The sequence below is a fragment of the Clostridium thermobutyricum DSM 4928 genome, assembly GCF_002050515.1.
Lineage (GTDB): Bacteria > Bacillota > Clostridia > Clostridiales > Clostridiaceae > Clostridium > Clostridium thermobutyricum.
This window is the reverse complement of sequence record NZ_LTAY01000026.1, coordinates 173,014-260,315: the sequence shown is the minus strand read 5'-3', so window position 1 is coordinate 260,315 and position 87,302 is coordinate 173,014. Positions and strand designations below refer to the sequence as shown.

Here is an 87,302-nt window from a genome sequence, read left to right as displayed (position 1 = left end):
AATATATAATTAACACTCCTTAAACAAAGACTGTATTTTAATTAATTATAATACAGTCTTTTTATTTTTTCATAATTAATTTCTAAAAAATATTTATAAAACAAATAAGGAAAGTTATCTGTATATAACTTTCCTTATTACTTTAATATTAAATTATTTTAATTTATTTATTAATTCTTTTATATCTTCAGGAAGTTCTGCTTTTAAACTTAAAAGTTTTCTTTCTTTAGGTTCTAAAAACTCTAAGCTATAAGCATGTAATGCTTGCCTTTCAATAAGATCTTTTTCATTATCTCCATCACCATATAAAAAGTCCCCATATATAGGATGCCCTAAATGTGCCATATGAACTCTTATTTGATGTGTTCTACCAGTTTCTAAAGTACATTCTACTAAGTCAGCATCTTTTAAGCTTTCTACTACTCTATAATGAGTTATACTTCTTTGTCCTTTTTCATCTACAACTCTTCTTATTGAAAATACTCCTTCTTCCTCTTCTGGTACTCTATAAATTGGCGCATCTACTGTTCCTGATTTTTCTTTTAAATGCCCATGAACTACTGTTAAGTATTTTTTAGTAACTTCATTTTTTTGCATTTCATTTGAAAGAAACATATGAGCAAATTGATTCTTTGCTATTATTACAAGACCAGAAGTATTCATATCAAGTCTATTTGCAAGTCTAACTATACATTCTTGATTTGTGTTTTTAAAATGATTCATTACACCATTAGCAAGAGTTCCTGATTGATATCTTTTAGTTGGGTGAACTACCATAAAAGGCTTTTTATTTACTACTAATAAATTACTATCCTCATAAACTACTTCTATATCTATATCTTCTGGTGCTATATCTTGAGTTTCTTTTCTATTTAAAATAACTTTTATATTATCACCTTTTTTTATTTTAAAATTCATTTTAACCCATTCATTATTAACAAGTATCTTTTTATCTAAAGCTGATTTTCTTATTAATCTTGAGGATAGCTCCATTTCTTCTTTTAAAAACTCTCTTATTTTACATCCATCATATTTTTCATCTACTATTCTCTCTAGGGTGCTCATAATTTCCTCCTGTGTCTTATAATCTTTACTCAGAATCTAATCCTAATACTATAACTAAATCATATTTTGAGTATTCAGAATCTGACTTCATAGTTTTATATTCATCTATTCCCACTAATTCTGGTTTTACTATTTTTTCTATTTCTTTATTTTTAACCATTGCATAACTTTTCTTTGCTGTTTCATTTTCTATAGTACCTACATCTATTGATTTAAAGCCTTCTCTATCTAAAGTACTTTTATATCTAGCAGCAAGTCCTGTAATATTTGTACTATTTAAAATCATTACAGAAACCTCACCTTTTCCAGACTTTTTAATTGCAGATGTAGTTCCATCTTTTAAGCTTTGAATAAGATTTTTATTTTTTTCTTTATCAAATATAAAGTAAGATTGACCACCTATCATTTCTGGTGTTCCTTTTACTGTAAGCATTTTAAAGTTTTCAGATTTAACTGTCATAAGCTTTAATGCATATTTAGCCATAGTTGTCCCTGGCATATTTGTACTTACATTCTTTTCTATAGATTTTAAAATACTTGGTAATCTAAATACTATAGTTGGATTAGTACATTTTTTAACTACTGCTTCCATAAACTCATGCTGATTTTCTATTCGCCCTAAGTCGCCCATAGCTAAACCAGTACCATCATTATTTTTTCTCCATCTAAAAAATTCTTCAGCCTTTTTACCATCTAAATGTTCAGTAGTTCCTTTTTTAAATTTAATTCTTAAATTTTGACTTTTATCTGTGTAATCCATATTATGCTTTATATTAACTGTAACCCCACCTATTGCATCTATGAAATCTCTAAATGCATTATAATTTATATTAGCTACATAATTTATATCTATATCTAAAAGTTTTTCAACTTGATTTACAATTTCTTTTTCTCCCCCAACAGGATAAGCAGCATTTATCTTCCATGTACGCCCTTTAATATCAATCATTGTATCTCTCGGAATTGAAACAACTCTTACTTCTTTGCTTTTAGGATTGAAATTTAAAACCATTATAGTATCTGTTCTTTTTGCAGCGTTATCCTTTGGATCTTTTATATTTCCAACATCCATTCCAAGTAAAAGAATATTTACAGTACTATCCATTGATACTACTTTGGGCTCTATCATTCCTGCACTAGATATTTTAGATACAGTGTTCCATATATTAAAACCTGTAAAAAGTACTGCAAAAATTAAAATAGCAGCTATTAACTGAATAATCTTTTTTAAACTAACTCTTTTTTTCTTTTTATTCTTCTTACGGTTATTTTTTTCAATTCTACTATCTTTTCTTTTAAATTCTTCTCTCTTTGAATCTTTTTTATTTGATTCTCTTCTTCTAATATTTTCTCTTCTTATATTAGAACTATCATTTTTATTACTATTTCTATTTTCATAGTTATTTTCTAAATTTGGTTCTTCATTTTTATTTCTTAAACTTTCTCTGTAAAGTCTTCTTTGCCTTTGTATTTCTCTTTGAATAATTTCTTCTTCTGTAAGATTTCCTTCAACTCTTCTTCTAGGATCATTTAAAGGAATACTCCTTTTTCCTCTTCTTACATTTTCATTTCTACTATTTATTCTTTTACGAATTCTTATTTGTTCTTCTCTAGTTAGCCTTTTTTCTGGCCTATTAGTTCCCCTATTGTTATTTTCTTTCCCCATTTATTCACCCCATATTTATACTAGTTTAAAATTTACTTTTTTAATAAATAATTTCTAGCTTTAACTGTATTCTCATCAATCATAGCATTCTTAATTAACAAATATTTTATAGTATGATTCATTCCTAAAAGAACCCCTTCATCTAGGTTTTCTAAAACTTTTTCCCTTAAAGCTTCTACTCCATCATAATTTCTTGATGGTTCAATCATATCTGCTATATATATTATTTTGTCAAGAACACTCATATCCTCTTTACCAGTTGTATGCCATCTTATGGCACTTAAAATATATTCATCTGTTATGTTGAATTTTTCTTTTGCTATTATTGGAGCTAAAATTCCATGCCATAATTCCTCTGTGTTTTTTTCACTGAATGTGAGCTTTATATCATATTTTTCTATAAGGTTTTTCATATCTTCTTTATTCATATTTTTACAAACATCATGAAGTAATGCAGCCATTTCAGCTTTTTCTAAATCTTCCCCATTTAATTCTGCCAATTTTTTAGCTGTTGATACTACTCCTAAGGTATGTATAAACCTTTTATCTTTTAAATTTTCTTTTAGATAATCATAGATTTTTTCTTTTTCCAATTTTATACACCTCTCTCTATTTATAAAGCCTCTCTCTCTCTATTATGTCTAAAACTGAATTTGGTAAGAAAAATTTAACATTCCTACCTAATCTAATTCTTTCTCTAATATCTGTTGAAGATATATCTAAATCCTTTAAGTTCAAAAATATAATCTTTGTATTATATTTATTTTCTATATATTCTTTTTGCTCTTTTAAAGTTTCATAAGTAAAACCAGGTCTACTAAAAACAACAAAGTTTGAAACCTTAAATATTTCTTTTATGTTCTTCCATTTTTCTAAATCCATAAGACAGTCAGCACCTGTAATAAAAAATAACTCTACATCTTCCTGTTTAAAAGCTTGTAGAGTTTCATAAGTAAAACTTGGTCCATTTTTTTTAATTTCATAGTCTGAAACTGTGAATCCTTTAAAATCCTTTATTCCTTCACTAACCATTTCATACCTAATGGAAGCCTCACTCACTTTTTTTAAACTTTTATGTGGTGGGTTTCCATTTGGCATAAATATTATTTTATCTAGCTCTAATGAAGCTTTTGCTTCATCTGCTATATAAAGGTGAGCAAAGTGAATAGGATCAAAGGTTCCACCAATAATCCCATACTTTTTCATACTACTTGCTTGGTATTTCTATTTTAGGTTTCTTATGTGATTTTTTATAAAGAACTATTTTATTACCAATTGCTTGTATTCCTTCTGCCCTAACTTCTCTGCATATAAGATCTGAAGCTTCTCTTGTATCTAATCCACTATTTTCTAGAACTTTTATTTTTATAAGTTCTCTAGCTTCTAATGCATCACTAACTTGCTTTAAGAAGTTTTCTTCTATACCATTCTTTCCAATTTGAAATATTGGATCTATTCCATGAGCTAACTTTCTTAAGTATGCTCTTTCTTTTCCTTTTAGCATCTAAATCTCTCCTATAATAAGTATTCAAATTCAAAGTCATTAAGACTTACCATGTCACCATCTTTAATTCCTAATTCTCTTAACTCACTAAATATTCCTTTGTTTGTAAGAACTTTATGGAAGTATCTTAAAGAATCAGCATCATGTACGTTAACAGCACTTAAAAGTCTGTCTACGAAGCTTCCTTCAACAAAGTAAGTGTCGAATTCTTCACCTTTTTCAACTCTGATTTCATAAGTGAATCTTTTTTCTTCTGGAATATATCTTTCTTCATCAGAAATTTCTAGTCCAGTTATTGGAATATCTTTAAGCATTCTAGCTGCTTCTTTAATTACTGCATCAACATTATCTCTTGTTGCTGCTGACATTTTAAATACTGTGTTATATCCTAATTCATTAACTTTTTTCTTGAAATCTTCAAAAACTTCTTCATCATATAGAAGATCTGCCTTATTAGCTACAACTATTTGAGGTCTATCAACTAATTTAACTGCATATTTTTTAAGCTCTTCATTTATTTTAACGAAATCTTCAAATGGATCTCTTCCTTCTAATCCTGATATATCTACAACATGTATAAGAAGTCTTGTTCTTTCAATATGTCTTAAGAATTCAAGTCCAAGCCCTACACCTTCACTTGCTCCTTCTATTATACCTGGGATATCTGCCATAACAAATGGTTCAACACCTTCTGCTGCAACAACACCTAAGTTTGGTTTAAGAGTTGTAAAGTGATAGTTTGCTATCTTTGGCTTAGCTTTTGTTGTCATTGATAAGAATGTTGATTTACCTACATTTGGGAAACCTAAAAGACCAACATCAGCTAAAAGCTTTAATTCAAGAACTATATTTAATTCTTCTCCTGGCATTCCTGGTTCTGCAAAATGTGGTGCCTGTCTTGTAGGTGTACAGAATTTACAGTTTCCTTTACCACCTTTTCCACCTCTAAGTAAAACAAATTCATCATCTTTTTCTGAAAGGTCACAAATTATTTTATTACTTTCAGCTTCTCTAACTATAGTTCCCATAGGCACCATAATTACTAAATCTTTTCCATCTTTTCCGTAGCATTTTGATTCTCCACCATTTTGTCCTGGTTCAGCTACGAATTTTCTCTTGTATTTAAAATCCATAAGAGTTGTGATTCCAGTGTCAACTTTTAATATAATGCTTCCACCTTTTCCACCATCTCCACCATCTGGTCCTCCTAGTGGAACGTATTTTTCTCTTCTAAATGAAACCGCTCCGTCTCCACCTTTACCAGATTTTACGAATACTTTGGCCTTATCTATAAACATATACTCACCTTTCCTTATGTAAAATCTTTATATTTTTATTATTCCTTATATCCTAATATTCAAACTATGTAAAACATGTATTTTCTTCATTATAGCAATAATATTAGGTTTTAGATACAAAGAAACGGTAATTTATTTTTTCATATTTAAAAAGCACCCAACTTTAGGGTGCTTTCTATATTCAAATAAAATTATTCAGCTATTTCTACTGCAACAGGATAAACAGAAGCTTTCTTCTTGTCTCTTCCCATTCTTTCGAATTTAACTACTCCATCAATTTTAGCAAATAGAGTATCATCCTTACCCTTTCCAACATTGTTTCCTGGGTGGATTTTAGTTCCTCTTTGTCTTACTATGATGTTTCCAGCAAGTACGAATTCTCCGTCAGCTGATTTAACACCTAGTCTTTTTGACTCAGAATCTCTACCGTTCTTTGAGCTACCTACCCCTTTTTTGTGGGCAAATAATTGAAGGTTCATTACTAACATATTTACACCTCCTCTGTTTTAATATTTATATATTCTCTACGTCTTGTTGTTCCTATTGATTCATCTAAACCTAAAATAACACTATCTAAGCTAAGCTTAAAAGTTTTAAGTAAAACTTGTGCTTTTTCAAGTTCTTCTTTCGAAAAATCTCTAAGGTCTAGACTTAGGTATCCATCGCCAATCTCATAAGTACAGTTAAGTTCTAAAACATTATCTATTCCTATGATTACGCTTTGTGATAAAACTGAAACTGAGTTACAAATCATATCAAAAGCTTCGCCTACTAAAAGTTCATTACTATTAAAGTCACGTCCTTCTGGCATAGCATGATTGTCAATTTTAAAACCTAATATGTTTTCGTTGTTTGAATAAATCTCTACATTAACCATAGATTAAGCTTCGATCTTTTCTACAACTATTTTAGTGTAAGGTTGTCTGTGTCCAGCTTTTCTTCTATAATCCTTTTTAGGTTTATATTTGAATACTGTAACTTTCTTAGCTTTACCTTGTGATAAAACTTTAGCTACAACTTTAGCACCTTCTACTACTGGAGTTCCAACTTTTAAAGTTTCTCCACCAACAGCTAATACTTCAGTTAATTCTACAACTGAATCTACTTCAGCGTCTAATTTTTCAACGAATAATACATCGCCCTCTTGAACTCTGTATTGTTTTCCACCTGTTTTTACTACTGCGTACATTAAAACACCTCCTCATAACGGTCTCGCCACTACAGGTACAAAGATTTAACTTTGTTTTATTTAAAACCCTATTGTGAGCGGTTTACTAAATCATATTATCATAAACTACATTTTTTGTAAAGAATATTCTTAACATTTTTCTACACCTTTAATAAGGTAATTTTTGAGATTCTCTTTTTGATTTAAAAATATTATTGGTTCTACTTTAAAACCATCTATTCCATCAACATAATTTAAATATATTTCTTTATCTAATCCATCTATATTTTTTAAGAATTTAACTATATCTCCTGATACTCTTTCTTTATATGTTGAATCTATCTCTATATAAAAACTATTTATAGTATTTTCTTCTAGAGATCTTAATATTTCATTTTTAATTAATTGCTCTACGTATGAAAGTCTTAAAACTTTCCCTTGACCATTACATTGACTACATTTTTCTTCTATGCTGTCATATATGCTTTTTCCTCTTCTCTTTCTTGAGATTTGAACTAAGTCAAGTTCTGTAAATGGGAAAATCTTCGAATTTCCACCATCTTTGCTTAAAGAATTTTTAAGCTCTTTCATTACTTTAAATCTATCATTTTTATCTCTTAAGTCTATAAAGTCTATTACTATTATTCCACTTAAGTTTCTAAGCATTATTTGTTTTCCAATTTCTCTTGCAGCTTCTATATTAGTTGTTAATACTGTTTTTTGAAGATTCTTTTCTTTTATATTCTTACCACTATTAACATCTATTACATACATAGCTTCAGTTTTTTCTATAACTATATTTCCACCACATTGAAGAGTTATTTTATTATGTCTTAATTTTAATATTTCTTTTTCAATATCTAAATAATCAAAAAGTGTTCTTAACCCATCATATTTAACTATTTCTATATTTTCCTCTTTATCTAAGAATCTTTTTATAAATTCCTCATCATTTGGATTATTTACATATATTCTTAAATTATCTTTTGCAATATTGTCTATAAGAACTTTGCTAAGAGCTGCTTTTTTCCCAAATACTCTTTCACAAACATTACTATAATTAAGCTTTCTTAAAAGCTCATTATAAATATCTTTTATTCTATTTACTTCGTTTTTAAGTAGTTCTATAGGAACATTAGCTCCTTCAGTTCTTATAGTTATTGAAACATCTTCTATCTCTTCTAATTCTGCTAATATAAGTTTTTTCTTAACATCATCATTTATTCTTTTTGAAAAATTTATTCCTGTCTTTCCTTTAGATAAAACAATATATTTTCCTGGAATACTAACTTTATGAGTAACTTTTGCACCTTTTTCTCCTAAAGGTTCTTTTAAAACTTCTACTAAAAGCTCATCACCTTTTTTTATGTTTATACTCTTTAGCTCTTCACTATAATACATGTAACCTTCTTTTTCTAATCCCATATCTAAAAATATAGAATTAATTCCTGGAACTATATTTTTAACTCTTGCTTTATAAATTTCCCCAACTGTAGGTTCAGTTGTTTTTTCTTCTATAAAGCATTCTTCTATAATTCCATTTTCTCTTACAGCTACTCTTAAAAGATTTTCACTTCTTTCAATACAAATATCTCTCATTATTCCACATCCTATATACATTCACATAAAGGTACTAAATTACCTTCTTTTAAGAAATACATTTCTTCTCTTTTTATATCAACAAATTCATCTTCTAAAACATTTGTTGTATTTTTCTTTATTAAATCCACAAAAAGATCAGCTGATAAATGTTCTCTACTTCCCGCACTTATAAGAATATTAAATATAGCAGAGTCATCTTTAGTCCAATATTTAATTTCTTTAACCATTGGTCTTATATCTACTTCTTTTTCTGCTCTTTTTGATCTCTTAACCATAGTCCACTCTTCTTTATTCATAAGAGCTTCCATTTCTTTTTCAAAATTATCTAAACTTGAATATTTAATCTTTATTATATATCTCGCTCCATCTATTAATGCCATAGCTTGTGGAAATTTCTTTTCATTGTGCTTTGGCTCTGGAATTAGTACTGCATTTAAAAATCTTACTCCACGAGCTGAATTTTCATTTAATTTTTGTAGCATTTCTGAAATTTCTACTTCTTCATCAAATTCTGCATCCATATATTCACCATCTGAATAAACTCCAACTGATAAAGGTTGTGCAATTGCTGTTGCCATATGAGGATTAAATCCTTTTGAATAGTGAATAGGTAATCCTGATCTTCTAATTGATCTTTGTATAGTTCTTAAAAGATCTAAGTGAGATATAAATTTTATATCAGCTTCTTTTGTATATTTAATTAGATAACGCACCTTCAAAACACTCCCCTTCTTTAAAGTTTACGTTAACTCCACATCCTGTACAGCCTTTTCTACAGTTTTGTGTAAGTTCTGCTCTCTTAGCTTTTTCATTTTCATTTTCTAAATATTTTCTTGTAACACCTATATTTATGAAATCCCAAGGTAATATTTCATCATAAGTTCTTTCTCTAAATGCATAGAAATCTCCATCTACTCCGCATTCTTCTAAAGCTTCCATCCAAGTGTCAAATTTGAAATATTCATTCCATCCATCAAATTTACATCCTTTTTCAAATGCTTTTATAAGAACATCACAAAGCTTTCTATCTCCTCTTGCAAATACAGCTTCTAAGTAAGAAGTTGTTTGTTCATGATAGTTATATACTACAGCTGGTGATTTTAATGAATATTTAACAGCTTTGATTTTTTCAATAACTTCTTCTTTTCTCTCCATTGGTGCCCATTGGAATGGAGTAAAAGGTTTTGGAACAAGTATTGAAGTACTTACTGTAACTCTTAATCCTTTATTTCTAACATTTTTAGGAACTTCAAAATATTTATCAACAATTTTTCCAGCTAAATCTCCAATTGCTGCACAATCTTCTCTAGTTTCATAAGGTAATCCTATGATAAAGTAAAGCTTAAGTCTGCTCCATCCTGCTTCAAAAGCACTTTTAGAAGCTTCTAAAATCTTTTCTTCTGTTAACCCTTTATTAATTATGTCTCTCATTCTTTGAGAACCAGCTTCAGGTGCAAAAGTTAATCCTGATTTTCTTACCTTTTGAATTTCTTTTATTAAATCAACTGAAAAAGCATCTACTCTAATTGAAGGAAGTGCAACTCCAACTTTATTACATTCATGTTCTTCAATTAAATCATTTATAAGATTTTGAATATCTGAATAATCACAAGTACTTAATGATGCAAGTGAAATTTCTTGATATCCAGTAGCTTTAACCATTTCTCTAGCTTGTTTAACAAGTGTATCTCTTGTTTTTTCTCTAACTGGTCTATAAATCATACCAGCTTGACAAAATCTACATCCATTTGTACATCCTCTGAAAGTTTCAAGAACTATTCTATCGTGAACAATTTCACTATAAGGAACTACCATATCTACTGGGAATTCTACCTTATCAAAATTGTTTATAATTCTCTTCTTAACTTCTTTTGGTACATCATCATATTTAGGCTTAAACTCTCTTATTGTTCCATCTTCATTGTAAGAAACATCATATAATGAAGGAACATATATCCCTTGAATTTTTGATATTTCTCTTAAGAAACCTTTTTTATCATTTTTACCTTTATATTTTTTGTAAACTTCTAGTACATCATCCATCATCTCCTCACCTTCTCCTAATTGGAAAAAGTCTATAATATCATAAAGAGGTTCTGGGTTATATGCACAAGGCCCTCCTGCCATAACTATAGGCTCATCTTCTCTTCTTTCTGAAGCTCTAATAGTTATACCTGACATATCTAGCATATTTAAAATATTTGTATAACTCATCTCATATTGAAGAGTAAATCCTAACATATCAAATTCTTTTAAAGGTGTTTTTGTTTCTAGTGAATATAGTGAAATATTATTTTTTCTTAATTGTTCTTCCATATCTGGCCATGGAGCAAATACTCTTTCACAATATGTATCTTTTCTAGTATTTATAGTATGATAAAGTATTCTTGTTCCTAAGTGAGACATTCCTACTTCATAAACATCTGGGAAACAAAAAGCAAATCTTAAATCTATATCTTTTAAATCTTTAACTATTTCATTTAGTTCTCCACCTACATATCTTGATGGCTTTTCAACCTTACATAAGATACTATCAGAAATTCTATTCATCAAACATATCCTCCTAAATTTCATAAGTGTTTATCCTATACATATTTCTTTATTCTAGCACAAAAATATTTTTTCTTCTATAAATTCTCCTTAAATAAGACTATATTATAAAAATTAAATTGTGATAAATTTAGAAGTTTTATCAAATCCTAACTAAATTAAAAATAATAATAAAAAAAATTAAGCCCTCAAAAAAATTCTAATTATAAATATTTATATAAAAAGAAAAATTTTTAAAGCTTAATTTTTTAATCTTTTTTTTCTATATTATCTATACATTTTATATCTAAATATTCTTTTAATGATATATTTCCATAAAGCTTTAATCCTTCTATAATTTCATTTTCATATAGCATTCCTATAACTTTAAGTTCATCATCTAAGATATAAAATATATTATATTTATTTTTATCTATTATTCTGAGCATATTTAATAAAGTATTATTGTAAGATACTGATATACTTCTATTTTCTATATACTCATAGTTCTCTATTAATCTAATTTTTTTAAATATATTACTCATCATTATATAAATTGTAGATTTTTTTTCAACATATGCTGAATATATAATAAGTCCACTAATTAAGATTAAACTTACATTAATCTTATGTATTGTAATCCCGTACGCAAAAACAAGTATTAATATTCCTGAAAGAGTATAACTTATTATACACATTATTTTTTTAGCAATTCTATAAGTAAAACTTTTCGATAGTATTATTTCAAGTATTCTTGATCCATCTAATGGATAAGCAGGTATCATATTAAAAATAAATAACCCTAAATTTATTCTTCCTATTAATAACAATAAATCACTTTTTATTATTTCGCTAAAACAATAACAAATTAAAAATATACAAAGATTAATTATAGGCCCTATCAAATAAAGGTTTAATCTCTGAAAATCCTTTAAATCTCCTACATCATCTAATTCTACATTTGCGCCAGTTATGGAAATATTAAATTTATACAGCTTACATCCATAAAAATATCCTACTATTACATGTCCTATTTCATGTAATAGTATAGAAACTACACTTATAATAAAGCTTTTTCCTAGGCTCATTATAATAATTAACAATATAGTTTCAAGTAATAAGAATTTATTGGATTTCTTCATTTACACCTCGACTTAAATCTTGTTATTGCTTTAATGTATTTATTTTTCTATTTATTTTATCTAATATTTCTTCTAAATTGAAATCTATTGAATTTAAATCAAAATTTATTGAATTATTTTTAAAATAATAATCCTCACTTAAAACAGCTTTTACAGAATAAAATACATTATTAAGTTCTTTTCTTTCTGAAAATTTAAGTGAATATACAATTCCGCCTAGAAAAATTATACTTATAGTTTGTATAGCAAATATTTGTATTATTCCATGTGTCCATTTTTTTCTTTTTGATCTAGTATAATTTCTACTATATCCATTAGAGTAAGAAGTAGAATAACCATAATTTCTACCACCATTTAAGTTACTGCCTCTTATTCCTCTATAATATTCTGCATATTCTTTTCCATAATAACTCACCTATCTCACCTCCTATTCTTTATTTATTATATTTATGCTTATAAGCATTTATGAAAACTAAAATACTTCAAATTTTTATAAAAAAAGAGATGTAAATTAATATTTACATCTCTTTTATATTAAAACCTTATTTTCTTTCTTCTCATTCCAATATTTAAAACTAATCCTATAGTCATTACTATAGATAGCATTGAACTTCCTCCATAACTTATTAAAGGAAGTGTTATACCAGTAATTGGCATAAGCCCTATTGTCATACCTATATTCTGGAATATAGCAAACAAGAAATAAGCAACTATTCCTATACATATTACGGATCCAAAGGTATCCTTAGCGGTCCTTGCTATATTTATCATCCGAGTTATTGCTATTCCGTAAACTATCAATAAGAATACTACTCCTATAAATCCCCATTGTTCTGCTATTGCAGCAAATATAAAGTCTGTTTGTACTTCCGGAACATGTTGTGCTGCATAACCACTTGTTCCATCATTATATAAAGAAGGTCTATCTCCAACAATTCCTCCTGATCCAATACTAATTAAAGATTGACTCAAGTGATATCCTGTTGTAGTTGCATTAGCCTCTGGATGTAAGAATGATGTTATTCTTGCTTTTTGATAATCTTGAATAAGCCCAACATTCCAAACTATTGCTACAACAACTATAAGCGCAGCAAATCCTCCAATAAAAATACGTTTATCAAGACCAGCAACAAAGAATATTCCTAAAACTATAAAGAAACATACCATTGTCATACCCATATCTGGTTGTATAATAATAAATATCATTGGAATACCAGCATATATACTAAGCTTAACTAAGTTTCTAAAGTTATTTATATCATTATCCATTTCTTCTAGCATTTTTCCAAGCATCATTATCATTGCAACCTTCGCTATTTCCGATGGCTGTAATGATATTGGTCCAAATTTTAACCATCCTCTGGCACCATTTACTACAGTTCCTGCAAACCTAGTTATCAATAATAGCACTATAGATCCCCAATAAAAGATTGGAACATAATTATAAAATACTCTATAATCTATAGAAATAAAAATATATAAAGCTACTAAAGAAATAATCATCCATATAAATTGTTTTTTTGCATATAGAAAACCATAATCACCTTTAGTACATAAATATATATTAAGTATTCCAAATAAAATTAAAACAACTGTTGAAATTAAAAGTAATTTATCGATATCTCTTATTTTTTTGAAATCTAATCTGTGTTTACTGCCTCCACCATTGTCAAACAATAAATCTTTCCTAAGCAAATCCCCACCTCCTGAAAAGTTCATTACTCATTTTGTAACACTGTCTATTATATATCATTATTTGCCTATTCTCTATAAAAAACACTATGACATTTAAAAAAATAATAAAATTTTAATAAACACTTAAATAAAAATAAGGTTGTGAATAAAAGTTTTTCTTATCATAGCAAACTTTTACACAACCTCATACCTCTTATTGACCTCTTATATTTCTTATTGGAATATTTGCAATTAATGAAGATGGAGCATCTCCTTCTTCAATTTCACTCTTACTAACTGATATTTCTACATCATCTACTTGTATTTCTATATATTTAGTAATTACTTGGAGTATCTCTGTTCTAATCTTTTCTAAAGTTTCTTCTGGTAAATCTCCTCTGTCGTGAATAAGTATAAGCTTCAACCTATCTTTTGCAATTTCTTTCGGCTTTTGCTTGCCAAAGTTACTAAAAAATCCCATTTCCCAAGGCCCCCTATTTACGTTTAAAAAGTTTCATTATAGTACCAAAGAATCCTGTGCTTTCCTCTGTAAACTCCATTATTGGAATATTTTCACCTGTAATTCTTTTAGCTATGTTTTTAAATGCCATACCTGTTTTAGATTGCTCGTCCAAAACTATTGGTTCTCCTTTATTAGTAGAAACTGATACTCTCTTATCATCTGGCACAACTCCTAAAAGTTCTACTGATAATACTTCTATTATATCATTTACTCCTAACATATCTCCTCTCTGAGCCATTTCATAATTTAATCTATTTACTATTACTGAATGGTCACAGATTCCTTTTGCATCTAATTTTCCAATTACTCTATCAGCATCTCTTATAGATGTTATTTCAGGATTTACAACTACAATTGCTCTATCTGCTCCAATAGCTGCATTTTCAAATCCTCTTTCTATTCCAGCTGGTGAGTCAATTAAAACATAATCGAACTCTTCTTTAAGTTCTTTTATTATCTTAAGCATATCATTAGTTTTTATATCATCTTTATCTTTAGATTGAGCTGTTGGTAAAAGATGTAAGTTAGGAAATCTCTTATCTTTTATTAAAGCTTGTTTTAATCTACATCTGTTTTCTATTACATCAATTATTGTATATACTATTCTATTTTCTAGTCCCATTAATACATCTAGGTTTCTTAATCCAGTATCTCCATCAACAACTACAACTTTCTTTCCAATTGAAGCTAAAGCTGTTCCTAAGTTAGCAGTTGTTGTAGTTTTTCCGACTCCACCTTTACCTGATGTAATTACTATAGATACTCCCATGTTATTAAATCCCTCCACTAATAAATATATTTATTTGCTAAATATGGCTCTACTGTTATCATGCCATCTTTTATCTTTGCTACTTCTGGATATGTAGGTTTTTCAGAGTCTGGGGACATAGCTATTCTATTAGCTATTTTTAATATTTCTGGTTGTAATGAAAAAGCTGCTATTATTGCTTTATCATTTCCATTAGAACCTGCAAAAACTGTTCCTTTAATGCTTCCAAGCACTATGATATTTCCAGTAGCTTTTACTTCAGAACCACTATTTATATCACCTATAATGACAATATTACCATTATAACTTATACATTGTCCGCCTCTTACTGTTTTTCTTAAAAACTTTGTTTTCCCTTCATATATTCCAGAGAATATTTTGTTATTTTCTATTTCACTATTTTTTTCTTCTTTTGCATTTAAAATAATTTCGCTTATTCCAATTTTTTCTTTAAGATTCTCTTGTAGATGAATCAAATCCTTCTCAGTAATCATATTAAGATCAATTGTTATAGCTAATGAAATGCCCTTATAAAACTTTTTTCCCTTAGAAAGTCTTCCTATAAGATCATTAAACATTTCACTATAATCTGGATATCCATTCATATCAATTTCTGCAACAAGTCCTCTTCCATTTCCTTTTATTATAATTCCATCTTGCACAACGATACCTCCAAAGAAAGCTATACAATACACTTTAATATGTATTCTACAAAATTTTGTAAAAACCTTTATTTTAAATGTTTTTATTCTTATTTATTATATCACCAATAGATATTTTTTAATAGTTTGCTTTGGTTTTTTCTATTTATTTTCAAAAAAATTGAGGAATCCATACTAAGATTCCTCAAAATTCCAAATTTAGTTGTTTTTTTCTTCTTTTTTTGCGGAAGTATCATTTTCCTTTGAAGTATTATCATCACCATCTTTATTATCTTTTGGTGCATTTAATACATACTTCTTAAAACTTTCAGAGCTTTGAGCATATCCCGGAAATTCTTTCATAATTTTTTCCTTAAAATAAGCCTCATAAGCTGCTTTTGCAACTGGAGCTGTGTATGAACCATGTCCTCCATCATAAATCGCTCCTACAAAAGCAATTTCTGGTTTATCAACTGGCGCAAAACTCACATATGTTGCATAAGGTGATCTTCCAAATTCTCTTTGATTATTATTATAGTCCGCTGTACCTGTTTTACCTGCTGATGGTATTGGGAAACTATTAAATGTTCCTGCTGCTGTACCTTGGTCAGCATCATTAGCTCTTCTCATTCCTTCCTTAACAGCCGTAAGTGTACTTTCTTTTAATTTAATTTGACTTAATATTTTAGGTTCAACTTGTTCTATAACTTTTCCATCTGGAGTAGTAACTTTATCTACAAGATTTAATGAATATCTAGTTCCACCATTTGCAAGTGTAGTTATATATGACATTAATTGAAGTGGACTATATTGATTTATACCTTGCCCAATTGAAGAGAATATTAGTTGTGCAGGTGACATTATTCCACCAGGTTTATCACTAACAGTAAACTGTGTTATAACTTTTGCAACTTTTTTAGATTGCTCTTCTATTGTTGTACTTCCATTATAACTATTTAAATTCGCTTTATATTTTGGTGAAATTTCCATTATCTTTTTAATATCAGGAAGAATATAATTTAAGAATTTATCATATCCCATTCCTTCTTCACCAGTTCCTACTATTTCTAATCTTTCTGTTATTTTTTGTTTTAGTTGCTGTTTAGCTTTTTCTAACTCTGGACTATCTGAAAGATTAGCAGCAAAATCAAATGGTACATATCTCTCTCCATTGTTGTAAGTTCCATTTGAAAGATAATCATTTAACTCAAATTTTGCGAAGTTTATTATACTTTCTTTATTTGTTTTGAAATTATATGTTTGACCTATTGTACTTTCTTCTATTTCAATTCCAGTTGAAGGATTTCCGTTACTATTTGGATCTGTTCCTAACCCAAATTTCCATGCCCATTCTGCAATACTATCTAATGCTAATTTCTTTGCTTCCTCAAAAGGTAAATTTTTATTTTCATTCATTGTCTTAGCATATAGTCTATAAGCTGTTTCATAGAAATAAACGTTACATGAAACTTCTAGAGCCTTTTGTACATTTGTAGCTCCATGACTTCCTCCATTTGCATGTATCCAACATGCTGGTGCAAATCCACTTCCGAAAACCTCTGGTCTATTATTAAATTTACCATTTGCCATTATATATTCACTAGGACTTATAACTCCTTCTTCAAGACCTGCTACTGCTGTAAGAGGCTTAAATATTGATCCAGGTGGAAGTGTTCCAAGTGTAGCATAGTTATAAAATGGCTTTGGATATAAATCATATTTATCTTCTCTATTACCATTTTTATCTTTTGGGAATAACTCATCCACAGTTTTTGTAACACCAGGTAATTTAACTATTTGCTTTCCATACTCTTCAAGGTCTGGAGCAAAATATTCTTGAACCTGTTTTGAACTTAATTGTCCTGGTATTGCAAATATATTAGGATCAAAATCAGGATAACTTGCCATTGCTAAAATTTTTCCTGTATTGACTTCTGCTACTAATGCAAATCCTCTAGTTGCATTTTTAAAAGTATTTCCCTGTGAATCTACTGTACTACTTTGTACTTTTTTAATACTATCTTCTAATGCTTGTTGTGTTGCATACTGAATATCTTTATTTATATTTAAGTGAACATTATTTCCTGGGTAAGATTCTAATTTAAATAATTCTTCTGTTTCTCGTCCTTCTGAATTTACTGTTACCGTCTTACCACCTTTTGTTCCTTTTAAAGTATCTTCATAAGATGCTTCAATTCCTGATTTTCCAATTAAATCTGTTGATGCATCATATCCTCTCAATTCATAACTTGATTTTAATGAACTATCAATTTGAGATACATATCCTAAAACTGCTGAACCTAAATTATTATATGGATAATATCTAACTGGCTGCATGTCCACATCAATTCCAGGAAGCTCATTTAACTTTTGATAGATTGTAAAAGCAGTTTCTTTTTTTATATTATTTGCTATAACAACTGAACGATAATTTTTAAAACTTTGAATTCTTATTGCATCTTTTACTATTAAATATTTTTTTAATTCTTGAATTGGATATTGAACTTTTATAATATCTAAAAGTTCAGCTCCAGGCATTTTATTATAATTTTTTCGTCTAGTTTCATAATCTGAAACTTCTTTTTTATATTCTGCCTTTTCCTCTTTAGAAAGATTTCCTTCTTTTTTAATTGGCTTTGGATCTACTATATCAATTAAATTATATGATTTAACTAAATATTCTAAAGCCTCTTGTGGAGTAACTTTTTTTAATTCTTCATCAATTTGCTTTAATTGATCCTCTTCTAAATCTCCTTCTTCATCTGGAAAATCTCTTTTTCTAAAATAATCATTCATTCCTCTATCTTTCAAGAATCTTATCTTTTCAAATTCTTGATTTTCTACTGAAGAATTTTTAAATTCAAAATATGCTTCTCCATTATCATTTATTTTAAGAAGCATATCATTTAAAAGAGTTTCATCATTCTCTTCTAATATTTTAAAAACTAAATTCATTGTGTCGTAAAAATTAAATTTACCTTCTGTTGGTGTTGTATATTTTAGTATATATGTCTGTTTATTTGTTGCTAATATATTTCCTTCATTATCTAATATTTCTCCTCTTGGAGTTTTCTCATCCATAAATCTAATAGCATTTGCTTTAGCTTTATCCGAGTAATAATTATGTTTATATACTTGCAAATAAACAAGTCTAGCTGCAATAACTGTAAAAACTCCACCCATTATTAATTTCATCATTGTATAACGGGACATTAACTTTCTTTGCTTTTTTGGTTTATTTACTATCATTTTGATCCCCATTCCCTTAAAACTAAAATCCTACTTCTATTATACGTCCATTTAATTCACTAATTATTAACATCTTATTAATAATATTACCATATTTTTTTAATTAAATGAATAGTTATTTTAAAATTTGCACAAAAAAAGTTACTCTTAAGTAGATTTTTTGTCTACTTAGAGTAACTTTTCAAATTTTTTATTTAATTATTGTTAAAATCCTTCATTATTTGTTGTTGCTCTTGTTTTTGCTGTTCTTGCTCTTTTTTCATAGCATCTCCTTCAGCACTTCCTGGATAATTATCCTTTGGAGCATCTAAAACATATCTCTTAAATGCAGGTGAACTATTACAATATTCAGGATAATTTTTAAGTAGATAATCCTTAAAGTAAGCATCATAAGCTGCTCTTGCAACATTTGCAGTATATCCACCATGTCCTCCATCATAAATTACACCAACGAATGCAATTTGAGGATTATCATATGGAGCAAAACTTACATAAGTTGCATAAGGTGCTCTACCAAAATCTCTTTGACTATCTGAATAATCAGCTGTACCAGTTTTACCTGCAGTTGGAATTGGGAAGTTACCAAATACTGATGCTGCTGTACCACCATCTTCATCATTTGCTCTTCTCATACCTTCATGAACTGCATTTATAGTAGATTGTTTTAAATTTAATTTTTCTATAACTTGTGGCTCTACTTTTTGAATAACTCCTCCATCTGGATTTGTTACTTCACTTACTAAATGAAGTTTATATCTAGTTCCTCCATTTGCTAAAGTAGAAATATATTCTGCAAGTTGTATTGGTGTGAAGTGATTTATACCTTGACCTATTGCAGCATATATTAATTGTGCTGGTGAAAGAATTTCTCCTGCAACATCTCTTATAGTAAATTGAGCTATTGTAGTTGCAACTAATTTTGCTTGTGCATCAATTGTTGTATTAGGATGTGTTTTCTTATAATTTTCAAAGCTTTCCTTATACTTAGGTGATACTTCCATTATTTGCTTAACAATAGGATATACTTCCTTATAGAATTCATCATAACTAGAAGCTTCCTTATTAGTTCCTACTACTTCTAATCTATCATTTATAATTTTCTTTAATTTTATCTTCAAATCAGAAAGCTGTTGTGAATCAGCTTTATTTGCTGCAAAGTCAAATGGAGCAAATTTATTTATTCCTTTATAATCTCCACTCTCTAAATAATTATTTAAATTGAATTTTGAGAATTGAATAGCATTAGCTTTATAGCTTTGGAAATTATATACTTGCCCACTAGTATTCTCTGGTATTTCAATTCCTGTTGTTGGATCTGATTGACTATTTGGATCATGTCCTAATCCAAATTTCCAAGCCCATCTTGCAAGAGAGTCTAGTGCATATATTTGTGCATCAACACCTTTTAAGTTTGTTGTTTTTAAAGCATGCTCATATAATCTATATCCCATTTCATAGAAATAGAAGTTACATGAAACTTGAAGTGCTTTTTCAACATCTGTAGGTCCATGGCTTCCATGTGAATCTGTGTATATCCAACATTGTGGAGCAAAAGATTTACCAAATACATCTGGATGAACATTGAATATTCCAGTTGCATTTACAGTTTCATTTGGTGCAACAACGCCTTCTTCTAAAGCTGCTACTGCTGTAACTGGCTTAAATATTGATCCAGGTGGTATAGCTCCTAATGTAGCATAATTATAGAATGGTTTTGGATATAAGTCATATTTATCTTCTCTAACTCCATTAGATGATTTTGGGAATAATTCATCTAATGTTTTTGTAACTCCTGGTAATTTAGATTCTGTTTTCCCGAATTCTTCTAAGTTAGGATTAAAGTATTGTTCATATTCTTCTTTTGTAAGCTGACCAGGTATTGCAAATATATTTGGATTATAGTCTGGATAGCTTGCCATAGCAAGAATATTTCCATTATGAACATCTACAACTAAAGCTGCTCCTCTTGTTGCATTTGGGAAACTGTGTCCTGAGTTATCTGTTATTTTAGTTCTTATATTGTTTATAGTATCCTTTAATGCTTCTTGTGTAGCATATTGAACATTCTTATCTATAGTTAATTTAACATTATCTCCTGGATATGAAGCAAGACTAAATAAGTTTTCCGTAACTCTTCCTTGTGAATTAACCTTAACAGTCTTTCCACCTTTTACTCCTTTTAACATATCCTCATAAGATTGTTCTATTCCAGCTTTACCAACTAAGTCTGTACTAACATCATATCCTCTTAATTCATACTCATCTTTAAGAGAATTAGCTATTGGTGAAACATATCCTAGTACAGAAGATGCCAAATTATCATATGGATAATATCTTACTGGTTGTAAGTTAACATCTATTCCTGGTAATTCATTTAGTTTTTGATAAATTATAAATGCTGTACTCTTCTTTATATTATTTGCTATTGTAACAGCTCTATAACCTTTGAAGCTTTGCATTTTCATTGCATCTTTAACAACTACATAATTTCTTATATCAGAAAGTTTATATGACTTTAATAAAACCTGTAACTGTTCTGCTCCAGTCATTTTATTATATTCTTTCATTTTTTCATTGTAGTCGTTCATTTTTTGATTAAATTCATTTTTTTGTTCTTTGGTTGGGTCTTTAATAGTTTGTACTGGTTTTGGACAAACTAAGTCTATTATATTGTAAGTTTTAATTAAGTAGTCGAAAGCTTCTTCTGGAGTAACTTTTAAAAGTTCTTGATCAATTTCTGAATTTTCGGCTTCAGTTAACTCTCTATTTTCATCTCCAAATAACTTATGCTGAATCTTTTCATTCATACCCCTATCTCTTAAAAATCTTATTTTTTCATGCTGTTGTGCTTCTTGTGAAGTACTTTTGTATGTAAAATAAAATTTCCCATCTTTATCAAGTTTCAACATCATATCATCTTCTAGAGATTCGCCATTTTCATTTAGTATATTAAATACTAACCCCATTGTTTTATAAAAATCAGCTTCTCCATTAGATGGCATAGTATAAGTTATATTGTATATTTCTTTATTAGTCGCTAGTATATTACCTTTATCATCTAGAATTTCTCCCCTTGGGGCTTCTTGTGCCATAAATCTAGTTGCATTTTCATCTGCGACTTCTTTATAGTGACTATGTTTATAAACTTGTATATAAAGAACCCTTAAAGCAATTAAAGTAAACACACCTAGCATTATGAATTTCACAACAGTATATCTAGATACTGGTTTTTTCTTTTTCTTAGGTTTATTTATTATCATCTAATCCTCCACTTGATATAAAATCATCTTTTGTCACATAAAATTTATGTATTATGAATTTAATTTTATTTTTATGCAATTAAATTAATGTTTTTTACAATTACTTCAATATTTTTTCCCCTAATTAATATTCTACCATAAATATTAAATTACAAAAGAAAAAATCTGTAGAAAATTTATTTTTTCTACAGATTTTTTAATTTAATTTAACTTATTCCCACTTTTTTATTTGCCTCAGCTTGTTGTTTCTCCTTAGCCGCTGCTTCATTAGCTGCTTGACTTCCCGGATAATTATCTGGTGGAGCATCTAAAACATATTTTGTAAATCCTGGTGATGAATAATGCATTTTTAATAGCTCATTTTTGAAGTATGCTTCATAAGCTGCTTTTGCAACCATTTGAGCCATATCTCCATCATACATTACTACCATTACTGCAACTTGTGGATCTTTATATGGTGCAAATCCAATATATGTTGCATATGGAGCTCTACCATATGATCTTTGATCTGCTGATACATCGGCAGTTCCTGTTTTACCTGCAGTTGGAATTGGGAAATGTCCAAATGCAGTTAAAGCTGTACCATAAGGTCCTGAATCAACTAATCTCATTCCTTCGTGAATTGTATCAATAGTTGATTTGCTCATAGGAATTTTATCTAAAATTTGTGGCTGAGTTTTTTCTAATACTTGACCAGTTGGACTTGTAACTTCACTTACAAGATGTAATCTATATCTTGTTCCACCATTTGCAAGTGCTGTAACATATGATGCAAGTTGTATAGGTGTAAAGTGGTTAATACCTTGACCTATAGCTGCATATACAAGCTGTGCTGGTGATAACATTTGGTTTTGTTGTTCTATTGTAAATGATGCAATAGTATAAGTAACTTCATATGCTTGTTGTTCTATTGTTGCATTTGGATTTTTAGCTTTAAATGCATCAAATGAAGCTTTATACTCTGGTGATATTTGCATTAATTTAAGAACATCTGGATAAACTTCTTTATAGAAAGCATCAAATCCTGGTTGAGGTTTATCAGTACCTACTGCTTCAAGTCTTGTATACATTTTATTTTTAATATCCTCTTTAAGTTTAGCAACTTCTGAAGAATCTTTTGGATTCTCAGCAATACTAAATGGTGCAAAAACAAATGCTCCATATTCTCCTTTAGTTAAAATATCATTTAAGTTAAATTTTGAATAAAGGATTGTATCTGCTTTAAAACTTTGGAAATCATATGTTTGACCATAATTATTTTCTGGAATTTCTATTCCTGTTGGCTCATCAGTTTCCTGATTAGGTGGATGACCTAATCCAAATTTCCAAGCCCATCTTGCTAATGAGTTTAAAGCATAAATTTGAGCTGCTTGCCCTTTTAACTTAGTAGTTTGAAGTGCATGCATATATAATCTATATCCCATATCATAATAGAAAACGTCACTTGATCTTTCTAGTGCAGTTTGTAATGTTATTGGCCCAAATCCGTGTCCAGTAGCTTTTCCATACCATCCTTCTGGATCGAAATCTTTACCAAATACTTGTGGATATTGATTGAATTTTGCATGTGCATCATAATATTCACCTGGTTTATATAAACCTTCTTGCATTACTGCAACTGATGTAAGTGGTTTGAATATTGATCCTGGAGGTATAGCACCCATTGTTGCATAGTTATAAAATGGTTTTGGATAAAGATTGTATTTATCTTCTCTTTGCCCATTTGGTCCTATTGGGAACATTTGATTTACTGTCATTGTTACCCCTGGTTCTTTAGCTATCTTTTCACCAAAAGCTTCTAAGTTAGGATCAAAGTATTCATCATATTGCTTTTTAGTAAGTTGTCCTGGTATAGCAAAAAGATTTGGATTAAAGTTTGGATAACTCGCCATAGCAAGTATATTTCCATTATGAACATTAACTACTATTGCTGCCCCTCTTGTTGCATTAGGGAATCCATAATCGTGAGCTCCTAAATTATCTCTCATATTTGCTCTAACATATGCCATTGTATCTTTTAATGATTCTTGAACAGCATATTGGATATTTTTATTTATTGTTAAATGAACATTATCTCCTGGATATGGATTTATAGTATCTAATGTAGCAGTTGTTCTTCCTTGAGCATCAACTTTTACTACTTTACCACCCGTATCTCCTCTTAAATAACTTTGATAAGCTGCTTCCATTCCTGAAGCTCCTACTAAAGCTGTACTTACATTATATCCTTGTAGTTCATATTGAGCTTGTTGTGAACTACTAATTGGTGTTAAGTAACCAATTACTGAAGATGCTAAGTTATTATAAGGATAATATCTTACTGGTTGCATCTGAACATTAACTCCTGGAAGTCTATCAAGTTCTTGATATACATCAAAAGCAGTACTTTGCTTAATGTCAGTTGCAATAGTTACAGTTCTTTCACCTTTAAAACTTTGCATTTTAATTTCATCTTTAACAATAATATAATCTAATATTTGTCTCTTTGTGTAACCTGCTTTTTCTAATAAACCTAATAGCTCTTCACCTGACATATTATTATACTTTTTCATTTGTATATTAAATTCTTGCATCTCTGCTTTATATTTATTTTGTTCTGCATCTGATGCATTTTTTGCAGGTTGTACTGGCTCTTTATAAATAAGATTTATTATGTTATATTCTTTAATTAAATAATAAAAAGCTTGATCTGGTGTAACTTTTAATAACTCTTTATTTATTTCATCAGTTTGTTGTTGTGACATAGCTTGAATTTCATCACCAAATAAATTTGTTTGGATTTCTTCATTCATTCCTATATCTCTTAAGTATCTTATTTTTTCGTATTCTTTAACATTTTCAGCATCTGAATTATATGCATAATATAACTGACCTTTATCATCCATTTTCAATAACATACTATTTACAAGTTTATCATTATTTTCTTTAATAATTCTAAATACTTCTTTTATAGTTGGATAAAAATCGACTTGTCCTACTGATGGAACTGTGTAAGTTAAATTATAAATATCTCTATTAGTTGCTAAAATATTTCCCTGATTGTCTAGTATCTCTCCCCTTGGAGCTTCCTCTGTTATAAATCTGGTAGCATTTTCACTAGCAATATCTTTGTAGTAAGTATGTTCAACAACTTGAATATACAAAAGTCTACCTAATATTGCTGTAAAAATTACTGCCATTATTATTTTAAAGATAGTAAACCTAGACATCCCTTTTCTTTTTCTTTTCTTTGGTTTGTTAACTATCATCTAAGCCTCCACTTACTCCTCAAATTATCTTTTTGTTTAGAGAATTTGAAAACATATCTATATCCTATTAGCATTATTATTGAGTTGTAAATTGCAACTATTAATAATTGCTCTATGCTTATTCCCATTTTGTAATGTAAAATAGAGAAAATAGCAAAAACTGATAAATGCTTCAAAATAGTAATTAAAAACATAGTGGCTACTGGCACAATTTTTCTTCTTTTAAAGACATTCTTTCCTATATACCAAACAAGTAAACAAATTAACATATTAGTTAATGCATTTATTCCTATTGTATTTGAAAAGAAAATATCCTGTAAAATACCACTTACTACCCCAATGAATACCGCTTCTCTTTCATTATTGATTAGTGAATACGCTACTGCAAAAGTAAATAAGAAACTTGGATATGCACCTTTTATTCCTATAAAAGGTGCAAAAGTGTTATCAATTATTAGTAGCACTATACAAATTAAAATTGTAATTATTCTTTTCATAATTGCCACCTCTTAATTGCTGTAATTGATATCACGTGTATTTTTTGGTACTACTACAAATAAATCTTCTGCTTGATTAAAGTTAACAGCTGGTTTTATTGTTGCAGTTTTCATAATGTTTATTTTATCTTCTGTAACAGACTCAACTGTTCCAACAAGTATATCTTTTGGATATATTCCACCTAAACCTGAAGTAACTACAGTATCACCTGCTTTTACATTTGAATTCATTGGAATATTTTCAACTTTAGCTATTGCTTGAGTTTGATTTTCTCTAACTCCTCTTAAAATACCTGTATTATCATTAGTATTTTGAATCTTAACAGCTACAGCTATATTTTCATTTAATATACTCTTTACTATAGACCAGTTAGTTCCAACTGAAGTAACTTGACCTACAAGTCCATTTGCTCCTATAACTACATAACCTTTTTGGATTCCACTATCTGAACCTCTATCAATTATATATCCATCTAGTATATTTCCACCACTATAACCTATTATGTGTGTAGCTATATAATTATATTCACTATTTTCTGTTTTAAAATCTAAGACTTTTCTTAATTGATCATTTTCTGCTTTAAGTCCTGAATATTGTAAAAGTTGATTCTTAAGTTGAGCATTTTCTGCTTCTAACTTAATATTTTGATCTTTAACTTCTGTGAAGTTTAAACAAAGGTCAACAAAGCTCTTTATTTTTGAATTTACTGTATATGTTATTTTTTGAATTGGATTCAATGCTGATCCAGCTCCGCTAGATATAATGTTTCTTTCTGAACTTTTAAAGCTCCAAAAGATTAATCCTAAAAATACAACTGACAGCACTACAACAGTGACTGCCAGTTTGTTTTTACGAACTCTCATTCCTATAATCTATCTTCCTTGCTTATCTTGTCGAAGTCTTCTAATGCTTTACCAGCACCTAAAACAACACAATCTAAAGGTGATTCTGCAATGTGAACCGGCATATTTGTTTCTTTAGTTATTAATTCATCTAATCCCTTTAACATTGCTCCTCCACCTGCTAACATTATACCTTTTTCCATTATATCAGCAGCTAACTCTGGTGGTGTTTTTTCTAGAGTTGTTTTAATAGATTCAATAATAGCATATACAGGTTCTTTAAGAGCTTCTCTTATTTGTGATTCTGAAATTTCAACTATTTTTGGAAGACCAGTTATCATATCTCTTCCTTTGATTTCCATAATCCTATTTTCTTCATCTATGTCATAAGCTGAACCAATTTCCATTTTAATTTGTTCTGCTGTTCTTTCACCAATCATAAGATTAAATTCTTTTTTAACATAACCAATAATTGATTGATCTAATTCGTCACCAGCAACTCTTAATGATTTACTTGTAACAATTCCTCCTAGAGAAATTATAGCAACTTCTGTTGTACCTCCACCGATATCAACAATCATACTTCCTGTAGGTTCACTAACTGGAAGTCCTGCCCCTATTGCAGCTGCCATTGGCTCTTCCATAAGAACAACTTCTCTAGCTCCAGCAAGCTTAGTAGCTTCTTCAATTGCTCTTTTTTCTACTTCTGTAACTCCTGAAGGATAACAAACTATTATTCTTGGAGCTTTAAATGCACTTTTACTTGCACCTTTTTCTATTAAGGATTTAATCATTGTATGGGCAATATCAAAGTCAGCGATAACCCCATCTCTTAATGGTCTTATAGCAACTATGTTTCCTGGAGTTCTTCCTATCATCATTTTTGCTTCAGTTCCCACTGCTAGTGGTTTTCTAGTTGTATTATTTATAGCAACAACTGATGGTTCTCTTAAGACTACACCTTTACCTTTAACAAATACAAGTGTATTAGCTGTCCCTAAATCTATTCCCATGTCTTTACTAGTTCCGAAAAATCCCATTTTTTTAATTCCCCTTTCAGTTATATAATTCCTTTTTCTCTTAAACTCACATATTTATTGTTACCAATTATTATGTGATCTGTTAAGTTTATTCCTAACAGCTTTCCACAATCACTTAGTCTTTTAGTAATTGCTACATCTTCCTTACTAGGAGTTGGGTCTCCTGAAGGATGATTATGACTTATAATTATTGAAGCAGCACTAGATTTTATAGCTTCATTAAATATCTCTCTTGGGTGTACAAGTGATGAATTTAATCCTCCTTTGAACACATCTTTTGTTTTTACAATTTCATTTTTAGTGTTTAAAACAATTAATTTTAAAACTTCTTGGTTTAAACAACTCATTTCCGGATACAAAAGTTTTGCTAATTCCTTTGGACTTCTTATTCTAGGATTTAATTCTTTTGTTTTTAAAGTTTTTATCCGTTTAACAAGTTCAGCTAAAGCCAATATTTGACTTCCTTTTGAATCTTTAATTCCTCTGATACTTTTTATATCTTCTAGGGAAGCAGTTAATATTCCATCTAAACCATTTAATTCATTTATTATTCTTTGGCTTAAATTTATTACATTCTCACCTTTAACTCCAGTTCTAAGTATTAAAGCTAAAAGTTCTGTATTTGTAAGTACGCTTGCACCTTGAGATATTAATTTTTCTTGAGGTCTTTCACTTTTAGGTATGTCTAAAATTTTCAAAGTCTTTTCTTTCATAAAATTCTCCTTAATTTAGAATACCCATCCACCTTTACTTTATAATATCTTTTAACAGTTTCGCTGTTGCATTTAGAGGTAAGCCTACAACATTATAGTAACAACCTTTTATCTCTTCAACAAATACTCCTCCAAAACCTTGAATTCCATAAGAGCCCGCTTTATCAAGTGGCTCTCCACTTTCTATGTAATCTCTTATTTGGCTATCTTCTAACTCTGAAAATTTAACTTCTGTACACAAGCTAGTAGTTAGTCTTTCTTTTGTTTTAGTATTGTAAATTGAAATTCCAGAATATACTTTATGAACTTTACCACTCAAAGTTTTAAGAGTCCTGAAAGCATCTTCTTTATCTTTTGGTTTTCCTAAAATGTTATTAGAATATGAAACTAATGTATCTGCTGATATAATTATTGAATCTTCATCAACATCTCCTAATATAGCTTCCCCTTTTTTTATAGCTAATTCTTCAACATAGCTATTTAAGTCTCCTTTGAATATTACTTCATCCTCATCAAAGTTACTAACTTTAACATCGAAATCTTTTACTATTCTTCTAAGTAGCTCTTGTCTTCTTTCTGAACCAGAAGCTAATATAAATTTCATATTTTCCTCCTAAAAAGCTTATTTAATGATATTATTATCAAATATTAGGTATATATATTCAAAATAATATATTAAATAACGCAATTTAAGGTGTAGTTCACCTAAATACTACACCTTAATTAGTTTATCATTTTATAGCCACCTTAACAAGTAGCTTTACTTCTTTTAATTTTTTTTTAAGATTTACTCTAAACTCGGTATTTATTTAATATATTGTATAAAAATTCCGAAGATTTTTCACTATCTTTTCTTTGTAAATCTTTTGGTAATTCTTCTACATGTTTCTTTAAATTTTTAACCTCTTCATTTTCATCTAAATTCCCATCAGTTTTTAATTCATTAGTCCATTTTTTAAATTCTTCTGTATTTACACTTTTAGTTTCTTCATTTTCAAATTTTTTCAATACATCCATATATGCTTTTGCTATTTTAACTATTTTAATAGAATTTTCATCTTTAACTGGAATTTCTGATTTAACTCTAACATTTTCTACTTGACTTTTAGTTAATTCTTCTGATTTTTTCTTAGAATCTTCCTCATTATAAACTCCTGCTATAACTTTGAATTTGTCATTTTCTTTTGCTATAAGTTTATTATAACCTTCTGGAATTTTTTCTAATGCTGTTTTAGCATTTTCTTCCTTTCCATAAACACCACATTGTATTATATAGAAGTTTTCTTTTTCAGTATTATCATCTTTTGGAGCTTCTGCTGGTTCTTGTTTTGATTTATCGGCTTCTTTATTACCTTCATCCTTAACTTCGCTTGAGGCATCAGTAACTTTTTCTGGTGGATTATTACCTTCTCCACTTTTATCTTCAAATAACATAGGTCCAAATATCATTCCTATTCCTATAGCAAGTGGAATACAAATTAATAACCCTAGAAAAAAGAAATTATTTTTTGGGCCTCTTCCTCTTCTATTACGGTTATTATGGTTGTTGTTATATCTTGTATATCTCATTTTTCCCCTCCCCATCAAACTCTTATATCTAAATATATTCTAAGAAAGGCAATAATATTCATTATGTTATATAAATTTATAAAATATATATCTAAAATAAATTTTGTTAATTCTTATACTGATGATATTTTCTTTATTTTTATATAAAAAAAGTTACCTTAAAATAAATTTATCTTAAGGTAACTTCTAATTATTTTATCTTATAAAGTTTTAATTATATTTATTAATATAAGACTTAAAAATTCTAACTTATTATATATGAAATTATAAATTTTATTAATTAAGTCTATTTATTTATTGAATAAAAACATCTCTTAGGTGAGATTATTTTTTCTTCTTTTTTTAATTCTTTAATAGCTTTATCAATTTCTTTTTTATCTATTCCAGAAACCTCAGCTATTTGACCACCTTTTAAAGGTTCCTCTGAATTATTTAAAACTTCTAATACTTTTTCTTTTATATCCATATTTCTAAACCTCCGTAATAAGAAAATTTCACTTCCTATTATATTCCAAATTTAGAATTATTTCAATAATTATTATCCATTAATAAAATATCTTATTTTATTTCTTTTAAAATTTCTAAAAGATAAGCCCAAACATTTTGAACTGATTTTATACTCATGTGTTCGTTTGGTGTATGAACATCATAAAGATTTGGACCAAAGCTTATCATATCTAAATCTCCAAGTCTTTCTTTAAATAAACCACATTCAACTCCAGCATGAATTGCTGTTAATTTTGGTTCTTCTCCATTCATTCTCTTATAAACATCTACACAAATTTCTCTTATTTTTGAATTAGGATTGTATTCCCATTCTGGATATCCTGCATTTGTTGTAAATACTCCACCTAAAAGTTCTGTAACAGTTTTTGCTCTTAAAGTTATTTCTTCTTTTAAAGAACCTACTGAACTTCTTATAGCACTGTCATAAACAACTTCTCCATTTTCTGTACTAACTATTCCTAAGTTAGTTGAGCTTTCTGTTAATCCATGCATGCTCTTGCTCATTGTATTTACACCATTTGGATAAAGATATAAAAGATTTATAACTCTATCAGTTACATCTTTAGTAAATGCTTCTCCATTATTAGTAGCTTCTGAAATTTCTATAGTTACATCTGGATCTTGAACTCTTAATTCATGTTTAAACATTTCTTCAAATTTAGCTATTTCTTCTTTAATGTTTTTAACATCTCCACTTGGTACAAAGAATATTGCATCTGCTTCTCTTGGAATAGCATTATTTTTTGAACCACCTTCTATGTGAGCTAATCTTAAATCATATTTATCATTTAATCCTTTTAAAAGTCTACCCATTAATTTATTTGAGTTTCCACGACCTTTATTTATTTCCATTCCTGAGTGTCCACCCTTTAGTCCTCTTAATTTAACTTCTAAAGCAGTGAATCCTTCTGAAACTTTTTCATTTTCTACTTTTATAGTTGATTTACTTCTTATTCCTCCTGCACAGCTTAAAAGAAGTTCTCCTTCTTCTTCTGAATCAAGATTTAATAGAATTTTTCCATCAACATCTTTAGCATTTATGTTCATTGCACCAGTCATTCCAGTTTCTTCATCTACAGTTAAAAGAAGTTCTAAAGCTGGATGTTCTATTTCATTACTAGCTAATATAGCCATTCCATAAGCTACTGCTATTCCATTATCTGCTCCAAGAGTAGTTCCTGTTGCAAATATGTTATCTCCTTCAATTCTTAGTTTTAAAGGATCTTTTTCAAAGTCATGCTCTGTTCCTTTATTTTTTTCACAAACCATATCCATGTGTCCTTGAAGTATAACACCTGGAGCATTTTCATAACCTTTAGTTGCTGGTTTTTTTATTACTATATTTAATGTTTCATCTTGAATTACTTCTAATCCTAAATTCTTTGCAAATGAAACTAAGTAATCGCTTATAGCTTTTTCATTTCCTGATCCTCTTGGTATTTTTGATATTTCTTCAAAATAATTAAATACAGATTTTGGTTCTAAATTACTTAATATTCCCATTTTTATTTCATCCTTTCTAATTTAGTGTTAAAATTAACTTGTGGATAATTTTAGTATAGCACATGATTATAATAATTCTATAATTACTTTAATAAAAGTTTACACATAATAATGAAGGATAATACTAAAATTATTAAATTTATATTTAATGAGGTGAGATGTATGCAAAAAACAAAAATGATTTTTACAATCGGTCCAGCTAGTGATAATGAAGAAGTCTTAAGAGAATTCATAAAAATTGGTATGAGTGCTGCAAGACTTAATTTTTCTCATGGTACACATGAAAGCCATAAAGAAAAAATTGATTTAATCAAAAGACTTAGAGATGAGATGAAAACTACTACCTCAATAATTCTTGATATTAAGGGTCCTAAAATTAGAACTCATAATTTCAAAAATGATGGAGCAACTGTAAATAAAGGTGATAAATTCTCTTTTATTTGTGGTGAAGAAATTTTAGGTGATAATACTAGATGCTCTGTTACTTATGATGAACTTTATTTAGATGTCAAACCTGGAGGACAAATCCTTGTTGATGATGGTGTCCTTGTTTTCAAAATTGAAGAAATTGTTGGCAAAGAAATAAAGTGTATTGTTGAAGTTGGCGGAGTTATTAAAAATCACAAAGGTGTTAATGTTCCTAATATTTCAATTAATTTACCTTCTGTTACTGAAAAAGATAAAGAAGACATTATATTTGGATGCCAAAATAAAGTTGACTTTATAGCTGCTTCATTTATAAGAAAAGACACAGATATATTAGAAATAAGACAAATACTAGATTCCCATGGTGGAGAAAATATAAAAATAATCGCAAAAATAGAAAGCCAAGAAGGTGTAGAAAATATAGATTCAATCTTAAAAGTAACTGATGCTGTTATGGTTGCTCGTGGAGATATGGGAATAGAAATTCCTATAGAAAAAGTTCCTATAATTCAAAAAAGCATCATTAAAAAATGTAATTTAGCAGGTAAAGTTGTTATAACAGCAACTCAAATGCTTGATTCAATGATTAGGAATTCACTTCCTACAAGAGCTGAAGCTTGTGATATATGTAATGCAATATTTGATGGAACTGATGCTATTATGCTTAGTGGAGAAAGTGCTTCAGGTAATTTCCCAATTGAAGCTGCTAAGACAATGTCTAGAATTGCATTAGAAACAGAAGCTCACTTAGGTTATGAACATCTACAAAATCCAAATCTTAATATTCAATCTGACTCCTTCGCTGATGCTATAAGTTATTCTGCTTGTAGAACAGCTAATTCAATTAATGCTAAAGCAATTGTAGCTGCAACTCAAAGTGGTGCAACTGCAAGGCTAATATCTAAATATAGACCTAAATCTTATATTATAGCAATTACTCCTCATGCTCATGTTAGACGTGGATTAGCATTAAACTTTGGAGTTATTCCAGCTCACTGTGATAATTTCAAAACTACTGATGAAATCTTAAACGAAGCTAAAAAAATAGCATCTTCTTATAATTTCATAAATAAAGATGATGAAATAATAGTTGCTGCTGGTATGCCAACTGCTCATGTAGGTGGAACTAATATGTTAAAGATAGAAAAAATTTAATTAATATAAACTTAATCATAAAAATAAAGCTCTGTAATATAGTTTACAGAGCTTTATTTGATTATTTAATATAATTTTCTCTTATACATATAATAAGAACATACTAAATCTTTTATTTTTCTATTTTATTACTTTAAATAAATTCACTTTAATACTTATAAAAAGATTTATCGTAATATATCATATAAATTTTTATAATATAAAAAAGCTATACTTATAATTTAGTATAGCTTTTGAAAAATATTTTGCCCTTTTGAGAATATTTTCGTATTATAGTAAATTTGTACATCATGAGCGTATATAAATCCCTAATAAATATCTTTCAATTATTATTTTATTCTAATTTTTAAAATAAATATATGATTTAAATCAAACAATCAAAAATTTTTTTATTCATTTTATTTTTTAATACTAAATTTATTTCTATATATCACAATTTTGATTACTAAATCAATTTATATACGTATCACTTTATGAATAAGTAATATTAAAATTACATAAATGTAGATCTAATTACTAAAATTTACTTTATTTCTGTAACTTTTATCACGACAAAATATTTTTATAACATTTATACTAATAATATATATATATATTTATTTTAAGGGAGGCAATATTTTGAAAATAAATGCTTGTTGCGATAGATGTGAAAAAAGGCTTTATGCTCAAGAAATTCCTATTTTCACTTCTCTATCTAGAGACGAATTAGAACAAATAATAGACTTACGTGAACATGGTCACTTTAAAAAAGGAGATGTTCTTTTCTCAGAAGGAGATGAAATATCTAAACTTTTTATAGTAAGTAATGGATTAGTAAAACTAACTAAAAATACTTTTGATGGTAAGGAACAAATTATTGATATTTTAGGTGTTGGAGATTTCTTTGGTGAAAATAATATAATTGGAGATTCCCATGCAATGAATGTTTCTGCTATAGCAATTCAAGACTTAGAGGTATGTACTATTTCTAGAGGTGATTTAGAAAAAATAATAACTAAAAATCCTCAAATAGCTTTAAAACTTTTAGATGGTTTAAATAAAAAGCTTAAAGATGTTCAAAACCTTTCAACTAATTTAGCGTCTAATGTTCCAGAAAGTAGAATAGCAAATATATTATTAAAGTTTGCAAGTGATTATAGTTATGATAATAATTCTGAAATATTAATAAATTTACCACTTAATCGTGAGGATATTGCAAACTATTGTGGTATTGCAAGAGAAACTTTAAGTAGAAAACTTTCTTATCTTGAAAAATTAGATATTATAGAAGTTCATTCTAAAAAAATAAAAATTAAAGATATGGAATATCTTAAGGAATTAGTCTAGTTTTATTTAAATAATTTATTTTAAAATAGCAATTAATTTAGTAATTATTTTAAAGTGAGTTGAATCACATATTTATAACTCTAATATTTATATACTATACGTGTAGCAAATAATATGAATGGAGAGATTGATATGAAAAATAAAATTCAGATTAATGATCTACCAACTTATTATTGGAAAGGCTTCAAAGATTTTGTGGTGTATAAGAAAGATTATGAAAGTGATTCAGTAGTTTCTATATACATAAAGCCAAAGGATGGTTCTAAGATAACCCTCCCTAAACCTGGTCAATTTGTTGGTATTAGATTTAACAACTTAATAAGATTATATAACATTTCATGTATCCCAAATACGGATTTTTATAGATTAACCATAGACCTTATAGAAAACGGAAAAATGAGTAATTATATATCTAATACTATACAGATTGGCGATACTATTGAATGTACAGTTCCTAAAGGAAAGGTACTTATGTAACTTCTAAAATTTTATTAGTTATTGAAATTATAAAATCATAATACTAAATTTAATCCCTATTCTTTTTACTTCTACGTTTAGAATTTTATAAATTCTAACTATAAAATTTTAGAAGATTTTAGTTATAGATATTTATATTTAATTAGGAGGTTATTATTATGAAATTAAACTTAAATAAAATAAAAGAATCTAAATTAATGTTAACTAAAAATGAGAGCTTTAAAGTAATGTACTTTGAATTTGAACCTGGAAAAGGCTTACCTAATCACCATCATGATGGAGATGCTGCTATCCAAGTTCTTGAAGGAAAAGTTTCATTTAATTTTGTAGATGGTGAAAGCTGTTTACTTGAAAAAAATGATTTTCTTCCTTTTGATGCAAGACATACACATAATGTTATAGCTGAAGAAAAAAGTAAAGTTCTTGTATTTATAGGACTATAATATTTATTTTTAATTAATTTAAATTAGACAATAACATAAAATTAATTAGAATTTTTCAAATTAATATTTACTTCTAATTAATTTAAATCCTATAACCCTTTAGAATTTAAATTAATTAGAGTTTATATACATAAAAACTATTCATCTTAAAAAGAGAGTACTAAAATTTTAGTACTCTCTTTTATTTATTATATAGTATTTTCTAATAAATCCTTTAAATCTTCCTCTGCTGTTGAAATTGGCCTTAACTCATAATTTTCAATTAGATATTGAAGAACATTTGGTGTTATAAATGCTGGAAGACTTGGTCCAAGTAACATTCCTTTTATTCCTAAAGCTAAAAGTGCTAAAAGGTCTGCAACTGCTTTTTGCTCATACCAAGATAAAACTATTGATAAAGGTAATTTATTTACATCACATTTAAATACATCACTTAAAGATAATGCTATTTTTGTTGCTGAATAAACATCATTACATTGACCAACATCTAAAAGTCTTGGAATTCCATTTATATCTCCAAACTCTAGTTTATTAAATCTATATTTTCCACAAGCAAGTGTTAATATTATACAATCTTTAGGAACTTTTTGTGCAAACTCTGTATAATAATTTCTTCCAGGTTTTGCTCCATCACATCCTCCTATAACAAAGAAATGTTTTATATTTCCACCTTTAACTCCATTAACTATTGCTTCTGCATTCTTTAAAGTAGCTTCGTGTCCAAATCCAACTATTATTTCTTTAACTTCTTGGTCTTCTTTAAATCCACCAAGTTCTATTGCTTTTTCTATAATTTTTGAAAAATCCTTAGTTCCATCTTCTAAAGTTTTTATATGTTCTACTCCTTCCCAACCAACTACGTTAGTAGAATAGATTCTATCTTTATAAGATTCTCTTGGTCTCATAAGACAGTTTGTTGTCATAAGTATACAACCTGGAATATCATCAAATTCTCTTTGTTGATTTTGCCATGCACTTCCGAAGTTTCCTACTAAATGTGGATATTTCTTTAATTCTGGATATCCATGAGCTGGTAACATTTCACCATGAGTATAAACATTAACTCCTTTATCCTTTGTTTGTTCTAATAACATTTCTAAATCTTTTAAATCATGACCTGATATAATTATAAATGGTCCTTTTTTAATATTTACATTAACTTTTGTAGGTTCTGGATTTTTATATGAAGTAGTGTTCGCATCATCTAAGACTTTCATTACTTCTAAACTCATATTTCCTGTTTTAGTCATAAGTTCAATTGCTTCTGTTAATGTTAATTCTGGATTTGTAATTGCTGCTAATGCTTCAAAGTAAAATTTATCTACTTCTTCACTATTATAATTTAAAAATCTAGCTTGATGCCCATAAGCACTTATTCCTTTTAATCCATATAAAATTGTATGTTTAAGTGATCTTACATCTGGGTCTTCATCTGTATCTCTATCTAATCTAGCTAATTTGGCATCTTCTAATAATTTGCTTTTACTATCACTTAGTTTATAAGTAACCTGTTCTCTATCACAATTAAAATTTAATTCTTCTGCTTTAGATTTAAGTTCATCTTTTAATTCTTGTGATTTTTGTAGAAGTTTTATATGTGTATCAGGATCAAAGTTAACATTTGTTAATGTAGTAAATAATGAATCCTCTATAAATTTAGAGAATTTTACATCTACTTTTTCTCCTTTATCTATTATATATTTGGCATAGCAACTAATTCCTTCTAATTGGTATATAAGAAGGTCTTGAAGAGCTGCTATTTCAGGAGATTTTCCGCATACCCCCATTTTAGTACACCCTTTTCCCCCTACTGTTTGCTCACATTGATAACAAAACATTGCATTTTCCAAATTTACTCACTCCTTTTATAAATTTCAAAAATAGTATTATCATAATCGCCAATTTAAATTCATAAAAATATACCATTGTCAAAACTACTAATTTAAATTTATAAAAAATATATAATTATCTATTAATTATATAAAAAAACTACGTTAGAATTTTAATCCTAACGTAGTTTAAGTTATATATATTTATTTTAAAGTGTTTAGCTTATCCTAAGAATATTTTCATATCATCATCTACATTTGTGATTCCAGCTATTCCAAAGTTTTCAACTAAAACTTTAGCTACATTTGGTGATAAGAATGCAGGTAATGTTGGTCCTAAGTGAATATCTTTAACTCCTAAGTATAATAATGATAATAATACTATTACTGCTTTTTGTTCATACCAAGCAATGTTATAGTGTAATGGAAGTTCATTAACATTGTTAAGTCCAAATGCTTCTACTAATTTTAATGCAATTAATACTAATGAATATGAATCATTACATTGTCCTGCATCTAAAACTCTAGGAATTCCATTTATATCTCCTAAGTTTAATTTATTATATTTATATTTTGCACATCCTGCTGTTAATATAACTGCATCTTTAGGTAATTTTTGAGCAAATTCTGTGTAGTAATTTCTTGATTTAGCTCTTCCATCACATCCAGCCATAACAAAGAAGTTCTTTATGTCTCCGTTTTTAACTGCTTCTACTACTTTATCTGCTAATTTAAATACTTGTTCATGTGCAAATCCACCAACTATTTTACCTTTTTCTATTTCAACTGGTGCACTACATTTTTTAGCATGTTCAATTATGCTTGAGAAATCTTTTGTTCCATCAGCTTTTTTAGGAATATGTTTTAATCCTTCAAAACCTACAACTCCTGTTGTGTAAACTCTATCTTTGTAAGAATCTTTTGGTGGAACTAAGCAGTTTGTAGTCATTAATATTGGACCATTAAAGCTTTCAAATTCAGTTGTTTGCTTCCACCATGCATTTCCGTAGTTTCCTACAAAGTGTTTATATTTCTTAAATGCTGGATAGTAGTTAGCTGGTAACATTTCACTGTGAGTATAAACATCTACTCCAGTTCCTTCTGTTTGTTTTAATAATTGTTCCATATCTTTTAAGTCATGTCCACTTATTAAAATTCCAGGGTTCTTTCCAACACCTATGTTAACTTCAGTTATTTCTGGGTGTCCATAGCTTTCAGTATTAGCTTTATCTAATAATGCCATACCATCTACTCCATATTTACCCATTTCAAGTGTTAATGCAACTAAATCATCAACTGTTAATGAATCATCTAAAGTTTTTGCAAGTGCAGCTTGCATATTAGCATCAATTTCAGAATTATAATATCCTAATACTAATGCATGCTTTAAGTATGCACATAATCCTTTAGCTCCATAAACTATAAGTTCTCTAAGGCTTCTTATATCTTCATTTTCTGTTGATAAAACTCCAACTTTAGGTGCTTTTTCTTTCATTTCTTCTACAGTACTACAAGTCCATGTAGCTGCATCTGATAAGTTTTCTAAATTCCCATTAGCTGCTTTTATTTGTTCTTTTAAGTAATCTCTTAAAGAAAATGCTGATTTTATTCTTGTGATAAATACATCATCATCAAAGTTTGCATTAGTTATAGTTGCAAATAAAGATTCAACTACAAAAGTGTTAACTTCTTTATTGTCTATTCCTACTTCTCTTCCTCTTGTTGCAATTTCTGAGATTCCTTTAACAACATATATTAAAACATCTTGTAATCCAGCAAGTTCAGCATCTTTACCACATACTCCTCTTACTGTACAACCTTTGTTTCCTGCTGTTTCTTGACATTGGAAACAAAACATTTTTTGCATTTCTTCTCTAGTCATTTTTTCATCTGACTTTTTTCTAAAAAATAATCCCATTATTATTTCCTCCGTATTAAAATTCCGTGTATTAATTTTATATTTTTCTAAGTTTTCATTTAAAAAATCGCGTATTTTAATCTAGCCCTATACTAGATATTGGTTTAATTTACTATTCTACGCTTATAGCTCCAACTGGACATTGGCTTTCTGCTTCTCTAGCATCTATAAGTGTATCATTATCTAATTCAACATCTTTTGCTACAGATTTTCCATCATCCTCCATTGAGAAAATGCTTGGACATACAGCTGTACATAACCCACATCCAATACAAGTATCTTTATCTACTCTTGCTTTCATTTCTAAACACTCCTTACTTATCTCGTTTGCAGTTATTATTCTATTAAAATTGACTTTTATAATATGTGATTCAAATCACCTATTTAAATTTTTATAAAAAAAAGACTTTTCACATTCGAAAAAGCCTTTTCATGAGCATATTTATCTTTATAAAATTCTAATTAAGATCTTATATTTCACAACAAAAAATATAAATACTTTTTATCTGTATAAATAATAAGCTCTACAACAATAATTGCTGTAGAGCTTCTAATATATATTCTATTTAAATAAATCTTTAAACATATCTCCAAGAGTTACATCATCTTCACTTGAATCTACATATTGAACATATTCTTTACTTTTTTCAGCTGCATCTTTTATGCTAAGTGAAAGTTTTTTATTTTCAACATCTATGCTTAATACTTTAACTTTTACTTTGTCTCCTGTATGAAGAACTTCTGCTGGGTCTTTTATAACATCATCAGTTATTTCTGATAAGTGAACTAATCCTTCAACACCTTTAAATATTTCTACAAAAGCTCCAAATTTAGCAAGTTTTCTAACTGTACCTTCAAAAACTCCACCAACTTTTATTTCTGGTCCATGTAATGTCCATGGTTCTTGAAGATTATCTTTTAATACAAGTGAAAGTCTTTTATTTTCTTTATCAACACTTCCTATAAATACTTCAACAGTATCTCCTTTTTTAACTACATCTTCAACTCTTTTTACTTTTTCCCAAGCTAAATCATTTATGTGAATTAACCCTTGAACTCCTGGAAGAACTTCTACGAAAGCACCAAATTTAGTAGTATTCTTAACAGTTCCTGTTATTTTTTCTCCTTCTTTTAATGAATTCCAATTCTTTTCTTCCATCTTTTTATATTCAGCTTCTTCTATAACTTTTCTTGAAGCTACAACTTTATTGTTTTTGAAATCTAATTCTATTATTTTAACTACTAATTCATCTCCAACAAAGTCTTTAGCATTTACTCTTGTTCTGCTTATTAATGAACCAGGTAAGAAAACTCTAGTTTTTCCATAAGCACATAAAAGTCCACCTTTAATTTCTTCTTTAACTTGAACAGTTATTTCTTTATCATTATCAAAAGCATCTTTTATATCTTCTCTTTCTGCTTTTAATACAGCTTTTAAAGCTTCTTTTTCTTCTTTAATTAAAAGACTTTTTCTTGAAAGAAGAACATATCCTTCTCCATCATTTGGTGATAAAACAATAACTCTTACTTTATCTCCTTCTTTTAATTCTTCAGTTGGATTTACTTCCTTAGTACTTATTTCATCTCTAGATATGAAACCATCAAAAGCATAATTTATATTAACGTTTGCACCTTTTGAATCTACACTTATAATTGTACCTTCTAGAATATCACCTTTTTTTATTGTTTTTACATCATATTGGTCTAATAATTCTTGCATAGTATTCTCATTACTCATACGATCCACTCCTTTTTTATAATACATATTTAATTCTAATCTATTGATTATTTTTTCTCAACTATTTTCTAAAAACTAACTATATAACCTTTTAAATGTAATTTTCATATAATACACTATACTTTATTTTCGGAGGAAATAGTCTTGAAATTTTTAAATAAAATAAAAGCTAAAAAAAACATGAAAGATTATAAAGATTTACTAGAATTTAAAGAAGAGCTTGATTCCATATCATTAAAAATTTCTATTTTAAATGATAGGCTTAATTCATATAGAAAAATAACATCTTTATCTTTTGATAAAATGAATGACTATATAAACAAAATTTATATTTCTAAAGAAAAAAATAATATTGATCTTTGTAAAAGAGGTTTCTTTAAATATTATAAAGAAACCCTCATATACAATAATTTAACTAAATTTGATTTAGAAATCTCTAATGAATTTAACCTTCTAAATGAACACCTTATCGCACTTCAAGAAATATACACCACATTAGAAGATGACTTTAACAAAGACATTACTTCATCAAAATTTTCGCTTAAAAATATTTTTTCTAACTCTATCTCTGATTTTTTCAAAAAAACTTCTGAAATTGAATCTATAATAATTAAAATTCAGGAAAAACTCCCTAAAAATTTTGATACTAATTATATGATAAAAGATTCAGATGTTTTTTCCAATAAAGAAAATTTTGAAATAGAGTTTAATAATTTTTTAAAAAAGCATTGCTTAAATTTCACTTAACAAAGGAGCTATCTATAAGGATTTAGGACTAATCCATTTAGATAGCCTCTTTCATTAAAATTATTTAGATATTTCAGTTACATCATATCCTACATCTTCAATTAAATCTTTTAATTCATTTTCTGATATTGTTCCTTCTACAACAGCTTTTCCAACTTCAACATTAAATTTATCAACTTTTGAATTTGCTTCTAAAGCCTCTTCAATATGTTTTACACAATTTCCACATGCCATTCCTTCAATTCTTACTATATACTTTAACATAAAAATCATTCCTTTTCTTTTATTTTTATAACAAGGTACAAAGCCCCTTGTTGTGGCATTATTTTATTTAAAAATTTGGTTTAAATCTTTTTAATCTTAAGGCATTAAGTAAAACTGACACTGAGCTTAAGCTCATTGCAAATGCACCTATCATTGGATTTAATAATGGTCCTCCAAATAAGTGGAATATACCCATTGCAAATGGAATTCCTACTACGTTATATCCAAATGCCCAAAATAAATTTTCTTTTATATTCTTTATAGTTGCTCTACTCAATTGAATTCCTGATACAACATCAAGTAAATCACTTCTCATTAAAACTATATCTGCTGATTCAATAGCTACATCAGTTCCTGAACCAATTGCTATACCAATTTCTGCTGTTACAAGTGCTGGAGCATCATTTATTCCATCACCAACCATTGCAACTTTCTTTCCTTCAGCTTGAATTTCTTTAACAACATCTGCCTTTCCTTCAGGTAAAACATCTGAAACAACTCTATCAATTCCAACTTCTCTTGCAATTGCTTTTGCTGTTTTTTCATTATCTCCAGTTAACATAACTACGTCAATTCCCATGTTATAAAGTGCTCTAACTGCTTGTTTGCTATTCTCTTTAAGAGTATCAGCTACAGCAATAATTCCTATAAATACTCCATCAACAGCTATAAACATAGGTGTTTTTCCTTCATTAGCTAAATGGTTCGCTCTTTCTTCTATGTTATCAATATCTATTTTGAATCTATTCATTAACTTTCTATTACCAATAACAATATCTTTGTCTTCAATTTTAGTTTCAATCCCTTCTCCAAGAATTGCATTAAAATCTGAAATTTGAGGTAATTCTAAGTTTCTTTCTTTTGCCTCATTTACTATAGCTTCTCCTAGTGGATGCTCTGAACCTTTTTCAGCAGCCGCTGCAAGTCTTAATAACTCATTTTCTTCCATAGTATCTGAAATTATATTTGTAACTTTTGGTTTTCCTTCTGTAATAGTTCCTGTTTTATCCAAAATAATTGTACTAATTTTATGTGCTTCTTCTAAAGCTGTTCCACTTTTAATTAATACTCCATATTCTGCACCTTTTCCTGTACTAACCATAATAGCTGTAGGAGTTGCTAATCCTAAAGCACATGGACAAGCTATTACTAAAACTGAGATAAATATATTTAATGAAAATTCTAAACTTTCCCCAGCTCCAAAATACCAAAGTAATCCTGATATAACTGCAAGTGTAATAACTGTAGGTACAAAATACCCAGAAATAATATCAGCAAGCTTTGCAATAGGAGCTTTTGTTCCTTGAGCACTTTCAACTAAATTAATGATTTGTGATAATACTGTGTCTTTACCAACTTTTGTAGCTTTGTATTTAAACATTCCAGTTTTATTTATACTAGCTCCAAATACTTCATCTCCAACTCTCTTATCTACTGGAATACTTTCACCAGTAAGCATTGCTTCATCAATAGTTGAAGTACCTTCTATAATCTCTCCATCAACAGGAAGTTTTTCTCCAGGCTTAACTATAACTATATCTCCTTCTTTAACTTCCTCTATTTTTACAACTCTTTCTTCTCCATGGACTATTATAGTAGCTGTTTTAGGAGCTAATCCCATTAGTTTACTTATAGCATCAGAAGTTTTTCCTTGAGTTATTGCTTCTAAAAATTTACCAAGACTTATAAATGCTATTATCATACCAGCTGATTCAAAATATAAGTGATGTGCAAATTCTAAATGTCCAGTAGCAATTTTATATATTGCATATATTCCATAAATTATTGCTGCTGAACTTCCAATAGCAATTAAACTATCCATATTAGGACTTAAATGTATAAGATTTTTATAACCATGAGTAAAAAATTCTATACCAATTATACTTATAATAATTGCTAATATAAGTTGTATAATTGCAAAGTTTAATGGATTAATAGTTGGATTTATAATACTTGGTAATGGAAGATGTATCATAGGTCCCATTGAAATTGTTACAAGAGGTATTGCAAATATTGCTGCAAGTATTAATCTTAATCTTGTTTTCTTTATTTTTCTCATTGACCTATCTTCTGGCTTTTCAACTTCAGTTTCTTCTAAAACTTCAAAAGCTTCATATCCAGCTCTTTTAACTTGGGCTTCTATATCACTTCCTCTTAACTTAGAAGGGTCAAATTTTACAACTAAATCTTCTGTTGCTAAATTTACTACTGCACTTTCAATTCCATCTACTTTATTTAAAACTCTTTCAATTCTGCTTGAACAAGCTGCACAAGTCATTCCTTTTACTTTATAATTTTTCACACCTATTTCAGATTTTTTTATTTCTGATGCATCATATCCTGCTTTTCTAATAGCTTGTATAATTCCATCTTCGTTTATAATACTTTTATCAAATTTAATATTTAGTCTTTCTGTTGCAAGATTTACTACTGCTTCTTCAACACCTTCTTTTTTATTTAGAACTCTTTCGATTCTACTTGAGCAAGCTGCACAAGTCATTCCTTTTACACTAAATTCCTTGTGTATTTCGTTACCATTTGATAACTCTTTTCCTTGAAAACCAGCTTTTTTAATAGCATTTAATATATCTTCTGAACTGATTTTATCTTTATCAAAATCTATGTTTAACTTTTCTGTTGCAAGATTCACTACAGCTTCATTTACTCCATCTTTTTTATTTAAGACTCTTTCAACTCTACTTGAACATGCAGCACAAGTCATTCCTTTTACCTCAAAAATCTTTTTCACTTTATCAACCCCTTAATTTTCTCTTTTAGTTAAATTAATAACTACAAGTTTTTGAGATTTTAATTTTCTAATTTAATCCCCACCCCCCTCGGTTGGGGTAACTTATGTTTTTATAATACATTTATTATTTTTACCTGTCAACTATTTTTTATGAATAAAATTAAAAACCAAAAATTTATTTTTATAAATTTATTAACTTTTATTTATAAAAATAAAAAGACAAACCACGTAAATGGCTTGTCTTTTTTATAATTTTTCTTTAATCTCTTTATAGCAAAACTCTATAATATCACTTCTTTTAATTATTCCAATAAAGATTCCTTCATCATCTACCACTGGAACAAAATTTTGATTTACCGCTAAAGAAATTAAACTTTCAATATTTGCATTTATAGAAACACTTTTATGTGTTCTTCTTGTCTTTATATCTTTTACTTTTACTGACTCAGTATTTTTAAAATTTAATTCTGGAGTATTTTTTAGTTTCCACAATAAATCTCCTTCTGTAATTGTTGAAACATATCTACCACTCTTATCTATAATAGGTATAGCTGTATAACCGTGATGTTCCATTCTCTCCATAACTTGTCTCATTGTCGCTTCTAAATTTTCGCAAATAACTTCGTTTTTTGGTGTAAGGAAAAATGCTATATTCATATCTTTATTCTCCTAAAATTATTTATTTACATCTAATATTCTAACATATTAAACTATATCATATAATACTTAAGATTTTTTTTCTTTTTTAATAAAATATTTCTCTAATCTGTATGAGTAATCGGAATATTCTATTTCATTTAAAATACTACCTATTTCTGAATAAATAACTTTTCCAAGTAATGTTTTTTTAACTATAACTTCGTTTAAAACTGCTGAATGGCATTTAGAACAAATTCCTACAGAAATAAAACGCCATCTTGCAGGCATATAGTCAAAATCTAATATTATTTTTCTCCTACATTTTGGACATGCTGATTTTATCTTACTATAATTCAATTCCATATTATCAACACACTTTAAATTTATAGCTGGCATATCATACACATTATTTACTATATAATTTTTAACTATTCTATAATTATATAGCTGTTTAAAAGCTTGTACTGTAAAATATGCATCATTAAGTGCATCATGTAAAAGATTACTATCGGCCTTTATATTAAGCCTTGTTAATGCATTTTTTAAGCTTAATGATTTTTTAGCTCCAATAACTTTAGTTACATACTCTTGTATATCTATATATTTATTAACCCATTTTATATCTTCATATTTGTGATAATGTGAATTTATAATTATTTGAGCTATGTCATCTTTTGCCCATGAACATAATATATTGTTTCCTGTAAATTCTTTTAATTTAGCCATAGCTTCTTCAAAAGAAATTCCTTTTTCTAAATCTTCATTTGTTATCTTTGTTATATTTATTATTTCAGGATTTAAAACAGGAAATATTGAAGGCTTAATATAAACCTTCAATTCTTCCTCTACTTTCATATATTGGTCAACCTTTATAGCCCCAATTTCTATTATTTCACTTTCTATATCTATATCTTTAAGATATTCATGTTCTAAATATATATTTGGATAATGCTTTTCTATGTTATCCATTCTATTAAATTCCAAATCAATTACTACATACCCCATAAAAACTCCTAAGTTTATCTTAATTATTCTCTTTAAAGTCTATTCCTGCAAGCTTCATCAAGTGAATTGCATTTTGTGTCTTACTTCTTCCCTCTCTAAGCTTATAATCAAATTTAATTTTATTATCTTCATAATACTCTCTAAAGTTTTGATTTTTTATTCTATTATCTCTAAGTTCTAAATCACATAATTCTAAATCATGAGTTGATACAAGTCCTACTGCACCTGCATCCATTAATTGATTTATTAAAACTTTAGCTCCTGTATGTCTATCTTCTGAATTTGTTCCTTTAAATATTTCATCTAAAAGGAAGAATATTCTCTTTCCTTCTTTAGCCCCTTCTATAAGTAGTTTTATTCTTAAAATTTCTGCATAGAAAGAAGATATACTTTCTTGTAAATTATCCTTTGTTCTCATACAAGTATAAAGGTCAAAAAGGCCACACTTGAAATTCTTTGCACTAACTGGTGCACCTAAATATGAAAGAACTAAATTTAAACCAATAGTTCTTAAGAATGTACTTTTACCTGACATATTCGAACCTGTTATTAATGTTACTTTTGTGCTTTCTTCTAATCTATAAGTGTTTCTAACTGCTCTTTCTCCTAAAATTGGATGACCAATTTCTTCTCCAAGCACTACTTTTTCTGAAACTACTTCTGGATAATTCCATTCATCAAAATCAAATGGTAAGTTTGCAACACTTGATAATGCATCAAATTCTCCCATAGCTTCAAGCCATGAATCTAAATATTTTCCATTTTTCTTTTTCCAACTTTCTAAATTAGAAACTAAGAATACATCTGAGAAAATAAATAAGTTTATTATTAAATAGTACGCGTTTCCATTACTATCTCCAACCCAATCTAAAATTGAAGATAATTTTTTCATTTCTTTTTTACAAGAGATATTGTTATCTACATTTTTTATTTTATTTTTTATTTCTTTTAAATATTCTGACTCAACATTCTCATCTTCTATTAAAGCTAGTATTTCTGAATAAGCCTTAACAGTAGGTTTTATTAAGGAAAACATATGCAAAACATCCCTACTATCCTTAGTTAAACTTCTTATAACAATAAAGTTTACCATAAGTAAAAGTAGTATATAACTTCCTTTTAAAGTTCCAATAAAAGACATAACTATAGCTATAAAAGTTATAGCTATAAAAATATAAGCTATTATTTTTCTATATCCAACTGTCTTTCCTTCACTTTTGCTCCATTCTTTTAGATATTCAAGTTCATTAACTTCTTCATCAGTATTATTTATATTTAACTTTCCATTTAAGATTAATTTTTGTCTCCATTTAACCTTTTTACCTAATTCATCTATAGCTTTTTGTTTTTTATTTATTTCTTCTGCTGTGGAAATTGTATTACGACTAAGAATTCTAGCTAAAGCTTCACGTCCTGCTTTAGTTACAGTTGTATTTATAAGTTGAAATAATGAATTGTCTCCAAATATATCTAAATCATATGTATATGGATGTTTTTCATCAATATATTCCTCTCCCTTATCTTCTTCATTTTTAAATTCCCCATTTAACCTTCTAAGCCCTTGCTCATTTATCTCAATCATTATTTCCTGTTTCTTTTTCTTTTGTAAAAACTTATTATGAAATCCTACTACTACTAAAAATAATATTATAAAAAATGCTCCAAAAGAAACCATTAATGTAGGATTATCCATAGAGTAAAATTTATATATAGAAAAAATTAAAAGTACAAAAATTACTAATCTGCTCCAACCAATTGCTAAGCTTTGTTTATTTATTTTATCTATTTCTGCTTTGCTTTTCTCTATATTCTCTTCATAAAACTTAAGTGCGTTCATTAATTTAAATTACTCCTTTTATTAATTTATTACATGTAAATTATACCATAACTTAACAAGAAAAAGGGAAGAGTATAAAAATATCCTTCCCTTTATTTCATTGAATTATAATTATTTCCTAATTTTCTTTCATTGAATTATATATTGTATCTAAATTATATTTCATTGCTTCTAAATATGTTTTATCATCATATTGTGATTCAAGAGTATATATTTTAACTACTTTTGCTCCAACTTCCTTTGCTAATGTTTCAGAAGTTTTTGGCTCTGATAATGTTCCTGAGAAAATAACTTTAACATTATGTTCTCTACAATAGTTAACTAATTCTTGAAGTTTTCCTGGTGTTGGTTCACCATCTGCATATAAAGAACTTACTGACTCTTGAGTTAATCCAAAATCTCTACAAAGATAACCAAAAGCTGCATGACCTGTTACGAAATTTTTATTTTTTAATTCTTCAAATTTTGGCTTATATTCGTTATATAAATCATTGCAATCTTTTATAAACTTTTCATAATTTTCATTATAATAAGATTCATTTTTTGGATCTTCTTTAATTAAAGCATCCTTTATATTTTTAGCTTGAACTTGAACTTGTTTTAAACTTAGCCAAACATGTGGATCTATTTTATCTCCATCTTTTAAAACATCTACCCCATTACTTGAATCCACGCTTAAAATATTATTTTCTTTTAATTTTGCGCTTACATCATTAAGCCATTCTTCCATTCCAAGCCCATTATATATAAACATTTTGCTACTAAGAAGCTCTTTAAAAGCTCCTGTATTTGGTTCAAAATGATGTGGTTCTTGACCTTTTGGTACTAAAGTAAGTACATCTACTTTATCTCCACCTATAGCTTTTGTTATTTCCGCTACTGGAAATATTGAAGCTGTAATTTTTATTTTCCCATTCTCATTTACCTTTGATTCTGAATTAGAATCTGTTTTTGAGCAACCTACTGCTAGTAGAGCTAAGACCCCTATTGTTAAAATTGTTATGATTTTTTTCATCCTTATCTCCTTTGCATATGATTTGCATTTACAAACAAAATCATAACCTTTAATTTCCTATTTGTCAATTAAATATAGATTTTTTTGCATTTAATATTATTTTTGTCAATAATATCTTCTTCTATTCTTTGACAAGTGAAAATTATAGTTTGCGCTAGGTTTTCTTCGCTTATTAATTTTATTCCTCTTTCTCTTCTTATATCATCATATTGAAGAAAAACTTCATCAAATATTATTGGAACTTCTTTATCTTTAAACAGAAATTTTATTAAAGCTAGTCTTAATGATAGATATAATTGGTCTCTTGAACCATTACTTAAATATTCACTAGAAAATAAGCTTTCTTCATCTCTTACTAATAAATCATAGTCTTCTTTTAAAATTACATCTCCATATTTACTATCTGTAAGCTTACTAAAAATTTCTTTTATATTTTCATTTAAAGTAGGTCCAAATTTTTCTTTTATTTTTCTATCTGCATTCTCTAAAACTTCTATTGCTATATTTATAGCTTTATATGTTTTTTCTAACTTTTCAATTTTTTCTGTAACTTCTAAAATTTCTTCTTCAACTATATTTATATCTCTTTTTCCTGCTAAGCTTAATTTTATTTCGCCTTCTAAGTATTTTATCTTTTTTTCAGATTCTATAAGCTTATTTGATTTATTTTTAAGCTCAGCTTCTATATCTTCCTCTTTTTTATAATTAGACTCTTCAAAATTATCTCCTATTCTTGAAAATTCTTCTTTTATGTCTTCTATATCTCTATCTTTTAAAAGAGTATTATAAGTTTCTTGAATATTTTCTAAAGCACTTTCTAGCTCTTTTTTCTTTAAAAGCTTGTTTCTTATTTCTTCAATATAATTTTTTAAATTACTTATATCTATATTTTCTAAATTTCCTTTTTTTAATTGAAGTAAAAGTTCTTCTTTTAAATTTTCTTTTTCATTTTTTATATTTTCTATTTCAGATTCTAATAAACTTTTCTTTTGCTTAAGAGTTTCTTTTAATAATCTTATCTTTTCATATTTATCTATTTTAATATAAACTTCATCTATATTGTTACTACTAGACATCTTTATTACAGAGTCTAATATTTTTTCATTTTGATTATATCTTTCTTTTTCATTTTCTATATTTAACTCTTCTATTAAATTTAATCTTTCTTCTATAGCAAAATTAGTTTTATTTTCAAATTGAATAAAGTCCTCTAAGAGCTTAATGCTTCTTATAAGATTTTCTTTATTTTTTACATTAGATAACTCAATAAAGTCTTTAAATTTGTTTTCTATAAAATCAATATTTTCTTTTAATTCATTTATTTCATTACCACAATTTTCTTCTACATTATCTTTTTTAGAATTCATAATGTATAAGCCAATTGAACCTAATAAAATTATTAAAAATACAATATAAATTATAAGATTTTTTCCTATGAATGTATTTACTCCTAGTCCCAATAATCCAACTATAGCTGAAATAATATATATTTTAGAATTTCCACTTTTATTTGTATTATCTTTTAAGCCTTCTTCTTTTTCATATTCCTTCTTTAGACTTATTAAATTATGCTCATATTCCTTTAGTAATTCCTTTATTTCTTCTACATGAGGCTTTAGGTTTAATACATCCCCTAAAAATCTTTCTTTAACTTGTATTTTTTCTTCTTCTTTATTTATACTTTCTAATAATTTATCATATCTATCTTTTTTCTCTTTTAAAGATTCCTGTTCTGCATTTAGCTTTATTAATTTTTCTTTTATCCCTAAATCTAAAGAATTAAAGAATTCATATTCTTTAAAGCTTTTTATCTCTTCTTCTAATTCTTCTTTTAAAACTCTTATATGCTCTTCTTTTTCTGAAATTTTTTCTTCTAATATATTATAGTTGTTATATATTTTTTCAATATTATCTAAATAATCCGTATCTAAATTGAATTCTCCTACAATTAAATCTTTATTTAAAAGTTCTTCTTCCTTTTTTATTTCTTCTCCACGCTTTAAATACTTAAATATATCTTCATATTCTTTTTTTAAATTTTTCTTCTTTATGTATTTCTTATATATTTCAAGCTTTTCTATTTCTTCTTTTAAAACTTTATTTTCTTTTTTCTCTTTTAATAAAAGGCTTTCATTATCTAAATTTAAATCAATAGCTTTATAAATTTCAGCTTTTTCTCTTTGTAAACTATCTAGCTCTAGATTTAACTTATCTATTTCTCCTGTTCCTCTAGTAGTTTTTAATTCTTTTTTCTTTTTAGATAGATTTTCTATTCCTGTACTTGCAGAAACTTCTCCTGTTCCTGATCCAAAAATCTCTTGAAGCTTGTCCTTTATTTCTTCATCTTTTTCTTTTTTAACTTCTACTCCTAATTGTGGAATAAAAAGAGTTTTTGAAAAAGTTCTTTCATTTACTCCTAAAAAGAATTCCCCAACTTCCTTTTGCATTTTATTTTTTATATCTTCCCCAGATAATAAATCTATAACTTCTAAAGTATCGCCTCTTTTAGTTTTTCCAAATGTTCTTCTTATCTCATATTCTCTATTATCATGCTCTATAATAAGCTCTCCTGCCATTACTTCGCCAGAAAAAGGAGAATATTTTTTTCTTAAATCTCTTCCTCCTTTAGATGGTACTCCATAAAGCCAAAGCTTTATAAAGTTTTCTATAGTAGATTTTCCTTTTTCATTTTCTCCATATATTAAATTCATTCCTGATTTTAAAGATATAACTTTATCTTTTAATCCACCAAAAGCCTTTATCTTTATTTCTTTAATAATCATCTAAGTTTACCTCTTCATTCATTAAACTTATAAGTCCTATGTCTAGTGCTAATTCTAATATTTCTTTATCTTCTTCATCTTCCATTCTCTTCTTAATTTCATTTATAAAAATTCCTTCTACTGAATCTAAATTAATATGGTCATAATTTATTTGAACCTTTGTATTATTTATTATTTTTATAAAATAAAACTCTTCTTTTAAAGACTCTAAAATTATATTTTCATTTATATTAAACTCTTTAGAGGTATTTCCAATTAAAATAATTTTAAATAAGTCTTTATCCCTTTTATAATCTTTTGTTTCATTTTTTATTTTTTCTTCTACTTCTAAAGTGGTATTAAGATTTGTTACATCAACCTTTATAGAATAATAATTTCTAATTGAAGTTTCTCTAAAGCTTAAATCTGTAAAACCTTTACTTACTTCACCTATTATTACTCCTTTAGAATCTAATTCATCAAAGCCTCTTCCTTGTGGACAGCCTGAATAAGCATAGGAAGTTTGTCCTATTTTTTGTATTCCAGAATATAAATGTATATGTCCTAATGCAATATAATCTAATTTACTCATTTCTATATCTTCTTTTAATATAGGATTATAATCACTACTTTTCCCATTTAAATCTCCATGACAAACTAAAATATTTATATTATCTTCTTTTATATTTATATTTCTTAATTTTGTTTCTTTTATATATTTTTCATTAAAAGCAAAACCATGAACTGAAAGATTTAAATCATCTAAATCTATTCTCTCCATATCACCTTTAAATATATAAACATTTTCAGGCCAATCTATAAGAGTATAAAATGATTTTTCATTAAATGGATCATGATTCCCAGGACTTATAAAAACTCTAGTATTTTCTAACATCTTAAAGATTTGACTTACATAAATTAATGTTTCTTTCTTTACTGTATAATTATCAAATACATCTCCTGATATAAGAAGTATTTCTACTTTTTCTTCATTACAAATATTAATTATATTTTTTAAAACTCTCTTTATTTCTTCCTTATTATTTTTAGCTACCTCTTTATTAAATTCTTTAAAAGGTGTATCTAAATGTATATCTCCACAATGTAATATCTTAACCTTATTCATACCTTTCTCCTCTTTAACCCGATTCGAACCTCTGTTCTAATTTCATTATATATATTTTCCATAAAAATAAAAGACTATAAAATAAAAATGCTATGCAATAAATTTTGCATAGCATTTAAATAAATATATATAAATTTTCCCCTCTATATAATAAATCCCCCAATTTATTATCTTAATCATATGTTATTTAATATGTATAATAATATATTACTTAATCTAAAGCTTTAAATGAATATCCTTTTTCTTTTAAATCCTTTACGGCATTTTTAAAATTACTATTATTTTCTCCTAAGCTTTGTATATTATCAATTATCATAATGATTCCGTTTGTGTTAGAATTATTTATTTTTAATCCTTCACTTAATTTAAAATATTCTAATTTATTATTTTCAATTAATTTATATAAATCTAATTCTTCTGGAAGGACTGTATTTCCTGAAAACTCTATTTTATCATCTTCATTTATAATTTCGTTATTATCTATAAAAGTAATTTTTAAATTTAAATCATTACTTAAATTTAAAAGCCTGTCTATATTTTTTTCATTTATATTTTTATCATCAACAATTATATATACAGTTTTTTGTGAATTACTTAATCTATTTGCTTTTTGATATTGTTGATCTTTTATAACTTTTACTACTGAATTTACTTCTTTACTATTTTGTTTATTAATGGAATTATTGCTAGTTACAACTTCAAAACGCTCTTTATGTATTTCCATATTTATGAATTTAATTGCAAATGTTAATATTAAGCAACTAAGTATTATCGTTAATATAAACACTTTTTTACCTTTCATTTGTAATCACCTTTTCCCTTCTAAAATAATTATAACATATTTTTTAATATTTGATTAATATTTTTATAATTTTTTTAATTTAATTATTTTTTTCAGGGAATTATCAGTTTTTTTTTGCAATTTATTATATTTTATTTGTTTTTTTAATTTTTTATTCAAATTTAAAAGGTGTATATTAACATATTATTTTTACTTAATAATGTAAAATTAATATATATAGGATATTATTTTCCTATTATATTGCTATTTAAGGAATAACTATCCATAATTTTGTCTACATTAACAATTAAGAAACATTTATTTAAGTTAAATAAAAACACACATAAAAAAAGCACTTAATAAAATTAAGTGCTTCTGGCAGGGGCAGTAGGACTCGAACCCACAACCAATGGTTTTGGAGACCACTACTCTACCAATTGAGCCATACCCCTAGAACGTTTTTTATTTTATCAAATATATATTTTATTGTCAATAATTTTTTTCTTCCTAAAAATTCTAGCTCTTTTAGTTGTTAATTTTAAAAATTTAGATTATAATATAATAAAAATTATTTTGATTATCAAAATATTTAATTTTCAAATAAATTTTAAGTGAGGTATTTTGTTATGAATATTAAACCTTTAAAAATAGGAAATTTACAAGTTAGACTTCCAATAATTCAAGGTGGAATGGGTGTTGGTGTTTCACTATCATCACTTGCGGCAGCTGTTACTAATGCTGGTGGTATTGGTGTTATTTCAGCAGCAGATATAGGATTCAAAGAAAAAGATTTTAATACGAACTCTAAAGCTGCAAACTTAAGAGCTCTTAAAGAACATATAAAAATAGCGAAAGAAAAAACTAAAAATGGAGTTTTAGGTGTAAATATAATGGTTGTTACTAAAGATTATGAAGATTACGTTAAAACTGCTATAGAAGCTGGAATTGATTTAATAATTTCTGGTGCTGGTATGCCTACTGCTCTACCAAAAATAGTTAAAGATTCTACAGTAAAAATAGCACCAATAATATCATCTTTAAAGGCTTGTCGTGTAATAATGAAGCTTTGGGAAAAACATAATAATAGATTACCTGATGCTGTAATTGTTGAAGGTCCTAAAGCTGGTGGTCATCTTGGATTTAAAAAAGACCAAATAAATATGAAAGAAGAAGAATTTGAAGCTGAAGTAGTAAAAATTATTGACCATGTAAAAGAATATGAAGAAAAATATAATGCACAAATTCCTGTTTTAGTTGCTGGTGGTGTATTTGATGGTAATGATATAGCTAAATATTTAAAGCTTGGAGCTTCAGGAGTTCAAATGGCAACTAGATTTGTTGCAACTGATGAATGTGATGCATCTGATGATTTTAAAAATGCTTATTTAAATTCAACTATAGATGATGTAGAAATTGTTTCAAGTCCTGTTGGAATGCCAGGTCGTGCTATTTTAAATGATTTTGTAAAGAAAACTAAAGAAGGTAAAGTTAAGGTTGAAAGATGCTATGATTGTATGATTCCTTGTAATCCAGCAGATACTCCTTATTGTATTACTCAAGCCTTAATAAATTCTGTTACTGGAAATATAGATAATGGATTAGTTTTCTGTGGTGAAAATGCTCATAGAATAAAAGAAATTGTTCCAGTACAAAAGCTTATGGATTCTCTTGAAAAAGAAATATTAGAAGCATAAAACTTTATATTTAAATAGCTTTCTATATCTATAATATTATAAATAATTTTTTGAAATATTTATCTTAATAATATATTTATAAATGAATAAAAAGTTATTTTAAAATATTATTTTACAAAATTAAAAGGATGCCTTTTGGCATCCTTTTTTACATGTTTATGCTAATTAGATATTTTTTAAGAAGTCAAACAATTATTTATATATCTCTTTTACATATATGTGTTAACTAAATAGTAGCATCTATCTTTTGTTAAACTTCTTTGTGTTTGATAATTTGCTGTCTCTTTAACTAACTGATTGTTATATTGTGCTTCACTTTGAACAGCTTGAGCATTCTTTTGTTGAGCCCATGCTTGTTGTGATGTTTGAAGCTGAGTTAATTTATCTCCTGATATATTATTTTCTATGTTTTGTAATATTTTATTTAATTCATCATTCCAAACAGTATATTTATTTTTAGCTCTTTGCAGCTTCTGCTCATAAGTTTGGGCTGATAAATCCATATTATTAACTTGTACATTTATTTTATCTAGTTCATTTAAATATTTTCCTCTAGTTGAAAATTGATTGTTTGAACTAGATGATGTTCCTAGTTTCTGTTCTATATTATTATTTATTTCTGAAACATAAACCTGTTGAGTAGCATTTAAATTTTCTTTGTTAAGTTTTTGGATAAGATCAAGTGCTTTTTGATATTGTCCACTAGAGTATAAATTATTTAAAGTAAGTATATCATCTTTAGCTTCTGAGCTTGTCCCTGAACTTGTCCCTCCATTTTGCATTGCAGCAGATATTTGAGCTTTAAGTCCATTTATTTGCATACCAACTGGATATCTTGTATAGTTTGGATTTATTGCAGATAATGCTTGGTTAGCAGCATTAATATCTCCATTATCATAACAGCTTTTAGCCTTCATATAACCTTGTAATATTCCTATAAGGTCTTTAGCCTTTGTATTATTACTATCAATATTTAAAGCTTGCTTGTAACTATCTATCGCTTTTTGATATTCATTATTTATAACATAATTATTTCCTTGATTCATATAATTTGAACTATTTGCCGCATTTGTTTTATGAGTGTGTATAACTACCATAACTATTATAAATATTATTGCTATAATTAATACTAAAAAAGTTCTACGTCTTTTATATTTATTTTGTAGTTTTTTATTTGATGCTGGTTTATTTATTACAGACTTATCCTGTATTTTTTTATTATGTAGTTTATTATTAGGTAGTTTCTTTTTTTGATTTTCTCTATTTCTTATACTTTGTACAGTCCTACCCTTTGATGAAGATTTGCTTCTATTTTTAGCATTTCTATTACTGCTTTTTTCCCTCATCGACTTTTCTCCTTAATTTTTGTTTAAAATAAATGATACACCTAATTATATAATACGAATTTATATTTTTAATATTTTAATTCAAATTTTACTTTTTTTTAACTTTTTTAATCTTTAATTTATTTTGATACATTTTTATTAATTAAGCATATAATACTTATTAATTAATAATTTATTAGGAGTATTTTATGAAATCAAACATATTAAGAAGGCTTAGACATAAAAAGCTTACTAGAAGCTCAAAAACTTTCACTGAAGCAGAGGCTGCAAAGGTAGCTCAAAAATTAGGAATTGATTTTTCGAAAGTTTTATTTAGTTTAAGTGATTTTACTAAAGGAATGAATGTTGAATTAGAGCATGGAAAAATATCTGCTGAAACTAATGTTACTAATAGTAATCCATTAACAACTGGTAAGATAGCTCTTGCTCACTTAAATGAATTTCCTGATTATTATGAAAGATTAGAAAAATTAGAAGAAGAAGCTAAAAAGTTTTGGATGAATAAACCTAAAACTCGTATATAATTAAAAACCTAGATGATTTTTAAAACATCTAGGTTTATTTAAATTATGCTTATTCTCTAAAAAATATTTTATGTTTAATTATCTATATATACTTATTATAAAAAAATATGTAAATTTAATATTAGTTTATATATAAAATACTATCCCAAGCACTGCGGCAATAAGAATAATGTATAATGGCTGAATTTTCTTATATAGTAGTAAATATGCCCCTATAATTGTTATTATTATTTCTCTTATATGAAATACATCACTTCCTGAAACTGAAATTAAGGCACTAAAAATAAGTGCTATTATAGCAGGTTTCATTCCTTTTAATGCATTTTGCCATGTCTTAGCATTTTGCATTTTACTAAATAAACAATAGGCTATTGAAACTAATATAAATGGAACTGTTGATATACCTATAATTGCTGCAAGACCACCTAATATTCCAGCTGTTTTAAAACCTACATAAGCTGATAAATTTGTTGTAAATGGTCCAGGTGATATTTGAACAAGTCCTATATAAGAATTTAACTTAGATGCTGTAATCCAATGATTTTGATTTACTAATGTTGTCCTTATATAAGGTAACATAGCATATCCTCCACCAAAGGCAAGTGCACCAATCTTAAAAAATGCTATATATATTTTTAATATTTCCATTATTACTTTACACCGCCTTTTCTATCTTTTATTCCATATACTAAAATTCCATAAATGGCAGAAAAAATAATAATTAATGCTGGATTTATTTTTAAAAATTCTAATGCAAAAAGTACTACTAATGCAAAAACTATATTATGTACATTTTTATCTAACCTTTTCCAAAATTTAATTACTGCAATAAATACAAGCACAGGAACTACAGCTTTTATTCCTTGAAGAGCATGTTGAACAAAAATATTTGATTCAAACTTTGTAAATACAGTAGCAACTAAAAATATAATAATAAATGATGGTATAAGTGTTCCTAAAAGACTAACTATAGCACCAACAAACTTATTAATTTTATATCCTATAAAAGCTGTAGATGTTATAGCTAAAGGTCCGGGAAGACTTTGACATACAGTAAGTATATCTAAATAACTTTCTAAATCTAAATATTTCTTTTTATCTACAATCTCTTTTTCCATAATTCCTATCATGGCGTAACCACCACCATATGTAGTAGCACCTATTTTTAAAAATGTGAAAAAGAGTTTTAAAATTTCTTTCATTTTATCACTTCTTTCGTAATTTTATCTTTATGTACTGCAATTTATATACCTTATAATATTCTTTATTTTTATATATGTCAATTTACTTATCATTTTTTATTTATAATAAGTAAATACTTATATATAATATAAATTTTTATTTATTAAAATATCTTAATTTAGATTTTTTAAGCATAAAAACTATATTAAAATAAAAAAAATCATTAATGTATAAATGATTTTTTATATGTATAACTTTACTTAAAGCCTTATATTCTGGTCTTTTATAGTCAATTTACTTTATAGCATTAATAATCTTCAAATAAAATTTTCATTATTCATTTAATTATCTTCTTATAACTATTTACCTTTTAAGAAGATTTATCCTTAAACTTTATCCATTTCTAGCTTTTCCTAATAGGTATTTTGTTATAAGTAAAAATATATAGTTATCTATTACTTCAAAATTAATAAGCTTATAATAAAAAAATCCTAATATATCCAGTTTTAATCTAGTATATTAAGATTCTTTTATTGTTAAATTTTTCTATATTATATACAATTATTTAGTTAAATATAAATGTAATAATTTTATTGTATTTTCTAAAGCATTATAATGTGTTCTTTCCATTCCATGACTTGCATGTACTCCTGGTCCTATTAAAGCTCCTCTAATATTGTTTCCGCCTCTTAAAGCTGCTCCAACATCTGAACCATATCTAGGATATATGTCTATAACATAATCTAAATTATTTTCTTTTGCTAAGTTAGCTAATTCTGTTGTCATATTATAGTCATATGGTCCACCTGAATCTTTTGCACAAATTGAAACATCATATTCTGTACAATTTAAGTCATCACCAATGCATCCCATATCTACTGCTATCATTTCAGTTATATCACTTGGAATATATGCTGAACCATGACCTACTTCTTCATAAGTTGAAATAAACATTTTTGTTTTATATGTTGGAACTATATTTTCTCTTTTAAATAATTCTAAAAGACTTATAAGACAAGCTACACTTCCTTTATCATCAATAAATCTTGATTTTAAGAAACCACTTTTTGTTACAGTAGTTTTTGGTTCAATAAAAATGTAATCTCCTGAATTTATTCCTAAATTTAATACATCTTCTTTATTTTTTACATTTTCATCTATTCTTATTTCCATATTTTCTGGATCTCTTTTTTTAGATGCTGCATCTTCATAAACATGTACTGCTGCACTAGTTGAAAGAAATGTTCCTGTATATTCTCTTCCATCACGAGTTCTTATTGTACAATATTCTGAATCTAAAGTTGGAACTATTGGTCCACCTACTAATGTAAATTTTAAAGTTCCTTTACTAGTTATAGATCTTACCATTGCTCCTAAAGTATCTACATGAGATGAAAGTCCTATAACTTTTTCATTTGATTTTCCTTCTACAGTTATTATTCCACATCCTTTATTTGTTCTCTCAAATGAATATCCTAAATTTTTAACCTTTTCTTCAATCATATCCATTATTTCAAAACAAAATCCACTAGGACTATTAAACTCTAATAATTCTTTAGCTGTATTTAATACAAACTCTTTATTTATTTCCATGTATATGTCACCTTCCTTTTTAATATTTTGCATAATGATTTTACAAAATACTTTTAAATATAAATAAATTATATCATTTTTATAACTATATAACTCTGATAAATAACTTATCTATAAAATAATTTTAAATATTTCTATATGTTTTAACTTTAAGTATTTATCTTCATTAAATAAAAAAACTTTACTAAAAAGAGCTGCCTTAATTATTAAGACAGCTATCTTCTTATTTAAACTCTAATTTTTTATACTTCTGGTACTATAACAAGTGTACATTTAGTTTTTTTAGCAACATGTGCTGTTACTGAACCAACTAACGCAACAAATTTCTTTTGTGTGTTTTTTGCCATTACTATAACATCAATATCATTTTCTTCTGCATAATTTAATATCTCATCTGCAGCATATCCAAATAAGAATTCACATTTATAATCATATTCTTCAATTAATCTACTAGCTTTATCTAATATTCGTTTTCCTATTAATTCAGCATCTCTTAATTCATCACTTACAGCCATTCCATCTATAAATACGATTTCTCTTACATGTAAAAGGATTATTTCTACCTTTTCTGGATTGTAGTATTCTTTTAAATAATCTAAAGATTCTAAACTTTTTTCACTTCCATCAATAGGAATTAATACTCTTCTTTTTTTCATTGTGAATCCCTCCTAAATAATTATCTATAGTTATATTATACTAAATTTTTCCTTATATTTGCTTTAAATACAATAATTTTAAAGTTTATTCACTATATATTAGATTTATTTATTTTATTTTTATTTATTATATAAAATTTAAAAATACCACGTCTTTATAACCATTTATTTAATTTTAGCCTATAATATTTAAATTTAATTTCCTAATTCATAATAAAAATCATTATTTTAATTTTCTTTCTTATTTTTATTTTATTAATATAATTTACTATTTATTAATATTTGTGTTAGAATACTTCTGTTATTACATACAAAGGAGAGGCAAATGAAAAAGAAATTAATTTTATCTATTTTATCTATTGTTGTTTTAGTAAATATTGCTGGATGTGGAGCAGATAAATCTTCAGAAAGTAAAAGTACAAACACTCAAAATATTGAATCAACTGAGGACAAGTTTAATTCTGAAGTTGAAAAATATGGTGAATTGCTTTCAAGTGGAAAAACATATGAAGAAATGACTGCAACAGAAAGAACAGATTTCTCACAAGTAGAGCAAACATTAAGTAAATTTACTGATGAATTTAAAGAAAAATACACTGCTGATGTTGAAAGAATAGCAAAAACTAGAGATGAAGCCGTAGAGAAATGGAAGAAAGAAGATGAGGCTAAAAAGAAGGAGGAAGAATCTAAAAAGAAATCTTCAAATGAAAAAATCTTTTCAGATATCACTACTTCTACTCCATCCCCAGTAAGAAATGATGTAACTGGTAGGTGGAAAGTTATTACAGTTAATTCTGATAAAGATATATTAAAATACGCTAAAGACTACTATGAAAATAATTTTTCTAATGAAAATGAAATACATGCTATAGTTAACTTACAAACAAATAGAACTTATAAAATTAGTAATCTTTTAGGAAATTCATTAGATGTAACTGTTCATAAATATATTCCTGGGGAACAAAATGATGCAAAAAAATTATTTAATGGTGATGTATTAGAAGAATATACTGTTTATTTAGATAACGGAAAAATCGAAAGAATAGATTATTAACATTTAAAGCTTAGTCATTATGACTAGGCTTTATTTTTCATATAAAAAAATACTATAATTGTATTGCTATTTTTTAATATAACAATAAATTATAGTATTTAAATTTATCTATTTCTTTTTAAAGCTTCCTTTTCCCTTCTTTGGTCCATGCTTCTTTTTAACTTGGCTATTTCCGTTTCTTCCAGCTACTGATTTTCCTTTTGCACCTGATTTTCCTTTACCTGATGATTTTCCTCTAAAGCTTGCAGCTTTTCCTCTCATACTTGCAAGGTATCTTTGCTCTTTAGATTGGATTAAACATTTTGGTCCATTTCCTATAAGGTCTTCTCTTCCAGCTTTCATTAAAGCATCATAAACTAAATTATAGTTTTGAGGCTTTTTAAATTGAAGAAGTGCTCTTTGCATTGCTTTTTCTTCTTTTGTTTTTGGTACATAAACTGGTTTCATTGTTCTTGGGTCTAAACCTGTGTAGAACATTGTTGTTGAAAGTGTACCTGGAGTTGGATAGAAGTCTTGTACTTGCTCTGGTTGATATTTTGTATCTCTTAAATATTCTGCAAGTTCTATAGCTTCTTTAAGTCCACATCCTGGGTGGCTTGACATAAGATAAGGAATTATATATTGTTCTTTTCCTGCTTTTTTACTTAATCTAAAGAATTTTTCTCTAAATTGGTCATAAGTTTTTCCTGATGGTTTTCCCATATATTTTAAAGCTTCTGGTGCAACGTGCTCTGGAGCAACTTTTAATTGTCCACTAACATGATGCTCAACTAATTCTTTAAAGAATGTATCATCTTTATCAGCCATTATATAATCATATCTAAGTCCTGAACGAACGAAAACTTTTTTAACTTTTGGAAGACTTCTAACTTTTCTTAAAAGATGTAAGAATTCTGTGTGGTCAACATCCATGTTTTTACAAACTCCTGGAGTTAAACATCTCTTCTTCTTACAAGCTCCTATAGTAAGCTGATGGTCACAAGCTGGTTTTCTAAAGTTTGCTGTTGGTCCTCCAACATCATGAATATATCCTTTAAAGTCTTTAAGCTCTGTTATTCCTCTTGCTTCTTCTAAAATAGACTCTTCACTTCTACTTTGAACTGCTCTTCCTTGATGGAATGTTATTGCACAGAAATTACAATCTCCAAAACATCCTCTTGAACTTACTATACTAAATTTAACTTCTTCTATAGCAGCTATTCCACCATCTTTTTCATATATAGGGTGGTAATTTTTCATATATGGAAGTCCGTAAACTTCATCTAATTCTTGTCTATTTAAAGGCATTTCTGGTTTATTTGCTACAACATATCTATTACCATGAGGTTGTACTAATTGTCTTCCTCTAATAGGGTCTTGCTCTTCATCTTGAATATTAAAATCTTTAGCATAAAGAACTTTATCATTTGCAATTTCTTTTACTGAATGAAGTAATATGTAATCTCCATAAAGTTCATCTAATGATTCTACTACATAACAAGTTCCATTTACGTGTCTTATATATTTAGCTTCAAATCCATCATTTAAGGCATTAGCAACTTCTACAACTTGTTTTTCACTCATTCCATAGATAAGTAAATCTGCTCCTGAATCTATAAGAATTGAATTTCTTACAGAGTTGCTCCAATAATCATAGTGAGCCATTCTTCTAAGACTTGCTTCAATTCCACCTATCATTATATTTACATTTTTAAATGCTTCTCTTATTTTATTACAATAAACTATTGTTGCTCTATCTGGTCTAAGCCCCATTTTCCCACCTGGAGAATAAAGGTCTTTTTCTCTTAATCTCTTACTTACTGTATAATGGTTAACCATTGGGTCCATGTTTCCACCATTAACTAAGAATCCAAGTCTTGGTCTTCCTAGCTTTTTAAAATCATCTAAGCTATGCCAATCTGGTTGTGGAATTATCCCAACTTTATATCCAGCATGTTCTAAAACCCTTGATATTATAGCTGTTCCAAAACTGTGGTGGTCTATGTAAGCATCACCAGTAACTATAATAAAATCACATTGTTCCCAACCACGCTTTTCCATATCTTCTCTACTAATTGGTAAGAAGTCTTTTACCTCTGTCATTATTTATCACCTTCTATTTCTTTTATAACTATTCATATGTAAATTATATCATCTTCTTTTTTTAGTCATATCTTCTTATTATATACCTTTATTTTATTAAATAATACCTACTTTTTAAACTTTTATTTATTTCCAGTATAATTTGTAAAAAATAAGAGAACCAATCAAGGTTCTCTTAGTATATCTTATCCAAAGATTTTTTTATCTATTTTTAAATATATTCTTTCAATAGGTTTTCTTAATAACTTAACATATATTACATTCATGATAAGTACTACTATAAATCCACCAATAACATCTATAGGATAATGGTTTCCAACGAATACTCTTGAGAATGCAACAAATATTGATACTATTGTTAATATCCATCTTAAAACTTTGCTGTATCTTCCAAGTCCAACTGCTATACTAAAAGTTCCTATAACGTGGTCACTTGGGAAAGAAGCATCTGCTTTATGTGGCACTAATAAATTTACATGATGTGTAACAAATGGTCTTGGTTCAAAGTAAATAAGACCTATAATTGAACTAACTATTAAGTTTATAACTGTAAAAACCCCTGTGCTAACAGCTACCCTTCTTGTTTTTGAATCTCTATTTTTTATTCCAATTACGAATACTGCAAGTAATGTTAATGCATATAAATATGGTACAACTTTTGAAAGAAATATCATTATATCATCTAAAAAAACACTTTTATATGCTAAATCATTAATTAAATAAAATAAGTGTAAGTTCCAGCTCATTCTTTACTCTCCTTTTTTATCCTTTGTATTTAGCATAAAAAAATATGCTAACATTCTTAATATTAGCATATTATATACGACTATTATATTACTTTTTAATTAATTATTTTTTAAGATAAAAACTATCACCATTTTCATATGGTTCATTTTCTGTATAGAAAATAGTATCATTTTCTTGGCCTAAACCTTTTAATTTTAAATATATTTGTGCTTCAGATAATACTATATATGGAGTCAATAAAAAATATCCAATTCCAAATAATAATGAAGAAAGAATTGCCCATCCTGCAAAGCTTAAATAGAAAATAAATAAATCTCCTTTTACTCCATAAACTAAATCTTTACTTTCTTTTAAACATTGTTCAATAGATTTAGTTGGATCATCTACTAAGATGAAAGTACTCATTGAAAACATCATAGTTAATATAATACCTGGTATTATAAAAAGTGCGAATCCAATTGATGTTAACACAGTTGTAACTATAGCCATTATTATAATTTTTCCAGCATAATTAAATCCATAAGTTACATCTTCTACACTAGCTTCTTCTCCTCTTATTTTATTTAAAGAAAATTTAGCTAATCCAAAAGAAAATATACTAGCTACAATTTCTAATGTAATTGTTACAGTTGTAGGGAAAGTTACAAAAGGAACATTTCCTCCTACTGCACTAACAACTATTCCTATAATAATAACCTTTGTTAAATCACTAGAAATAATTTTTTTCGATTTTTCTTTTATTGATATTCTATCAAATCCCATAAAGCCCTCCCCTTATTAAAGCCTCTATATCCCTCATATTTAGTTTATATTCGCCTATATTTTTTGTCAATTATAATTAATATTGTAATTAAATTCTAAATAATCTATATGTGAAAATTTTTTATATTAAAAATAAGACTACCTAAATATTTTTAAATCTAGGTAGCATATTATCTAATCATTTAAGTTAAACTTACGCTTATTATTTCACCAATGCTATCTTCTGTTATATCTTCCTCAAGTGGAATATCATCTTCTTCATAATCATCAGATAACACTTCTACAAACTCTACTTCTTCTAATTCTTCTATGTCTTCACAGAATTCTGTATCTAATAATTCTTGTCTCCATTCATCTGTTTTTACAGCTCCTATACAAAGTCCTGTAAATACATATATATCATCAACTATAAATTGTATTCTTACCTTATTTCTACTTATCATATTGTTCTCCATTTTTAAATTTATTTAGTTTATTTATATGATATATAGAATTAAGGTGTTCTCTATATTTTAATATTTATGATGACAATGACCACAATTGCAGTTATCTTGTTTATAATGATAATGTCCACAATTACATTTATTTTGTTTTAAATTTTCTTCCATAATTTTATCCTTTATAAGCTTCTCATCTTTAAGGGTAGTTTTTATAAAAGATTTTTTAATTTCACCAAGCTCAAATTTATTATTTATTCCATTTATAATGTGTTTTTTATGACAATTAAAGCAATCCCAATCATCCCAAATCTTATTATGTTTAAAGGTATCTTTATCTTCATCCATTGACCAAAATTTATTATTACCAATTCTATCATCTAAATTATTATTAGCAAATCTTGTTGATGTTTTTATTACACATTCATTTCCACTATTTTTCTTTACTATATTCATAAACTTTAAGCATTTATCAGAAAATTCTTTTTTACTTAAATTATGTTTATTGCTTTTAATAGATAAGATAGGATATAAATCTAAATCGTATTTTCTTAATATTCTAGAAAAAAGAAATCCTTGCAAATTTGGTGAACTAGTTTCATCAAACTCTTTGTATACCCCTATTAAAAGTCCAGCATTTTTTGCTTTTTTAATATTATTTATAAGTGCTTTTTTATATGGGTTTAATCCATAAGACACTTTAAATATAACTGCATGAACTCCTGACTCTTTTATTTTTTTAAAATCTAAACATAAATTATTACTTTTTATAAGAATAGCTTTTTTGTTTTTCTCATTTCTCCATTGCATAAAAATCCCCCTAAAATACACTATCATTATATTTATAGTCTATCTTAGAGGGATTTGTTCCTAATTTTTTAATTATTTATTAGAAATTTTCAATTTTTCCTTTTACATCATCATTAAATACTCCACCGTGGTAGCAAATAAGCTCTTCGATATCATAATTTAATAAGTTTTTAATTGATTCTTTAGCTTTTGCCATATCAAGAGTAAATTGAGGGTTTGAAGGGATTAATTCTCCATCCATAATTGCAAGAGCATCTCCTGTAACTAAAGCTTTCTTTTCTTTTATAAGAACTGAAATATGTCCTGGTAAATGTCCTGGAGTTTCAATTATTTCTATTCCACCAGCTATTGGGAATGTGTCTCCATTTTTAACAAATACATCAACATCAACAGTTTCTACTGCTTTTACTCTATCTCTATAAGCTAATAATTCTTTCTTTTTAGCTTCATCTACAGAATCAATTATTTTATCAACATTTTGAACTCTTATAAATTCTTCTTTTCCACTTATATGTTTAGCTTCTTCTTCTGATGCTAAAATTTGAACACCTTTTACGTTTCTTTTTATTTCAGCTAATGAACCCATGTGGTCTAAATCTTGATGAGTTATTATAACTTTAGTTAATTTTTGTATATCTAAACCTCTTTCAGCCATTGCATCTTTTATCATATCGTATGAATTTGTCATTCCACAATCAACTAAAACCATTTCTTTATCATCTGCTATAACAACAAGACTTACTATAAAATCCCCATTATAATCATATTTTAAATCAATAACTTCAACTCTATTCATTATGTAATTCTCCTTATATAAATATATTTTATTTTTTAGAGTTTAACATAAATATATGTATGAACAATTAAAAAGAAATTACCACCTTATTAACTAAAACAGTCTATTTTATTAAGAATTCAATTATAATACACTATATAATTGATATATTGCTAATATTTAGTTTTTTAATCTTTTATAATTATGTATAATATTAATAACTAATTGGATTTTTTAACCAATATTATAGAGGGGATATATTTATGATAACAATTATTTATTTTTTTATTGGGTTAAACTTAAAATAACCTCGCTAAGCTTTTAATTTTGCTTAACGAGGTTATCTTTATTTATTAAACTCCTGTTGCGTAGCCTGTGTTAGTATTTACATACCAATAAGGATTTTTATCTCCTGTTTGTTTAACATAAACATAATATAATCCTGCACCTTCATTTCCTTTATGAAGAACTACTTTTGTTACATCTGAATCATACTTATCTTCTTTTAACATTTGAATTATATATTGTGTTGCTTGTTCTGTTGTAAATGGAATTGGTTTCTTTTCTTGTGCATATGTGAATGCTTTTGATGCATCAAATAATTCTTTTGCTGTAATTGGATTATTAAGTGAATTATCTCCATTTACTTCTTTAAAGGCATTTACAAGTGTACTATTTGGAATATTATCTAGCCATTGTTTTGCCCACATTGTACCAACTGCATCAAAGAATCCAGAATATCCATATTGGTCAGTTAATAACCATTTTCTCATAATTTCAGCTAACTGAGTATCATTAACTGGTCCATTAGTTAATTTAGAAGATGGATAATATTGATATGCTGCAGCATATCCATTTTGATTATTATTAGCTTGTGAGTTAGAAGTATTGGTACTACTTAAAGTTTCAGCTTTAACAGAGCTTTTAGTATTATTTGATAAGTTTTCATTTCCAGTATTATTTTCTACATTTACATTTCCAGTGTTACTTTTTGCATTTTGAGAGCTATTATCTTCATTTAAATTTGTAGTATCATTTTTAGCATTATTTGATGTAACAGCTTTATTTACTTCATTACTCTCTTTTGAAGTCTTACTTGTACTAACCACTACATCTTGTTTACTTGAATTGCTTTTTATATTCTTTTTCATAATGAAATAAAATCCTAAAAATCCAAGTATAACAATAATTATGACAACTATTATGGATATAATTTTTTTCATAAATTATTCCTCCTAAATTTCAAAATATAATTTTTAATAAATACATAAAAATTATAATTTAAATAAAATTACTAAAAGCTAAAAAAAGATTTCATAACTAGAAATAAATTACTAATATTGTTAACTATTACTTATATTAAAAAATTTAAAAATTACATAGAAATATAAATCAATTTAAATAACCTTATACTTATTTATTAAAATTCCACATTTTAACTATATATAACTCATAATTTAATTTTTTATATCTAGTAAACTATAAATTTAGCTCTTCACTATTTATTGGCAAAATATTCATAAGAAATTTCTCTACTCTTTTAATAATACCTTTATAAAATTTTATTCTTTAATTATAGAAATACAATTATACTCTCCACAATCATATTCTAAAACTTTAGCATTTCTCTCTTCTGCAAGCTTAATTATATGACTTACATTTTTATCTTCTTTATTTTTTACTAAAACTATTCTTGGATTTCTTCTAAGTAATACTCTTGCTGTTTCCCCAACACTTAGCTTTATTTTATTTATATCTTTTACGTCAAACTCTTCTCTTACTTTTTTCATTATATCGTGGGCATAATTTTTATCTATTTCTTCACACTCTAAATTATCTATTTTTATATTTTTAAATTCTTTTGTTATTTCATCTATAAAATAATTTGAAACATCATAACTTTCTAAGTAATCTAAATATTTTGCTCCATGAAAATCTTCCTGTCCTATATATTCTTTATTAAATATAGTTCTGCTTATTAATCCACTTACTGTTGAGTTTAAACAGCTTGTTGAAAGTCCAAAATCCTCTCTTGTTCCATAAATTTTGCAAAGCTTAGCTGGGTCTACTAAAACTGTTAAATTATCATCTATATTTGTATTTTTTTCTTTGTTATATTCTTTTATAGACTTAGTTAACTCCTTTGTTATAGAGCCTTTGCCTGTCCATCCGTCCACAAACTGTATATATCCTTGTGGATTGTTTTTTAAAATATAATCTAATGCATTTTTATCTATTCCACTACCTCTTATTATTGAAATGCTATAATGCTTAATATCTTTATTATATTTTTCTTTAATATATCTTTTTATAAGAATTCCTATTGGTGTTCCTGCTCTTGCAAGAGAAACTACAATTAGGTTATCTCCATTTTTTTTATAAAGTATTTCTGAAATTTTCCCTACATAATTTGCAATTTCTCTTTTATCTCTTTTAGTCATATAGTAAAATATGTCCATTATTTCTTTGCTAGGTTCTTTTTCTTTAGAAATCATTTCTGAATAGCTTATTCCTTTACTTATAAGCTTTTCTTTTTCTTCTATTGTTATTTCTTTTATATTTATTTCTTTTAAAAGAAAAGTACAATCATTTTTATAACTACTCTTCATCTTAAAACCTCTCTTATATCTTTGTATCAATAACTAATAAATAGCTTGTACATTTAATGTTATGGACGAAATTATTTTAATTTCGAATTCTAATAACTAGCTTGTACATTTAATCTTCTATTAGATTCTCACTATTTTCATATTATTAGTTAACTTAATATTTAAGTTATCTTCTGTTATTAAAAATACCTTATCAAAATTCTTTTCTATTATTTCTTTATTGTAAAAATAATATTTTACTCCCTTATGATAAAAAATATTTTTACTTTTTATAGGATAACCTTCTTTGTTTTCACAAAATATAGGACTTCTAGTTGTACTTTTATAAAGAACATCTCCCTTAACATAACATCCTATTCTAGCAGGAATATATATGTTTTCACCATGTCCTAAAATTAAAACTTTATCCTTTTCATCTATAAACTTATTTATTTCATCAGCAGCCTTTTTACAATTTTCTTCTAAAGCTTGTATTTCTTCATAGCTTACTCCAAATCTTCCTGTATTCTTTATATAGCTTTCTTTTCCAAAGGCAGTTTGAAGTTCTATTCTATCGAAAATATTTAAATTTATCGGCTCTATTCTTTCTTTTAATTCTTCTCCATCTTCGTCCATATAAACTTCTGTATTATCTACTTCTATTTCACCCTTTATTAAAGCTAAAACTTCAATATTAACTTTTTCTTTTTCCACAAAATTCCTAAATTTATCCGCATATTCAGAATTTCTCCAATCTAAAATTGTGACTATTTTAAAATCTTTTGTGTCTGTTATTTTTCTTATTTCTTTTATTATATTTAGCATTGAATTTCCTGTAGTTATTTCATCATCTACAAGTATTATTCTTTTTGCATTTTTTATTTTATCCTTGTCCATTAAAAAACAAGTATGCTCCACAGCATGAGAATGTTCTTCATCAAAGCTTAAAATTGATTTTAATTCTGTTATCTCTTCTCTTGTTGTAGTTACATAATAAGAATCTTCTAAATAACTAGCTACTGCCATTCCAAGTCCTGTTGCAGTTTCTGCAAAGCCTAAAACTAAACTTTCTTTTTTCTCTGTTATCATCTTTGCAAGGTCTTTTCCTATTTCTCTACACTTTTCTGGTTTAAGCTCTAAATGCTTTCCTAAAACCTTACTTATAAAAAGAAAATTTCTCTTTTTATTGTTACTTCTCTTTCCTAATGTTATTAAATCGTTTATATCTAAATTAAACTTATTTTCTTTTATGTTAAGCTTCATTTACTCCTCCTAAATTAAATCCTTATATTCTACCCCTTCATTTAAAACTCCAAAAACTTCAGCTCTCTTTAAAATCTTCTTTGCCCAATTTGTGTGAGGCTTGGCTTCATTCATTTTATTATCTCCATAACCTTTAAATACTCCATCTTTTGCCTTTAATACTCCTTTAGCATCAGTGTATTCTTCAAAGGTTACTGCATATAAAGCATTAACTATATTTATTTGAAGTGGATGTATAATTGTTTTCCCTATAAATCCATTCTCCTTGTCCATTTTTATTTCCCTTATAAAGCCTTGCATTTCTTCTGAATTTAAATCTGAAGAAAAGTATTCCCAAACAGGTGCTGAAATAACATATTCACTTCCTTGTCTTGAGAACATATTTAAAATATCAAATAAACAATCACTTACTACCCCTATATTATAAATTGTGTTTTCTTTACTTCTTCTTAATCCAAACTTAGATGAAAAGTCTGTTCCACCAACTCTAATATTTAAAACTACATCTTTATTTTCATCTATTATATTTTTTATTTTTATAAGCTCATCTATCCTACTTTCCTTATAAATAACCTTTTCATCTTCTATAATAGGCATTGCATAAAATACTTCATTTGTATCATTTATTAATTCAGTTAAATACTCGAAATATCCTCTTCCATTTTCAGAATTAAACTTTGGAAATATAAAACCTGTTATAAGTTTTAAATATTCTTTTTTAGTATTCCTTGTAAAGCTCTTAAATTGTTCTAAATTTCTTATTCTAACAAATAATAAAGGAACATAAGCATTCGGATTTTTTTCTTTCCATATCTTAAGTCCTTCAAGCATTACCCTTACATTTTCTTCGCAAATCCCTAAATCCTCTTCTCTTGTAGCATCTTCAAAGCAAATAGAAATTGAACCTAAATTCAAAAATTCTCCATCTACTATTTTCTTATAAAAATTTTTAAACCCATTTGTATAAAGATTTGTCCCTATTGAATATTTAAGAATATCTTTGTCTGTATATTTGTCCACCTTCTTAGGCTCAATTAAAAATTTGTTACTTACCATATCTAAAATTTCCATATAAATCACACTCTTTTCACATATAAAAAAGGCCATCTCAAAACTAATTCCCCCTAGATTTTAAGAAAAGCTTCTATATTTTTTATAACTATTTTTAATTTTATTTATAATAAAAATTATTATTTTAATTTATAATAAACTAATTTATATATATTAAAAGGACTGAATTTCTAAACAGTCCTAATTTTATTATAACACATTAATTTTCTATAAAAGTAAATTTAATCTAATTATTTATAATATAAATATCCTTATGTCATCTAAGCTTTTTTTATTATAAAATAGTTAGAAAATTCTCCTATTACCTCATATGAAATATAATATAATTTATTAAATGATAAGAGTATTATGTTAATATAAATAAATTTAAATAATATTATTTTCTAAAATTTATAAGTAATATTTTTATATTAGAAATATTTTATATTAAAAATTATTCTAATATAAAAAAGCTACTACAAAACCTTATAAGTCTTGTAGTAGCTAATTTTTTTATTTTTCTGCTGTTCTAAATATTAATTTTCTTATCATATCTACTGGGATTACAGTAAATGCTAATAAAATTACAACTATCCAAAGTTTTGGTGCAATTGGTGTACAACTAAATATACTTCCACCTATTATAGTTAAAATAACTTGAACTACAACTATTATTCCCATTACTTTTGCAAAGCCTGGATTTTCTTCTATGTGCTCAAATATATTAATACCTGAACTTCTAACATTAAATCCATTAAATACAGCTGCTATTACAAACATTGAGAAGTAAGCTGTTAAGTGTTCTCCTTCTGAAGAGAACATGTTTTTAAAGAATGGAGCCATTAAGAATATAAAGCTTAAAATTGTTACCCAAGCTCCTGTAATTAATACTTGCATCATCATTTCTTTTGATACAATACTTTGAGTTCTTGACTTAGGTTTTTCTTGCATATATTTTCTAAGTGCTGGCTCTGAACCAAGTGCTAATGCTCCTAAACCATCCATTACAAGGTTAATCCATAAAATATGAGTTATTTGTAATGGTTGTGGTAAATCAAAGAAAGGTGCTATTGCACAAACTGCAACTGCTGCAACGTTTATTGTTAATTGGAATTTGATAAACTTTAATATGTTATTGTAAATTGTTCTTCCATAAAGGATAGCATTTTCAATTGACTTAAAGTTATCATCAAGTATAACTATGTCTCCAACTTCTTTTGCAAGGTCTGTTCCTGAACCCATTGCAAAACCAACATCTGCTCTCTTAAGAGCTGGTGCATCATTTACCCCATCTCCAGTCATTCCACAAACTAAGTTTAAGCTTTGAGCTATTCTTACCATTCTTGATTTATCTGTTGGAAGTGCTCTAGCTATAACTCTAAGATTAGGTAAAATCTTTTTAATTTCTTCATCACTCATAGCATTTAACTCTTCTGATGTTAAAGCTATTTCTTCTTCTGAAGATATAAGTCCACAATCTTTTGCTATTGCATAAGCTGTTTCTTTTCTATCTCCAGTTATCATAACTACTTGTATTCCAGCATTTCTAACTTCTTTTATAGCTTGTCTAGCTTCTGGTCTTACATCATCTCTAATTCCTACAAAACCAACTATAACTAAGTCTTCTGGAAGAGTATTTTGTACTAAGTTGCTTTCACTATAAGCAAATGCTAAAACTCTCATTTCCTTATGTGCAAGTTCATCAATTTTTTTATTTATTTTATCTTTATCTAATACTTGGATATTTCCATCTGCATCTATAAATTTAGTAGCTTTTCCTAAAAGTCTTTCAGGAGCTCCTTTATAAACTGTTTTTTCTTTAAGTTCAGCAGCAGAATATTTATTTGCGGAATCAAAAGCTTGTATAGCTACAACTTCTAAGTCTTCGTATTTTGCCATACCTTCTTTTGTAAGGTATTTTAAAAGTGCTTTATCAGTGGCATTACCACCAATAACATTTCCATCTCCATCAAACATTGCTGCAGTATTTTTACCAATACATTTTGAAATAAGCTCTTTTATTTTTTCACTGCTATTATAAGTATCTTGTACATTTCCATCAAAGAATTCTACTACTTCAAGTTCACCTTTTGTTATTGTTCCTGTCTTATCACTAAATAAAATATTTAATGAACCAGCAGTTTCAATACCAATTGGTTTTCTAACAAGTACATTCTTTTGAAGCATTTTTGCAGTATTTTTCATAAGAACTATTGCAATCATAAGTGGTAATCCTTCTGGTACAGCCATAACTATAATAACTACAGCAACCATAAGAGCATCTAATATTTGTTTAAATATGTCTATTCCACTTGTAGCTGCAAGATAAGCTGAGAATCCACCAGCTCCCATTATATTTTCAAACATTAATGCTACACCTATAACTATAGCTCCAATATATCCAAATTTAGATATTTTTGCTGCAAGTTCTGTAAGTTTTACTTTTAATGGACTGTCTACTTCTTCTTCTGACATTTCTTCTGCCATGCTTCCCATAACAGTTTTCATACCAACTCTTAAGACTTCCATAACACCAGTTCCACTAACAACAACAGCACCTCTAAATAGTGAAGATTTATCTACAAAAACATCTCCTGTTAATTTAAATTCACCTTCTGATGCTATTTCTAGTTCTGCTTGATTAGCAGGAATCTTAGGACATTCTTCTGATTCTCCATTTAAAGCTGAGTTATCTACTTTTATTTCTCCATCTATTAAAAGTCCATCTGCTGGAATTTTATCTCCTGATTGAAGAATAACATAGTCTCCAACTACTATTTCATCAATAATAACTTCTATTGCTTTACCATCTCTATATACTTTACATACATCTTTCGAAGCATTTTCTTTAAGTTTTCTATATTCATTATCTGAAGCAACTTCTGTTTTTGCAGAAATTATAGTAACTAATAATACTGATATTACTATCCCTATTATTTCTCCCCATTCTGCATAATGTAATGCTGCCATAACCGCCATAATAGCTGCTATAACTAAAAGCAATTTTATCATTGGATCTTCAAAAGCACCTTTAAATTTATCCCAAAATGTTTCTGGTGCAGCTTCATGAATTATATTATCTCCATAAAGTTCTCTGTTCTTTTCTACTTTCTCTTTGCTAAGCCCTTTCATCTACTATCCCCCTGATTGTTAAATTAATTACTGAAATAATGCTAAAACTCCATTTAAATCTGCAATTTTACCATCTCCAATAGCTCTAAATTGCCATTCTCCACCATCTCTAAATAGTTCAGCAAATATTACTGAAGTCGCTGTTGAACCATCTTCTCTAAGATTGAATCTACAAACTTCTCTATCACCATTTGCTGCATCAAGTAATCTTACATATGAGTTATTTACCATACCAAATGTTTGTCTCTTTTGCATTGCATTACTTATTGTAACTACAAATACTATTTTCATTATTTCAGGACTTATTTGTGATAAATTAATATCTATAATTTCATCATCACCATCTCCAGCCCCTGTTCTATTGTCACCTCTAAGTGATATACCTTGTCCATTCTTATTATTAAAGAATATTACATTAGAAACAGTATTAAATTTATTGTTTGCATCTAATAAAAATGCTGCTATATCTAAATCAAAATCTTGACCATTTTGTGCAACATCCCATCCAGCTGCAAGTTTAACTGCTGTTAATCCTGGATTTCTTTTAGTTAAATCTAATATATCATTTTTTTGTAGATTTAAAGAAACTCCCATTGGCGCATTATTATTCATATTATTTCCTAGGTTTTCAAAACCTGACCCTAAATTTATTCCCATTTTAAATCCTCCTATCTTCTTCTATACATATCAGCCATTGACTGTAGGCTTCCTTTTAGGAATTCTCCTCTAGCTTTAAAATGCCAGTGTGAATCTTCTTTAATTAACTCTGCAAAATATATAGCTGTATTGTCTCCACCATCTTCTGAAAGATTGTATCTACAAATTTCAGCTCCTCTTTTATCTTCATCTATAAGTCTTACGTAAGCATTTTTTACTCCACTAAAAGATTGCTTTCTTTTTTCAGCATCATAAATTATTACAGAGAATAAAACTTTTTTACAATCTGCTGGTAAATTATTTAATTCAACAGAAATTTTTTCATCATCACCATCACCTTCACCAGTTAGGTTATCTCCATGAAGCATTATTCCTTTTCCTTTTTGAGCTCCAAAATAAATAATTCCTTTATGAATTAATTTATCATCACCATCTAATAAAAAAGCTGTTAAGTCTAAATCATAGTCCTTTGTTCCAAAACTAAAGAATCCTTTCTTTTCTACAACATCCCAACCAGCTCCAAGCATTATTCTATTTAAGCTTGGGTCTTCTTTAGTTAAGTTTAATATATCATTTTTTTTCAAATTTAGCATGTTCATATTTTTTCCTCCTACATGTAAAGACTTAAGATTCCATTTAAGTCAGCTATTTTACCTTCTCCAAGAGCTTTAAATTGCCATTCTCCACCTTGCTTAGCCATTTCAGCAAATATTACAGCAGTTGAAGTTGAACCATTTTCTTTTAAGTTAAAGATACAAAGCTCTCTGTTTTCGTGTCTAGCATCTAATAGTCTTACATATGAATTGTCTACCATACCAAATGTTTGTCTCTTATTTTGAGCTTCAAAAATAGTAACAACAAATACTATTTTTTCAACATATGAAGGAAGTTCTTTTAATTTGATGTGAATTATTTCATCATCTCCTTCACCTGCTCCAGTTCTGTTATCACCTAATAATTCAATTCCTGGTGCTTTCATATTATTAAAGAAGATTACGTCTGCTGGTACATTTTGAACTTTTCCTGCACCATTTAATAAGAAAGCTGCAATATCTAAATCAAAGTCTTGTCCATTATGAGAAACATCCCAACCAGCTCCAAGTAAAACTTCTTCTAAACCTGGATTTCTTTTAGTTAAATCTAAAACATCATTTTTTCTTAAATTTAGTGAAGGTGCTGCATTATTAGCTCCTCCCATATTAACACCATTCATCATTCCATTTAAATTAATTCCCATTTATATTTCCTCCTTTTAACTAGGTATATTTTGTTTCATCTTGTGTTTAATAACTTCTAGTCTCTTAGCATTTTCAATTCTTTCATTTCTATTAGCTTCTTGAATAGCTTTTGTATCCTCTATTCCTTTCATAATTGTTTCATATGATTTTTCTAGAGTTGATATTGCAATTGAACTTCCTGATGCCATTTTAGCTATTTCTACTGATTGTCTTGCAGTATTTTGAGCATTTCTCATAATAAGTTCATTTGTCTTTTCATCAAGTTGCTTAATTGATTTAGCTTGAATTTCTTGTCTCTTTAAGATAATTGCTTGTGCTAAGCATTGCTTGAATATAGGTAATGTTACTATAAATGATGAGTTTATTTTTCTCATAAGATTAAAGTTTGACATTTGAATAGTTTGTATCATTGGAGCTGCTTGTATTGCTACATTTTCTGCTATTTGAAGATCATAAACTCTTTGAGATAACATATCTTTTGCAATTTGAAGTTTTTGAATCATCATTTGCTTTTGTTCTTGATTTATTGTTGGATTATTTTCTATTTGACTTATATATGAATCAACTTCTTCTCCTGCCATTTCTCCTGCAACTATATATTTTTCAAGTAATTTATAATAGTGAAGATTTGCATCATAAAGTTTTTTAAGTTGACCATTAGCTTCTTTTATTTCACTTTCATATCTCTTTAAAAGTACATATATTTTTTCAACTTCATTTCCCATGTTGTCATACTTTTCAAATAGCTTAGCTATTGTATCTCCAACACCTTTTAAAAGCTTTGAAAACATTGATTGCTTTTGAGGTCCTTCAAGTTCTTTAACATCAAATTTATCCATAAGGTTAGTTAAGTTAGTTAACATTTCACTAGCTTCTTCAGCTTTTACAGCTTTCATTGAATGTAAAAGTTGGTCTGAAACTTTCGAAATATTCTCACTTGCACCTTGTCCAAACATAATAATTGAGTTTGGGTTATCTATGTTAACTTCACTAGTTAAGTTTTGAACTTCTCTATCTTGTCTTAAAGCTCTCTTATATGCAGTGATTTGTTCCATATCAAAATCATTTGGATTATTTGAATTATTTAAAGCCATTTCTCCACCTTGAGAGTTCATATCATAACCCTGTTGCATTCCATAATTGTTATAATTAACATCTGGAGCAAAGCTATTTCCATATCCATTCATTTGAGGATTAGTTTGACCATAATTCATTTGTGGTTGTCCATAGTTTTGCATTGGAGCTTGTCCATAGTTTCCATTTTGAGGATTCATATTTGGATTACCATATCCCATTTGCCCTTGAGCTTGATTACCATAATTTCCATTTGGCATTTGCCCATTATTATAATTCATTTGAGATTGTCCACCATAATTTCCACCTTGAATTCCATAGTTTCCATTTTGGTTACCCATGTTTTGCATTTGTGGTTGACCATAGCTTCCATTTTGGTTATTCATATTTTGACCTTGATATTGTCCACTATAATTTCCATTTGGCATTTGTCCATTATTATAGTTCATTCCACCTTGCATTTGTGGTTGTCCATAATTTCCACCTTGCATTCCATAACTTCCATTTTGGTTATTCATGTTTTGCATTTGTGGTTGACCATATCCCATTTGCCCTTGACCTTGATTGCCATAATTTCCATTTGGCATTTGTCCTTGGCCATTCATTCCATTTTGCATATTATAGTTAGTATTATTTTGTTGCATTCCATTGTCTACATTTTGCATATTCTCTGGATTTACATCAAATATTTCATTTTCCTTCATCTTGTCATCTCCTTTAGAGGCTACTTTCCTAAAAATCTAGAAAATATACTATGGTGTTGTTCTTTCATATTCATAACATTTGAATAAGTTACATCATAACCCATAGTATCTAATCTTACTGTATTAATAATTGTTGGTTTTAAAATATAATTTATATTAAATAATCCAGATGGATTAAATATAACAATATCCATACCTACAATATGTAAGTATCCTAAGATTAATTGTAGTGGAACTGAAATTGTGTTTTCATTATCAATAAATACAACTACTTTTGGCACATGCCCTGTGTAGTCAAAATTATCAATCATTCTTACAATTTCATCTTCTAATCCTAAAATTAAAGCTAAAAATTGTACTGTATCTTCTTTTGTGAAACTATTCGTAAATACATCTGTACTTAGTATTGCTTCATTAAACTTTTTAAGTATGAAATCTTGAACTTCATTATTATATTTAGAGAACTTATAAAAATTTAATTTTTTAAGTTCATTTATATCAAATTCTCCATTACTTAATTGGAAAAACATAACTGAATATAAATCTTTATTTACATTAACATTTTTAGCTAATTCTCTATTATTTAAGATTAATGTATTTTTAGATTCAACACATGTTTTAACAAGTTTTTGATATTCAAACATATCAGTTTGATGTCCATCTATTTTAAAGAATATGTTTGGAATCTTTACTGTATCTCCTGATACGCTAAATCCTGGTCTAAGCTTTGAAGGTTCATTCCAATATACATATATATCTTCTACAATAGTATCTAATGTAAAACTTTTAGTATATCCATTTCTGAACTGCCAAGGCTTGTATATTCCTGTATCAGTAAAAAGTTGTGATTCTACTTCTCTTTGAAGTTGCTTTGTTAAAGTTTCATTTATTTCTATTACTTTTCCCTTTTTACATCTCTCTTCAAAAGTTTCTATACTAAGTATTCCTTGCTCTTTTACAAGTTCACTTTCTGATTCAATCCCCTCAAAGTTTTCTTCTTTTAATGGATTTATATATAGTACATCAAACCCCATTTTATGAAGTAGCATTAAAAAATAAACTTCATGCTTTTGAATATTTCCATAATAAATACATTTAGGAATTTGGTCCCCATCAATTTCTATATTTTTTGCAAAGGAAAATACCCAAACTATAAGTTTAGTTATAAAATTATTCCTTACACTATCATTAAAGAAATTCTCCTTATTAACAGCGATAGGAATTACATAATCTAAAGCTTGCAAAAATTTATAATTTATATCAGCATTATTAAAAATAACTATGTCTTGAGAAATCATATTAAAAATATTCATGTTATTTAATTCATTATAAATATATTGAATTAACTCCATTTCTCCACTTAATGGAATACTTCCATCAAAAATCAAGCAAGAATTTTTAAACTCCTCACATTTACTTTGTAGAGTTCTAAGCTGATTGTTATATTCATTAGCATCATCTACCCCTATAAATCTGTAAAAATAAGGCTTAAAATTAGGATAATCGCTATTTCTTTTGTATTTATTTTTAAACATATATCCTGTAATATCTCTTAACTTCATTATTCATGACTCCCTAAACGGTATTTTAAATTTTTAAAAATATCTTTTTTTGTAATAATTTATACAAATATAATATAATTATACCAAAATTTCCGAAATATTATTATATTTCTTTATATTTCTTTTTTATTTTATATTGTATAAACTTTATTTATAATTTCTAAAATCATAACTTTTCCTATAAATAATCTTGTATATATAAATATTTTCATATAAAAACTATTTAAAATAAATGCACATTATTATAAATTTATTAAGAATAGTTATACTATATGCAAATTTTTAATTAAAACTGTATCTTCTTTGTTTAAAGATATTAATATAATTAATTTTGAATATAAAAAAAGCAAAGTGCTTAAAACACTCTGCAAATTAGATTTTTATCTATAAAAATTAAATATAAAAACAATATCGAAATAATACTGCTAATCTTCTACATCAATTAAATTACTCGTATATTTTATTTTTCCACTAAGAACATCATCATAAAAAGCTTGTTTAGAATTGATATAATTTATAGACTCATTAATTTCTTCAATACGTTTTAGTAAAAAATCTTTTGATTTATTAAGCATTTCTTTTCTTTCTGGAATACTAGACTCTCCTTCTAGACAATAATTCATATAAACTTTTATATCTTTAATGCTCATACCACATTTTCTTAAACATTGAATCCCTTTTAACCAAGCAATATTTTTTTCATCAAATTTACGATAATTATTTTTATCTCTTTTAACATTAGGCACTAAGCCTTCTTTACAATAAAACTTTAATGTTTCATAAGATATTCCAACTTGGTCACATACTTGTTTGCTTGTATACATAAAATTTCCCTCCTAAAAAAATATAAAAACTCTTGCTCGGTAGTTACTACCTAGTGATAGCATTAATTATAGAAAAAGGTTAACAAAAAAATCAAGGAGGAATTAAAATGGAATATGTAACTTTAAATAATGGAATCAAAATGCCAGCAATCGGATTTGGAGTATTTCAAATCACAGATAAAAATGAATGTATAAGAGTAGTGTTAGATGCAATTGATGCAGGATATCGTTTAATTGATACTGCACAATCTTATGGTAATGAAGAAGCTGTGGGAGAAGCTATTTCTAAATCACCAGTACCTAGAGAAGATTTATTTATCACAACTAAAGTATGGATTAGTAATAGTGGATATGAAAAAGCAAAAGAATCTATTGAAGCTTCTTTAAAGAAAATGAAATTAGATTATTTAGATTTAGTTTTAATTCATCAACCATTAAATGATTATTATGGAACTTATAGAGCTATGCAAGATTTATATAAAGAAGGAAAAATTAAAGCTATTGGAGTTTCAAATTTTTATCCAGACCGTTTAGTTGATTTAGCTTTATTTAATGAAATTACTCCAGCAGTAAATCAAATTGAGGTAAATCCATTCCATCAACAAATAGAAGCACAAGAATTTAATGAAAAGTATGGTGTAAAATTAGAAGCATGGGCACCATTTGCAGAAGGAAGAAATGGTATGTTTACTAATCCTGAGCTTAAAGAAATTGGAGATAAGTATGGTAAATCAGTTGCACAAGTAATTTTAAGATGGTTATTACAAAGAGGAATTGTTCCACTAGCAAAAACAGTTAATAAAGAAAGAATGCTTCAGAATATTGATATTTTTGATTTTGAATTAAACGAAGAAGATATGAAAAAAATAGCTTCTCTAGATAAGAAAGAAAGTTATTTCTTTAATCATCAAGAAGCATCATCAGTAGAAATGTTAGCAAGTCTTACTAGATAAGATTACTAATAAATAATTTACTTATGTATAGTTTTCTTTAACTAACAATTAAGATAACTCTAAATTCTCATAAATAAATTTGTTAATACTGAATAGAAGTCCCAATATTAAAGATTGGACTAATATAAAATAAAAGTCAGCAAAAAATTGCTGACTTTTTATAATATATAAACTTTCACTTTATTTTAATTATACAAGCAAAAATTATCCATATATATTATTTTTCAAGTGAAAATTTATTAATCTCATTAATTCTAAAGGAATTTTTAGTAAAATTTACTATTTTTAAATTTGAAAATAAATTTTAAAGTATTATGATTTACTTAAGCAAATACTTAATTAAAATCGAGGTACTATGGAAAAAGAAATAAAAATTTTTAAAGCACTAGGTGATGAAAAGAGATTAGAAATTCTTTCTTTAATCTCTCGTAAAAATATGTGTGCTAAAGGAATAGCAAGACATTTAAACATAACTGAATCTGCTGTATCACAACAGATAAAAGTATTAAAAGAAGCTAATTTAATTATTGGATATAAAGTTGGTTATCACATAATCTATGATATTAATGAAGATAGTCTAAAGAATTCAATAAAATTCATAGATTCAATTATAGATAATAATAGTATTATTTCTGATACTAATTTGGACAAGCTTATCTGTTCAGATAAATGTAAGCATTTAAAGTGCATTAGTGATTATAAATTTAAGGAGGGTCTTATAATGAAAATTTGTTTTCCAGTAGAATCATTTAATGGATTAAAGAGTATTCCATATGGACATTTTGGGTCAGCCCCACACTTTGTGATTTGTGATGTTGAAACAAAAGAAGTTAGATTAATTGGAAATGGTGACTTAGGTCATGAACATGGAAAATGTCAACCAATCAAAGCCTTATCAGGTGAAACAGTTGATGCTGTAATAGTAGGTGGTATAGGTGCAGGAGCAATAAGAAAATTAGGCTCTATGGGAATAAAAACTTTTAAAGCTATTGATGGTGATTTAGAAGAAAATTTAAAGGCTTTCAGTAATGGAACTTTAAAAGAATTCTCTGCTAACCATACATGTAATCATGATGGATGTTCTCATCATTAAAAGATATTTTAATAAAAATTATTCTTATAAATTTGTATATTAATCTTAATGTATAAATTTATTAAAATAAGTTATTGGTTGTGAAAATTCTTAGTAAAATTAATTAATCTTAATAAAAAAATTTAATATGCTATAATTTTTTATAACTTATTACATTCTAAATAATTAGATTTTTAACTAAAAAAGCATAGTATTTTAACATACTATGCTTTTTTAATACAATTTAATTTTTCATCTACTTATAAATTTATAATTATTAATTTAATCACACTTCACATAGTTATAGCTTCTAGCATAGCTATATTTTCTATAATAATATGGTCATCTAATTTACTTAACCCATCAAAAATATTTAGAATAAAATTCTTTCTCCTTATTTTATATTCACTATAGTATCGGATATAACTTGTAATAACTGTATTGCATAGTTTTTATTAATTAAGTAGGTAAAATTGTCAACAGAATCCTAAATAGTGGCTACATTTTCCAATTTGATTAAATATTCTATTAATATTTTTTGAATTAATTTTTATTTCTAGAATTCTTTGAGTTATTTTAAGATATAATTAACTCAGACAATTAGAAAAGGTGGTATTCTTATGTTTAAAGAATTAAATGTTATAAAAGGAATGCATTTTGGTACTGATGAAAATGGAAATATGATTCTAAATAATGATAAAGCTTTTCATTGGAGAATTCCAAATGCACTAACTGGTAAAGTAAATAAAGGTGATATGGTTATAGTTAGAGTAAAGACTAAATCTGGAGCTATTAAACATGTTCCTGTCTTAGTAATTGATGTTATTAATAACTTTGAAAATACTGAAAATTTAAATCTAAAAAATATAGTTAGAGTTTTAGATAGAAAATAATCCTTTATAAGATTAAAAGTGTAGTAATTTAAATATTCTACACTTTTAATTTTACTACATTTCATTATAAAATTTTAATGTATTCTCATTTTCAACAAAGCCAATTTTTGAAAGCTTCCATGAATTATTTATATTTTTAAAGCTAATCTCTTCTTCTAGTTTATTTTTATCATCATTATATGAAACCCAATACTCTGCATTTCCAGTATTAAAATTTACAAATCCATTTGTGATTTTAATATCATTTGCATTTTTAATAGTTACTCCAAGTACATTTTCTCCTACTAATGACTCTTTTGCTATATATATATTTGGTATTTCTCCATAATCATTCACTTTCGAATTTAAAAATTTATAAAATACCCATTTGTCGCCTATTCTTTTATAAGTAATATTTCCATTTACATGTATATTATCTATTTTTCCAACAAACCAAAATTTCTTTTCATTTGTATTATTAAAAGACTGTAGTTCATTAAATGTATTAATTTCTTCTACATTAAGATTGGTTATTTTTTCACCGTTTGAGTTAAATATACTTTCTACTTTTTTAACCAAATCAGCTTTATTTGGTCCAACAGATAAAATTGAATTATATGCTATAACTATTGTACCTCCAATTATTATTACAAATACTGCTCCTTTTAAAATATATCTTGATAATCTATTTTTTATTAATGAATCTGCTAATCCTTTCTTTCTTCTATATTTAAATACTATTGTGTATATAACTACAAATAGTAAGCAATATATAGGAAAAATAAAACTAGCTAATACACCTAAAAATATGTATTTAGTACAAATTGAATATTGATCTATTGAAATAATTCTACAATTCAATATATATGTTGCTATATACAATACTAAGCCTGGTATTATACAAAATAACATTAAGTCTATATAATATTTTCTCTTCTCTTTATTTTTTACTAATTTATATATAATAAATAAAATTATAAATAATATTAAACCTATTATTAAAAATGAGCTTTTTAGTAAAAAAATATATATTCCTAATAAAAATTCTTTTATTGTATAGATTATTAGTGCCAAAAATATTTCTTTTCCATTATTCATTTTTTCTCCCAACCTAAATTTATTTTTGATAAATCTCATATATAATACTATTACACTAATAACTTCTTTTCTGATTTGATTTTTTATTTAATTACTATTTATTTCATATAATTATTAAGCTTAGATTTTAGTACATTATACATTTTATTATAATTTATTACTATAAATTAATTTTATTTATTGATATTACAAATCACATTATTATTTGTTAAATTTTAGTAAATATATACATATGCTTCTAATAAATAAAACAAGCACCTATTATAAGTGCTTGTTTCATTAATAAATTATATAAATATTTATGAATAGACTATATAAATTCTCTATTAAAATATAATCTTCTTACCCTATTGAAATCTCAGTAGTTTCTTTATTTACTATTTCACAGCTTACTTTTTTAACTAAAAACCCGCCATCAGTTTTAAAAACTTTTTTAGATACTATAAGGTCCATTATTTCATTTGCTTTATCAGAAGTTACTTCATCAATAACGTCTTTTATTGATACATTAACCTTTTTTCCTAATTCATTTTCAAATCCCATTACTAAACTTTTTTCAACCATTTTATCTATCCTCCCATTTTTTAAATTCTTTTTTACTTATCTTTTGTTATTTCTCTTTTAAGCTTCTGAAACTAAAGTGTATTCTTCTTCTGTTTCTATTGCTGTAAGCGAGTAATTTATTACCTCTCCTACAGCTTCTCCAAAAAGGTACATATCCTCTGGGTTTAATTCTGAATTAACATTATTAAAGTTTTGCTTTTTTATAATGTCATTTCCTTTGTCATCAGTTCCTTTTTTGTAACTAACCTTTAGTTCTAATTCTTTTAGTATTTTTCTTGCCATACTTATCAACTCCCTTCAATTAATAAATATGCTAAATTTCAATTTTGGGATAAAAAATTTAAAATAAAAATTTAAAAATTTAAAGTAAAAATATAAAATAAAAATCCTGTGAAATATTAAATCACAGGATTTTTTTATAAATTATCTTTCCACTCTTTTTTTGTAATTGAATAAGCAGAAATATTATCATATTTTATATTTCTAATTATAAAGTTTCTAAAGGTTCCTTTATATATCATGTTAGATTTTCTCATTACTTCACCTGATGCAGCATTTCTTGTGTCGTGGAATGCGTAAATTTCTTCTAACTCAACTTCTTTAAATAAAAATTCAATTACCTTCTTTAAGGCTTCTGTCATTATTCCTTTATTCCAATATTCACTTGAAAGGCAATATCCAATTTCACAAGCCTTCTTTACTGTATCTAATTCTACAACTTCTATTCCACCAATAGCTTCAT

General features: G+C 27.0%; 79 protein-coding genes and 1 tRNA gene (1 of these 80 running past the window's edge). 11 read left to right on the top strand and 69 right to left on the bottom strand.

From position 1 onward, the window contains the following. Positions 1 to 153: 153 nt before the first annotated feature. From CLTHE_RS04975 to CLTHE_RS04835, 29 genes are all read right to left on the bottom strand, one after another. Entirely contained in the window at positions 154 to 1,065 is a 912-nt protein-coding gene (locus tag CLTHE_RS04975; RefSeq protein ID WP_080022266.1) for an RluA family pseudouridine synthase, read from the bottom strand. A 25-nt stretch (positions 1,066 to 1,090) separates the two neighbouring features. After that, positions 1,091 to 2,731 carry an LCP family protein gene (locus CLTHE_RS04970; RefSeq protein WP_080022265.1) on the bottom strand — a complete coding sequence of 547 codons (1,641 nt, stop codon included), beginning with the start codon at positions 2,729 to 2,731 and terminating at the stop codon, positions 1,091 to 1,093. Positions 2,732 to 2,763: 32 nt separating this feature from the next. Further along, positions 2,764 to 3,324, bottom strand: a complete 561-nt coding sequence (gene yqeK / locus CLTHE_RS04965; RefSeq protein WP_080022264.1) for a bis(5'-nucleosyl)-tetraphosphatase (symmetrical) YqeK — start codon at positions 3,322 to 3,324, stop codon at positions 2,764 to 2,766. Positions 3,325 to 3,340: 16 nt separating this feature from the next. Next, entirely contained in the window at positions 3,341 to 3,937 is a 597-nt protein-coding gene (gene nadD / locus CLTHE_RS04960) for a nicotinate-nucleotide adenylyltransferase (RefSeq protein ID WP_080022263.1), read from the bottom strand. Between the two features lies 1 nt (position 3,938). After that, on the bottom strand, positions 3,939 to 4,235 hold the full coding sequence (gene yhbY, locus CLTHE_RS04955) for a ribosome assembly RNA-binding protein YhbY (protein ID WP_002598482.1): 297 nt from the start codon (positions 4,233 to 4,235) through the stop codon (positions 3,939 to 3,941). Between the two features lie 11 nt (positions 4,236 to 4,246). Then, positions 4,247 to 5,533 (bottom strand): GTPase ObgE, encoded by a 1,287-nt coding sequence (gene obgE, locus CLTHE_RS04950; protein WP_080022262.1) that lies wholly within the window; start codon positions 5,531 to 5,533, stop codon positions 4,247 to 4,249. 191 nt (positions 5,534 to 5,724) lie between these two features. After that, entirely contained in the window at positions 5,725 to 6,021 is a 297-nt protein-coding gene (gene rpmA, locus CLTHE_RS04945) for a 50S ribosomal protein L27 (protein ID WP_002598484.1), read from the bottom strand. A gap of 2 nt (positions 6,022 to 6,023) precedes the next feature. Beyond that, complete coding sequence (locus tag CLTHE_RS04940; protein WP_080022261.1) at positions 6,024 to 6,410, bottom strand: ribosomal-processing cysteine protease Prp; 387 nt, start codon at positions 6,408 to 6,410, stop codon at positions 6,024 to 6,026. A 3-nt stretch (positions 6,411 to 6,413) separates the two neighbouring features. Beyond that, positions 6,414 to 6,722 carry a 50S ribosomal protein L21 gene (gene rplU, locus CLTHE_RS04935; RefSeq protein WP_002598486.1) on the bottom strand — a complete coding sequence of 103 codons (309 nt, stop codon included), beginning with the start codon at positions 6,720 to 6,722 and terminating at the stop codon, positions 6,414 to 6,416. A gap of 129 nt (positions 6,723 to 6,851) precedes the next feature. After that, positions 6,852 to 8,300 (bottom strand): ribonuclease E/G, encoded by a 1,449-nt coding sequence (locus CLTHE_RS04930; protein ID WP_080022272.1) that lies wholly within the window; start codon positions 8,298 to 8,300, stop codon positions 6,852 to 6,854. 11 nt (positions 8,301 to 8,311) lie between these two features. Continuing rightward, entirely contained in the window at positions 8,312 to 9,016 is a 705-nt protein-coding gene (locus tag CLTHE_RS04925) for a TIGR03936 family radical SAM-associated protein (RefSeq protein WP_080022260.1), read from the bottom strand. Next, the gene (locus CLTHE_RS04920; protein WP_080022259.1) at positions 9,000 to 10,853 is read right to left on the bottom strand and encodes a TIGR03960 family B12-binding radical SAM protein; all 1,854 of its coding nucleotides are present in this window, start codon (positions 10,851 to 10,853) and stop codon (positions 9,000 to 9,002) included. The genes CLTHE_RS04925 and CLTHE_RS04920 overlap by 17 nt, the downstream gene beginning before the upstream one ends. Positions 10,854 to 11,101: 248 nt before the next feature. Next, entirely contained in the window at positions 11,102 to 11,920 is an 819-nt protein-coding gene (locus tag CLTHE_RS04915; RefSeq protein ID WP_158082663.1) for a site-2 protease family protein, read from the bottom strand. A gap of 76 nt (positions 11,921 to 11,996) precedes the next feature. Continuing rightward, a complete protein-coding gene (locus tag CLTHE_RS04910; RefSeq protein WP_080022257.1) occupies positions 11,997 to 12,389 on the bottom strand; it encodes a hypothetical protein in 393 nt (130 codons plus the stop codon). Between the two features lie 119 nt (positions 12,390 to 12,508). Beyond that, on the bottom strand, positions 12,509 to 13,669 hold the full coding sequence (gene rodA / locus CLTHE_RS04905) for a rod shape-determining protein RodA (RefSeq protein WP_080022256.1): 1,161 nt from the start codon (positions 13,667 to 13,669) through the stop codon (positions 12,509 to 12,511). Between the two features lie 193 nt (positions 13,670 to 13,862). Next, positions 13,863 to 14,129 carry a cell division topological specificity factor MinE gene (gene minE, locus CLTHE_RS04900; protein ID WP_002598493.1) on the bottom strand — a complete coding sequence of 89 codons (267 nt, stop codon included), beginning with the start codon at positions 14,127 to 14,129 and terminating at the stop codon, positions 13,863 to 13,865. A 13-nt stretch (positions 14,130 to 14,142) separates the two neighbouring features. Further along, positions 14,143 to 14,940 (bottom strand): septum site-determining protein MinD, encoded by a 798-nt coding sequence (minD, locus tag CLTHE_RS04895; protein ID WP_002598494.1) that lies wholly within the window; start codon positions 14,938 to 14,940, stop codon positions 14,143 to 14,145. A gap of 17 nt (positions 14,941 to 14,957) precedes the next feature. After that, positions 14,958 to 15,602: a septum site-determining protein MinC gene (gene minC / locus CLTHE_RS04890; protein WP_080022255.1), complete on the bottom strand. Its 645-nt coding sequence runs from the start codon at positions 15,600 to 15,602 to the stop codon at positions 14,958 to 14,960. A 198-nt stretch (positions 15,603 to 15,800) separates the two neighbouring features. Next, positions 15,801 to 18,830, bottom strand: a complete 3,030-nt coding sequence (locus tag CLTHE_RS04885) for a penicillin-binding transpeptidase domain-containing protein (RefSeq protein WP_080022254.1) — start codon at positions 18,828 to 18,830, stop codon at positions 15,801 to 15,803. A 194-nt stretch (positions 18,831 to 19,024) separates the two neighbouring features. Next, the gene (locus CLTHE_RS04880; protein WP_080022253.1) at positions 19,025 to 22,090 is read right to left on the bottom strand and encodes a penicillin-binding transpeptidase domain-containing protein; all 3,066 of its coding nucleotides are present in this window, start codon (positions 22,088 to 22,090) and stop codon (positions 19,025 to 19,027) included. Positions 22,091 to 22,296: 206 nt separating this feature from the next. Then, positions 22,297 to 25,338, bottom strand: coding sequence for a peptidoglycan D,D-transpeptidase FtsI family protein (locus tag CLTHE_RS04875; protein ID WP_080022252.1), 3,042 nt, complete (start codon positions 25,336 to 25,338; stop codon positions 22,297 to 22,299). Then, on the bottom strand, positions 25,335 to 25,835 hold the full coding sequence (gene mreD, locus CLTHE_RS04870; protein ID WP_080022251.1) for a rod shape-determining protein MreD: 501 nt from the start codon (positions 25,833 to 25,835) through the stop codon (positions 25,335 to 25,337). Before mreD ends, CLTHE_RS04875 begins: the two co-directional genes overlap by 4 nt. Positions 25,836 to 25,847: 12 nt before the next feature. Continuing rightward, the gene (mreC, locus tag CLTHE_RS04865) at positions 25,848 to 26,699 is read right to left on the bottom strand and encodes a rod shape-determining protein MreC (RefSeq protein WP_080022250.1); all 852 of its coding nucleotides are present in this window, start codon (positions 26,697 to 26,699) and stop codon (positions 25,848 to 25,850) included. Positions 26,700 to 26,701: 2 nt separating this feature from the next. Continuing rightward, complete coding sequence (locus CLTHE_RS04860) at positions 26,702 to 27,718, bottom strand: rod shape-determining protein (protein WP_002598501.1); 1,017 nt, start codon at positions 27,716 to 27,718, stop codon at positions 26,702 to 26,704. Between the two features lie 20 nt (positions 27,719 to 27,738). Continuing rightward, on the bottom strand, positions 27,739 to 28,431 hold the full coding sequence (gene radC / locus CLTHE_RS04855; RefSeq protein WP_080022249.1) for a RadC family protein: 693 nt from the start codon (positions 28,429 to 28,431) through the stop codon (positions 27,739 to 27,741). A gap of 34 nt (positions 28,432 to 28,465) precedes the next feature. After that, entirely contained in the window at positions 28,466 to 29,035 is a 570-nt protein-coding gene (locus tag CLTHE_RS04850; RefSeq protein WP_080022248.1) for a Maf-like protein, read from the bottom strand. Between the two features lie 188 nt (positions 29,036 to 29,223). Then, positions 29,224 to 30,000 (bottom strand): SPOR domain-containing protein, encoded by a 777-nt coding sequence (locus tag CLTHE_RS04845; RefSeq protein WP_080022247.1) that lies wholly within the window; start codon positions 29,998 to 30,000, stop codon positions 29,224 to 29,226. A gap of 286 nt (positions 30,001 to 30,286) precedes the next feature. Continuing rightward, positions 30,287 to 30,466 carry an HTH domain-containing protein gene (locus CLTHE_RS04840; RefSeq protein ID WP_002598505.1) on the bottom strand — a complete coding sequence of 60 codons (180 nt, stop codon included), beginning with the start codon at positions 30,464 to 30,466 and terminating at the stop codon, positions 30,287 to 30,289. Positions 30,467 to 30,558: 92 nt separating this feature from the next. Then, a complete protein-coding gene (locus CLTHE_RS04835) occupies positions 30,559 to 32,010 on the bottom strand; it encodes an aminoacyl-histidine dipeptidase (protein ID WP_080022246.1) in 1,452 nt (483 codons plus the stop codon). Positions 32,011 to 32,172: 162 nt separating this feature from the next. Here CLTHE_RS04835 and pyk point away from each other — a divergent pair, with 162 nt between their 5' ends. From pyk to CLTHE_RS04815, 4 genes are all read left to right on the top strand, one after another. Beyond that, on the top strand, positions 32,173 to 33,591 hold the full coding sequence (pyk, locus tag CLTHE_RS04830; RefSeq protein WP_080022245.1) for a pyruvate kinase: 1,419 nt from the start codon (positions 32,173 to 32,175) through the stop codon (positions 33,589 to 33,591). 618 nt (positions 33,592 to 34,209) lie between these two features. Further along, on the top strand, positions 34,210 to 34,917 hold the full coding sequence (locus tag CLTHE_RS04825; RefSeq protein ID WP_080022244.1) for a Crp/Fnr family transcriptional regulator: 708 nt from the start codon (positions 34,210 to 34,212) through the stop codon (positions 34,915 to 34,917). 195 nt (positions 34,918 to 35,112) lie between these two features. Beyond that, positions 35,113 to 35,394, top strand: a complete 282-nt coding sequence (locus CLTHE_RS04820) for an FAD-binding oxidoreductase (protein ID WP_158082662.1) — start codon at positions 35,113 to 35,115, stop codon at positions 35,392 to 35,394. 158 nt (positions 35,395 to 35,552) lie between these two features. Next, the gene (locus CLTHE_RS04815) at positions 35,553 to 35,837 is read left to right on the top strand and encodes a cupin domain-containing protein (protein WP_080022242.1); all 285 of its coding nucleotides are present in this window, start codon (positions 35,553 to 35,555) and stop codon (positions 35,835 to 35,837) included. A gap of 188 nt (positions 35,838 to 36,025) precedes the next feature. On the opposite strand, the gene hcp (CLTHE_RS04810) is transcribed toward CLTHE_RS04815, so the two are convergent. The 4 genes from hcp (CLTHE_RS04810) to rpsA all read right to left on the bottom strand — a co-directional run bounded on the left by hcp (CLTHE_RS04810) (position 36,026) and on the right by rpsA (position 41,322). Next, positions 36,026 to 37,675, bottom strand: coding sequence for a hydroxylamine reductase (gene hcp, locus CLTHE_RS04810; RefSeq protein ID WP_080022271.1), 1,650 nt, complete (start codon positions 37,673 to 37,675; stop codon positions 36,026 to 36,028). A 214-nt stretch (positions 37,676 to 37,889) separates the two neighbouring features. After that, the gene (gene hcp, locus CLTHE_RS04805; RefSeq protein WP_207651193.1) at positions 37,890 to 39,584 is read right to left on the bottom strand and encodes a hydroxylamine reductase; all 1,695 of its coding nucleotides are present in this window, start codon (positions 39,582 to 39,584) and stop codon (positions 37,890 to 37,892) included. A 112-nt stretch (positions 39,585 to 39,696) separates the two neighbouring features. After that, on the bottom strand, positions 39,697 to 39,885 hold the full coding sequence (locus CLTHE_RS04800) for a ferredoxin (protein ID WP_080022241.1): 189 nt from the start codon (positions 39,883 to 39,885) through the stop codon (positions 39,697 to 39,699). 261 nt (positions 39,886 to 40,146) lie between these two features. Further along, entirely contained in the window at positions 40,147 to 41,322 is a 1,176-nt protein-coding gene (gene rpsA, locus CLTHE_RS04795) for a 30S ribosomal protein S1 (protein WP_080022240.1), read from the bottom strand. Between the two features lie 144 nt (positions 41,323 to 41,466). Between rpsA and CLTHE_RS04790 the strand changes: the two genes are divergently transcribed. Then, complete coding sequence (locus CLTHE_RS04790; protein ID WP_080022239.1) at positions 41,467 to 42,069, top strand: hypothetical protein; 603 nt, start codon at positions 41,467 to 41,469, stop codon at positions 42,067 to 42,069. 60 nt (positions 42,070 to 42,129) lie between these two features. Here CLTHE_RS04790 and CLTHE_RS04785 read toward each other — a convergent pair whose 3' ends face one another. The 10 genes from CLTHE_RS04785 to CLTHE_RS04740 all read right to left on the bottom strand — a co-directional run bounded on the left by CLTHE_RS04785 (position 42,130) and on the right by CLTHE_RS04740 (position 54,699). Continuing rightward, a complete protein-coding gene (locus CLTHE_RS04785) occupies positions 42,130 to 42,333 on the bottom strand; it encodes a heavy-metal-associated domain-containing protein (protein ID WP_080022238.1) in 204 nt (67 codons plus the stop codon). 67 nt (positions 42,334 to 42,400) lie between these two features. Then, positions 42,401 to 45,082: a heavy metal translocating P-type ATPase gene (locus CLTHE_RS04780; protein ID WP_080022237.1), complete on the bottom strand. Its 2,682-nt coding sequence runs from the start codon at positions 45,080 to 45,082 to the stop codon at positions 42,401 to 42,403. Between the two features lie 246 nt (positions 45,083 to 45,328). Then, a complete protein-coding gene (locus tag CLTHE_RS04775) occupies positions 45,329 to 45,739 on the bottom strand; it encodes a CBS domain-containing protein (RefSeq protein ID WP_002598518.1) in 411 nt (136 codons plus the stop codon). Positions 45,740 to 45,808: 69 nt separating this feature from the next. Continuing rightward, positions 45,809 to 46,726, bottom strand: a complete 918-nt coding sequence (locus CLTHE_RS04770) for a 3'-5' exonuclease (RefSeq protein ID WP_080022236.1) — start codon at positions 46,724 to 46,726, stop codon at positions 45,809 to 45,811. A gap of 19 nt (positions 46,727 to 46,745) precedes the next feature. Next, on the bottom strand, positions 46,746 to 48,563 hold the full coding sequence (locus CLTHE_RS04765; protein WP_080022235.1) for a MutS-related protein: 1,818 nt from the start codon (positions 48,561 to 48,563) through the stop codon (positions 46,746 to 46,748). 118 nt (positions 48,564 to 48,681) lie between these two features. Further along, a complete protein-coding gene (locus CLTHE_RS04760; RefSeq protein ID WP_080022234.1) occupies positions 48,682 to 49,578 on the bottom strand; it encodes a metal ABC transporter solute-binding protein, Zn/Mn family in 897 nt (298 codons plus the stop codon). A 68-nt stretch (positions 49,579 to 49,646) separates the two neighbouring features. Beyond that, complete coding sequence (locus tag CLTHE_RS04755; protein WP_080022233.1) at positions 49,647 to 52,361, bottom strand: AAA family ATPase; 2,715 nt, start codon at positions 52,359 to 52,361, stop codon at positions 49,647 to 49,649. Continuing rightward, entirely contained in the window at positions 52,351 to 53,466 is a 1,116-nt protein-coding gene (locus tag CLTHE_RS04750) for a metallophosphoesterase family protein (protein WP_080022232.1), read from the bottom strand. Before CLTHE_RS04750 ends, CLTHE_RS04755 begins: the two co-directional genes overlap by 11 nt. Positions 53,467 to 53,677: 211 nt before the next feature. Beyond that, on the bottom strand, positions 53,678 to 54,268 hold the full coding sequence (locus CLTHE_RS04745) for a hypothetical protein (protein ID WP_080022231.1): 591 nt from the start codon (positions 54,266 to 54,268) through the stop codon (positions 53,678 to 53,680). A 355-nt stretch (positions 54,269 to 54,623) separates the two neighbouring features. Then, a tRNA-Trp gene (locus CLTHE_RS04740) sits at positions 54,624 to 54,699 on the bottom strand. A 174-nt stretch (positions 54,700 to 54,873) separates the two neighbouring features. On the opposite strand from CLTHE_RS04740, the gene CLTHE_RS04735 reads away from it, so the two are divergent. Beyond that, positions 54,874 to 55,941: an NAD(P)H-dependent flavin oxidoreductase gene (locus CLTHE_RS04735; RefSeq protein WP_080022230.1), complete on the top strand. Its 1,068-nt coding sequence runs from the start codon at positions 54,874 to 54,876 to the stop codon at positions 55,939 to 55,941. Between the two features lie 209 nt (positions 55,942 to 56,150). Here CLTHE_RS04735 and CLTHE_RS04730 read toward each other — a convergent pair whose 3' ends face one another. After that, the gene (locus CLTHE_RS04730) at positions 56,151 to 57,287 is read right to left on the bottom strand and encodes a tetratricopeptide repeat protein (RefSeq protein WP_080022229.1); all 1,137 of its coding nucleotides are present in this window, start codon (positions 57,285 to 57,287) and stop codon (positions 56,151 to 56,153) included. A 188-nt stretch (positions 57,288 to 57,475) separates the two neighbouring features. Between CLTHE_RS04730 and CLTHE_RS04725 the strand changes: the two genes are divergently transcribed. Then, the gene (locus CLTHE_RS04725; protein WP_080022228.1) at positions 57,476 to 57,811 is read left to right on the top strand and encodes a DUF5661 family protein; all 336 of its coding nucleotides are present in this window, start codon (positions 57,476 to 57,478) and stop codon (positions 57,809 to 57,811) included. Between the two features lie 126 nt (positions 57,812 to 57,937). Here CLTHE_RS04725 and CLTHE_RS04720 read toward each other — a convergent pair whose 3' ends face one another. The 4 genes from CLTHE_RS04720 to CLTHE_RS04705 form a co-directional block, all read right to left on the bottom strand. Next, entirely contained in the window at positions 57,938 to 58,459 is a 522-nt protein-coding gene (locus tag CLTHE_RS04720) for a chromate transporter (RefSeq protein ID WP_080022227.1), read from the bottom strand. Positions 58,460 to 58,461: 2 nt separating this feature from the next. Beyond that, a complete protein-coding gene (locus CLTHE_RS04715) occupies positions 58,462 to 59,013 on the bottom strand; it encodes a chromate transporter (RefSeq protein ID WP_080022226.1) in 552 nt (183 codons plus the stop codon). A gap of 541 nt (positions 59,014 to 59,554) precedes the next feature. Further along, positions 59,555 to 60,586, bottom strand: a complete 1,032-nt coding sequence (locus tag CLTHE_RS04710) for a M42 family metallopeptidase (protein WP_080022225.1) — start codon at positions 60,584 to 60,586, stop codon at positions 59,555 to 59,557. A 242-nt stretch (positions 60,587 to 60,828) separates the two neighbouring features. Next, the gene (locus CLTHE_RS04705) at positions 60,829 to 61,242 is read right to left on the bottom strand and encodes a universal stress protein (protein ID WP_080022224.1); all 414 of its coding nucleotides are present in this window, start codon (positions 61,240 to 61,242) and stop codon (positions 60,829 to 60,831) included. 325 nt (positions 61,243 to 61,567) lie between these two features. Here CLTHE_RS04705 and CLTHE_RS04700 point away from each other — a divergent pair, with 325 nt between their 5' ends. Next, the gene (locus CLTHE_RS04700) at positions 61,568 to 62,296 is read left to right on the top strand and encodes a hypothetical protein (protein ID WP_080022223.1); all 729 of its coding nucleotides are present in this window, start codon (positions 61,568 to 61,570) and stop codon (positions 62,294 to 62,296) included. A 108-nt stretch (positions 62,297 to 62,404) separates the two neighbouring features. Here the strand turns inward: CLTHE_RS04700 and CLTHE_RS04695 are convergent, their stop codons facing one another. The 17 genes from CLTHE_RS04695 to CLTHE_RS04615 form a co-directional block, all read right to left on the bottom strand. Continuing rightward, on the bottom strand, positions 62,405 to 64,378 hold the full coding sequence (locus tag CLTHE_RS04695) for a YgiQ family radical SAM protein (protein WP_080022222.1): 1,974 nt from the start codon (positions 64,376 to 64,378) through the stop codon (positions 62,405 to 62,407). 185 nt (positions 64,379 to 64,563) lie between these two features. Continuing rightward, on the bottom strand, positions 64,564 to 65,124 hold the full coding sequence (locus tag CLTHE_RS04690) for an undecaprenyl-diphosphatase (RefSeq protein WP_080022221.1): 561 nt from the start codon (positions 65,122 to 65,124) through the stop codon (positions 64,564 to 64,566). 103 nt (positions 65,125 to 65,227) lie between these two features. Beyond that, positions 65,228 to 65,887, bottom strand: a complete 660-nt coding sequence (locus CLTHE_RS04685; protein ID WP_080022220.1) for a DUF975 family protein — start codon at positions 65,885 to 65,887, stop codon at positions 65,228 to 65,230. Between the two features lie 182 nt (positions 65,888 to 66,069). Beyond that, on the bottom strand, positions 66,070 to 66,330 hold the full coding sequence (locus tag CLTHE_RS04680) for a hypothetical protein (protein WP_080022219.1): 261 nt from the start codon (positions 66,328 to 66,330) through the stop codon (positions 66,070 to 66,072). A gap of 69 nt (positions 66,331 to 66,399) precedes the next feature. Continuing rightward, the gene (locus tag CLTHE_RS04675; protein WP_158082661.1) at positions 66,400 to 67,134 is read right to left on the bottom strand and encodes a GH25 family lysozyme; all 735 of its coding nucleotides are present in this window, start codon (positions 67,132 to 67,134) and stop codon (positions 66,400 to 66,402) included. A 79-nt stretch (positions 67,135 to 67,213) separates the two neighbouring features. Further along, positions 67,214 to 67,930 (bottom strand): MBL fold metallo-hydrolase, encoded by a 717-nt coding sequence (locus CLTHE_RS04670; RefSeq protein ID WP_080022217.1) that lies wholly within the window; start codon positions 67,928 to 67,930, stop codon positions 67,214 to 67,216. A gap of 332 nt (positions 67,931 to 68,262) precedes the next feature. Beyond that, complete coding sequence (locus tag CLTHE_RS04665) at positions 68,263 to 69,132, bottom strand: hypothetical protein (RefSeq protein WP_080022216.1); 870 nt, start codon at positions 69,130 to 69,132, stop codon at positions 68,263 to 68,265. Positions 69,133 to 69,471: 339 nt separating this feature from the next. Further along, complete coding sequence (locus CLTHE_RS04660) at positions 69,472 to 70,518, bottom strand: cysteine protease StiP domain-containing protein (RefSeq protein WP_080022215.1); 1,047 nt, start codon at positions 70,516 to 70,518, stop codon at positions 69,472 to 69,474. A gap of 120 nt (positions 70,519 to 70,638) precedes the next feature. Further along, entirely contained in the window at positions 70,639 to 71,760 is a 1,122-nt protein-coding gene (locus tag CLTHE_RS04655; protein ID WP_080022214.1) for a phosphoribosyltransferase domain-containing protein, read from the bottom strand. Positions 71,761 to 71,769: 9 nt separating this feature from the next. After that, the gene (locus tag CLTHE_RS04650) at positions 71,770 to 72,831 is read right to left on the bottom strand and encodes an HpcH/HpaI aldolase/citrate lyase family protein (RefSeq protein WP_080022269.1); all 1,062 of its coding nucleotides are present in this window, start codon (positions 72,829 to 72,831) and stop codon (positions 71,770 to 71,772) included. A gap of 492 nt (positions 72,832 to 73,323) precedes the next feature. Beyond that, positions 73,324 to 75,942 carry a calcium-translocating P-type ATPase, PMCA-type gene (locus tag CLTHE_RS04645; RefSeq protein WP_080022213.1) on the bottom strand — a complete coding sequence of 873 codons (2,619 nt, stop codon included), beginning with the start codon at positions 75,940 to 75,942 and terminating at the stop codon, positions 73,324 to 73,326. 27 nt (positions 75,943 to 75,969) lie between these two features. Beyond that, on the bottom strand, positions 75,970 to 76,599 hold the full coding sequence (locus CLTHE_RS04640) for a TerD family protein (RefSeq protein ID WP_080022212.1): 630 nt from the start codon (positions 76,597 to 76,599) through the stop codon (positions 75,970 to 75,972). A gap of 11 nt (positions 76,600 to 76,610) precedes the next feature. Beyond that, positions 76,611 to 77,198, bottom strand: a complete 588-nt coding sequence (locus CLTHE_RS04635; protein ID WP_080022211.1) for a TerD family protein — start codon at positions 77,196 to 77,198, stop codon at positions 76,611 to 76,613. A gap of 11 nt (positions 77,199 to 77,209) precedes the next feature. Beyond that, entirely contained in the window at positions 77,210 to 77,836 is a 627-nt protein-coding gene (locus CLTHE_RS04630; protein ID WP_080022210.1) for a TerD family protein, read from the bottom strand. 15 nt (positions 77,837 to 77,851) lie between these two features. After that, positions 77,852 to 79,615, bottom strand: coding sequence for a toxic anion resistance protein (locus tag CLTHE_RS04625; RefSeq protein ID WP_080022209.1), 1,764 nt, complete (start codon positions 79,613 to 79,615; stop codon positions 77,852 to 77,854). Positions 79,616 to 79,635: 20 nt separating this feature from the next. Further along, the gene (locus tag CLTHE_RS04620) at positions 79,636 to 81,177 is read right to left on the bottom strand and encodes a YceG family protein (protein WP_080022208.1); all 1,542 of its coding nucleotides are present in this window, start codon (positions 81,175 to 81,177) and stop codon (positions 79,636 to 79,638) included. A gap of 425 nt (positions 81,178 to 81,602) precedes the next feature. Continuing rightward, a complete protein-coding gene (locus CLTHE_RS04615) occupies positions 81,603 to 82,001 on the bottom strand; it encodes a MerR family transcriptional regulator (protein WP_080022207.1) in 399 nt (132 codons plus the stop codon). Between the two features lie 107 nt (positions 82,002 to 82,108). Between CLTHE_RS04615 and CLTHE_RS04610 the strand changes: the two genes are divergently transcribed. The 3 genes from CLTHE_RS04610 (at position 82,109) to CLTHE_RS04600 (ending at position 84,919) form a co-directional block, all read left to right on the top strand. Continuing rightward, positions 82,109 to 82,954 (top strand): aldo/keto reductase, encoded by an 846-nt coding sequence (locus CLTHE_RS04610; protein ID WP_080022206.1) that lies wholly within the window; start codon positions 82,109 to 82,111, stop codon positions 82,952 to 82,954. A 355-nt stretch (positions 82,955 to 83,309) separates the two neighbouring features. Then, a complete protein-coding gene (locus CLTHE_RS17175; protein WP_080022205.1) occupies positions 83,310 to 84,047 on the top strand; it encodes a metalloregulator ArsR/SmtB family transcription factor in 738 nt (245 codons plus the stop codon). A gap of 599 nt (positions 84,048 to 84,646) precedes the next feature. Next, positions 84,647 to 84,919: a DUF5839 family protein gene (locus tag CLTHE_RS04600; RefSeq protein ID WP_002598552.1), complete on the top strand. Its 273-nt coding sequence runs from the start codon at positions 84,647 to 84,649 to the stop codon at positions 84,917 to 84,919. 54 nt (positions 84,920 to 84,973) lie between these two features. Here CLTHE_RS04600 and CLTHE_RS04595 read toward each other — a convergent pair whose 3' ends face one another. The 4 genes from CLTHE_RS04595 to CLTHE_RS04580 form a co-directional block, all read right to left on the bottom strand. Further along, positions 84,974 to 85,996 carry a hypothetical protein gene (locus tag CLTHE_RS04595; RefSeq protein WP_080022204.1) on the bottom strand — a complete coding sequence of 341 codons (1,023 nt, stop codon included), beginning with the start codon at positions 85,994 to 85,996 and terminating at the stop codon, positions 84,974 to 84,976. A 342-nt stretch (positions 85,997 to 86,338) separates the two neighbouring features. Continuing rightward, positions 86,339 to 86,560 carry a DUF2922 domain-containing protein gene (locus CLTHE_RS04590; protein WP_080022203.1) on the bottom strand — a complete coding sequence of 74 codons (222 nt, stop codon included), beginning with the start codon at positions 86,558 to 86,560 and terminating at the stop codon, positions 86,339 to 86,341. A gap of 57 nt (positions 86,561 to 86,617) precedes the next feature. Further along, entirely contained in the window at positions 86,618 to 86,842 is a 225-nt protein-coding gene (locus tag CLTHE_RS04585) for a DUF1659 domain-containing protein (RefSeq protein WP_080022202.1), read from the bottom strand. A 134-nt stretch (positions 86,843 to 86,976) separates the two neighbouring features. After that, on the bottom strand, positions 86,977 to 87,302 hold the 3' portion of the coding sequence (locus CLTHE_RS04580; RefSeq protein WP_080022201.1) for a GNAT family N-acetyltransferase. The gene runs 235 nt beyond the window's last position; the window shows 326 of its 561 coding nt (coding positions 236-561); the start codon falls outside the window, past its right edge; the stop codon is at positions 86,977 to 86,979.

Coding starts and splice junctions, on each gene's coding strand:
- CLTHE_RS04710 (WP_080022225.1), bottom strand. CDS start 60,586: ATGGAAATAAATAAAGAGTTTGTATTAAATACAGCTAAAGAATTATTA.
- CLTHE_RS04745 (WP_080022231.1), bottom strand. CDS start 54,268: ATGAAAGGTAAAAAAGTGTTTATATTAACGATAATACTTAGTTGCTTA.
- CLTHE_RS04720 (WP_080022227.1), bottom strand. CDS start 58,459: ATGGAAATATTAAAAATATATATAGCATTTTTTAAGATTGGTGCACTT.
- CLTHE_RS04750 (WP_080022232.1), bottom strand. CDS start 53,466: ATGAATAAGGTTAAGATATTACATTGTGGAGATATACATTTAGATACA.
- CLTHE_RS04700 (WP_080022223.1), top strand. CDS start 61,568: ATGAAAAAGAAATTAATTTTATCTATTTTATCTATTGTTGTTTTAGTA.
- rpmA (WP_002598484.1), bottom strand. CDS start 6,021: ATGTTAGTAATGAACCTTCAATTATTTGCCCACAAAAAAGGGGTAGGT.
- CLTHE_RS04835 (WP_080022246.1), bottom strand. CDS start 32,010: ATGGGAATATTAAGTAATTTAGAACCAAAATCTGTATTTAATTATTTT.
- CLTHE_RS04595 (WP_080022204.1), bottom strand. CDS start 85,996: ATGAATAATGGAAAAGAAATATTTTTGGCACTAATAATCTATACAATA.
- CLTHE_RS04775 (WP_002598518.1), bottom strand. CDS start 45,739: ATGAATATAGCATTTTTCCTTACACCAAAAAACGAAGTTATTTGCGAA.
- CLTHE_RS04940 (WP_080022261.1), bottom strand. CDS start 6,410: ATGGTTAATGTAGAGATTTATTCAAACAACGAAAACATATTAGGTTTT.
- CLTHE_RS17175 (WP_080022205.1), top strand. CDS start 83,310: ATGGAAAAAGAAATAAAAATTTTTAAAGCACTAGGTGATGAAAAGAGA.
- CLTHE_RS04765 (WP_080022235.1), bottom strand. CDS start 48,563: ATGAACGCACTTAAGTTTTATGAAGAGAATATAGAGAAAAGCAAAGCA.
- CLTHE_RS04635 (WP_080022211.1), bottom strand. CDS start 77,198: ATGAACATGCTAAATTTGAAAAAAAATGATATATTAAACTTAACTAAA.
- mreC (WP_080022250.1), bottom strand. CDS start 26,699: ATGAGAGTTCGTAAAAACAAACTGGCAGTCACTGTTGTAGTGCTGTCA.
- CLTHE_RS04695 (WP_080022222.1), bottom strand. CDS start 64,378: ATGACAGAGGTAAAAGACTTCTTACCAATTAGTAGAGAAGATATGGAA.
- CLTHE_RS04880 (WP_080022253.1), bottom strand. CDS start 22,090: ATGATAATAAATAAACCTAAGAAAAAGAAAAAACCAGTATCTAGATAT.
- yhbY (WP_002598482.1), bottom strand. CDS start 4,235: ATGCTAAAAGGAAAAGAAAGAGCATACTTAAGAAAGTTAGCTCATGGA.
- CLTHE_RS04930 (WP_080022272.1), bottom strand. CDS start 8,300: ATGAGAGATATTTGTATTGAAAGAAGTGAAAATCTTTTAAGAGTAGCT.
- CLTHE_RS04665 (WP_080022216.1), bottom strand. CDS start 69,132: ATGAAAAAAATTATATCCATAATAGTTGTCATAATTATTGTTATACTT.
- CLTHE_RS04660 (WP_080022215.1), bottom strand. CDS start 70,518: ATGAAGAGTAGTTATAAAAATGATTGTACTTTTCTTTTAAAAGAAATA.
- CLTHE_RS04705 (WP_080022224.1), bottom strand. CDS start 61,242: ATGAAAAAAAGAAGAGTATTAATTCCTATTGATGGAAGTGAAAAAAGT.
- CLTHE_RS04650 (WP_080022269.1), bottom strand. CDS start 72,831: ATGGAAATTTTAGATATGGTAAGTAACAAATTTTTAATTGAGCCTAAG.
- CLTHE_RS04685 (WP_080022220.1), bottom strand. CDS start 65,887: ATGGGATTTGATAGAATATCAATAAAAGAAAAATCGAAAAAAATTATT.
- rpsA (WP_080022240.1), bottom strand. CDS start 41,322: ATGAGTAATGAGAATACTATGCAAGAATTATTAGACCAATATGATGTA.
- CLTHE_RS04610 (WP_080022206.1), top strand. CDS start 82,109: ATGGAATATGTAACTTTAAATAATGGAATCAAAATGCCAGCAATCGGA.
- CLTHE_RS04645 (WP_080022213.1), bottom strand. CDS start 75,942: ATGAAAGGGCTTAGCAAAGAGAAAGTAGAAAAGAACAGAGAACTTTAT.
- mreD (WP_080022251.1), bottom strand. CDS start 25,835: ATGAAAAGAATAATTACAATTTTAATTTGTATAGTGCTACTAATAATT.
- CLTHE_RS04840 (WP_002598505.1), bottom strand. CDS start 30,466: ATGGATATAAAAGAAAAAGTATTAGAAGTTTTAAATAATTCAGAGGAA.
- CLTHE_RS04680 (WP_080022219.1), bottom strand. CDS start 66,330: ATGATAAGTAGAAATAAGGTAAGAATACAATTTATAGTTGATGATATA.
- rplU (WP_002598486.1), bottom strand. CDS start 6,722: ATGTACGCAGTAGTAAAAACAGGTGGAAAACAATACAGAGTTCAAGAG.
- minE (WP_002598493.1), bottom strand. CDS start 14,129: ATGGGATTTTTTAGTAACTTTGGCAAGCAAAAGCCGAAAGAAATTGCA.
- pyk (WP_080022245.1), top strand. CDS start 32,173: ATGCAAAAAACAAAAATGATTTTTACAATCGGTCCAGCTAGTGATAAT.
- radC (WP_080022249.1), bottom strand. CDS start 28,431: ATGAAAGAAAAGACTTTGAAAATTTTAGACATACCTAAAAGTGAAAGA.
- CLTHE_RS04875 (WP_080022252.1), bottom strand. CDS start 25,338: ATGATAGTTAACAAACCAAAGAAAAGAAAAAGAAAAGGGATGTCTAGG.
- nadD (WP_080022263.1), bottom strand. CDS start 3,937: ATGAAAAAGTATGGGATTATTGGTGGAACCTTTGATCCTATTCACTTT.
- CLTHE_RS04755 (WP_080022233.1), bottom strand. CDS start 52,361: ATGATTATTAAAGAAATAAAGATAAAGGCTTTTGGTGGATTAAAAGAT.
- CLTHE_RS04915 (WP_158082663.1), bottom strand. CDS start 11,920: ATGAGCCTAGGAAAAAGCTTTATTATAAGTGTAGTTTCTATACTATTA.
- CLTHE_RS04725 (WP_080022228.1), top strand. CDS start 57,476: ATGAAATCAAACATATTAAGAAGGCTTAGACATAAAAAGCTTACTAGA.
- CLTHE_RS04640 (WP_080022212.1), bottom strand. CDS start 76,599: ATGGGAATAAATTTAGGGTCAGGTTTTGAAAACCTAGGAAATAATATG.
- CLTHE_RS04670 (WP_080022217.1), bottom strand. CDS start 67,930: ATGAATAGAGTTGAAGTTATTGATTTAAAATATGATTATAATGGGGAT.
- CLTHE_RS04625 (WP_080022209.1), bottom strand. CDS start 79,615: ATGAAGGAAAATGAAATATTTGATGTAAATCCAGAGAATATGCAAAAT.
- CLTHE_RS04675 (WP_158082661.1), bottom strand. CDS start 67,134: ATGCAATGGAGAAATGAGAAAAACAAAAAAGCTATTCTTATAAAAAGT.
- CLTHE_RS04620 (WP_080022208.1), bottom strand. CDS start 81,177: ATGAAGTTAAGAGATATTACAGGATATATGTTTAAAAATAAATACAAA.
- CLTHE_RS04690 (WP_080022221.1), bottom strand. CDS start 65,124: ATGAGCTGGAACTTACACTTATTTTATTTAATTAATGATTTAGCATAT.
- CLTHE_RS04735 (WP_080022230.1), top strand. CDS start 54,874: ATGAATATTAAACCTTTAAAAATAGGAAATTTACAAGTTAGACTTCCA.
- CLTHE_RS04630 (WP_080022210.1), bottom strand. CDS start 77,836: ATGGGAATTAATTTAAATGGAATGATGAATGGTGTTAATATGGGAGGA.
- hcp (WP_080022271.1), bottom strand. CDS start 37,675: ATGTTTTGTTATCAATGTGAGCAAACAGTAGGGGGAAAAGGGTGTACT.
- CLTHE_RS04585 (WP_080022202.1), bottom strand. CDS start 86,842: ATGGCAAGAAAAATACTAAAAGAATTAGAACTAAAGGTTAGTTACAAA.
- CLTHE_RS04845 (WP_080022247.1), bottom strand. CDS start 30,000: ATGAGATATACAAGATATAACAACAACCATAATAACCGTAATAGAAGA.
- CLTHE_RS04800 (WP_080022241.1), bottom strand. CDS start 39,885: ATGAAAGCAAGAGTAGATAAAGATACTTGTATTGGATGTGGGTTATGT.
- CLTHE_RS04850 (WP_080022248.1), bottom strand. CDS start 29,035: ATGAAATTTATATTAGCTTCTGGTTCAGAAAGAAGACAAGAGCTACTT.
- CLTHE_RS04655 (WP_080022214.1), bottom strand. CDS start 71,760: ATGAAGCTTAACATAAAAGAAAATAAGTTTAATTTAGATATAAACGAT.
- CLTHE_RS04600 (WP_002598552.1), top strand. CDS start 84,647: ATGTTTAAAGAATTAAATGTTATAAAAGGAATGCATTTTGGTACTGAT.
- CLTHE_RS04975 (WP_080022266.1), bottom strand. CDS start 1,065: ATGAGCACCCTAGAGAGAATAGTAGATGAAAAATATGATGGATGTAAA.
- CLTHE_RS04715 (WP_080022226.1), bottom strand. CDS start 59,013: ATGAAAGAAATTTTAAAACTCTTTTTCACATTTTTAAAAATAGGTGCT.
- CLTHE_RS04860 (WP_002598501.1), bottom strand. CDS start 27,718: ATGGGATTTTTCGGAACTAGTAAAGACATGGGAATAGATTTAGGGACA.
- CLTHE_RS04815 (WP_080022242.1), top strand. CDS start 35,553: ATGAAATTAAACTTAAATAAAATAAAAGAATCTAAATTAATGTTAACT.
- CLTHE_RS04920 (WP_080022259.1), bottom strand. CDS start 10,853: ATGAATAGAATTTCTGATAGTATCTTATGTAAGGTTGAAAAGCCATCA.
- CLTHE_RS04730 (WP_080022229.1), bottom strand. CDS start 57,287: ATGAGGGAAAAAAGCAGTAATAGAAATGCTAAAAATAGAAGCAAATCT.
- minD (WP_002598494.1), bottom strand. CDS start 14,940: ATGGGAGTATCTATAGTAATTACATCAGGTAAAGGTGGAGTCGGAAAA.
- CLTHE_RS04760 (WP_080022234.1), bottom strand. CDS start 49,578: ATGAAAAAAATCATAACAATTTTAACAATAGGGGTCTTAGCTCTACTA.
- obgE (WP_080022262.1), bottom strand. CDS start 5,533: ATGTTTATAGATAAGGCCAAAGTATTCGTAAAATCTGGTAAAGGTGGA.
- hcp (WP_207651193.1), bottom strand. CDS start 39,584: ATGGGATTATTTTTTAGAAAAAAGTCAGATGAAAAAATGACTAGAGAA.
- CLTHE_RS04970 (WP_080022265.1), bottom strand. CDS start 2,731: ATGGGGAAAGAAAATAACAATAGGGGAACTAATAGGCCAGAAAAAAGG.
- CLTHE_RS04785 (WP_080022238.1), bottom strand. CDS start 42,333: ATGTTAAAGTATATAGTAAGAATTGAAGGAATGGCATGTGGAAATTGT.
- CLTHE_RS04615 (WP_080022207.1), bottom strand. CDS start 82,001: ATGTATACAAGCAAACAAGTATGTGACCAAGTTGGAATATCTTATGAA.
- CLTHE_RS04885 (WP_080022254.1), bottom strand. CDS start 18,830: ATGATAGTAAATAAACCAAAAAAGCAAAGAAAGTTAATGTCCCGTTAT.
- CLTHE_RS04590 (WP_080022203.1), bottom strand. CDS start 86,560: ATGGTTGAAAAAAGTTTAGTAATGGGATTTGAAAATGAATTAGGAAAA.
- CLTHE_RS04770 (WP_080022236.1), bottom strand. CDS start 46,726: ATGGGGTATGTAGTAATTGATTTGGAATTTAATAGAATGGATAACATA.